This is a genomic window from Wolbachia endosymbiont of Menacanthus eurysternus (assembly GCA_029715105.1).
GTDB lineage: Bacteria > Pseudomonadota > Alphaproteobacteria > Rickettsiales > Anaplasmataceae > Wolbachia.
This window is the reverse complement of record CP085695.1, coordinates 1-115,343: the sequence shown is the minus strand read 5'-3', so window position 1 is coordinate 115,343 and position 115,343 is coordinate 1. Positions and strand designations below refer to the sequence as shown.

General features: G+C 27.6%; 91 protein-coding genes and 2 tRNA genes (1 of these 93 running past the window's edge). 42 read left to right on the top strand and 51 right to left on the bottom strand.

Annotation, left to right across the window (positions count from 1 at the left end):
• A protein-coding gene (tkt, locus tag LJI21_00465; GenBank protein ID WFW29994.1) for a transketolase crosses the window boundary here: on the top strand, positions 1-1,446 show its 3' portion. The gene continues 504 nt to the left of window position 1, outside the view; the window shows 1,446 of its 1,950 coding nt (coding positions 505-1,950); the start codon falls outside the window, past its left edge; it ends in the stop codon at positions 1,444-1,446.
• Positions 1,447-1,645: 199 nt separating this feature from the next.
• Here tkt and LJI21_00460 read toward each other — a convergent pair whose 3' ends face one another.
• Positions 1,646-2,821 carry a multidrug effflux MFS transporter gene (locus LJI21_00460; protein ID WFW29993.1) on the bottom strand — a complete coding sequence of 392 codons (1,176 nt, stop codon included), beginning with the start codon at positions 2,819-2,821 and terminating at the stop codon, positions 1,646-1,648.
• Positions 2,822-2,986: 165 nt separating this feature from the next.
• Here LJI21_00460 and ubiE point away from each other — a divergent pair, with 165 nt between their 5' ends.
• Positions 2,987-3,691, top strand: a complete 705-nt coding sequence (gene ubiE / locus LJI21_00455) for a bifunctional demethylmenaquinone methyltransferase/2-methoxy-6-polyprenyl-1,4-benzoquinol methylase UbiE (GenBank protein WFW29784.1) — start codon at positions 2,987-2,989, stop codon at positions 3,689-3,691.
• A gap of 1,306 nt (positions 3,692-4,997) precedes the next feature.
• Here the strand turns inward: ubiE and LJI21_00450 are convergent.
• The 4 genes from LJI21_00450 to ribF all read right to left on the bottom strand — a co-directional run bounded on the left by LJI21_00450 (position 4,998) and on the right by ribF (position 9,332).
• A complete protein-coding gene (locus LJI21_00450) occupies positions 4,998-5,834 on the bottom strand; it encodes a hypothetical protein (GenBank protein WFW29992.1) in 837 nt (278 codons plus the stop codon).
• Between the two features lie 659 nt (positions 5,835-6,493).
• Positions 6,494-7,837 carry an insulinase family protein gene (locus LJI21_00445; GenBank protein ID WFW29783.1) on the bottom strand — a complete coding sequence of 448 codons (1,344 nt, stop codon included), beginning with the start codon at positions 7,835-7,837 and terminating at the stop codon, positions 6,494-6,496.
• A gap of 50 nt (positions 7,838-7,887) precedes the next feature.
• The gene (lspA, locus tag LJI21_00440) at positions 7,888-8,358 is read right to left on the bottom strand and encodes a signal peptidase II (GenBank protein ID WFW29782.1); all 471 of its coding nucleotides are present in this window, start codon (positions 8,356-8,358) and stop codon (positions 7,888-7,890) included.
• Positions 8,355-9,332, bottom strand: coding sequence for a riboflavin biosynthesis protein RibF (ribF, locus tag LJI21_00435; GenBank protein ID WFW29781.1), 978 nt, complete (start codon positions 9,330-9,332; stop codon positions 8,355-8,357). Before ribF ends, lspA begins: the two co-directional genes overlap by 4 nt.
• A gap of 21 nt (positions 9,333-9,353) precedes the next feature.
• Between ribF and LJI21_00430 the strand changes: the two genes are divergently transcribed.
• The 4 genes from LJI21_00430 to LJI21_00415 all read left to right on the top strand — a co-directional run bounded on the left by LJI21_00430 (position 9,354) and on the right by LJI21_00415 (position 14,666).
• Positions 9,354-9,740: a glutaredoxin family protein gene (locus LJI21_00430; GenBank protein ID WFW29991.1), complete on the top strand. Its 387-nt coding sequence runs from the start codon at positions 9,354-9,356 to the stop codon at positions 9,738-9,740.
• Between the two features lie 645 nt (positions 9,741-10,385).
• Positions 10,386-11,171, top strand: coding sequence for a TerC family protein (locus LJI21_00425; GenBank protein ID WFW29780.1), 786 nt, complete (start codon positions 10,386-10,388; stop codon positions 11,169-11,171).
• A 58-nt stretch (positions 11,172-11,229) separates the two neighbouring features.
• Positions 11,230-12,612 (top strand): amidophosphoribosyltransferase, encoded by a 1,383-nt coding sequence (purF, locus tag LJI21_00420; protein ID WFW29990.1) that lies wholly within the window; start codon positions 11,230-11,232, stop codon positions 12,610-12,612.
• 776 nt (positions 12,613-13,388) lie between these two features.
• Complete coding sequence (locus LJI21_00415) at positions 13,389-14,666, top strand: cbb3-type cytochrome c oxidase subunit I (protein WFW29779.1); 1,278 nt, start codon at positions 13,389-13,391, stop codon at positions 14,664-14,666.
• Between the two features lie 871 nt (positions 14,667-15,537).
• Here LJI21_00415 and apaG read toward each other — a convergent pair.
• Entirely contained in the window at positions 15,538-15,942 is a 405-nt protein-coding gene (gene apaG, locus LJI21_00410; protein WFW29778.1) for a Co2+/Mg2+ efflux protein ApaG, read from the bottom strand.
• 90 nt (positions 15,943-16,032) lie between these two features.
• Between apaG and LJI21_00405 the strand changes: the two genes are divergently transcribed.
• Positions 16,033-17,103 carry a 5-(carboxyamino)imidazole ribonucleotide synthase gene (locus tag LJI21_00405; GenBank protein ID WFW29777.1) on the top strand — a complete coding sequence of 357 codons (1,071 nt, stop codon included), beginning with the start codon at positions 16,033-16,035 and terminating at the stop codon, positions 17,101-17,103.
• A 504-nt stretch (positions 17,104-17,607) separates the two neighbouring features.
• Here the strand turns inward: LJI21_00405 and LJI21_00400 are convergent.
• Entirely contained in the window at positions 17,608-18,885 is a 1,278-nt protein-coding gene (locus LJI21_00400) for an insulinase family protein (protein ID WFW29776.1), read from the bottom strand.
• Position 18,886: 1 nt separating this feature from the next.
• Positions 18,887-19,498, bottom strand: a complete 612-nt coding sequence (locus tag LJI21_00395) for a superoxide dismutase (protein ID WFW29775.1) — start codon at positions 19,496-19,498, stop codon at positions 18,887-18,889.
• Positions 19,499-19,902: 404 nt separating this feature from the next.
• On the opposite strand from LJI21_00395, the gene LJI21_00390 reads away from it, so the two are divergent.
• Both LJI21_00390 and purN read left to right on the top strand, forming a co-directional pair.
• Positions 19,903-20,430, top strand: a complete 528-nt coding sequence (locus LJI21_00390) for a Na+/H+ antiporter subunit E (GenBank protein ID WFW29774.1) — start codon at positions 19,903-19,905, stop codon at positions 20,428-20,430.
• A 179-nt stretch (positions 20,431-20,609) separates the two neighbouring features.
• Positions 20,610-21,176 carry a phosphoribosylglycinamide formyltransferase gene (gene purN / locus LJI21_00385; protein WFW29773.1) on the top strand — a complete coding sequence of 189 codons (567 nt, stop codon included), beginning with the start codon at positions 20,610-20,612 and terminating at the stop codon, positions 21,174-21,176.
• 890 nt (positions 21,177-22,066) lie between these two features.
• Here the strand turns inward: purN and LJI21_00380 are convergent.
• From LJI21_00380 to LJI21_00350, 7 genes are all read right to left on the bottom strand, one after another.
• Positions 22,067-24,604, bottom strand: coding sequence for an AsmA-like C-terminal region-containing protein (locus LJI21_00380; GenBank protein ID WFW29772.1), 2,538 nt, complete (start codon positions 24,602-24,604; stop codon positions 22,067-22,069).
• Entirely contained in the window at positions 24,601-26,094 is a 1,494-nt protein-coding gene (gene murJ / locus LJI21_00375) for a murein biosynthesis integral membrane protein MurJ (GenBank protein WFW29771.1), read from the bottom strand. Before murJ ends, LJI21_00380 begins: the two co-directional genes overlap by 4 nt.
• A gap of 452 nt (positions 26,095-26,546) precedes the next feature.
• Entirely contained in the window at positions 26,547-28,490 is a 1,944-nt protein-coding gene (uvrB, locus tag LJI21_00370) for an excinuclease ABC subunit UvrB (GenBank protein ID WFW29770.1), read from the bottom strand.
• 88 nt (positions 28,491-28,578) lie between these two features.
• Positions 28,579-29,346, bottom strand: coding sequence for a cytochrome c1 (locus LJI21_00365; GenBank protein WFW29769.1), 768 nt, complete (start codon positions 29,344-29,346; stop codon positions 28,579-28,581).
• The gene (locus LJI21_00360; GenBank protein ID WFW29768.1) at positions 29,346-30,578 is read right to left on the bottom strand and encodes a cytochrome b/b6; all 1,233 of its coding nucleotides are present in this window, start codon (positions 30,576-30,578) and stop codon (positions 29,346-29,348) included. Before LJI21_00360 ends, LJI21_00365 begins: the two co-directional genes overlap by 1 nt.
• A gap of 277 nt (positions 30,579-30,855) precedes the next feature.
• Complete coding sequence (ubiB, locus tag LJI21_00355) at positions 30,856-32,310, bottom strand: 2-polyprenylphenol 6-hydroxylase (protein ID WFW29767.1); 1,455 nt, start codon at positions 32,308-32,310, stop codon at positions 30,856-30,858.
• On the bottom strand, positions 32,307-33,041 hold the full coding sequence (locus LJI21_00350; protein WFW29766.1) for a metal ABC transporter ATP-binding protein: 735 nt from the start codon (positions 33,039-33,041) through the stop codon (positions 32,307-32,309). The genes ubiB and LJI21_00350 overlap by 4 nt, the downstream gene beginning before the upstream one ends.
• On the opposite strand from LJI21_00350, the gene LJI21_00345 reads away from it, so the two are divergent.
• Positions 33,040-33,930, top strand: a complete 891-nt coding sequence (locus tag LJI21_00345) for a zinc ABC transporter substrate-binding protein (protein WFW29765.1) — start codon at positions 33,040-33,042, stop codon at positions 33,928-33,930. The genes LJI21_00350 and LJI21_00345 overlap by 2 nt on opposite strands.
• A gap of 15 nt (positions 33,931-33,945) precedes the next feature.
• Here the strand turns inward: LJI21_00345 and ndk are convergent, their stop codons facing one another.
• Entirely contained in the window at positions 33,946-34,371 is a 426-nt protein-coding gene (gene ndk / locus LJI21_00340; protein WFW29764.1) for a nucleoside-diphosphate kinase, read from the bottom strand.
• Between the two features lie 495 nt (positions 34,372-34,866).
• On the opposite strand from ndk, the gene LJI21_00335 reads away from it, so the two are divergent.
• From LJI21_00335 to hslU, 3 genes are all read left to right on the top strand, one after another.
• Positions 34,867-35,709: a hypothetical protein gene (locus LJI21_00335; protein ID WFW29763.1), complete on the top strand. Its 843-nt coding sequence runs from the start codon at positions 34,867-34,869 to the stop codon at positions 35,707-35,709.
• A 777-nt stretch (positions 35,710-36,486) separates the two neighbouring features.
• The gene (hslV, locus tag LJI21_00330) at positions 36,487-37,044 is read left to right on the top strand and encodes an ATP-dependent protease subunit HslV (GenBank protein WFW29762.1); all 558 of its coding nucleotides are present in this window, start codon (positions 36,487-36,489) and stop codon (positions 37,042-37,044) included.
• 1 nt (position 37,045) lies between these two features.
• Entirely contained in the window at positions 37,046-38,536 is a 1,491-nt protein-coding gene (hslU, locus tag LJI21_00325; GenBank protein ID WFW29761.1) for an ATP-dependent protease ATPase subunit HslU, read from the top strand.
• A gap of 359 nt (positions 38,537-38,895) precedes the next feature.
• Here the strand turns inward: hslU and LJI21_00320 are convergent, their stop codons facing one another.
• From LJI21_00320 to hflK, 3 genes are read right to left on the bottom strand one after another with little or no spacing between them, the layout of a single operon-like run.
• Positions 38,896-40,401: a DegQ family serine endoprotease gene (locus tag LJI21_00320; GenBank protein ID WFW29760.1), complete on the bottom strand. Its 1,506-nt coding sequence runs from the start codon at positions 40,399-40,401 to the stop codon at positions 38,896-38,898.
• 3 nt (positions 40,402-40,404) lie between these two features.
• Positions 40,405-41,277: a protease modulator HflC gene (locus LJI21_00315; GenBank protein WFW29759.1), complete on the bottom strand. Its 873-nt coding sequence runs from the start codon at positions 41,275-41,277 to the stop codon at positions 40,405-40,407.
• Between the two features lie 5 nt (positions 41,278-41,282).
• Positions 41,283-42,317, bottom strand: coding sequence for an FtsH protease activity modulator HflK (hflK, locus tag LJI21_00310; GenBank protein ID WFW29989.1), 1,035 nt, complete (start codon positions 42,315-42,317; stop codon positions 41,283-41,285).
• Between the two features lie 557 nt (positions 42,318-42,874).
• Here hflK and LJI21_00305 point away from each other — a divergent pair.
• The 4 genes from LJI21_00305 (at position 42,875) to pyrE (ending at position 46,720) form a co-directional block, all read left to right on the top strand.
• Positions 42,875-43,222: a divalent-cation tolerance protein CutA gene (locus tag LJI21_00305; protein WFW29758.1), complete on the top strand. Its 348-nt coding sequence runs from the start codon at positions 42,875-42,877 to the stop codon at positions 43,220-43,222.
• A tRNA-Gln gene (locus LJI21_00300) sits at positions 43,213-43,285 on the top strand. Before LJI21_00305 ends, LJI21_00300 begins: the two co-directional genes overlap by 10 nt.
• Positions 43,286-43,623: 338 nt before the next feature.
• A complete protein-coding gene (secD, locus tag LJI21_00295; protein ID WFW29757.1) occupies positions 43,624-45,168 on the top strand; it encodes a protein translocase subunit SecD in 1,545 nt (514 codons plus the stop codon).
• A gap of 952 nt (positions 45,169-46,120) precedes the next feature.
• Entirely contained in the window at positions 46,121-46,720 is a 600-nt protein-coding gene (gene pyrE, locus LJI21_00290; GenBank protein WFW29756.1) for an orotate phosphoribosyltransferase, read from the top strand.
• Positions 46,721-47,012: 292 nt separating this feature from the next.
• On the opposite strand, the gene rpsI is transcribed toward pyrE, so the two are convergent.
• A complete protein-coding gene (gene rpsI, locus LJI21_00285) occupies positions 47,013-47,462 on the bottom strand; it encodes a 30S ribosomal protein S9 (protein ID WFW29755.1) in 450 nt (149 codons plus the stop codon).
• A complete protein-coding gene (gene rplM / locus LJI21_00280) occupies positions 47,450-47,932 on the bottom strand; it encodes a 50S ribosomal protein L13 (GenBank protein WFW29754.1) in 483 nt (160 codons plus the stop codon). Before rplM ends, rpsI begins: the two co-directional genes overlap by 13 nt.
• A 131-nt stretch (positions 47,933-48,063) precedes the next feature.
• On the opposite strand from rplM, the gene LJI21_00275 reads away from it, so the two are divergent.
• Complete coding sequence (locus LJI21_00275; protein WFW29753.1) at positions 48,064-49,311, top strand: TolC family protein; 1,248 nt, start codon at positions 48,064-48,066, stop codon at positions 49,309-49,311.
• A gap of 470 nt (positions 49,312-49,781) precedes the next feature.
• A complete protein-coding gene (locus LJI21_00270; GenBank protein ID WFW29988.1) occupies positions 49,782-50,345 on the top strand; it encodes an RlmE family RNA methyltransferase in 564 nt (187 codons plus the stop codon).
• 61 nt (positions 50,346-50,406) lie between these two features.
• On the opposite strand, the gene LJI21_00265 is transcribed toward LJI21_00270, so the two are convergent.
• Positions 50,407-51,057 (bottom strand): heme exporter protein CcmB, encoded by a 651-nt coding sequence (locus LJI21_00265; protein WFW29752.1) that lies wholly within the window; start codon positions 51,055-51,057, stop codon positions 50,407-50,409.
• A 227-nt stretch (positions 51,058-51,284) separates the two neighbouring features.
• On the bottom strand, positions 51,285-52,103 hold the full coding sequence (locus LJI21_00260) for a TrbG/VirB9 family P-type conjugative transfer protein (GenBank protein ID WFW29751.1): 819 nt from the start codon (positions 52,101-52,103) through the stop codon (positions 51,285-51,287).
• 955 nt (positions 52,104-53,058) lie between these two features.
• Between LJI21_00260 and sdhA the strand changes: the two genes are divergently transcribed.
• On the top strand, positions 53,059-54,861 hold the full coding sequence (sdhA, locus tag LJI21_00255; protein ID WFW29750.1) for a succinate dehydrogenase flavoprotein subunit: 1,803 nt from the start codon (positions 53,059-53,061) through the stop codon (positions 54,859-54,861).
• Here sdhA and LJI21_00250 read toward each other — a convergent pair.
• From LJI21_00250 to LJI21_00225, 6 genes are all read right to left on the bottom strand, one after another.
• Positions 54,858-56,735, bottom strand: coding sequence for a hypothetical protein (locus LJI21_00250; protein WFW29749.1), 1,878 nt, complete (start codon positions 56,733-56,735; stop codon positions 54,858-54,860). The two genes, sdhA and LJI21_00250, sit on opposite strands and share 4 nt — an antisense overlap.
• Positions 56,736-57,010: 275 nt before the next feature.
• Positions 57,011-60,148 (bottom strand): bifunctional proline dehydrogenase/L-glutamate gamma-semialdehyde dehydrogenase PutA, encoded by a 3,138-nt coding sequence (putA, locus tag LJI21_00245; protein ID WFW29748.1) that lies wholly within the window; start codon positions 60,146-60,148, stop codon positions 57,011-57,013.
• A 1,172-nt stretch (positions 60,149-61,320) separates the two neighbouring features.
• Positions 61,321-62,043, bottom strand: a complete 723-nt coding sequence (locus LJI21_00240; GenBank protein WFW29747.1) for an inositol monophosphatase family protein — start codon at positions 62,041-62,043, stop codon at positions 61,321-61,323.
• Positions 62,044-62,045: 2 nt separating this feature from the next.
• Positions 62,046-62,618 carry an elongation factor P gene (efp, locus tag LJI21_00235; protein WFW29746.1) on the bottom strand — a complete coding sequence of 191 codons (573 nt, stop codon included), beginning with the start codon at positions 62,616-62,618 and terminating at the stop codon, positions 62,046-62,048.
• A 90-nt stretch (positions 62,619-62,708) separates the two neighbouring features.
• Positions 62,709-63,257, bottom strand: coding sequence for a ribosome maturation factor RimM (gene rimM, locus LJI21_00230; GenBank protein WFW29745.1), 549 nt, complete (start codon positions 63,255-63,257; stop codon positions 62,709-62,711).
• Between the two features lie 241 nt (positions 63,258-63,498).
• Positions 63,499-63,957 (bottom strand): hypothetical protein, encoded by a 459-nt coding sequence (locus LJI21_00225; GenBank protein ID WFW29744.1) that lies wholly within the window; start codon positions 63,955-63,957, stop codon positions 63,499-63,501.
• 91 nt (positions 63,958-64,048) lie between these two features.
• On the opposite strand from LJI21_00225, the gene miaA reads away from it, so the two are divergent.
• The 3 genes from miaA (at position 64,049) to pnp (ending at position 68,036) form a co-directional block, all read left to right on the top strand.
• Complete coding sequence (gene miaA, locus LJI21_00220) at positions 64,049-64,936, top strand: tRNA (adenosine(37)-N6)-dimethylallyltransferase MiaA (GenBank protein WFW29743.1); 888 nt, start codon at positions 64,049-64,051, stop codon at positions 64,934-64,936.
• A 531-nt stretch (positions 64,937-65,467) separates the two neighbouring features.
• Positions 65,468-65,740 carry a 30S ribosomal protein S15 gene (rpsO, locus tag LJI21_00215; GenBank protein ID WFW29742.1) on the top strand — a complete coding sequence of 91 codons (273 nt, stop codon included), beginning with the start codon at positions 65,468-65,470 and terminating at the stop codon, positions 65,738-65,740.
• Positions 65,741-65,765: 25 nt separating this feature from the next.
• A complete protein-coding gene (gene pnp, locus LJI21_00210; GenBank protein WFW29741.1) occupies positions 65,766-68,036 on the top strand; it encodes a polyribonucleotide nucleotidyltransferase in 2,271 nt (756 codons plus the stop codon).
• Between the two features lie 188 nt (positions 68,037-68,224).
• Here the strand turns inward: pnp and rpe are convergent, their stop codons facing one another.
• Positions 68,225-68,923: a ribulose-phosphate 3-epimerase gene (rpe, locus tag LJI21_00205; protein WFW29740.1), complete on the bottom strand. Its 699-nt coding sequence runs from the start codon at positions 68,921-68,923 to the stop codon at positions 68,225-68,227.
• A 156-nt stretch (positions 68,924-69,079) separates the two neighbouring features.
• Between rpe and LJI21_00200 the strand changes: the two genes are divergently transcribed.
• Both LJI21_00200 and LJI21_00195 read left to right on the top strand, forming a co-directional pair.
• Positions 69,080-69,153: transfer RNA gene (locus LJI21_00200), tRNA-Arg, on the top strand.
• 528 nt (positions 69,154-69,681) lie between these two features.
• A complete protein-coding gene (locus LJI21_00195; GenBank protein WFW29739.1) occupies positions 69,682-71,328 on the top strand; it encodes a 30S ribosomal protein S1 in 1,647 nt (548 codons plus the stop codon).
• A 516-nt stretch (positions 71,329-71,844) separates the two neighbouring features.
• Here LJI21_00195 and LJI21_00190 read toward each other — a convergent pair.
• Positions 71,845-72,111, bottom strand: a complete 267-nt coding sequence (locus LJI21_00190) for a succinate dehydrogenase assembly factor 2 (protein WFW29738.1) — start codon at positions 72,109-72,111, stop codon at positions 71,845-71,847.
• Positions 72,112-72,164: 53 nt separating this feature from the next.
• Between LJI21_00190 and rseP the strand changes: the two genes are divergently transcribed.
• The 7 genes from rseP to nuoI all read left to right on the top strand — a co-directional run bounded on the left by rseP (position 72,165) and on the right by nuoI (position 81,193).
• Positions 72,165-73,358 carry an RIP metalloprotease RseP gene (gene rseP, locus LJI21_00185; GenBank protein WFW29737.1) on the top strand — a complete coding sequence of 398 codons (1,194 nt, stop codon included), beginning with the start codon at positions 72,165-72,167 and terminating at the stop codon, positions 73,356-73,358.
• A 5-nt stretch (positions 73,359-73,363) separates the two neighbouring features.
• Positions 73,364-75,715, top strand: a complete 2,352-nt coding sequence (bamA, locus tag LJI21_00180; protein WFW29736.1) for an outer membrane protein assembly factor BamA — start codon at positions 73,364-73,366, stop codon at positions 75,713-75,715.
• On the top strand, positions 75,716-76,291 hold the full coding sequence (locus LJI21_00175) for an OmpH family outer membrane protein (protein ID WFW29735.1): 576 nt from the start codon (positions 75,716-75,718) through the stop codon (positions 76,289-76,291). It abuts the gene before it with no gap.
• Positions 76,292-76,316: 25 nt separating this feature from the next.
• A complete protein-coding gene (gene fabZ, locus LJI21_00170; GenBank protein ID WFW29734.1) occupies positions 76,317-76,772 on the top strand; it encodes a 3-hydroxyacyl-ACP dehydratase FabZ in 456 nt (151 codons plus the stop codon).
• 56 nt (positions 76,773-76,828) lie between these two features.
• A complete protein-coding gene (locus LJI21_00165) occupies positions 76,829-79,720 on the top strand; it encodes an FAD-dependent oxidoreductase (GenBank protein WFW29733.1) in 2,892 nt (963 codons plus the stop codon).
• Between the two features lie 130 nt (positions 79,721-79,850).
• Positions 79,851-80,639 (top strand): SDR family oxidoreductase, encoded by a 789-nt coding sequence (locus LJI21_00160; protein ID WFW29732.1) that lies wholly within the window; start codon positions 79,851-79,853, stop codon positions 80,637-80,639.
• A gap of 80 nt (positions 80,640-80,719) precedes the next feature.
• Positions 80,720-81,193: an NADH-quinone oxidoreductase subunit NuoI gene (gene nuoI, locus LJI21_00155; GenBank protein ID WFW29731.1), complete on the top strand. Its 474-nt coding sequence runs from the start codon at positions 80,720-80,722 to the stop codon at positions 81,191-81,193.
• A gap of 225 nt (positions 81,194-81,418) precedes the next feature.
• On the opposite strand, the gene LJI21_00150 is transcribed toward nuoI, so the two are convergent.
• Together LJI21_00150 and LJI21_00145 are read right to left on the bottom strand one after the other, a co-directional pair.
• The gene (locus LJI21_00150; protein ID WFW29730.1) at positions 81,419-82,696 is read right to left on the bottom strand and encodes a serine hydroxymethyltransferase; all 1,278 of its coding nucleotides are present in this window, start codon (positions 82,694-82,696) and stop codon (positions 81,419-81,421) included.
• Positions 82,697-82,770: 74 nt separating this feature from the next.
• Positions 82,771-83,976: an MFS transporter gene (locus LJI21_00145; GenBank protein WFW29729.1), complete on the bottom strand. Its 1,206-nt coding sequence runs from the start codon at positions 83,974-83,976 to the stop codon at positions 82,771-82,773.
• Between the two features lie 856 nt (positions 83,977-84,832).
• Here LJI21_00145 and LJI21_00140 point away from each other — a divergent pair.
• Positions 84,833-85,729 (top strand): aspartate carbamoyltransferase catalytic subunit, encoded by an 897-nt coding sequence (locus LJI21_00140; GenBank protein ID WFW29728.1) that lies wholly within the window; start codon positions 84,833-84,835, stop codon positions 85,727-85,729.
• A gap of 828 nt (positions 85,730-86,557) precedes the next feature.
• Here LJI21_00140 and rpoD read toward each other — a convergent pair.
• The 8 genes from rpoD to LJI21_00100 form a co-directional block, all read right to left on the bottom strand.
• Positions 86,558-88,504 (bottom strand): RNA polymerase sigma factor RpoD, encoded by a 1,947-nt coding sequence (rpoD, locus tag LJI21_00135; GenBank protein WFW29727.1) that lies wholly within the window; start codon positions 88,502-88,504, stop codon positions 86,558-86,560.
• A gap of 130 nt (positions 88,505-88,634) precedes the next feature.
• Positions 88,635-88,976: a cation:proton antiporter subunit C gene (locus tag LJI21_00130; GenBank protein ID WFW29987.1), complete on the bottom strand. Its 342-nt coding sequence runs from the start codon at positions 88,974-88,976 to the stop codon at positions 88,635-88,637.
• A complete protein-coding gene (locus LJI21_00125; GenBank protein ID WFW29726.1) occupies positions 88,972-89,394 on the bottom strand; it encodes a Na(+)/H(+) antiporter subunit B in 423 nt (140 codons plus the stop codon). Before LJI21_00125 ends, LJI21_00130 begins: the two co-directional genes overlap by 5 nt.
• The gene (locus LJI21_00120) at positions 89,387-89,923 is read right to left on the bottom strand and encodes a DUF4040 domain-containing protein (protein WFW29725.1); all 537 of its coding nucleotides are present in this window, start codon (positions 89,921-89,923) and stop codon (positions 89,387-89,389) included. Before LJI21_00120 ends, LJI21_00125 begins: the two co-directional genes overlap by 8 nt.
• Position 89,924: 1 nt before the next feature.
• Positions 89,925-90,209, bottom strand: coding sequence for a monovalent cation/H(+) antiporter subunit G (locus LJI21_00115; protein ID WFW29986.1), 285 nt, complete (start codon positions 90,207-90,209; stop codon positions 89,925-89,927).
• An 8-nt stretch (positions 90,210-90,217) separates the two neighbouring features.
• On the bottom strand, positions 90,218-90,478 hold the full coding sequence (locus tag LJI21_00110; protein ID WFW29724.1) for a multiple resistance and pH regulation protein F (MrpF / PhaF) superfamily: 261 nt from the start codon (positions 90,476-90,478) through the stop codon (positions 90,218-90,220).
• A gap of 44 nt (positions 90,479-90,522) precedes the next feature.
• Positions 90,523-90,954, bottom strand: coding sequence for a DNA-directed RNA polymerase subunit omega (gene rpoZ / locus LJI21_00105; GenBank protein WFW29723.1), 432 nt, complete (start codon positions 90,952-90,954; stop codon positions 90,523-90,525).
• A gap of 113 nt (positions 90,955-91,067) precedes the next feature.
• Entirely contained in the window at positions 91,068-91,340 is a 273-nt protein-coding gene (locus LJI21_00100; GenBank protein WFW29722.1) for a helix-turn-helix domain-containing protein, read from the bottom strand.
• Between the two features lie 428 nt (positions 91,341-91,768).
• Here LJI21_00100 and purE point away from each other — a divergent pair, with 428 nt between their 5' ends.
• The 4 genes from purE to lpdA all read left to right on the top strand — a co-directional run bounded on the left by purE (position 91,769) and on the right by lpdA (position 97,505).
• Positions 91,769-92,287, top strand: coding sequence for a 5-(carboxyamino)imidazole ribonucleotide mutase (gene purE, locus LJI21_00095; GenBank protein WFW29721.1), 519 nt, complete (start codon positions 91,769-91,771; stop codon positions 92,285-92,287).
• 195 nt (positions 92,288-92,482) lie between these two features.
• Positions 92,483-94,867, top strand: a complete 2,385-nt coding sequence (gyrB, locus tag LJI21_00090; GenBank protein WFW29720.1) for a DNA topoisomerase (ATP-hydrolyzing) subunit B — start codon at positions 92,483-92,485, stop codon at positions 94,865-94,867.
• A gap of 123 nt (positions 94,868-94,990) precedes the next feature.
• Positions 94,991-96,112, top strand: coding sequence for a PQQ-binding-like beta-propeller repeat protein (locus LJI21_00085; GenBank protein WFW29719.1), 1,122 nt, complete (start codon positions 94,991-94,993; stop codon positions 96,110-96,112).
• Positions 96,105-97,505, top strand: coding sequence for a dihydrolipoyl dehydrogenase (gene lpdA / locus LJI21_00080; GenBank protein ID WFW29718.1), 1,401 nt, complete (start codon positions 96,105-96,107; stop codon positions 97,503-97,505). The genes LJI21_00085 and lpdA overlap by 8 nt, the downstream gene beginning before the upstream one ends.
• 1,095 nt (positions 97,506-98,600) lie before the next feature.
• Here the strand turns inward: lpdA and trxB are convergent.
• The 5 genes from trxB to LJI21_00055 form a co-directional block, all read right to left on the bottom strand.
• A complete protein-coding gene (gene trxB, locus LJI21_00075; protein ID WFW29717.1) occupies positions 98,601-99,554 on the bottom strand; it encodes a thioredoxin-disulfide reductase in 954 nt (317 codons plus the stop codon).
• Positions 99,554-100,153 (bottom strand): peroxiredoxin, encoded by a 600-nt coding sequence (locus tag LJI21_00070; GenBank protein WFW29716.1) that lies wholly within the window; start codon positions 100,151-100,153, stop codon positions 99,554-99,556. The genes trxB and LJI21_00070 overlap by 1 nt, the downstream gene beginning before the upstream one ends.
• A gap of 363 nt (positions 100,154-100,516) precedes the next feature.
• Positions 100,517-101,311, bottom strand: coding sequence for a polysaccharide deacetylase family protein (locus LJI21_00065; GenBank protein ID WFW29715.1), 795 nt, complete (start codon positions 101,309-101,311; stop codon positions 100,517-100,519).
• Positions 101,312-101,372: 61 nt separating this feature from the next.
• Positions 101,373-102,248: a bifunctional methylenetetrahydrofolate dehydrogenase/methenyltetrahydrofolate cyclohydrolase FolD gene (folD, locus tag LJI21_00060; GenBank protein ID WFW29714.1), complete on the bottom strand. Its 876-nt coding sequence runs from the start codon at positions 102,246-102,248 to the stop codon at positions 101,373-101,375.
• Positions 102,249-102,251: 3 nt separating this feature from the next.
• On the bottom strand, positions 102,252-102,815 hold the full coding sequence (locus LJI21_00055) for a UbiX family flavin prenyltransferase (GenBank protein ID WFW29713.1): 564 nt from the start codon (positions 102,813-102,815) through the stop codon (positions 102,252-102,254).
• Positions 102,816-104,967: 2,152 nt separating this feature from the next.
• On the opposite strand from LJI21_00055, the gene rpsP reads away from it, so the two are divergent.
• The 4 genes from rpsP to trpS all read left to right on the top strand — a co-directional run bounded on the left by rpsP (position 104,968) and on the right by trpS (position 107,940).
• Entirely contained in the window at positions 104,968-105,255 is a 288-nt protein-coding gene (gene rpsP / locus LJI21_00050; protein WFW29712.1) for a 30S ribosomal protein S16, read from the top strand.
• A 41-nt stretch (positions 105,256-105,296) separates the two neighbouring features.
• Positions 105,297-106,286, top strand: a complete 990-nt coding sequence (locus tag LJI21_00045; GenBank protein ID WFW29711.1) for a polyprenyl synthetase family protein — start codon at positions 105,297-105,299, stop codon at positions 106,284-106,286.
• 64 nt (positions 106,287-106,350) lie between these two features.
• On the top strand, positions 106,351-106,917 hold the full coding sequence (locus LJI21_00040) for a nucleotide exchange factor GrpE (protein WFW29710.1): 567 nt from the start codon (positions 106,351-106,353) through the stop codon (positions 106,915-106,917).
• A gap of 27 nt (positions 106,918-106,944) precedes the next feature.
• Positions 106,945-107,940, top strand: a complete 996-nt coding sequence (gene trpS / locus LJI21_00035) for a tryptophan--tRNA ligase (GenBank protein ID WFW29709.1) — start codon at positions 106,945-106,947, stop codon at positions 107,938-107,940.
• Between the two features lie 755 nt (positions 107,941-108,695).
• On the opposite strand, the gene LJI21_00030 is transcribed toward trpS, so the two are convergent.
• From LJI21_00030 to trmD, 4 genes are all read right to left on the bottom strand, one after another.
• Positions 108,696-109,493 (bottom strand): phosphoribosylformylglycinamidine synthase subunit PurQ, encoded by a 798-nt coding sequence (locus tag LJI21_00030; GenBank protein WFW29708.1) that lies wholly within the window; start codon positions 109,491-109,493, stop codon positions 108,696-108,698.
• 3 nt (positions 109,494-109,496) lie between these two features.
• On the bottom strand, positions 109,497-110,687 hold the full coding sequence (gene pstA, locus LJI21_00025; protein ID WFW29707.1) for a phosphate ABC transporter permease PstA: 1,191 nt from the start codon (positions 110,685-110,687) through the stop codon (positions 109,497-109,499).
• Positions 110,688-110,824: 137 nt separating this feature from the next.
• Positions 110,825-111,202 (bottom strand): 50S ribosomal protein L19, encoded by a 378-nt coding sequence (gene rplS, locus LJI21_00020; protein WFW29706.1) that lies wholly within the window; start codon positions 111,200-111,202, stop codon positions 110,825-110,827.
• Positions 111,203-111,204: 2 nt separating this feature from the next.
• Complete coding sequence (gene trmD, locus LJI21_00015) at positions 111,205-111,900, bottom strand: tRNA (guanosine(37)-N1)-methyltransferase TrmD (GenBank protein ID WFW29705.1); 696 nt, start codon at positions 111,898-111,900, stop codon at positions 111,205-111,207.
• Between the two features lie 115 nt (positions 111,901-112,015).
• On the opposite strand from trmD, the gene LJI21_00010 reads away from it, so the two are divergent.
• Positions 112,016-112,744 (top strand): phosphoribosylaminoimidazolesuccinocarboxamide synthase, encoded by a 729-nt coding sequence (locus LJI21_00010; GenBank protein WFW29704.1) that lies wholly within the window; start codon positions 112,016-112,018, stop codon positions 112,742-112,744.
• Positions 112,745-112,768: 24 nt separating this feature from the next.
• On the opposite strand, the gene purM is transcribed toward LJI21_00010, so the two are convergent.
• Positions 112,769-113,794, bottom strand: a complete 1,026-nt coding sequence (purM, locus tag LJI21_00005) for a phosphoribosylformylglycinamidine cyclo-ligase (protein WFW29703.1) — start codon at positions 113,792-113,794, stop codon at positions 112,769-112,771.
• Between the last annotated feature and the right edge of the window lie 1,549 nt (positions 113,795-115,343).

Genomic DNA, 115,343 nt, shown 5'->3' with positions numbered 1-115,343 from the left:
AAACTAAATAAATTAATAGCCCTTTTTGATGATAATAACATTTCTATAGACGGCACTATCAACTTATCTTGTTCTGATGATATAGAAAAACGTTTTTCAGCTTATGGGTGGAATGTTAATAAAATTGACGGCCATAATTTCAATTCCATATCTCTCGCAATAAAACAAGCTCAAAAATCTGACAAGCCATCACTCATCTGTTGTAAGACAATCATAGGAAAATTTTCAAATTATGCTAATACATCTTCTGCTCATAGTACTATTCCTACTGAACAGGATATAAAAGAAATGAAAAAAAAATTAAACTGGAATTATGAATCATTTCATATACCAGAAAATGTAAAAAACGCATGGATAAAAACAATTAAAAGAGCAAAACAATACTATACACCATTAATAAATAAAGAGCTACAGAGAAGGCTTAACAAGCATTTACCAAATAACATCGAAAATAATTTAACTAATTTTAAAAAACAAATACATGAAACAATGCTTAACGAAGCTACTCGATCTTCTTTTGGTAAGATAATGGAACTTATAACTAAGTCTATGCCTGAACTAATTGGTGGATCTGCCGATCTTACTCAGTCAAATTGTACTAGATATAAGCACATGAAAATAATAAACAGTAATAATTATAGCGGTTCTTATATACACTATGGAGTGAGAGAACATGCTATGGCTGCTTGTATGAACGGTATGGCTCTTCATGGTGGAATATTTCCTTATTGTGGCACATTTTTAACATTTTCCGATTATTGTCGTCCTGCTATACGTCTCTCAGCATTAATGAAACAACAAATTATGTATATAATGACTCATGATTCAATTGGGGTAGGAGAAGATGGTCCTACTCACCAACCAATAGAACATCTAGCCTCTCTTCGAGCCATACCGAATTTATATGTTTTTAGACCTGCAGATGCAATCGAAACATTAGAATGTATTAATATCGCGTTAAAGAAAAAAAAATCACCTGTGTTATTTGCACTCTCAAAACAAAATGTAAATTATATGCGCAAATTTCATTCTAACACTTATCAATTTGATAATTTATCAAAATTTGGTGCATACATTCTATGTGAATATTTAAAAAATCTGGAAGTGACAATATTTGCAACCGGATCTGAAGTTCAAATTGCAATTGAAGCAAGAAAAAAATTACATAAAAAAGGCATAGGAACAAGAGTCATTTCCATGCCGTGCTGGGAACTTTTTGATGAACAAAATGATAAATATAAAAAAACAATATTAAATAACAATAGCATCAAAGTTGCGATTGAAGCTGGGAGCGAAATAGGCTGGCATAAATATATAGGCTTAAATGGTATATTTATTGGTATGAAAAGCTTTGGAAAATCCGCTCCTTGTAAAGAGCTCTACAGACATTTTAATATTAGTGCAAACTACGTAGTAAAACTTATATGCAAAAAATTGATCCCCTGACTAGATCTCTTATAATACATGTAAAATCTCTTATAAACTACACTTTCACATTATACGAGACTCTTTTCATTAATTGAAATAAATTTCACAAAAATAACCAACCCTTAATTACTATTCTAACTAAATAAATACTCCCTCCTTTGAGGGGGTAGGATAAAGAAGATTAAATTACGACCACCATACATACTAAACAACTCTTCTATATCTTTTTTCTTAAATCTCCTCCTCTCTCATTAATCTTGCAATATATAAAAACTGCAAATATAGAACATACTATTGTTAGTAATAAATTTGGTAAAATACCATAAGAAAAAAATTTTCCTATTATATATACTCCAATGGCTCCAAATATCATATTGAAAAATGAAAGAATTGCACTACCAAGTCCTATGCCCTCAATTGTTTCTAACGCAGAAGTTACATTATTACTTATCACAAGTGCAAGACCTATATTACTTGGAATCCAAACAGCTTGAAGAACAAGAATATTTAATTTGTCGATAAAGTAAAAATATACTAATAAACTCTCAGGTACTATTGGTAATAACAAGCCTATCATCAACATTCTATTAACACCTAGTTTTAGCACATACCTCCTATTAATAATAGTTCCTATGATATAAAATATAACTATAACTGATATTAGATAACCAAAATACTGTACTTCAACACCCATAGACTCAAATATAAAAGGATAATTAGCAATATATGCCCAAAGCCACATAAAAGTTAATCCATGAATAATTGCAAATCCAAGAAAACGATAATTCCTTAAAATTAAAATATATTGTTTTGGAATGTTAAATATTACGTCAATTATATCTATTTCACTCTTATTATTTAAGGTAAGTGTTTCTTGTAATTTAAAATAAATAAAAATAAGAATAATAATTGCTACAACTGACATAATAAAAAACAAAAATTTCCAACTATATCCATTGGAAATTACATAACTGCCTATCACTGGAGCTACTCCAGGTGAAAGCGCTACTACCATATTTAACCTTGAAATCACCCTTGAATATTCACTACCTGAATACATATCTCTTATTGCTGCATATCCAATTACACTTGCTACACCGGCTCCTATTCCTTGTATAAAACGAACAATTACTAGAATAACAATATCATCAGCTATATAACAAGCAATACTAGCTAAAGTAAAAATTATCATACCAATTAGCATAATTGGACGCCTACCGTAATAATCAGATAATGGACCATAGATCAACCCAGATACCGCAAGTCCAATTAGATTCAAACTAATCGTAAGCTGCACTATATAACCCTCTACTTCAAAATAATGAGCAATATTTGGTAATGCAACTGAATATAAATCAGTTGCCATATCAGCGGTCGCTACAGATAATATCATAATAAAAGAAATAATATTTTGTATTGCCACTTAACAGACTTACTGAGCTTAAAACTTTATTATAATATAATTTTCTTTATTAGTTATATATTAATATATATAAAAATATAAAATGCAACTATAGAAGCAATCCATTAAAATAAATAGTGTAGTACACGCATAAATATGATAAATAATAAATTACAACTAGTTATGAATATATTCAACGCTGTAGTAAATCAATATGATATCATGAATGATATAATAAGCTTAGGAATGCATAGATTATGGAAAAATGATATGGTAAACAGTCTTCATCTTATAGAAAATTCTAAAATCTTAGATATCGCAGGAGGAACAGGAGATATAGCAATAAGAATAGCTAAAAGAGAACCGAGCGCTCAAATCACAATATGTGATATAAATCAAAATATGCTAAATAAGGGTCGTGACAAATCTATAAATGCAAATCAACTTAATTTTAATTTTATATGTGCAAACGCAGAAAACTTACCACTTGAAGATTGTAAATTTAATTTTTGTACAATAGCTTTTGGTATTCGAAATATTTTAAACCGTAAAAAGGCTCTAAGTGAAGCTTACAGAGTATTAAAACCAAACGGACAATTCGTTTGTTTAGAATTTGCACCTATGCACTATCAAAACAAAATTTTTACCAAATTTTACGATATATATTCATTTAAAATAATCCCTAAAATTGGAAGTATAATTACTAAAGACAAAAATCCCTACGAATACTTGGTAAAAAGTATAAGAGAATTTCCAACTCAATCTGAATTTAAAATTGAAATCGAAGAAGTAGGATTTAAAAATGTTAAATTTCGTAATATGAGTTATGGAATAGTAGCAATACACACTGGAATAAAATAAAAAAACTAACTACCAAAACTAATAAAATCACTAACTACCTAAATTCACTCCCCATTTATTATTATGAATAAATGGGGAGTGAATATATCTTATAAAACTTTATTTCTTTCTACTCTTTTATTATTTTATTTTAACTTTTATCTAAAATAAATAAAAATTCTCCTGTTCTCAATTTAATTTAGTACAAAACCCACGATTCTACCAAAATTTCACAAATTTCTTTACTATTCTCTAATAACACCATAAAATAAATAAAAATATGAAAATCCCCTCAAACTTATTATATCTCTTGCAATATTAAACCTCTAGTACTTAAAGGTATTTAATAGAGGAAAAGCAAATCAACATTAAATGATTAGTTCATATTACATCAATTCACAACACAATTTTAACAAAATATTTAATAAATTTTAAACATTAAAATAAATATAAAATAATCTATATAAACTAAAATCTAATAACATTTCTTATCTATCTAAAAATTTAGAATACACTTTTTCTTTTCAAATTTATTCTTCTAATTAAAATTAGCTTTTTTTAGAAAAAATCCATTTAATCACTAATTAGATAACTTTTAAAGTAAAACTATTAACATTTATTTTTAATAAAAATCATTTTTAATTCTTTATAATATAAAACTTTTAAAAATTCTTATAAAGAGTTAACCTCTCTTTTCTAATTAATTTAAATTAATAACCTCCTAAACTTAAAATCTCGAAAAATAAAGAAACTTTGATCTAACATAAATTTGATTTCAATTCATCTAATCTATAGGAAGATATAACTCTAAAACACTACATCTCAATATAAATATCAAAGTTAATTTTTATTAAAATCAAAAATAATTGTTCTATAAAATATGAGCTAAACACACTTAAAATAATTAATAAAGTATAAAACAAATAATTATTTAATTATTACTCCCGTAATATTTTTATTCTTTTAAAAGAAAACTTATATAAAGTCCTATAAAGTAGGAAAAATTTTTTTATTTCAAAAATTATAAATAATCTAATTGTTAATACATATCTTTAATACTAAAATAAAATCACTATCTACTTTTTAGTAACAAGAAATCTAAATTTTACAAAATAAAAGAAACTAATAGATAAATTCTATAGCAAAATAACAAGAAAGCCCAATTTCTTTTTAAGACTTAGTATAAAATTAAAACTACTAAAATCTCATCAAAATGAAATTTCTACTGATTAAAATTCAAACCCACATTAACTTCTCAAACTAAAATATAATCAAGTCAAAATCGACTTTAATCACATAATTATAATAAAATATATCAAATTATATCTCAACTCGCTAACATGTTAACCCTACAAGATGAACAAACTACCTTACCACGTGAAACTGATTTCAACTCATCAATTTTTAAAATTTGACTTGAACAAAATATACATTTTATCCTCCTGCTAGGAACAAGAAAATTATCAACAGCAATTCTATTATCAAAAACAAAACATTCACCCTCCCAATTGTTATTTTTGTTACAAGTCTTCTCAAAATAAGAAAGTATACCACCTCTGAGTTGATATACATTATTAAATCCTAAACTCCTCATATATGCTGTAGATTTTTCACATCTTATCCCACCAGTACAATACATAGCCAACTTCATATCCTTATTCTTAGTAAAAAATTCTACCCATCTAGGAAACTCACGAAAATATTGAATATGCGGATTAATCGCATTTTTAAACTTACCTAGTTTTACTTCATATTCATTTCTAACATCTATAACTAAAACGTTAGGTTGAAGAATAAAATCATCCCAATGCTCTGGATCAATATACTCACCCCTAAGAGAGATATTTAAATTACCTATGCCAAAATTTACAATTTCTCTTTTTAACTTAACTTTCATTTTATTAAATGGTTGATGCTCCGCTATACTTTCTTTCCATATAGGTAACTCTAATCCACATTCAAAACGCAAAAAATCGAATACTTCATTAATTATATCTCTTTTACCTGATATAGTTGCATTAATACCCTCTTTTGCAAGGAGAATAGTACCTCTTAATCCAAAATTATCAGACATAACTTTCATCTTATCTCTTATTTTCACAAAAACATCATAAAACTTTAAAAGTTCTACAAAATGATAAAAAGTTGCAACAACAAAATTCATACCACTGAAATCATAAACCATTTATATAAAAGTATATCACTTTAACTCCCAACATATCTTCAACTTTTATAATAGGAGACATATACTTATAAATAAACCTTTAACAAAGGCTGTTCCTCACTAATAGTAATCCCTTATTTAAGGGATAAATCATAAATTAATTAACTACATTTTATATAGTGTAAAATCCTCCTTAATATCTCAAACTAATATTTTAGAATACATTTCTCCAAACAATGAAACTTTACTAAGTAATTTTACTTTTTCAAAACGTCCCATTCATTTACACTGAAAATATTTAAGATAATAATGAAGCCTTCATCTAGACTCTATAAATGAAAAATATCTAGAAAACTTATAGACATCCTCTCATCAACGATAAAATCTAAACTAATCCTCTCTTTAACTACTACAGTGAAAACACACCTTCGTACCTATTCATTCTTCTAAAAAAAACTTCATAAATGAACAACTAAGCCGGTTACTCTTCGCCCTCTATATACAATAATAACCAATATCTTTAAATGATGACTAAAAAACCTTTAATGAATACAACTTTTTAATAACAAAACCTTAACATTTTCTATAAAACCTTCTTTTTCTACATACCCTAATACCTGTTCATAATTAAATTAACAAAAACTACAATACAAATTTACCTATTCTCCATACTCTCTTTTAGAGAGTAATCGACCAACTAATTTAGTAGTAGAAAAAACAACACGAATTTTATTATTTACTTCTTTTAAATCAATAAAATCAATTTTGCTACATAAAATATCTATTTCATCAAGCTGCATACCAAGTGCCAAACGTGGTATATAAAACATTGCTATACTTGTTAAATCAGACAACTTACCAAGTTGTACTTCTTTATATCTAGATTTTGCATTTTGTAGCTCATTATCTGTCACTCCTCTTAAAAGAAAATTACTAATAACACCATCTAACTCTCTTTCAATAACACTTAATTCTACCCCAATTTTTGGAATTACCTCAATATCAACGTAACCATCACTAAAAGTTAAATTATTATAATAAGCAAATACTGATGCTGCAATATTTTTATCTAAAATCAAACTCTTATATAATCTACTAAATTTACCAACTCCCAATACCTCAACTGCTAAATTAACAGCATAAATTTCATCTATATTCTTAAATAAAGGAACACGATAACGAAAATATAAAACTGGTTCCTTCACTTTAGAACTCTCTAAAGTTAATAATAAACTCGCATTATATGCTAAATCATGATTTGGATAATACCTAATTTTAGGTGGTGTAAATTTAATTTTCCCATATTTTTCTGATGCTAACTTTGCTATCTCGTTAAAATCAACATCACCAATAACTAGCAATATTGAATTTCCTGGATTATAATAATCATTATAAAACTTTATTATATCATCAATATTATAAGTTTTAATGTCATCCTCCCAACCAATAATAGGTCTACCATAACCAGCACGATAAAATACACTATTCATTTCTTCTAACAATAAATTATTGGGATTATTATCAATCATCATCCTTCTCTCTTCTAATATTATACTTTTCTCTTTATCTATTTTGCCTTGATAAACATTCAAACTTTTCATTCTATCCGCTTCAATTTCCATTACTAATGGTAAATCCTCTTTTGATACTAACTCGTAATAACAAGTATATTCTCTAGTAGTAAATGCATTAAATCTTGCTCCAATATTATTCATAATGGATTCTATATTTTTAAATTTCTCTGAAATTTCAAATACTAAGCGCTCAAGATAATGAGCTAATCCTGTTTTACCTATCGGGTCATCCATTCCACCAACTCTATATATCATAGCATGAAAAACAGCTGATACTTGATTACTGTAAGGTACAACATAAACATCCAACCCATTGCCAAGTTTAGTATACTTAACACCGTACCTTACATTATGTGCAATTCCTAAAAAATTAGGGTGAAAAAATAGTAAAAACAACACAAAAAATCTGAAAAATTTACAAAGTGCCATTTCTTCTGCTAATCAACTCATAAGTTCAAAAAAATTTTTTACTCATTATTTTATCTAGAATTAAGAATAAATCTATCATAGATATACCATCTACATAATAACACAAACATCCCACAAACTATATACACATCCGCTAAATTAAAAGTTGGCCAATACCAGCTACCAATATAAAAACATATAAAATCATATACAGCACCCCAATAAATTCTATCAATTATATTACCGATTGCCCCACCAAGCATTAAGGAAAAACCAAAACAAGTCAATTTGTCACTTGATTTATATATCAAATATATAAGTATACTAATTACTAACATTGAAAGTGTTGAAAACAAAATATCACCGTGTGGTAAGGTACTAAACATTCCAAAACTAACCCCAGTATTCCATACTCCAATTAACTTTATAAACCTAACAACTTCAATTGACTCTCTTCCGTTAATCAATGAACCTATGTACAATTTACTCATCTGATCAGTCAATACTATAATTAGTATAATAATTAAACATAATTTTTTCATAAATTTGTCCTTAACTGATAAGCTTTAATTACATCACAGTTAATTTGCTTCGTTAATTCATCAATACTATGAAATCTTTTTTCCGATCTAATAAACTTTAAAAGTTGTACATCAGCTTTATAGCCGTATACGTCTTCACTAAAATCAAATATATGCATTTCTACTATAGGTTTTTTCAAATCTTTAAGTGTAGGTCTAATGCCAATGTTAGCTACTCCATCATACAAGCAATTTAAATTAATATCAAAAAATGCTGCTTTAGCATAATAAGTACCAAACTTAGGTTTTATCATATAATCTTCTATCGGAATATTTATAGTCGGAAATCCTATCTCTCTACCCCTACATGCACCCTTTGTCACAATACCAGAAACCTGATAAGGCTTACCAAGTAATTTATTAGCAATCTCCGTTTTACCTTCTTGTAAATATTTTCTAATTAAAGAAGAAGAACAAATTTTTCCTTCAATTATTAACGGTTCCAACTCAGTTAAAGAATATCCAGTTTTACAATATTCCCTTAGAGTCAAAACATTACCAAAACGGTTATAACCAAAAGTACAACTTTTCCCAACAACTATATGTTTAGTATTACATCTATCTATTAAAATCTTAGTAATAAAATCACTACAGTTAATCTTAGAAAAACTCTCATTAAAATCAATAATATATAAATAATCTACTCCACAACTACTAATCAACTCTCTTTTTTGTTTTTGATTTATCAATTTAAAATTATTTTTACCGAATAAAACTAATGGATGAGGTTCAAAAGTTAAAATTACAGAAGGTAACTTCCTTTTTACAGCTATACTCTTAACAGTAGAAATTATAAGTTCATGTCCTAAGTGTAAACCGTCAAAATTTCCAAAAGTTAATACTACACCACTATTTATTTTATATTTGTGATCAAAATGATCATAAATAATTTTCATACAATTGATATCTTTATATGTTTTATATATAATAGCCATATTTTAAAGTTACAGAGGTAAATTGTGAAAAGTACTAAAGAAAAAATTGTAATATATGTAAAGCAACACTGTCCGTTTTGCAAAAAGGCAAAAGAATTACTAGATAAAAGAGATACAAAATACGAAGAAATCGATATACTCGAAAAACCAGATTTATTTGATGAAATCAAATTAAAATACAATGTTAAAACAGTCCCGCAAATTTTTATTGTCGATGATAATGGTGATTATATATATCATATTGGAGGATGTGATAAACTAATAGATCTTGAAAGGGAAGGAAAGTTGGATATTATATTAGACGCTATGCTAGACAGTAATTATGACAAAACTGATGTAACAACAACTTATCAAAACGATAGTAATGAATACGAAGAACATATGATGTCACATGATGACTTTATGTAGCTCTCCCATTTTCTTCTTTTAAATATATCTTCTTGTTTTATGTATTATGAATTTCGAATCCTCACAATTCGAAATTTGTAATGATTAAATCAGATGCTCGATAATGAATTTTTAAAAACTTATCAGATCAAAACATGTTGTACTTTTCATTTATAATTTTGTAATAGTTTTTATAACTATAAAAACTTTTTACAAAGAGAAAGCATTTACATTATCAAAATTCCGTGTTGAATTATACAAATAGTCTCGTGATTCACATCTAAACAGAGTGATAAGTAATCTTCTCTAAGGGAGAATAAGGTTTAAAATTACTTTAAATTAAATCTAATACAGCTGAGTATTTTATATCACATAGAAAAAATAAAACCTTTAAAGTTGTTTTAATAGCTAATCTTTTAAAAAACAAAACTTTGAGTATATAAGGGGTGCTACTTTCATTATTAAAATAATATAAAAGCTCTGCTAAAATTAAAACTAACACCATTTAAAATGGTAAATAGAAAAACTATACCCTTATTAATTGAAATGTTTACTTAATGATATATATATAAAACCCTTTACCTGATTCAAAATTATTACTAAAATCCCACTTGTTTTCGTATATATAATTAAAAACCAAAACAAAAAAACTAAAATACATAAAATATGTTAACTGAAATTTGGACTTTACTAACACTCATATTATTTGAAATTATATTTAATATAGACAATCTAATCTTTATCTCTTTATTAATAAATAATGCACCAATCACAATTAAAAAAAAATTGTACTTTATAAGTATAGGACTAATGTTGTTAACACGCTTCATAGTGATATTGATGATATCATATATATTAACATCAATACAAAAACCTATACTCCATATCACACTACTTGATATCTCAACAAAAGACTTATTTATGATAGTAGGAGGATTATTTCTCATTATCAAAAGTTCTATAGAATTACAAAACAACATTATTTTATATAGACAAATAGAAAAAAAAATAGATATCAAACTACAATTATTCTCAATTATATCGCAAATATTATTAATAGACTCAATTTTTTCTATTGATTCTTTATTAACAGCTATAATACTAACTCATAATATTATAATAATCACCATAGCATACACATTTTCTATATTAATAATGATATTTCTATTAAACTATATTACTAAATTAATTGAATCTAACTCCGAATTAAAAATGATTATAATCATATTTATTTTATTTATTGGTGTATATTCAACTCTTGAAGGATTTCATATAGAAATACAAAAGAAATATTTACTATTAATATTTTTAATATTTTTTACAAGAAATATTAAAATAAAAAACTTAAACTTGCATAATAAGATAATTTATTTTGTTAAGACTATAGCTTTAAAGTTAAAAATTAATAAAAACATAAAACTTCTAGACATAATCTCTTTCTTATTAAATTAAAATACTTGTACTTTGTTCATATGCTAAAGTAAAATTAGAACTTTGCTGAATGATTTTTATGCTTGATGAAGTGCGCGAAGAATGCGGGATATTTGGTATAAGCTACAATAAAAACGCTGTTTTCGATTCAATATTAGGCCTCCATGCTTTACAGCATAGAGGTCAAGAATCTTTTGGTATTGTAACAAGCCACAACAATAAATTATATTCTTATTACTTTAAGGGTCAGGTGAATGATACATTTGACAATATAGATTCAATAAAAAAATCTTTGCCAGGAAATCATGCAATAGGTCATGTCCGATACTCAACAAGCGGTAATAAAGTCGGAACGCAGCCTATGCTTGGTAAGGGTAAAAAGTTTTGGGACTTTGCTATAGCCCATAATGGCAATTTAATCAATATTCCTCAAATACGTGAACAACTAATCAAACAAGGATGTATTTTTCAATCAGATATTGATACAGAAGTAGTAGTGCGCTTAATGGAAACTACTATAAAAGATCATTTTATAGAAAGTTTTATATATTCACTAAAGCAAATACAAGGCGCTTACTCTTTTGTTGCAATTAATCAAGAAATGGTTATCGGAGTCCGAGACCCCGCTGGAATCAGACCACTTGTTTTAGGACAATTAAATAATTCTTATGTACTTGCATCTGAAACTTGCGCTTTTGATATTCTTAATACCAAATTTATTAGAGAAATAAAACCAGGTGAGCTAATCATTATTGATCGTAGTGGTCATTTAACTTCTGCATTTCCATTTACGCAACAAAAATCTAGCTTTTGTATTTTTGAATATATCTATTTTTCAAGACCAGATAGTATAATGGAAGGTAAATCTATATATAACATGAGAAAAGAAATAGGAAAAATTCTCGCAGAAGAAAGTCCGCCAAAAAATAATATAGATATGATTGTACCAATACCAGATTCCGGAATACCTACAGCTATTGGATATGCAAAACATTCAGGATTGCCAATGGAACTAGGAATAATTCGTAATCATTACATAGGAAGAACTTTTATACAACCAATTAATGAAATACGTAAAATAAAAATAAGATTAAAATTTAACGCTAATAAACATATTTTAAATAAAAAAAACATTATTTTAATAGATGACAGTATAGTACGCGGTAACACACTCAGAAGTATAATAACTATGTTAAAAGATGCAGAAGTAAAAGAAATCCACTTAAAAATTTCAAGTCCACCAATTAAATATTCTTGTTTTTATGGAATCGATACACCAGAATGCAAAGATTTAATTTCTGCAAATCAATCAATAAGAGAGATAGAAATAAATATGGGAATAAACAGTTTATCCTTTCTAAGTATTAACGGATTATATCAAGCTATTAAAAAAGAAAAACGAAACAATATAACACCACAATATTGTGATGCTTGCTTTACTGGTGACTATCCAATCAGTTAACAAAACTATATTGCTTTATATAAAGCCGCCCCCTCACATTTTAATAATTTTACAACTGCGAGCATTAAATTTTCTGTAATTAATTTACAATTAATAAAAAGTCCTATTTATGAAGTAAAATGCTTTCCTAAAAAAAAAGAAAATCAATTTACAACTTTAATATTCATTAACTGATAAAATCACAGTCTAACATTCTAAAGATTTTATTATTTTAATAAAAAAAATTTATAATTATTTATATCTCTGTATCCTAATAATATTATTTATCAAATTTTTACTAAAATATATTTTCATAATATGAAATGTAAGTTTTTCTATCAAATTTTTACTTTTATTAATTTTCTTAAATTAAATTTCCTAATCTTTACTTCTTATAGAATAACAGACAACCATTTAATTATACCTAATATTTTCTCGAAATACCGCAACAAAATTATGAATCTAATTCACCGCTAATATATTATTATTATTATAAAGATTACTCATACTAAATTAATAAACATTCATAATTCATAAATCGACTGTAATTTACACAATACCTGTTGACAACAAAATAAATATTTAATTTAGCAATATCCAGCTAAATACTAAATCAATTTTAGTGAAATCAGATGTTAATTATTCACAACAACCCATATAAATGAGCTCTTTTCTTATAACAATAAACAAATCTTGTTGCTATATTGTTGCCACTATTCACATATAAATGTACAATTCTACATGAAAATTAACTAAAGTAAATTATTTATAATTTTTATAAAAAGTAGGGGTAACTTTTGTTAAAAACAAATAATGTTGTAATCTGCAGACAATGGATATATTTGGCAACATGCGCTATTGCTTGTTCTGGGTTGCTATCAATAATCGTTATTTTTCTGCGACTACCATTTATATCATCTCTTATTCTTTCTTCTCAGAATATTTTTGATAATGCACTAGTAATACATGTAAATTTATCAATTTTAGTATGGATGTGCTCCGTAATATCTTTACTTTTTATCATAAATCTACAAAACACCAATAACTGGTTTAATTTTTTATTAATTCTCTCAATTTTTTCTGCATTTCTAATATTTGTATCTGCATTTTTCTCAGATACCGAAATAATAAAGAGCAACTATATACCTATATCACAAAACAAATTATTTTTATTTGGACTAGGCTTATTTATTATTAGTACATTCATAAATATAATTCTCAGCTATATTTCAAATAAACATGTTTCTTATTTCTCTATTGGACAAACTGGACTTATCATTACATTTATATCATCATTGCTTTGTTTTATTCTAGCCTATAGAAATATGCCTCCTGATTTATATTATTCAAATAAAAATTCATTTTATGAATACCTTTTTTGGGGGGGAGGGCATTTACTGCAATTCGTTTTTGTTCAAGGGATGTTTCTAGTCTATCTAATAATATTAGATTCAAATATCAATTTGGTTTTAAATAAAAAAACTGTTATTTTACTACTGTTTACTAATGTAATCTTATCTATAACCGGACCACTCATATACCTTATCTATCCAATAGATAGCATTAAACTGATGGAATTTTTTGTTTGGCATATGAAAATTGCTGGAGCAATTTTCATATGCATACTAATAATATTAGTATGCTTTAACATAAAAACCATTCTTAGTAAAGAAAACTATTTATTACATTCATTTATACTATTTACTTACGGTTGTATACTAGGAACACTAACTATTGAGGGAAATATTATTATTCCTGCGCATTACCACGGTTGTATAGTTGGTATTACTATAGCCTTCATGAATTTTATTTACTGGCTTCTACCAAAATTAGGCTGTAAAACAATACAAAATTCTGTAATAAAATTACAGATATATTTGTATAGCCTAGGACATTTTCTTCATATTACTAGTCTTGCCTGGTTAGGTGGATACGGAACTTTAAGGAAAGTTGCGGCTTTACCAAACATTTCGTCAATATTGTCACGTATTTGCTTTATCATTGGTGGAACCACATCGCTCATTGGTGGAATGCTTTTTGTAATAATTGTACTTTCATCACTGCTTAGAAGATAAATACATATTTATATAATACACAAAATAAAATTTTTAATAAATTTGATCTTTAAATTAAAAAATTAGAACCCCTAATTTAAACTTCAATGATAAATATTACAAGGGCACAAATATTTAATACTTTTATTAATAATAAATTTCTACACTTGGGGTGTAATACATAACACAACATATACAACCTAAAATAAATAATAAAACTTAAAAATAGAAAAATTATCCAAAAATTAAAAAAAGACTTAAAAATATATAATAAAATAATAAATTTAAAAGAAATCTAATCAAAAACTTATTTCAATATTAATTTTCTTAAAGCTACAAATAATAAAATAAAATGAAAGCTCAAATAAAAACTAAACAAATAACACTTTATCTTATTCTATTATTATTATAATTAAGGAATTTCCCAATTAATCACAAGGAAGAAGAGATATAAAATAAGATTAAATTAAATAAAATTAAAAATTAAAATTTTCAAAACCGGTTTATATGTCTCCATATAATAAATAATAACCAATAACTAAATTAATCTATAAAAATTAAAATCCAAAAAGTCTTAATTTTACTACAATCAACAAAACCTAATACGTAAACCGTAAAATATAAATAATTTTCACTATAAAATTTTCAACGACTTTAAAGTTATATATATAATTACCATATGAAGATCATGAAATTTAAATGATATAACACACAAATTCCTATGTAAAACCCCACCACTCCACAAAATACAATATCACACAACAACCTTTCTAACTAATTTATCAAAATCATATCACTTTATCGTATCAAAAACCCCTTAACCTTTTTACTTTTTATTTACTTTTGTTGCCTAAGCCTCTATATACCTAATATGCAACAAAACTAAATAAATTTAGTGTGGTCTAGAATTTATATACGGACTATCCAGAGAAAAAGGCGGTATCATAACCTCAAAAACTTTTGCACTCTTTTCATTTAAAAACTCATATCTACCCTGCATTATTCCAGAAGGTGCGTTTAGATATGTCCCACTTGTATATCTAAACACCTCTCCTGGTTTTATCACGGGCTGTTCTCCAATAACGCCAGCACCTGCAATTTCATTTACTTTTCCTTTATAATCTATTATTTGCCAGTAACGACTTAATAATTGAATAGTTGATGAGCTTTTATTTCTTATTTTAATATTATACATCCACACATAGCATTCTTCATAAGGAATAGATTGCTCTTCGATATAAACCGGCAAAACTGTAACCTCAACAGAATTAGTAGTAAGCGTATATTCCAAAGCCATATTTATTGTCCAGTAAATAAATTTCCACAGATTGTATAGTATTTTTATACTCTTTTCAAGTATGTTGTTATACTCTAGTCAGAATGATAAATGAAATACAATATGCTAAATAAAAAAACAATAGGAATAATAGGTGCTGGACAATTAGGTAAAATGATTGCTGTTGCCGCAACGAAACTTGGACAAAAAGTACATATTCTTGCCCATAATAAAAATGATCCAGCTTGTTTTGTTACAAATAACATATCTATAGCGGATTATTCTAATAATAGAATGCTTATATCTTTTATAAAAAGTATAGATCTAGTTACCATTGAATCTGAAAATATACCTAGCAATGTAGTTAATACTATATCACAATATATAGACTTTTATCCAAGCAAAAAAGCATTATATATTTCCCAAAACAGATTAAGAGAAAAAAAATTTATTAAAAATTTAGGTATAAAAACCGCTTTCTATAAACATATACGTAATTATAATGAACTGTTAGAGAACAGTAGTAATTTTAATTATCCAGCAAGATTAAAAACAATAGAAATGGGTTACGATGGAAAAGGACAATATATTATTGAAAATGCTTCTAAAATAAAACAATTTGCTTCTTTAGATTGGAACATCCAATATATTCTAGAAGAATGCATCGATTTATCAAAAGAGATCTCAATAGTTATTGCAAGAGATAGAAATAGTAATATAAACTTTTTTCCCATAGCAGAAAATCACCATATTAACGGGATACTAGATACTTCAATAGTACCCGCTAAAATAGATAAAAGACTAACTCAAGAAATAAAACAAATAGCACATAAAATAGCTAATGTTCTTGATATAATAGGAATTCTTGCTATTGAATTTTTTATTACCAAAAATAATAATTTATTAGTTAATGAACTAGCTCCAAGACCCCATAACTCTTGCCACTGGAGCTTAGATGCATGTAACATCAGTCAATTTGAACAACTAATTAGAATAATATGCGGATTGCCTATGCAAAAAGTAAAACTACGTTTTCCTTGCATGACAAAAAATATAATAGGCAATGATATATATAATTTTTATAATTATTTAATTAACACAAAAGCTAGTATAACTATATACGGAAAAGAAGAAGTTAAAAATAAACGTAAAATGGGACATGTTAACATAGATTTAAGCTAAAATATATATAAAATAAATACAAAATAAAATAACTTTTTAATAACTTTGTAAAGACTGTTAAATAAAACACATTTAACTTATTTAAACTCTAATCTAATTTGCTACTAATAGTTTCATACAAATCCTTCTTAAGAAAATGTATTCCTAATTTTATAATATTCTCTCTTTGTCTTATACATACTTTATTCTAATAATAAATTAGAACTCATTCATTACAACTCCGATTAATGATGCGACCCCAACCTTTTATTTTATATTTATTTTACATATTATACGTCCTTTTTGAAAGTTATTTTAATACCTAATAATAAACAGTACTTTAATAAAAGTAAAAACATTTAAAATTAGTTTATACTACTAAATAATCTCAATATAAAAAAAACATATTAAATACTATTGTAATGTTTCTGGTTTTTATAGTAATAAAACTCTACTACACTTATAAACTTATGAATCGAAATAAGCTCCAAAATATTAAAAATACAAACAAAATTTTATTAATCTTTAAATTTTAAGCATAGAAATCACTATATCACGACTTGGTAAAGACCTTATTTCCCCAATTGCAGCTAAAGTAGTCTTTTCACATTGAGATAACAGTTTCTCTGCTGCTTCTTTCACATTAATAGAAGTAACCACATCGATCCCTTCTATCAACTCATCTTTACTAAGGTACCTATTATAACTACCATAATAATACCCCAACGCTTCAGCACGAGAATCTACACTCTCACGCGACATTAAAATTTGAGATTTTATTCGCTCTTTTACCCTATCTACTTCATTTCTTTTCAAATCATCTATAGATAACTTTTTCAACTCTGTTATTATAACCTTTAAAAGATCAACTAAATTCTTGCTATCCGTACTAGCAAAAATAGAGAATATCCCTGTATCAGCGTAACTAGAATTAAACGAATAGATAGAATAAGCTAACCCTTTATTTTCTCTTACCTCCTGAAACAAACGTGACGACACCCCACATCCTAATATAGAATTAAGTACTTGAAACACGTAATATTTATTACTATAACGAGAAATACCTGGTAAACCAATTAACAAATTAACCTGATCCAACTTACGATACTCTAAATACTCACCACCAATAAAACTCACATTTTGCTTTTTACCTAACTTTTTTGTACGAATTCCTGAAAGAACACTTTTAATTAATTGAACTATTGTCTCATGTTCAACATCTCCAGCAACAGCAAATATCATATTCTCACCAAAATAATGTTCATTTACGTAGTTATTTAAATCCTCTCTAGTAAACGACCTTACAATATCTTGTGTTCCCAAAATAGATCTACCAAACGACTGATCCCCATAAGCTGCTTCAAAATATTTATAAAATATAATATCTCCAGGAGAATCATTAGTTTGAAAAATTTCTTGTATTACAACGTTTTTCTCACGTTCTAATTCATTTTCTGGGAATGTAGAATTCATCAATATATCTACTAAAATATCAATACCAACTTTTAAATCTCTTTTAAGAACTTTAATATAATAATTTGTACTCTCTCTACAAGTAATAGCATTAAACATTCCACCTATATCATCAAAAGTCTTTGCAATTTCAAATGCAGTTCTTGTCTTTGTCCCCTTAAAAGCCATATGCTCCAAAAAATGAGATATTCCGCTTTGATTAGCCATCTCATCCCTACTACCAAGACCAATCCATATCCTTAAAGCTACAGAATTAACACCACATACCCGCTCCGTTACTATACGTAACCCATTAGGCAACTTTGTTGTTGCTATTTTTGACACGTACATCTTAAATATTTTTCTTCAAATTCTCTTCTACAAAATCCCAATTTATCAAAAAATCAAGGAAAATCTTTATATAATTAGCTCTGTTGTTTTGACAATCCAGATAATACGCATGTTCCCATACATCCATAGTAAGCAATGGCACTTGATTATAAATCAGTGGTGAATCTGCATTTGCAGTTTTAGTAATTTTTAACTTCTCATCTTCAAGAACTAACCATACCCATCCACTACCAAACTGACTTATTCCACAATTTGTAAAATCTTCATAAAATTTATCAAAACCCCCAATATCATTTTGGATTTTTTTTGCAATAAAACTATTATTTTTAGGATTACCACCACCGTTTCTCCTCATTGAGCTCCAATAAAAAGTATGGTTCCACACCTGCGCTGCATTATTGAATATAAGAATCTCATCATTATTCCCATGAATTCTCATTATCAATTCTTCAATTTTTATTTGTTGGTAATCAGTGTTATCTCTAATTAATTCATTAAGCTTATTTAAATATCCTCTATGGTGTTTTTCGTAATGAAAATCTAACGTTCTCGTAGATACATAAGGCTCCAAAGCCGCCTTATCATACGGTAATTCGCATAAAGTGAAACTCATAAACTCCCCTTATATTTTAGTTTGTGCTGCTATATTAAAATAATACATATATTTATGCAATAAAAATTTAGATTAATTACAATAAATATAATTTTTCTTAATTCTAAAATTTTCCATACATTCTCCTTATTTAAAATATTAAACAAAAACATTCTTAATTTTTTAATTCTTAATAATAAGAAAAACAAACACTAATATCGCGCACCCTTCTCTTTTAATAAAAGTTATCTCACAGCGTAGTATACAAATCATATATAACACATACTCATAATAGTGCTTTACTTAACTTATTTGACAAATTGACATAATTAATACTTCATATTAGAATACACAAATGAATAAGTATAAAACTTAATCAGTATTTTATTTCTGTTTCTTAAAAATTTTTAAGAAGGGATACTTACATGGTACAGAACAAACAGAAAAACTATTTTTTTTTCATTACCTTTGTAACATTATTTTTTTTGTGGATCACGTTATCTGGTTATTTCAAATTATTTTTTATCTTCTGTGGAATATTTTCATCTATATTTGTACTATTTATCTTTAAACGATTAATAAATAATGAAAATACCCTTAACCAAATTTTAAATACTACAACAAATAAATTATTACTTTACAAGTTGTTAATAAACTACACACCATGGTTAATATACCAAATTATTTTTTCAAACATCTATATAGCAAAAAAAATTTTGCAAATTAAACTTAAACTTGAACCAATAATTATTGTAAAAAAATGTAAAAAACATAATGATAAAAGTATCACACTATTTGCAAATTCAATTACAATTACCCCTGGTACTTTAACTATTGACATTATAAAAAAACGAAAAACTTATTTATCTACTATTTATTTAATAGATAAAAGTCTTAAAAAAAGCATCTTTATAACAGAAAAAAAAGTTTTAGAATTAGGTCAATTTAAATAATTATTTCTCTTCTTTAATTATTAAAATAACTTCCTAATACTTAAAAAATCCAACATTAACTTTGTTTAATCATTAACAATGACTAAAAACTTATTTATAAAACAAAAATTTACATATAACTATATATTTTCCTTTTAAATATTTTTGTTAAAATTAATTTGACTAAGTCAAAATTTATAATGAAAAAAATAAAACTTGGAATCCTTATCTCAGGAAGAGGATCAAATATGCAATCATTAATAAAATTAAGTCACAACTATAACTTCCCCGCGGAAGTTGCATGTGTTATTACAAACAAAAATGAAGCTGCTGGATTAAAAATAGCAAAACTAGCAAAAATCTCAACATATATTATTAGAAATAATCCACTTGATACTAATCAAATTCACGAAATACTTGTTCAACATAATGTTGATTTAGTTTGTCTCGCAGGATTCATGAGAATTCTAAAAGCTGATTTTTTAAATAAATGGCACAATAAAGTTATAAATATTCACCCATCTTTATTACCCTCTTTCAAAGGCCTTAATCCTCAAGAGCAAGCTCTAAAAGCAGGTGTAAAAATTACAGGTTGTACTGTACACTATGTTATTCCTGAAGTTGATGCAGGTACTATAATCACTCAAATCGCTGTACCAGTTTTACCAAATGACAATGTTCAAAGTCTTTCAAAACGAATTCTAACTAAAGAACATAAATGTTACGCAAAAGCAATAAAATTGCTAGCAAATAAAATATTACAGTAACACCTATAAAATTGTATTTTCCTTTTTAATCATAACACCCATTTTCTCAAAACTAATCCTTCATCAGTTTTTTCTCTCCTATATTTTCTACACAAAAACCATTCTCCTAACTCTTATGTACTTTTATTTTATCAATTATGAATACACTAATAACATTATAATAAATATATTAACAATTCGTTGACTCCTTTATTTATTAATTAAATTAACCCCCTTTCATCTTCTCTAACTTCCTAACAAAGACCTTTTTAAAATACTTTTTCCATAACTATTGCAAAATAAAGTTGTCAATAAAAAAGCTCTATAACAATTACAATTTTTGTATCAAACCTCACTATTTTAATAGTACTTTTATCAATTATTGCTTTTATCAAACTAATAATATTCACTTATCTTTAAACAAAACCCCTACAAATTAAAATTATAAAATCAAAATGCTATCAAATTTCCCTATAATAATAATTTATAGTCACAAATTAAACCTAAAAATTAAACATAAAGAAATATAAAAGTAACAATAGTATAAAACATCGCTTAACATTATTTCCTATACAAAATGAATGAAAGTTTTATTACTTCTTAGTAAACCATCCATCACTAAACCAATAAAATAACACAAAACAAATTATTTACTTCTTAATTTAATAGAGAGTAATACAAAATTATTATCTCTATTACATACTATATATATTCACAAGCTTATTTTGTAATTTTATAAACTTAAAACCCCTAAAATACCAAAATAAAATATATAATTAAAATATATTAGCAAAATAAAAGCTAAACTTTACATTATGAAAACTTCTTCCTTAATAAAGAAATTGAAATACAAAATTACTTTGTAGAGCAATCTTAAGAACTAAAACTCTATAACATAGCTCCCAATATCTCTAATTTTTTATAAAAGCAAATATTTGATCTTCATCAAAATTCATCTTTAAACGCCAAATGGGGCCGTCTAAGTGCATATCAATATAAATTGGATTATTATAACCTTGTGGAATAAAAAAAAACCTTGATAATGAAACCAAAGTAAAATTAAACAAAGCTAAATTAGAAGAAACAACTCCTGACGCCTTATCAATTTTAAATTGTAAACTAGTAGAACATATACCATTTTTAATACTTGCTTTTCCATTAATATCTCCAAAGAAAGTACTACCATTGTACATATCAAAATTAGCAAAAACTGAAATTTCAGACTTATTCTTACTATTCAATAAATTAACAATAAATGAATTAAAATCTACATTAGTAAATTCTATTCCTTTTGTTCGAAAACTAATCTCCCCAGTTAAATTATTAACCCAATCACTAAAACTCTTTCCATTAGCTTTTATTACACCATCTAGATTTATCTGACCATCTATATTATTAACCCCTACAGCCCTTGCAACTCTCTTAACGTCTAAATTTTCTATAAAAAATCTTACATATATTGAATCTGATCTTAAATAACCTTGAAAAGATAGTTTCCCGCAGCCGAATGTATAGTTCACCCTTTTAAAGGTAACGATATTATTTATCATTACTGCATTTAAGCTAAAATCTTTATAAATAGAAGGATCATTTCTAAATTCTAGAACACTAATTTTTATAGTTGCATCAAAATCTTTTTTATTATTTAAAATAATAGTCTGATCTTTTGACCACTGAATCTGATTTATTTCATTTTTAAAATCTCTTTTTATTTCTAATAAATTTGGTAGTTTTAAAAAACTACCATTAAATTTATTACCAGCAAGATCAATATCTAGTAAAGGCCTAACATATTCTTTATCTACCAACATCTTTATATTACCAACTACATCAAAATCCTTTCCTAATAACTTTATATTGTCTAAAATTAATTTACCTTTCTCTACCCTCAATAAAAAATTTACATATTCAATTTTTATATTATTCACCACAGTATTACTAATACTAAACTCTATATTTACATCATATCTAGAACTTTTTAACCATTTCACTTCAAATAAATCATTAAACAATGAACAATCATATTTATCTGCATCAAAATTATGCATACTAATCGTACCATTAACAGTATTGCGCTTTCCCATATAACCTATTCTAATTGATCCATATAAAAACTCTTTATCACCTAATAATAATCTAATATCTGAAATATATAATATTCTAGGTGCTAGGTGTAATTTGGAAGTTATTCTAAATTGATTTTCTTTATTCTCTTTCATATTTTTAAAAGGTAAAAAATATGAAATAAAAGACTCCAAATTAGTCCCCTTTATAAGAAAACCGCCATTAAATTCAGATAAAATTTCATTACTTGATATTTTTCCCGATAAATGAAATTTATTGTTAATTCCAGAAAAACAAATTAACATACTAATTTCTGCTTCAGCATCAGCAAACTTTAACGCAGTATGAAACTTACCTAATTCCCTGTTTTGATATTTGATATTTAAATCATTCACATAAAAATCTAAACTTAAATTTTTTGGTATAACTTTTCTAAAACATTCCAAAAAATCCCTTACCTCTATTGTTTTTCGTAAATCATTTTGTATATGATCTAAATCAACTTTACCAGAACTAATATTAATATCAATATGATTGTCCCTACTATTGTTGCTCATAGTGCCATTAATTTTGATACTTTTTGAATTAATTTTTAAATCAGTTACCATAAATCTATCATTATCAAAATTAACTTTAGAAAACACCTCAATACTTTCACTAGGAATAATGTCAGAAATGAAGCTAGGATTAACAATCCTTATAAGATCATTTATAAAATTAGAACTATTATTAACTATTAACATTAACTTACCTTGCAATTCTTTTTGATTTTTGCTACCAGTAAATAAAAATTTTATAACATTCGATTCAAAACTAACACTTACATTTTTTTTTAAAATATTAACATTTCCCAAAAAATTATAATTTTTACTGTTTACATTTATTTCACCAACAAAATGTCCATTTCTCTTAATAGCAATTTCCTTTATATCAACAACATTGTTATAACCAATAAAACTGTTACCCAAATTCACTTTACTATCTTTAATTATTAAATCAATTTTATTACCGATCTTACTTGTAAGATCAATAATACCTTCCTTACTACTTTCAGCACCAAATAATGTAACCGACTTTAACTGTAATGAAAGTAGAAACAATGATAAAAAAGACGGCTTTACTTCAATTTTATTTATACTAATAAAATCTAATAATCTTTGTTCGCTAACATTATTATGTTGAACGTTCACGTTATAAATAATAAGCTTCGGGGCAACTAATAAAACCTTAATCTTTCCACCAATATGTACTTTAATATCATATGTGTCTTCTAATTTCTGTATGATATATTCCTTATAATTATTCCAATCTTTAAAAAAAAGGAAAACATATAAAGAAATCGACACTAAAGAAATTAGTGACACTACATATGCAAAAAACCTCATAGTTTTATATACTTGAGATTACAGCTAAACATTAAATAAAGAGCACCAAAATAAACAATAACACTTAAAAATATCAATATTATCAAATAAATAACGCGAACAAATATTTTATCAAAAAATAACCACTCTAACGATGAACTAAAAATATAAAGAACTATTGACATTATTAATGTAGCAATAATAATTTTTATTATATTCAATAATAATACTCGGCTAATCTTATACATCCTATTTACCGTTAAATAGTTAATTAATAATATAGAATTTATCCAAGTAGAAATAGAAGTGGCAATAGCAATCCCTATATGCTGATACTTATGTGTTAATAAAAGATTCAATACTATATTAACTACCAAACATGTCAACGAGAATATAGTTGGTATTTTAAAACTACCATTAGCAAAAAATGTAGGTAACAATACTTTATTTATAATAAACGCAGGTAAAGAAGTAGAAAGTGCTATCAATATAGGAGTAATTTGTTCCACCGCATGATGATCAAATTTACCATAGGAAAAAAGCGTAAGTAAAATTTTATCGGGAATAATAATAAAAGCAGCAGTTATTGGCATAACCAAAGTCAACCCCACATTAAGAGCCTTACTCTGTATTTTAACTATATTTTCAGTGTTATTTATCTGCTTTGAAATTAAAGGAAGGAGCACTGTACCAATTGCAGTACCAATCATCCCCTGCGGCAATTGATTTAACCTATCTGCATAATATATATAAGATACTGCATTTGGTATAAAACTAGCCATAATTACATCAATCCATAGACTTATCTGAGTAACACAATTATTAGTAATTGCTGATATTACACGCTTAAAAAATAATTTAACCTGATTACTTAACTTTATACTAAAAAAAAATGCAGCTTTAAACTTATATGCACTAAACAACATTAACAATAACTGAAAAATACCTCCAATCAACACAGCTATAGAAAGATTATGTGCTGGAGTTTCTATATAAGGAATAAATAAACTAACAATTAAACAAAGATTCAAAACAATCGGCGCAATAGCTGTTGAAACAAAATGTTCCCTTACCTGCAACATTCCACCAATCAACGATGCGATTGATACAAAAATTATATATGGCATCATTATCCTTGATAAAGTTACAGCTAACACAAGCTTATTCTGATCAAATCCAGGAATGAACACTTGAATCATATATGGGAAAAAAAATTGCATAATGATACAAAAAACCAATAAAATAATGAACACAAAAGATATTACGTTACTTGCAAAACTAAATGCTCTTTTGCTATCACATGATTCTGCTGAATATAACGGTATAAAAGAAGTAGCAAACGCTCCTTCTGCGAAAAATGATCGAAGTAAATTAGCAAAACGAAATGAAGAAAAAAATACATCCGCAAGAGGGGTTGTGCCAAAAACCATAGCAATTAATACATCTCTCATCAATCCCAAGACTCTTGAAATAGCCGTGAAAAAACTAAACGTAAAAATACTTTTAAACACTGTATTTTACCACTGCTTCATATTATATCTAGTATAAATAAGCTTTTCAAATAATTAAATCAATTCAAAATTGAAACTAACATCTAAAATATTTCTATTATTCTTTCCAACATAAAACAAACCTATCCCCTTATTCTTATACTGACAAAACATCTATACAAATTCATACAAATTAAAATAACAATCCATAATAAATATCTTTTCACTTCATGATACATAATTTATACGATCTTCAAAACTTCTTTTAAGTATTTTATTTTATTAAACTTTATACTGTGTAAAACTAAAATAATTAGCTATAAAATTAAAACATAAAACATTATTTATACTAAATTAAATATAAAATCTATTACTTTATTATATAAGAAATTTTCTGCATGTTGAAATCAACTCCCCCCAATAATCAAATTAAAAAATTTTAATTATAAATTCATTCTACTCAATTATTTATCTTAATTATAATAAATCTGCCATTTTTCAATAATACGTTTTATTTTTGCAGCTTTTTCAAATTCTAAATTTTCTGCATGCTTTAACATCTGCTTTTCTAGTATAACTAAATCTTCCCTACTGATATTAATTTTTCTCTCAACTATCAATCCATTATCCTGCAAAGTATTCGATATAGCTTTTACTATAGTCTTTGGTTTAACACCATGCAACATATTATACTCCTCCTGTTTTTTCCTCCTTCTCTTCGTTTCTTTCATTGCACGGTTTAAGGAACCTGTCATTTTATCTGCATATAAAATTGCCCTACCTTCAACATTACGCGCAGCACGCCCTATCATTTGAATAAGTGAACTCTCTGATCGCAAAAATCCTTCCTTATCAGCATCTAAAATTGCAACTAATCCGCATTCTGGAATGTCAAGACCTTCCCGTAGTAAATTAACGCCAATAAGAACATTAATTTTTTTCGATCTCAACTTATATATAATATCAACCCTTTCCAATGCGCCAATATCTGAATGCAAATAACTAGCTTTCATATTTAATTCACTCATATACTCAGCTAATTTTTCAGCCGTTTTCTTTGTTAACGTTGTAATAAGAACACAAAACCCCCTTTTTATCGTTACTTGCGCTTCATACACTACATCATCAACTTGAACCTCTGTCGGTTTTATAATACATATTGGATCTACAAGTCCTGTTGGGCGAATAACCTGTTCTATGAATACATTATTAGTTTTTGCTAACTCATATTTCCCCGGAGTAGCAGAAATAAAAATAGTTTGCGGTCGTATAGTTTCCCACTCTTCAAATTTTAATGGACGATTATCAAAAGCAGAAGGAAGTCTAAATCCATGATCAACTAACTTTTTTTTACGAGCCTCGTTACCACTATACATCGCACTAATCTGAGGAACAGTAACATGGCTCTCATCTACAAATAAAATTGTATCTTTAGGTAAATATTCAAATAAAGTAGGAGGCGCATCTCCAGCTTCCATACCATAAAGATAACGCGAATAATTTTCAATACCCTTGCATACTCCTGTTGCCAACATCATTTCAATGTCAAAATTGGTACGCTGTTCAAGACGTCTTGCTTCGATAATCTTATTGTACGAATAATAATAATTTAAACGTTCATGCAATTCTTTTTTAATTAAATGAATTGCTTGCAATAAAGTTTCGCGTGTAGTAATATAATGATTATTGGGAAAGATAGTGATTTTATCTAAATATTTAATAAAGCTACCGGTTACAGCATTGATCTCCGAAATTCTTTCTATTTCATCATCTATTAATGATAAACGCCAAACCTTATTTTCGTAACAAATAGGGAATATATCGATAATATCACCACGCACCTTAAAATATCCTCTCCCAAACCTAATATCAGAACGTTTATACTGAAGATTAACCAAACTATTTAAGAAATCATTAACACAAATTTTATCCCCTGTAATTAAAGTTAAACTCATATTAAGATAACTCTCTGGTGAACCAAGACCATATATGCAAGAAATACTAGCCACTATAATTGTATCTCTACGTTCTAAAAGAGCACAAATTGCAGAATAACGCAACATATCAATCTTTTCATTAATCACGGAATCCTTCTCAATATAAGTATCGGTCTGTGGTAAATAAGCCTCAGGCTGATAATAATCATAATAAGAAATAAAATACCCAACAAAATTATATGGAAAAAAACCCCTCATTTCCTCATAAAGTTGAGCTGCTAAAGTTTTATTATGCGCCATAATAAGTGCAGGTCTATTTGTTTTTGCAATAATATTTGCCATAGTAAATGTTTTTCCCGAACCAGTAACTCCAAGCAAAACCTGATCTCTCTTATTACTATTTAATCCTGCAACTAAACTATCAATTGCTTGAGGCTGATCTCCCGCGGGCTTAAAATGTGTAACAATTTGAAACTTCATAGTTTTTTTGCTACAAAAAAAATACTGTTAATTATCAGTCATCACTGATGCAAGTAATAACAAAAATAAATAGACTACAAAATAACTCCTATATTTTCTTTTTATAAAATTTGCTCCAAATTTTATTATTAGTTAATACAAAAAATATCATTAAAATTACAAAATACGCTATTATTTTAAATCCAAGTTTATGCCGTTGTTCTAATTCAGGTTCTGCGGCCCATTGCAAAAAATTTACCACATCGTACGCCATGTCCTCAACCGTAACCCGCTTTACATCACTATACTCTACCATTCCTTCAATAAGAGGTGGGGCCATAGCTAATCTTCCAGTTGAAAAATATGGATTAAAATATAAACCACTTTCATCTTGTTTAACGCTTTGATAGCCAGTCAATAAAGAATAAACATAATTCGCACCATCATATCTCGCTTTAATAATTAATGATAAATCTGGAGGAACTGACCCATTATTACTTGCTGCAGCCGCCTCCTTAGAACTAAAAGGAGCAATAAAATAATCCGAAACTACTCCAGGTCTATAAAACATTTCTCCTAAATCATTTGGGCCATCTCTAACTTGATAGGAAGCTGCAATTCGCTTCACATCCTCTTCAGAAAAACCAATATTTTGCAAATTACGAAATGCTATTCTATTCATCGAATGACAAGAAGCACAAACTTCCTTATATATCTTATAACCACGCTGTATTGACTCTCTATTAAAAGATCCAGTAATACCATTAAAACTCCAACGTATTTTTTTATTCGGTAATGACTTAAACTCTTCAGCACAAGAAAAATGTGTCAAAAATAACATAAAAAATATAACTACTATATTATACTTAATCTGCATTATTGCATAATCTCCGACACAGATTCACTTATGCTTTTTGGTAACTTTTTCGGTTTTTCATACTTACTAAGTAATGGTAAAATTATCATAAAGTACGCAAAATAATAAAAGGTAGAAAATCTACTTAGTAGTATATAAGGTTCCCTAACCTCTTGACCTCCAAGCCAAATAAGAAACACAAAATTTATTAAAAATAATAAGAAAAATTTTTTAAAAAGAGGACGGTAAGCACCACTCTTAACTTCTGATCTATCAAGCCAAGGCAATAAAAACCACATTAAAATAGATCCAAACATAGTAAGTATACCGATAAGCTTATTTGGAATCGAGCGCAACATAGCATAAAAAGGCAAAAAATACCATTCTGGTACAATATGAATTGGAGTTGACATAGAATCAGCTTCTATGTAATTATCAGGATGTCCAAGATAATTAGGAGCATAAAAAACAAATGCGAACAAAACTATAAAAAATAAACTAAAAGTTATGCAGTCCTTTACTATATAATAAGGGTAAAATGAAATAGTGTCGTTATTTAATTTTACCTCTATTCCACTAGGATTGCCAGAACCGAATCTATGTAAGGCAATAATATGCAATACAACTAAAACAATAATAATAAAAGGCAAAAGATAATGTAAAGAAAAGAAGCGACTAAGTGTTGGATTATCAACAGAAAAACCTCCACATAACCATATAACTATTTCATTACCAACTAAGGGCAAAGCTGAAAATAAATTAGTTATAACAGTTGCACCCCAAAAACTCATTTGTCCCCAAGGTAAAACATACCCCATAAAGGCCGTTGCCATCATTACAAAAAATATAAATATACCAATAAACCATACCATCTCCCGCGGCTTTTTATAAGACCCATAATATAACCCACGCATTATATGAACATAAACTACTACAAAAAAAAGAGAAGCTCCAACAGAATGTGTGTAACGTATCAACCATCCATAATTAACATCACGCATTATGCGTTCTACACTAACAAACGCATGTTCAACATGGGGAATATAATGCATAGAAAGAAATATACCAGTTATTATCTGCAAAATAAGTGCTAAACCAGCTAAAGAACCAAAATTCCAAGCATAATTTAAGTTTTTTGGTACTTGATAAGAAGCAATATTTTTTAAAAAAGAAAATATAGGTAATCTGTACTCTATCCAACCTAATATACCCTTTTCCATAGCCCTTTCTTTAATATTATCATTATTTCGCATAACCCAAATTTTTACTAATTTTACTTTTATTATAATAATATCTGTTCTTTATAGGACAAGACAATAAAAACTTTAATCAAACAAAACCCTTCCCATATAATAAACACAGTTACATAACACACCCATTCTAAATATTTAAATATTAACTTCTTATTTCTCTTATAAATATACATTACATTCCTTTAAAACCAAAATAACAACGCTATATATTCCATATGGGGATAACGAGCTTAATTTATATAAAAATGAAAAGTACAACATCCATCTATATAAAAATTCAGATACAACACCTATTAAAAACCAATAATTTAATAATTAAAATTATAATCATAAACCACAACAAAAAATAAGTACCTCTATTTGATCTAACCTTGACCTGAACACTATCCAGTTTTTGATCAGCTATCAAATTTAATTTCTCTACAAGACTAAACACTTCATAAAGTGTCTTTACTGGATAAGAGTTTTTTACTTTCTCTCTATAACCTATCTTATTTTTGTTTTTAATGAGCCGATTTTCATTCCACCCTTCAACTATTTTCCACATATTAATTTCTGGATAAATTTTTCTACATGTTCCTTCTAATAAAATTAGAGTCTTTTGCAACAACAGTAACTGCGTTTGAATCTTCATATCAAAATCACTAGTTATTTTAAATAACTGAGCAAGTAAACTAGCAAAAGAAATATTCTGTATAGGTTGACCTATAATAGGTTCACCTATTGCCCTACATGCTGTAACAAAATTTTTGTGATGCTGTGAAACATAACCAGCTCTGAAATGCACCTTTGCAACATAATCATAATCACGATTTAAAAAACCCTTCAATATCTCTACTACATAATAACATGTTTCATATTCTACTCTACCCATAATTCCGCAATCAAGAGCAATAATATTATTATTACTATCAACCATAAGATTTCCAGGATGTATATCTGCATGAAAAAAACAATCTCTGTACACTTGATTACAAAATGATTCTATAAGATTAACAGCTATTTGTTTATGATTATTCAATTTTTCTACTTCATATATCGGTGTTGCTTCTATCCATTCTAACGTCAAAACTTTTTTTGAAGTTCTACTCCAATCAACTACAGGTACATAAAAACCTTTATCATTTTTTGTATTCTCCTTTAATTCAGAAGAATGAGCAGCCTCAAAACGTAAATCTAACTCTAACTGACAAATTTTAGTAAAAGTTTTGACCAATTCAATAGGTCTTAATCTTTTTGATTGATCACTGAATTTCTCTACAACTTTTGCAAGCCAAAAAAGTGTTTTTATATCTCTTGAAAACGCCTTTTCAATATTTGGTCTTAAAACTTTTACTGCAACTTCTTTCCCTTCTGTTGTAATTGCTTTATGTACCTGAGAAATTGATGCTGCTGCAACAGGTTCTTTAGAAAAACTTGAAAAAATATCTTTTAATTTACAACTAAATTCATTTTCTATAGCTTTAACTACTATATTATATGAAAATGATGGAAGTTTATCACATATTAATAACAAATTACTTGTTATATCTTCATTTAAAATATCAGTACGTAATGAAATAGATTGTCCAAATTTAATAAAAACTGGACCCAATTTTTCAAGAGCGCACCTTAATTTATAGCCCCGTATTTTATTTATAGACTTTCTTGAAGGAAATAACAAACAAGGTAGTATATTATAGCGTATCAATATTATAATTATATATAAAAGACGCAGAATATTTTGAATCATCTCGACATATAGCTACTGAATGTTTCACTTAGAGTCTTATTCCTCATAATTTCATCAGGTCTACCTTGACAATAAATAGTGTTATTTATACAGATTATATAATCTGAACACGGTGCTACAGAATTTAAATCATGAGACGTCATAAAAATTGAAATAAGCCGTTTCTTTGCTATTTCGCTTATTATATTATAAAACTTAGTACGTGCACTGATATCCATTGCACTGACTGGTTCATCAAGAATAATTAAATCTGGTTCTGCAATCAAGCAACGCGCAAATAACAATAACTGAGTCTGTCCAGCAGAAATCTCTAGCACTTGATTTTTTAAAATGCTACTTATACCAACTAACTCTACCACTTCTGCAATAACTGACTGATTTTTCTTCAATTTTGTCGAAAAACTATTTAAAAGAAAATATTCAACTGTTATTGGTATCAAATTATTAATGCTGAAATTTTGTGGCATATAACTGATTTTTATACCATCAGCAAATACAATGCTACCAGCACAACTCTTATTTATGCCAGCAATTACTTTTACCAAAGAAGTTTTACCTCCACCATTTGGGCCAAGTATGGTAACTATATCTCCTCTATTTACTGATATACTAATATCATCTAGAACTTTTTTATTATCATACGCAAGAACAAGATTTTTTATATTTAGAATACTATCATTGACATTGTTTAACTTTTTGACAAAATTCAATTTTTTCTCAATGTTTTTCATGAGATATTTATTAACTTCTTTTTTATTACTTTTATTTATTACACTATATCACAGCACTGCCTTTTCATCCAACTTAAAAATTATAGCTACAATAAAACCTATACATTCCCTAGTAGCATCCGTTACAGATGGAGTTTTAAAACCACTCTTAATAGCACATACAACAACATCTATACATGATCATATATTAAAACCATCTGACGTTAGCAATTTAGAATCTAGTGATATCATATTTTATATTGATGATAACCTAGAAACATTTGTAAAAACCTTCGCTAAAAACAATAAAAAACTTGTACAACTATCAAAAGCAGTTAACCTACTTTCTGTTCGGCCACATTTATTCTCTAAACATATTATTCATATTCAAGATGAAAAAGACATGTATATTTGGCTCAGTCCTGAAAATGCAAAACATATGATACTTTTTATAAGTACTACTCTATCTGATATAGATAAAGAAAATTCCTATAAATATAAACAAAATGCAATAAAAACCATAAAAAGAATAGAACAAGAAACAGAAAAAATTCTGAAAGAATTAAACAACTTTAAAAATAAAAAATATATTGTTATACATGACACATATCAATATTATGAAAAATACTTCCACCTAAATCACCCTAGCGCCCTTCTTTCTATAGAAGAAGACGCTTACATAGGCATGAAAAGTCTAATGAAATTAAGAAAAATAATAAAAGAAGAAGACATTAAATGCATATTTACTTCATTACAAGAAGATAAAATAAAATCAAAATCTCTTCCCAACAATGCAAAAGTAATAATCCTTGATCCCATCGGATTAAATATAAATCCAGGAAAAGACGCATATCTCAATATAATCAACGAAATTACACAAAATTTTAAATCTTGCTTTATAGAACCTTAATAAAAATTCAACTACCTAAAGATGAACTAATTCATATTCAGCAAAAAAAAAAGATATCTCTCTACGAGCATTTTCTAAACTGTCTGAACCATGAACAACATTTTTATTAATGTTATCAGCAAAATCACCCCTAATCGTACCTTTATCTGCATATTTCGGATCTGTCACTCCCATAATTTTTCTATATTTACTTACTGCATTCTCCCCTACTAAAACTTGAACTATCACAGAACCAGAAGTTATAAAATTTATTAAATCTACAAAAAAAGGCTTATCATCATGAACTTTATAAAATAACTCTGCTTGCTTTCTTGTAAGTAAAACCATTTTTTGCGCTATAATTTTTAATCCTGATTTTTCAATATAAGAATTTATACTGCCTGTAATACTTCTACTTACTGCATCAGGTTTTAATATTGAAAGAGTTTTTTCAATTGCCATACTTTTAATCTTAATCTAGATATTTATCTATATATCTATGTATAGATATAATTACAAATTTTTATTTTATAAAATAAATATTTTAAGTTAAAGTAACCTCCAAGGGAGGAGACCACTTTAATAAATAAAATTCCATAACTTTAAAATATCTCTTACTCATCTAAGTATAGATCTTAATTCATAAAATACAAAATTTTAACAAATATTATTCACTCCCTGACATCAAATGATTAAGTTTTAATTAATAAAAATTAAATCAACAATTTAGAAAATTATATTATAAAATTCTCCACTCAACTTCTTGATACCTCACTTTTAAGGTTTTCTAATTTTTTAATTTTCCTAATTTCAATAGAAAGCATTTAACAATCAATCTCAAACTGATAAATGGTTTATTATACCAAACTTTATAAAGTTTTAATTTATAACCCCTAGTACTTTTCCTTTAGAACTTAGTATGATAAAATATCGAAACTATTATTTCGTAAAATACTTATGTCAATAAAAGAAAAATCAGATACATTTACACAAAAATTATATGATACCTACAACCACGATATCAGGAAAATAGTTTGTGTCATAACGGGATTAACAAGTTTACTATGTAAAATTTCGCTACAATTTTGCTGTGAATTTATCAATAAAAATAGATCTAATATCTTTTTTATACAAAACATTGCTAAATGGATAAAATTTCCAATATCTACTTTTTATATCATCTACTCTACATTTATTTTATGTAACCCAATTAAACATTATGAAAATAATAATAAAAAGAAAGAAGAATTAATAAAAATTATCGGTAAATCAGCTAGTTTAGCTAGCGGAGCTATAGAAATATTAGCAATGTTAAAGGTTTTTCACTTTATAAGTGGGAATAATAATGATATAAGTATAATGAACCATATTCATTTAATATCAACAATCTTATTTATATTCATCGCAGAACCTATAAATTATTATTATACATATAAAAAATATCAAAAAGCACATGCAAAATATCAAAATAAAGAAGATAATGAATTTATAAAATTCGAATCTGAATTTATCAGACGCAGAAAAAGTTTCTTTATCAATACACTAACTCTATCGTTAGGTTTACTAAATTTTATATTAAAAAAAATAGAAATCGCAACTACACCGATAAATTTAGGTAGCTGTATATATAATTTCAACTTAAGTGTAACGGTCAGTATAATATATAGTGCAGTATTTCTAGCAATTCATCTCGATAAACTATTCTTCAACCAACCTATTAATAATAATCCCTCTACTGATCTTGACATCAACCATATTCAAAGCATCAATAATAAAAATTTTTTATATAATCCAAGTTAATCAAAAATAAAAGCAAAATACTAAAATTCTATAATCTACTACAAAAGTAGGTAGAATTTTCAAACAAATTAAAATAAAACAAACAAAAATAAAGCTTAATCTAAATCTAATAACATCGGAACCACCCTAACCCTTTCCATTTTTTCAATTCACTAATTTATATAATTTTCCCCAATGAAACCAAAACTACAACACATCTTCTCTAAGATTAACAAAAACTATTAATAAATACCTTTCAGCATTTCAAATAAAAACAAAACCAAAAATATATAAGTTTTTAAAACATAAAACAATTACCTCATCTATCTTAATTTAAAGATTTTCAAATTTCCTAGTTTAGGCTCTATGACTAATAAAATCTGTCTCTATACTCATTTCTTAATCCATCAATTAGACTAAACTATTAGAACACCTAAACTTTAATCTTTAATAAATATTTGTAAAATATATATTTTATTATAAATAATACTCTTCTTTATCCTTTTATACACATACCAATTAATTAAATACTTTATCCTTAGCATATCTCATTATTTTAAACTTATAAAGTCTTCTACATTTTAAATCTTAAATAAATAATATAGAGAATCCCGCAAAAATTATAAAACAAAAAAAAATACCAAGTTTTTCCTTAAATCTATGTTTTCAACTTTTTTCTATTTCAAATAAATTAAATTTTATCTACACTTTTAACATAAAAGGAAAATATTATATTAAATAATTTTATTAAAAATAAAATAATGGTATCATATATTTTCATTTTAAAGTGACAAAGAAATGATTAAACATAATAATAGCAAAATATATGGAACCACGATACTTTCAATTAGAAGGGATAAAAGTGTGATAGTAATAGGTGATGGCCAAGTTTCACTAGGTCATACTATCATAAAATCTGAAGCAAAAAAAGTTAGGCGCCTTTCTGGTGATTCTGTAATTGCGGGTTTCGCAGGTGCAACAGCTGATGCATTTACTCTCTTTGAGAGATTGGAATCTAAACTTGATAGACATCCTGGACAATTAATGAGAGCATGTGTTGAACTTGCAAAAGATTGGAGGATGGATAAATACTTAAGAAAATTAGAAGCTATGATGATAGTTGCAGACAAATCTATTTCGTTAGTAGTCACGGGAACAGGCGATGTTCTTGAACCGGAAGATGGGATCATAGCTATTGGTTCCGGAGGAAATTTTGCTCTATCTGCTGCAAGAGCTTTAATTGATATAAAAAATGGAATATCAATAGAAGAAATTGCAAAAAAAGCTATGAAAATAGCATCTGATATATGTGTTTACACAAACCATAATGTAATTATTGAAAAAATAGAGGGGTAACATGTCTTCTAAACAAAAAAAAATATACACAACTAATTTCTTTAAACAAATTAAAATATCTTTGGAAAAACAGTTTTATAGTGATAGTAACGATCCCAACAAAAAAAGTGATCTACATCAAAATCCTAAAAGTAACTGCAATCCAAATAATAACTTCCAAATTAATGATAAAATATTATTGGATGATCTACCTCCGCAAAAAATAGTTAAAGAATTAGATAGATTTATAATTGGACAAAACGACGCAAAACGTGCTGTCGCTATTGCGCTCAGGAATCGTTGGCGTCGTAATAGAGTTCCCCCTCCTTTACGTGATGAAATTATACCTAAAAACATACTAATGATTGGTCACACAGGTGTTGGAAAAACAGAAATAGCCCGTCGCTTAGCAAAACTTGCTGGAGCGCCGTTCATAAAAGTAGAAGCAACAAAATTCACCGAAATAGGATATGTTGGGCGCGATGTTGATTCAATAATACGTGATCTAGTCGATGCAGCAATAGTTTTAGTTAAGGAAAAAGCTCGCAAGGCTCTTGCTAAAAAAGCCCTTAGTCTAGCTGAAGGAATAATAGTAAATTCCATGGTTGGCGAAAATGCAACAGAAGAAAGTAAAAGAGTTTTTAGAGAAAAATTAAAAAATAAAGAATTTGAAGATGGAGAAGTCTCTATTAACATTAGAGAAAGCAAAAATATGTTACCAACTTTTGATATACCAGGTATACCTGGAGGAGGACAAGTTGGAGTAGTAAATGTTACAGAGCTAGTTGGTAAAATGTTCAATGGTGGAAAAAAAACAAAAACTATTACAGTTAAAGTGAAAGAAGCAAGAGAAATATTAATTAATGAAGAAAGTGAAAAATTAATAGATGAAGATAAAATAATTAAAGAAGCAATTGATCTTGTCAGTAATGAAGGTATAGTGTTTTTAGATGAAATAGACAAAATTGCCGCACGTACAGAAGTAAAAGGTGAAGTAAATAGAGAGGGAGTACAACGTGACTTATTACCACTTCTTGAAGGAACAACTGTTTCAACTAAATATGGTCATATAAAAACAGATCATATATTGTTCATTGCATCTGGTGCTTTTCACTTATCTAAACCATCTGATCTTTTACCAGAGCTACAAGGTAGACTACCTATTAGAGTAGAACTTAAAGCCCTTACTCAAGAAGACTTAATAAGAATATTAAAAGAACCTGAATCTAGTTTATTAAAGCAATACATAGCCTTAATGAAAACAGAAAGTGTAATAATCGAATTCACTGATGATGGCATCGAAACTATAGCTGATATAGCATTTACAGTTAATACGCAAGTAGAAAACATAGGTGCAAGAAGACTTCATACAATTATGGAAAAACTCTTAGATGAAATAAGTTTTATTGCTTCTGAAAAAAGAGGCGAAAAATTTATTATAGATGGCAACTACGTAAAGAATAAACTTGAATCAGTTTCGAAGCAACTGGATTTGTCTAAGTTTATACTTTAATTAAATTTTCCCCCCTTTTAATTTATGGGGAACTTATAAAAAGCAAGAAGTGAAAGTATAAATCAAACAGCCAAAGAATTCGTTGGGGGAAGAGAAATAAAAAAATACATAACCCCCCACCCTCTCCGGGTTCGCACCCTCTCTTTTCTTCTTTTTGTTCTTTGCTTTTAAAATTTAATCTTCAAATATAGGATCTACTTTATCAAAAATTCCACATTATCTCTAATAAAATAAACCCCTTCTCCTTCTAATGATCAATTAAAAAACACTTCACCAAAACTATTCTAGAATGTAAAACAACAGAAAATTAACTTAATATAAAAATATTATAAAACAACTTTATATCTCGAGAGATAAATTCAAGAAATTACCTTTTTCAATTTTATTGAAGTAAAAAACTGATTCCCATTACGATAAACAAGCATCATTATTGCTCTTTCCTTGTCTTTTTCTTTTACCAGATTTATTTGATTTTGAAAACTCTCAACATTCTCTATATATGTTCCATTTATTTGCATAATAATATCCCCCTTTTTAATGCCGCGCAATGTTACATTTCTATTAATGTCTACATTAATAACTATCACACCTTTTATGGGTATATCATTTTTGCTTTCTTTTAACTCTTGCGGTAAATCTGAAACAGTTAAACCAGTTATATAGTCAGATGTTGATTCACTACCTCCTCGAGTATCACCCTTATTATCACTTATAGACTCTTGAATAATAACTTTGACATTAACCTCTTTGCTATTTCTTAATAGTTTAATTTGTACTTTTTTTCCAGGCTCAGACCTTGAAACCATTTGAGGCAATTGCGTCATTCTTTCAATTTTTTTACCATCAAATTCTATCAATATATCACCTACTTTAATACCACCCCTCTCTGCTGGACTTTTCTTCACTACATCTGCAACTAATGCGCCCTTTGTATCCCTTAAACCCAAAGATTCAGCAAATTCTCTTGTTATAGGTTGAACCTGTACACCAAGCCAACCATGCTTTATTCTTTTGCCACTTTTCAGAACATCAATGATTGATATGGCTAAATTAGATGGTATAGCAAAACCTATACCAACATTACCACCGGATTCAGACGGAGAATAAATAGCAGTATTAATACCTATAACTCTTCCATTTAAATTAAATAAAGGTCCTCCAGAATTACCTCTATTAATTGCAGCATCAGTCTGAATAAATTCATTCATAGTACCAATGCTAATATCTCTAGATCTTGCAGATATAATTCCTGTACTGACAGAACCGCCTAATCCGAACGGATTACCTATTGCCATAACTGTATCACCGACCCTTGCTTTATCAGAATCACCAAATGCTACAAAAGAAAGCTCTCTATCAGCTTTAATCTGAAGTACAGCCAGATCAGTTTTTGTATCAAAACCTAAAACTTCTGCTTTAAAATAAGTATTATCATTCATAGTAACAGTAATATCTTGAGCATTTTTAATAACATGATAATTAGTCACAATAATTCCATTTTTATCTATAATAAACCCAGATCCAAGTAGCACTATTTCTTTATTGTAGCTTGGACCTCTGTTCATAAAAAACTGATCAAAATTTTCAAAAAATTCTCTAAAATCATCAAAAAAATTATTTCTTGGAGCAAAAGGAATCCTAGCTCTACCATTACTTTCTTGCTTAAGAATTTGTTCACTAGAAATATTTACAACTGCAGGAATAAGTTTTTCTACCAAATCAGCAAGTTCTTGATTGCAACAAGTACATGATGCAAAACTCTCACCATCTGATGCCATCTTCATGCTATTATAATTAAATAAACTAGCGCACATCGAAGATGAAATTAAAAAACAAACAAATATATACAAAATCCTACTTTTCATAAACTATTTCCATCCCTTATTCAAAATATCTAAAAAATTACTATTTGATGAAAGTACAAACCTAGTATTTTTTTCAGTAAATGATTTACAGTAAGCTCTCATAGAACGATAAAAATTAAAAAATTCTTCATCAATTTTAAACGCTTCATTGTAAATTTTTGTTGCTTTAGCATAGCCACGTCCTCTTATTTCATATGCCTCTCTTATAGCGTTAGCAATAATTTGCCTTTTTTGTTTATCAGCTTTTGATTTAATTTCTTGAGCAGATTGTTCGCCTTCTGCTCTTATTTCCTTTGCTTCTTTTGCTCTTTCAGTTTGCATACGAAGAAATATCGCAGAGCTATTTTCTTCTGGTAAGTCTGCTCTTTTAATTCTTACATCTATTATTTCTATACCAAATTTTTTAGCTTCATAATAAACTCCACGCTGAATTAATTGCATAACCTCTGACCTTTTTTCATTCAACAAATTAATTAACGAAAATTTAACTATATTCTCTCTTATATGAGCTTCTATAATTGGATGTAACCTCCTTATTAATCCTGATTCGCTTCTCACAGATTGGTAAAAAATAATAGGTTCTACTATTTTATATTTTGCATACGCATCAACTATAATGCGTTTTTGATCCGCAGTTATCACTTCTCTCGGAGCTTTATCAAGACTTAAATCCAAAACTCTCTTATCAAAAAACTCTATATTACTTATAAAAGGAAATTTTAAATATAAACCACTCTCCCTAACATCTCTTACCACTCTGCCTAATTGTATAACAATCGCTTGCTTAGCCTCTTGCACCACAAACATTGAATTAAATAAAACAATTAACACAATAATACATATAAAAACAAAAATTATCCTGATATCAATTCGCATAAAACTTATTTCTCAAAACTTTTAATAGGTAAATAAGAAAACACACCCTTTAAATCATCAGTTACAACAAACTTATCTACTTTACTAAAAATATCTTCCATAGTTTCAAGATAAATACGGTTCTTAACCAAAGAAGGACTCTGCTTGTACTCTTCATAAAGTGACAGAAAACGATTCGCGTCACCTTTTGCCTCATTTATTACTTCATTCTCATACGCCTCTGCATCTAACTTTATCTTAATAGCTTCACCTTTCGCTTTAGGTATAATATCATTACTATAAGCATACGCTTCATTTATGATACGCTCCTTATCAGCACGAGCGCTCTGCACATCTCTAAATGAACTAATTACCTTTTCGGGTGGATCAATCTTTTTCATTTGAATAGACAAAATTTCTATGCCCATCTGATATCCATCAAGAATCTGCTGCAATAAAACTCTAGTATCCATAGGAATTTCTTGTCTTCCCTGACCAAGTGCAAAAGAAATCGTATTTTTACCTATTATTTCCCTCATAGCACTTTCTGCAGCATTTCTAACACTAGAGCCAGATGCGTAATCCCTAACTTTAAATAAATAATCTTTAGCATCTCTAACACGCCATTGAACCTCAAAATTTACATTAACTATATTTTCATCTCCAGTAAGCATAACACCTTCACCTCGATCTGTATCTCTTCCGGAAGATCCACTTATTCCAATTTCTTCACGATTTATCTCTTTCACATTCACTTTAAAAACTTTACCTATAGGATAGGGAAAATGGTACCGTAAACCAGGTACTTCAGTACTAAAATACTTACCAAAAACAAGTTCTATACCTTCCTCACTGGGATAAATAATATAAAAACCAGTGCAAGCATAAAAAAACAAAACAACAAAAACAACCAAGTAAAACTTTTTACCGCTATTTTTTTTTAAAACGCTAAAAATATTTCTTATTTCAGACATAACTTTATTGAGGATATCTTCATTACTAGAATTCTTATTCCTTACTGGTTTTTTTTCAAAATTCCAAGGGTCATTCTCATCGAACATAAAGCAAATATGATTACAGCACAACGTTATTATTACTTCTTTAACAGGAGAATGCAAGGTCATTTTATCATTGATAATCAAGAAATAAACTCTCATAGATATGTATTATAAAATTAACATAATGTCACTTCTAAACTTAAAAAGTCTTCGTATGCATCATCGTTTCTCTTATTGTTTAATTATTTAAGATAAAAATAGACAACTCGAAAACCAAACTAAAACCTGATAAAATCTAAAAATGACCCTACAATAATAATAAATAAAAATTTTTATATAAACCATCATCTGTAAATCTTCCATATTCCATATGTAGATCCACAAAACTAAATAAAACCCCTCTACACTCCCGTATATATTATATTCCTCTCTTACAAAAATTTAACTGGATTTATTTCTAAGAAAAACTTTTCTCACTAAATAGTGAAACTATTATCAGTTTTTTTCAAAAGACCAAATTATATAATAAATCCCCCCCAAATAATGTCCTTTTATTTTCTCTTGATGAATAAATCTATTTAATATAAAATCTATATGATATATACAAACTCTAGCATTCGATGAATCGTCTAGTTATAATTTATACGGTTTTTGCAAATTTAAAAGAAGCCAAAACTATTTCTGAAGAATTATTAAAAGAAAAATTAGTTGCTTGTGTGAACATATTTCCGGAGGTAAATTCCCTTTATTTATGGATGGATAGAGTCAATAATAGTCGTGAAACAGTAGCAATTATGAAAAGCAGAAATGACCATATTGATAAAACTTTAAAAAAAATAGAAGCAATGCATTCTTACAATCAACCTTCCATTATGGTAATACCTATAAAAAAAGCAAATAAGTCTTTTATTGATTGGGTTAATAATGTGCTATCAGAGTGTATAAAAGCAAAATATGATGGGGTATAGCCAAGCGGTAAGGCAGCGGTTTTTGATACCGCCATCACGGAGGTTCGAATCCTTCTACCCCAGCCTTATGTTAAAAAACAATAAAATTACTCTTTGCTATATTATTTTTGCTTTTATTTATAAAAATTTATCTTTATAAGATATAAGCTTTATTATAAAATAAATTTTAAATAATAAAGCTATAAAACTATATAAAATGATCTCATCACACAATATAAATACAATAAGACATGTAATTAAATAATAGATATTTTTAAATGTTTTAAGTATTAAAATACTATTACAAAAGTAGAACTATGAAACAGTAAAACAAAAGATTGTTACCTTTCTTTTTAGCTTTTAAAGTTTTTACATAGTTTATTCACAATTTACATGTAATTTCAATCTATAAAAAGGACTCCATGTACAACAGATTTACCATAATAAAGTTTATTACATTACTATGCACATTTCTCTTTGCTTTATATCTAATATTGCCAAACTTCTTTGAAAATAAATTCCTTATTTCAAAAAAAAGGATAAACTTAGGACTCGACTTAAAAGGTGGATCCTCTCTTCTGTTAGAAGTAGATCTAGACTCTTACTTCAAGGGAAAATTGACCATGCTAATCGACGAAATAAAAGAAATCTTATATATGAAACATATCAAATTTAATATACAAGAAAACAATAAACAAATAATTGTTATATTAGATAATACCGATAACCATGAGAATGTTTCAACTTTAATACATAAGATTAATCCAAATTTAGAAGTAAATAAAAAAAATTCTTCAATTTATATTTCATATAAACCTCATTACAGGAACTTTTTAATTAACGAAGTAGTTTTAGAATCAATAAATAACGTTCAAAGACGCTTAGATAAGCTAGGTACAAAAGAAATAAGTATACAAAAACAAGGACAAAATAAAATCTTAATTCAAGTACCCGGAATAGAAAATACAGAACAAATAAAATCTCTTCTCGGTAAAACAGCTAAACTAGCTTTTCACCTAGTGAATACTAATATAGTTAAAATACAGGATATAGACCATAAAACTACTATTATAGTCAAAGACTCTATAGGCAACTCTTATCCAATTTTCCGCAAATCTGAAATAGGCGGTGATTCTTTAATTAATGCATCAGTTAGATTTAGTTCTCTTGGCAAGCCAACAGTACATTTTAAACTTAATAACATAGCAAGTAAAAAATTTGCAAAAATAACCGAAGAAAATATTGGAAAACCTCTCGCGATTATTCTCGATAATATAGTTCTGACTATACCAATAATACGTGAAATAATTACAAATGGAGAGGGAGAAATTAGTGGTAATTTTAATGAAAAACAAGCTAGCGAACTTGTAATACTTTTAAGGTCAGGTGCACTACTAACACCTCTGAAAATAATAGAAGAAAAAAATATAGGTCCAAGCTTAGGAGAAGAATCAATAAAAACAGGAAAAATAGCAGCTATAATTTCTATTATAATAGTCTCATCATTTATAATCATAATTTATGGTAAATTAGGATTACTAACTTCTTTTGCATTGCTTTTTAATATAGTTTTTATACTATTAATTCTCACCTTGCTTGAAGCAACCCTAACTCTACCTGGAATTGCGGGCATCACACTGACCGTTGGTATGTCGGTTGATGCAAATATTCTAATATTTGAACGAATTCGTGAGGAAATGAAATCTGGAAAAAGAACAATTCGTTCTATTGAAGATGGCTTTAAAAATGCGATAAAAACGATCCTAGATTCGAATCTCACCACATTAATTTCTGCTGGAATAATGTTTACTATTGGCAGAGGAGCAATGAGAGGATTCTCTATCACTTTATCAATAGGAATTTTATGTTCAATGTTTTCTGCAATTATAGTCACAAAACTTCTAATAGAATTATGTATAAATCCAAAGAAGTTTAATATTTTAGAGAAAAGGTTTATAAAATTCTAATCTAAACTTTATTTTAAACACTAAAACCCTTTTAAGACAACTATAAAGAAAAAATATAAAAAATATATCTCACAAAGAAAATTTTTTTCTAAAAATTAAAACTAATCAAATAAATTAAGTACTAGAAATATATCGCCTATAACAATTTTAAATTGTAACTAAAACTTAAACTTAATAAATTATTTTATACCTTCAAATTTTATTCTAAAATATTAATATACTTTATTTAAATTTCTAATTTAATATATTATATTTGAAATAATAAAAATACTTTATTTATTTTAATTTATTTGAAAATTTAATTAATTTTTCATGATTCTCTCTCAACAAACCTTGATGCCAAAACATACACAACAATTCCATAAACCCTATTATATTACACAAAAGATAATAATATGAGGAAATTTATTGCCGTATTATTTTCTCTTTATAGCTCTACTGCCTCTTCTTAAAAAGAAGAGAAGAATTAACTATTTATTTTAAAATAAAGTTATATTAAATTGTTTTATAAAAGTTATCTCTTATATCTAGTCACAGTACAAGCAAAATAACAGAAGTGCATTTAATAATAAAATAATTTAATCATAATAAAATTTATATTTTATTCTTATTTTCAATTAATTCTTTCCATAACACACTTTTACAAGTATAAGTTTATGTATCTAAAATGCTTTAATTAAAAAAATTAAACTATAAGACAAATTAAAAATAATTAAACTACATCTTTTAATTTGATTAATAAACAATTAGTAAGTTGTATTCTGACAAACAGTCGCATATGTATTATAATCTCTCTTTTATAAAAATTTTGTACAAACTTTATCTATATCACAACATATAATTTATATATTTACAAAATCTCAGATATGTGTAAAAATTTGCGGTTTGGTATTTTAATAAAATTAAATAAAACAAATCTTATAAAGATATAAAATAAACTTTAAAGTTAACAATGTTCTACAAAAACAATTCAATTATTGAGGAATTTAAAAAAGCTGGAGCAATTTTAAATGGACATTTCGTTCTTTCATCAGGTCTTCATAGTAATACATACATACAATGCGCTAAAATTTTTGAAAATCCGAGCAGAGCTGTAAAAATCTGTCAATTGTTAGCAAACAAAATAAAAAAAGAGCTAAGTAGTTCTGTGGATTTAATATTATCCCCTGCAATCGGTGGAATAATTGTAGGTTATGAAATTGGTAAACAACTTGGAATTAGAGCAATATTTTGCGAACGAGTCAATGGAAAATTTGAATTACGTCGAGAATTTAAAATTAAAAAAGACGAAAAAATATTATTGATTGAAGACGTAATAACTACCGGTAAATCTTCACTAGAAGCAGCGGAATGTGCAGAAAAAAAAATGGGTAAAATTCTCGCAGAAGCTACATTAATTAATAGAAACATCAAAATGAAATTACCCTTCCCTGTTATATCTTTACTTGAACTTAACATTGAAAACTACAACGAAAAAGAACTCCCTAAAGAATTAAAAAGGCTTCCCATAACCAAACCAGGAAGTAGAGAATATCTAACTAAAATTAATTAGTTTCTATATTTTCAAATTATATTATTGTAGTACATATCCCCAAGGGGAAGCTCTAGTAATTATTCCTGTGATAACCCCAATGATGATTGACTTTAAAGTCAAAAACCTACTCCCCCTATAAAGACAAAAAGAGAAAATTATATAGAACAGTGTGTTAAATACCGGTAGTTTTAATATATCAACTAAACAAAGTAAATCTATTTGAAATACAACAGAAGAACACCACCATCGTTGTTTCTTTCTACTCACTCTCAAGATAACTTAATCCTTTCTTTGACTAAAAAATCTTAATCTATCTTTTAGAAAATTGACACTTTTTACGAGCTTTATGTTGACCATATTTTTTACGTTCAACAACACGTGGATCTCGTGTCAAAAAACCCTTCTTACGTAATATAAAATGGAAACCCTGACCTATTTTGCTTAAAGCTCTACTTATTCCATGAGCTAAAGCACCAGCTTGACCAGACAATCCTCCACCTTTTATTGTAGCAAATACATCATACTTATTAAGTACAGACGTCACAATAAACGGCATTTTTACTGTTTGACATACTGACTCCCTTTTAAAATAATCTAGTAATTTATCTTTTTGATTAATACTAAATCTCCCGCTCCCTTGCTTTATCCATACCCTTGCCGTAGATTCCTTTCTTCTACCTGTAGCATATAAACGACCAATAGAATCAAACACAGGCTGCCTATTCATTCTCTCTGACTGATCTTCTACTACACTTCCCATTCTTTACTCATCAATTTCTTATTTTTACGGTTTAAAGAAGCAAAATCTATCTTTTTAGGTTGCTGTCCTTGATGCTTATGCTCTAAACCAGTATAAACATATAAATTCTTAAGGCACTTACGCGCCATAGGACCGTCATCAAGCATTCTCTTTACAGCCATTTTTATTACGCGTTCAGGAAATTTACCATTTAGAATAGCATCAGGAGTAATCCTCTTTAGGCCACCAGGGTAGCCTGTATGCTTATAATAAAACTTCTCCTTAAATTTCTTTCCAGAAAAACACACTTTTTCTGCATTAATAATAACTATATTATCACCACAATCCATATGGGGCGTATACTCAGGCTTATGTTTTCCACGCAATAGCACCGCAACAAAAGCTGCAAGTCTTCCAACTATCAACCCATCCGCATCTATGACAAACCAATTCTTACTAATTTGTTTTTCTTTTAAAAAGAAAGTCTTCATCTCGCGGTAACGCTAAATAGCACATGACAACGATATAAACCTCCATAATACTTAATTTTTAAATAGTGTCAATTACTAATAATGTTTATATTATAAAATATTTCTAGCGAGTGCTATTTCAACATCAAAACATGTTTCAATTAATTGTTATACTCGTAATCACCTTTCTTAGTGTTAGTTGTTGTTGTGCAGTCAATCTGGAAGAAATAATTAACAAAGCCATTAAAAATAGTTTAAAATTGAAATATCAATTTCATCAATATAAAAATACCAAAACACAGCTTAAACTTACAAATTTAACTAATTTTTTACCTGAAATTAATTTAAAATTAAATCTTGATGAGAATTTTAATTCTAACAAAATTATAACTCTTAACCAAAAAATAATAGACTGGGGCAATACTCTCGCTACATTCAATAAATCAAATCATTTATTAAATATAGAAAAAATACGATTCCAACAACTAAAACAAGAAGTTGCGCTCAACGCAGTAAAAACATATGTTGATGTTCTATATAAAATAGAAATTTTAAAATTAAAAAAACATAAAGAATATGTCTCTTTAGAGAACTTGTTAGCAATAAAAAAACGTTCCTCGCTTGGAGAAATTACTAGTACTGAAGTTTCATTAGCAAAAGCAAGATTTTTATCTGCAATATCAGAAAGAATTGATGCCGAAGGCAAATTAAAATTAGCAAATATTTCTTACTTTCACTTAATTGGTGAAATTCCAAATAAACTTCCAAAAATTAATAATAAATTACCTTCTATTCCAAATTTAAATGAGTGTATAAAATTAGCAAAAACTAACAATTTATCTTTAAAGGCATTAATTTATCAAAAAAAAGCAGCTAAAATGGAAATGGTTACTAAGTTATCCAAATTATTACCCTCTTTAAACCTTAACATTAGTACAAACCTTAAAAGTGGAAATACCCAGTCAGGAAATCAACTATTACCAAAAAAATTATTAGGAAATTTTAATATCATTTTCACTTTTAATATCCCAATTCTTAAAATTGGAATAAATACCATTGATATAAATCAAGCTAAAATTAATATAAAAAAATCCACTTATGATTATTATCAAATAACAAAAAACATAGAAAAAGAAATTATAAACTCTTGGAATAACATTCTAACAGCAAAAGCTGTTATTAAAGCAAACTATGAAACTGAAAAGGCGATAATTTCGTCATTAAAAAGAATTAAACAAGAAATCAATTTAGGCTTAAAAAACACAATCGAGCTTTTAAATATTAAGGAAAAATTATTCAAAACACGTTTAAATCTAATCGAAGCAAAAGGTAATTATATAATTAATGTTTATAATCTACTTTTTACAATAAATAGTAATAGTACTACTAGCAATAAATAAAATTATTTTTATAAAATCCCTAAAATATAAATATCCAATCATCATCTTTATACGTCTTTTTATTATAAAATATAAAATTTAAAAAATACTTGAGAAATCTATAGAAAATGATAATATGAAGCACTGCGAGCAATAGATTTTACACAAATATATCTACTTCATGGAGAACTTTTTTATCGTGTATTTTAGTAAAAGCGATTAAACGCTAGTTTTAATATAAAAATATTCAATAAAATATTTTTCTAATATTGTAATATAATGAAGAATATAGATATGCACTACAATTTGTAAATATTGAAAATATGGATTATAGAGAAAAGAATTATACATATTAAAACTCCATTAAGTATAATATAAGACATAAAAAACAATAAAAAACAGATTTTAAATCAAGGTATTTCAATATAAAGATTAAAATAAAATCATCTAAAAATAGAAAGCTATCTTCAACAAGATGGCTATCCCGTCATATAAATGATGAATATGTAAAAAAAACTAATAGAAATGGTTATAAATCCCGATCTGCTTACAAATTAATAGAAATAAATAATAAATTTAAATTATTTCAAAAGGGACAAAAAGTTATTGATCTAGGAGCTTCCCCAGGTGGATGGTCCCAAGTTACATCTCAAAAGGGAGCAAATGTGATAGCTATCGATATAAAACCAATAAATACAACAATCACTGGAGTCGAATATATACAATGTAATATAAATGAATTTGAAATTTTAAAAAATAAATTTAAAGACCAAAAATTTGATGTGATTCTATCTGATATGTCCCCAAAATCTTGCGGATTAAAGTCGTTAGATCATATTAGAATCATGCTTTTATGCGAAACAGCATTAAATATTGTAAAGAATTTACTAAAACATAAAGGTAAATTTGTAGTAAAAATCTTTCAAGGAAAATTTGATAAAAATTTTTACTACAAATTAAAAAATTTGTTCAAAACAGTAAAATACTTCAAACCTAAATCAAGTAGATCTTCATCTAAGGAAATATACTTGATATGCCTGAACTTTATCGGATAAATAAATTACAAATAAAATAAAAAATTTACAGATATAACAAGGCAACAGAAATTAGTTCGATTTAATCGAACTCTATAGCAAATTTTAGTGCGACATAAGTAGCTATAATACTATTAACTAGTAAAATAGCAAAAATTAATACAACAATAAACAATGTATAAATATCTAAAAATAAACTTTCAAAATAAACTAATAATTTGAAGGAAATAAAAACTGGCACTGTAATCGGCAAAATAAGAATTTGTGATACCCCTGGTACTAAATTATTTTTACCAACTGTCAATGCATTTCCAACAGCTGAGATATTAATTATCACAAACGTACTAAATAATAAAAATAATCCTATTGCTATCGAATTCTCAATACTGTTACCAAAAATCTCAAAATTAAATATTGAGGAAATCACTGAAATTGGAAATCCAAACAATAACCAATGAACAAAAATTTTACAAATAATTATAAATTTAGAAGAAAGTGGCTGTATAAAAATTTGTTCCAATATTCCATCACAATAATCAGAAGTAAACAAACCATTAGTAGAAATTTGCAAAACAGACGTAGTACATATCCATATTAATGTTAATATAACTTCTTGCTCGCTATTGTCTCCAAGTGTAAACGAAAATAAACTTAACATTATCACAAAAACAGATAATATATATATTACAAAATTTTTATCATGTATTACTAATTTTTTTAATAAATTAATCATAGCAAAACTTTTTGTATAGGGGACTTATATATTCTAAGCAATAAATAAATATTATCGTTTTATTTTATAAATTAAAAATTAATATCCAATTGCAAAAGTATAAATTATACAATTTCACTAATTTACTTAGTTATAATTTATTATAGAATAAGAAAACTTTATAAAAAAAAATCACTCTATATTGATTACAACAACTCCCTATAGGAATCGTATTGGAGAAATAATTTCTAACCTTTTTTCTTTTTACTTTTCTTAGAGAGACTCTTTTTATTATTAAAAGGCATGTTTTCATTGAATAAATAAACAATACTTGATCCCTTTCTCAGAATAAATGCCGAACTTACTTTTTCAATTATAAAATAATCATCAGCCGTACGAAAATTTACTAAAGATTCATATCCAGTAGAATCAACCATGAAAACTGCTGGAAAATCGGAGTTAATCTTATTAAATTGTAAATAAGTAAACACCCCATCATCAAATACCTTAATTGGTATTATTAATTCACTATTTTTTGCATGTGAAATAGAATAATTAAAATTTAAACCCTTCTTTACAAATTCAATATCACTTATATTAGGAACAACGTTAGAATTAACCTGTTCAAAAATATCACCATTACTAGTTGTATAAATTTCATCGCTGTTAAATAGTGGATAAAGGAACCTCACTTCATACGCTAATCTCGGATCATCTAATCCAGTTGCTTCTTCAGCATGAAATTCAAAATAATAAACTCTTTTATTAGTTATTATAGTTGCATTAGTATCAGCAATATCATCTATAGGCTTAATAAATAATCTATTATTTTGAGGAATAATTTGCCAACCAGTTGGATCTCCCATTGAAAGATTCTGTATTACTTCACCAGACTCAAATAATATACTTGACTGATATCCATAAAAACCAGTATACTTGTGTATAGCATTTGAATTATAATTAATAACTTTTATGTGACTGCCCGCGGCTATTGAACGCGGTTCTTGCTTTGCAAATCCCTCAATACCATAAAAAAATGACAGCGCTACGAATATCAAACTAATCACAATGCCCGGGTTTCTATATTATAGATCGTTATTCTAAGCATCTAGAAATATAAATGCAACAACTATGCTAAATTATAATTGATATCTAATAAAACAAAGATTACTAATGACATTAACAAATTTAAAACTTATTTTCTAGAAAATCTAGTCTAAAACTAGACTATACTTCTAACATATATTAATAACACAAATTTATTAATTTTATTAAAATTTTCCGTATCTTAACATCTTAAGACTGAAACATTAATAATTACATTACTATCAATTCACAAATTATAAGAAATTTTCCTTTCTTCTTTTTAGAAACTTTTTTAACGTTCTAAACAAAACAATGTGATATCATTAAAATATATAATAAAAGCACTGTTATAAATAATTTACAAAAATAAAAGTAAGATTTAAAAGAATACCAAGTTAATAAAATCTCAAAAAATTAACATGTAAATAAAATTTTTTACAATTATTTTGATAAAATTCATTTTCTTTACTTCCTATTAAGGAATAAATAAAACATTTTACATATAAACTGCATCCAATATTTACTAAAATATACAAAATAATACATCATGCATAATACAAAATTTTAAAATTCAATCTCTTAACAAGAAAATAAACCGCGAAATCAAACGATTAAACTACTTTTTATAATCTAACTATATTGCTATGTTATTATATTCATATTATAATAGAATTTAATAAATAAAAATAGGTTTCTCATAAACATTTTTTTGAACTTGAATTCTTATTGATAAATAAGATATCCCATAAATTACAATAATTCTCTTAATTGGAGATAAAGATTCCTTATTTTACAATAAATATAAAATAGTTGTAAAATTACAAACAACTTTAGTTATTGTTAACTAAATAACACTATAAAATTATATAAAAATCCATTGTTTCTAGAAAACATAATAAATTCTGATATTATTAAATCTATTATTAAAATAATAATATGGATAAACCAGCATATGAAATTATAGAACATGAATATGATATAGTGGTAGTAGGCGCAGGTGGAGCGGGACTTAGAGCAACACTTGAAGTAGCTACTAATTTTTCAGTTGCTTGTATTTCTAAAATTTTCCCTACTCGAAGTCATACCGTTGCAGCACAAGGTGGAATTAGTGCAGCCTTAGGAAATATTACTCAAGATGATTGGCGTTGGCATGCATATGATACAATAAAAGGTTCAGATTGGCTTGGGGATCAAGATGCAATAGAATATATGTGTAAAAACGCAGCTAAGGCTATCATTGAGCTTGAAAATTTTGGTGTACCATTTTCGCGTACAAAAAATGGTAAAATATACCAACGCGCTTTCGGTGGAATGACTACTCACTTTGGTGAAGGAGAATCAGCACGACGAACTTGTGCGGCAGCAGACAAAACTGGACATGCGATTCTTCACACTTTATATCAACAATGCCTTAAATTTAATGCAAAATTTTTCATCGAATATTTTGTAATTGATTTAATTATGGATAATAAAACAGATGCATGTTACGGAGTTCTTGCTTGGTCACTATGTCATGGTACCTTACATATATTTCGTGCACACTCTGTAATACTAGCAACAGGGGGGTATGGACGCATTTATCTCTCTGCAACAAGTGCTCATACATGCACTGGTGATGGTAACGGAATGATAATAAGAGCTGGATTGCCACTTGAAGATATGGAATTTGTACAATTTCATCCAACAGGAATATATGGTTCAGGATGTTTGATAACTGAAGGATGTCGCGGAGAAGGTGGATACTTGATCAATTCATATGGTGAAAAATTCATGCAATATTATGCACCAAAAGCAAAAGATTTAGCTTCTCGTGATGTAGTAAGCCGTGCAATAACAATTGAAATTAAAGAAGGTAGAGGTGTTGGGCCAAAAAAAGATCATATACACTTAAATATATCACACCTTGATCCAAAAATAATAAAATTAAGACTTCCAGGAATTATAGAAACCGCGAAAACTTTTGCTGGCGTTGATGTTACTAAAGATCCAATACCAGTTATTCCAACTGTTCATTACAATATGGGCGGAATTCCAACCAACTATCACGGAGAAGTAATTACCATTAAAGATGGTAATGAAAAAATAATAGAAGGATTGTATGCAATTGGAGAAACAGCGTGCATTTCTGTACATGGTGCAAATCGACTTGGTTCTAATTCACTTCTTGATTTAATCGTTTTTGGTAAAGCTGCAGCAATTAAAATAAAAGAAAAAATAAAATCTAACGCACCACATAAAAGATTACATCCAAACTGTACAGATTGGATAATTAATAGGTTTAACAAAACACGGTTCTCTTCTGGAGAACTAAAAGTATCAAAAATACGCAACAAAATGCAAAATACTATGCAAAAATATGCATCTGTATTCCGCATTGCTGAAACTTTAGAAAAGGGTAGAAAAACTATAAAAGAGGTAGCTAAAATGATACACAATGTTACGATCAAAGATCGCAGTATGATATGGAATAGTGATTTAGTCGAAGCACTGGAACTTACCAATATGCTTCCACAAGCAGTTATTACCTTAGAATGCGCAGCAAACCGCAAAGAAAGTAGAGGCGCACATACGCGTGAAGATTTTCCTGAACGCGATGATAAAAATTGGATGAAACACACAATAGCATGGTTTGAAGAAAGAGATGGTGAAATTAATATAAAAATTGATTACAAAAAAGTTGCTGAAAAAACTTTAAGCAATGATATTGATTTCATTGCTCCCAAAAAAAGAAATTATTAATTTACTTCTAGTTTTTCACAATCTTTTAATGATTGCACCAATATACTATCTACTCTATTTTTAGAAAAATTTTCGATACATTTCAAATGAAATGACTTTTCTCCTAAATCTACATTCCTAAAAAACTTTTCTAATTTTATATAAATAGGATAACATACTGCACAAATCGCTATAACGATAGATAAAGTTGACGCAATAGACATATTGCCAGCAAAAGCACTAAATACTGCAGCAAAAACCAACCCCCCAAATACCCATCTTACCACAGGAAAATCTATACTATTACTGCGTTTTTTATTTTTAGAGAACTTCTTATTTAAAGTTTCATTTACTTTCCAAGTAGGACATATACCCGTTAAATCATGAATTCTTTCTTTAGTATGATAATATTTCTTATTATCATATCTTTCTATTGTAATATGATCACTCTTATTTTCAGAACCATTTTGTAATAACATTGCACAAAATTCAGCAGTATAATAACGTTTCATAGGTCTTGGTCTAATCCATTTAGAAAAATCTTTTAATTTACTAGGTATTTTTTCTACTTGTCTAATTAGCGCTACCTGTGCAGGATACCTATTATCGTTATTCTTAGTATTTATAGCTCTACGCAATGCTTTTAATGATATCATGCCTTCTTCTTTTAAATCTAAAATTAATTTTAAATATATAATTTTATGCTCCCTCTTAAGGAGAGCAATGCGGTGCAATGCATTATCACCATTTACACCCTTAAAATTAATATCAGCCCCCATTTGCAACAATTTTAAAAAAAATCTTTTATCATAATTATTGATCGCTGAATGTAACAAATAATTACCGTTAACATCCGGAGTGTTAATAGTATATGATAAAATTTTTTTAATTTGTGTTTTTATCTCTTGTTTTAATTCAGGTTCCTTTATTGACTTTGATAACCTTTCTAAAAACTTAAGATAACATCTCTCATATTCCCTATCTAAATTTCGCAGCTCCTCTCTTGGTAGAAAAAAATCACTAATACTAATAAACCTTAGCTTAAATAAAGCTATAGCAAATTTTATTGTACTATCACTCCACTTTACAAATGGAATTTTAAAAATTTTTCTAATCTTTAAAGAAAATTCTTCGAAAGAAGAACCTTTATTAATTATTTTATCAACTAATAACTTTCGCATTGATAATTGCCATTTCTTGGAATTCAAAATAACCTCACTAAGTTCAGTTTTACATATTTTTTCTTTTCCTACTGATAAATTTAAATATTCTATCATTCTTTGCCACTCTTGTAATAGTAAAACATCGTAATGCAAAATATTGTTGCTATTCTTCTCTATACCTTTTTTTATACTGACATATAATACATTCTTTCTTTCTTTAGTACATCCTCTTCTCTCAATTTTTATATTATCACTTTGTTTTACCGTTTCCAATAAATAACTACTAATATTACTATTCCAATTAGTAATTTGAATTTTGTCGTCGCTACTATTTCCAATTCCGTTATAATGATAGCTATCTCTGTAATTATTACAGAAGTTTCGATTTATAACTTCTCCAAGAATATTAAAAATTACTCCTTCTACTTCTTTTCTTTTAATAAAAGAGTCTAACTCTCTCAATACTTCCTTTATTAATACCGGAAGAAAACACTGTATATAGTAACTATGATATTCCTCTCGTTCCCTAAATAACTCCTCTAACTTAATTAAAACTATAAAATCAGCACCTTCATTCAACAAACTCTTACATTTCTTAATAGTTCTATCTTGAGAAGTCGGTTCCTTTCGTTTATGTTTTTCTTTTGTTATTTTTCTCTCTATAATACTATACAACTGCTTGTCTTTTTCTTTTACTAAATTCTTACTTTGCGTTTTCATCCATACATTCATACAATTTACTAACTTATAACGCAGCTATATCTCACACTCATATTACAAAAACTCCCTCAACTCTTTAAACTCTAATACAATTAGACGTTTTATCAAAATAAAAAGAAAATCAAAAGCTTAATGTCATGAGACATACCTACTTTTATCATTTTATTTAACATAACCTTAACCTCAAATTTAATAAAAGTCTTACTAAAAGAATTTTAAATAACTTACAAACACAATCAACATAACTTGACCAAAAATTCTAATTAAAAAAAATAAACCTCATGTAATCAATCTAAATGTATTAATCCAGTATTACCACCAAACGCTGTAGTATTTATACTTACAACTTTTTCTGTAGAAAAACGATGTAAATAATAAGGCCCTCCTGCTTTTGGCCCAGTACCAGATAATCCTCTACCACCAAACGGCTGCACACCAACTATTGCACCTATTTGATTACGATTAATATATACATTCCCAACTGATATCTTCTTACTTATCAAATCAATCTGATTTCTTATACGACTTTGCAAAGAAAATGTAAGACCATATCCCGTGTTATTTATATCACTTATAACCTTATCCAATTGTGACTTACTAAATCGTATAATATGCAAAACAGGACCAAATATCTCTTGTCTTAATTGCGAAATCCTTTTTATTTCATAAATGCATGGAGAAAAGAAATAACCATTACAAAAATTTATATTTATAAATTTTTTAAATAAAAGATTTGAATCTTTATCTCTAGACATTTTCTCTGTATACTTACTTAAAGTATCAATAGACGCCCTATCAATTATTGGTCCAATATCGGTGCTAAACTGTATCGGGTCCCCAACTCTCAACTCCTGAGCTGCATTACATATCATCTTTATCTGTTTTTCAGCTATATCTTCTTGAATAAACAATACTCTAAGTGCAGAACAACGCTGACCAGCACTACGAAACGCAGAAATTAAAACATCTATTGTTACCTGCTCCAGAAGAGCAGAACTATCTACAACCATAGCATTTAACCCACCAGTTTCAGCAATAAAGGGTATAATAGGACCATTTCTATCAGCAAGTATTCTATTAATTAGAATAGCAGTTTGTATTGAACCAGTAAAAACTATACCAGAAACCCTATCATCTGATATTAATATTTTACCTAAACGACAACCATCTCCTGGAATAAAATGTAGCACATCTTTTGGTATTCCTGCTTCGTGCAATATCTCAATAACCTTATAAGCAACAATTGGTGTTTGTTCTGCTGGTTTTGCCAATACCGAATTACCAGCTACAAGCGCAGCTGCAATCTGTCCAACAAAAATAGCAAGTGGAAAATTCCACGGTGATATACATAAAAAAACCCCCCTACCTTCAAAAAAAATAAAATTATCTTCGCCAGTTGGGCCTGGTAATTTTCTCCATCTATTCAACTCACTTTTTGCTATCATTGCATAATAACGTAAAAAATCTACCGCCTCTCTTACTTCTGCTATTGCATCAGGTAAAATCTTCCCTGCCTCTACAATCAAAATATAAATTAACTTCTTCATCCTCTCTTCAAGCAAATCTGCAGCTCTTTCAAGACATTCAGCGCGCTTTCCCGCTGAAACATTTTGCCATTTTATAAAGGCACTATGTGCTATTTTAAGAGCATTTAAGGCCTGATCATCTGTTGTACTAGATACCTCTCCGATTACGTTTTCTAAACATGCTGGGTTAGTTACTTCAGTAAACTCAGTGTTACTAAATAGTGACTCCCCATCAATTATTGGTCCAATTTGCCATTTCTTTTTGCTAAATTCTTTTATATCGTTCATAAACTGTGAAATTACAACTGAATCACTGATATCCATTCCTAAAGAATTTTTCCTATCTTTTCCAAAGATATCTCGTGGTAACGGAATGCTGGGATGAGATTCATATTTTAAACTTTTAGCTTTTTCTAACGGATCAAAAACTAATTCTTCAATCTTAACATTAAAATCATTCATTTTATGAATGAACGAACTATTAGCTCCATTTTCAAGAAGGCGTCTAATAAGGTAGGGCAACAAATTACTATGCTTACCAACAGGTGCATATGTGCGACAATCTACACCTGTTGCCAATTCCGACATTACATAATCATATAAACCCTTACCCATTCCATACAAACGTTGAAACTCAAATCCAGGATGATTTTTGTCAGCAAGTTCTATTATAGTAGCAAAAGTATAAGCGTTATGAGTCCCAAAACACGGATAAAAATGACTTGCCTTGCTTAAAAGCTTCTGAGCACAAGCAAGATAACATACATCTGTGTAGCTCTTTCTAGTAAACACAGGATATCCATCTAATCCTAATTCCTGCGCATGTTTAATTTCTGAATCCCAATACGCTCCCTTAACAAGTCTTACCATAATTTTATGATTTGAACGAATAGCAATATCTTCAATAAAATCGAGAACAAGTAAAGCACGTTTCTGATAAGCCTGAACAGCTAAACCAAGTCCCTCCCAATCAGAAAGCGATTTATCAAAGCGTAATTGTTCAAACAAAATCAATGACATCTCAAGTCTCTCTGATTCCTCTGCGTCTATGCACAATGAAATATTATATTTTTTTGCCTCATGACAAAGCTCTAAAACCTTATTTTTTAATTCTTCAATTATGTTACTAAACTGACAGAATTCATAACGTGGATGTAATGCAGATAACTTTATTGAAATTCCATTTGATTTAAAACAATCACCCGTACCTATAAACTTACTACCTATAATTTTTATCGAATGCATATAAGAATTAAAATATTCCTCTGCATCTTCAGATGTACAAGCAGCCTCACCAAGCATATCGAAAGAATATAAAAATCCATCATCCGATTTTACGTTTTCTAATGCTTCCTCTATATTTTCTCCAACAATAAAATGCTTACCAAGCATTAACATTGCCTGTTTTACAGCTCTACGAATTACTTGCTCTCCTAAATTCTTGATCAACTTAGAAATAACATAATAAAATTTTGAATCTTCTTCGCTAGTCCTCAGTATACTACTACCTATCATTAAACTCCACGTAGAAGCATTAACAAACAATGAAGAGGAGCATCCTAAGTGTTTACTCCATTCTTGATTTACAATCTTATCCTTAATCAACTCATCTATTGTATAATCATCCGGTATCCTGAGTAATGATTCAGCAAGACACATTAGCGCCACTCCCTCATCATTAGAAAGCGAATATTGTTGCATAAATGAATCTATAATGTCTAACTTATTACCTTTAATCTTTTCAATAATTTGTTTCGCAATATTATAAATTCTATTTTTTGAATCAATTGAAAGTTCTGTTTTTTCTACAAGATAACGCACATAACTCTTTTCATCTGCACGATAAATCCCCTGTAAACGCTTTCTTAATTCATTAGGTTCCTGTATAGAGATGGTCATTAGCTATCTATTTCCTATATAACTAACCTGTATATAATATAAATAAAGATCTTTACAAAATATATGTAACAGATTATAACATAACTTTATCAAAGAATAAATCATTATTCGGTGACAAAAGAAGTCAACAAAATTATGGATTTTGCCAATTTTTGGTCTACCATAGATTTGCATATCCGCGTCAAATTTTTGTTAACACACCCCGTTTTACCACACACCTATCTCACTAAACAAAGTTTTTGTTTCCAACTTTTGGAGTATAACAAAAATATTATTTAATATAATATGATGACACAATATGACATTCAAATCTTCTCTTAATATTCTTATTATATTAAAGAGCAACACATTTTACAAATGTCTTCATTATCCACTATTTCATTTTATGATATAAATTACTTTATTTTATTCATCAATTATCAAAAGTTTTAATAGAAATTCTATAGACTCCTCCTCGTTTACACAATACTTGATTACATATTACAATGCTGATTACATAGATTATATATTATAATAATTAACATGTAAAATTTTATAAATCTATTTCGCAAAATCTACTAGTATACAAATACTAATAAAATAATAGCTATTTCAAATATACATTTCCTGAGAAAACAACAGGTTATTGAATAACTTTAAAAGTAAAAATTTTATACTCATCCCTTCAAATGGTAAAATAATTTACCACCATACATAATTTTTAAATAGAGCAAATCTTACACAGCAAATTACTAATAAAATAAAAAATTTTATACCAGATAAACATTTTATACATTTATAATATACTAACATATTTCTATTTCTTTTATTGAAATCAATTTCGTTACTTTAACATTTTATCAAAACAAACATTTTACTCACATATAAAAACTTACTGCACTCTATCAATTTAATGAATAAATTTTCTCCAAATTGCAATTTTACTAAACCGCAGTGACAATCAAATTTTACTTTTAGTTGAAATAGGCAAACTTATTTCTAGTTTATAGCACTATCATTATCCACTCAATCAAAATTAAAATTCAAAACATCTTATCTAAATAAATTATTTCTACAAACTAAATTCTCTAGTATCACGCTTATAGCTTAAATAATCCAAAAAACTCTAAAATATTTCAAAATTCAATTCCTATAATAAGAAACAACTTAAAAAAACTCTATTTTTAAAAAACTTAATTTATAACTTCTTTATTTATATTAATTTTAATATCTCCAGAAATAATCAACCCGTTATCCTCTATCAATCTTCCGCTACTTTCTTGCAAAAAAAGTCTACCAAGCAAAGTTTTATACCTACTAACCCCGGAATAAACTATTCCACTATATCTTCCTGCAGCAAAATATGCAAAACCCAAAATTATTGAACCTATAGAACGTACATTTTTATTATTAGATAGTAATTTATTCAATAAATTATTACTTGCATCTATTAAACATCCTTTATGATTTTTCACTCTCATTTTTATATAACGAGATCTAAAATCCTCAAGAAAAGCTCCCCTTTTTTCTTCTGCCCAAAAAGTCTCTCTCAAAGCAGGAGCATCAATTACAGCAGCTACAACCTTATTTTTATAGATTAAACAAACTGATACCGCAAAATAAACCATACAACTGGAAAAATTCTCTCTACCCTCTATAGGTATAACAAACCAAGTGTAAACATCATCTCTTATTTCCTGATCATTAATATTATCTTCAAAAACAAAACTATAATCCTGTTTATAATTATATAAACAATTATATATAGTTTGTTTGCATCTTAAATAAGTTTTATTAATAAAATCTGATGATCTAATACTAGAAATTTGCAGTTCATTGAAATCACGCATAAGCTGCTTTGAAGCACTACGTACAGAATAAAGCATTACATCGATCCGTGGCGATAAAATAGACAACCCTACCCCCTATTTTTTACCCTTCCATAGTAACTATCATCCACAGTATATACTATAATTTCATTCTCTTCTTCTATAAATTGAGGCACATTAATACGCATTCCATTTTCTAAAATAGCTGGCTTATAAGAAGAAATAACAGTTTGCCCTTTAATAACAGAGTCTGTTCCTTTTACAGTTAATGTAACATAATCAGGAACACGTGCAGAAATTATTTTACCCTGATAAATTATTACTCTAATCCTCATATTATTTTTTAAATAAATTCTTTTCTCTCCTAATAAATCTAAACCTATAATAATATGCTCATAATTATTTGGATGCATAAGATTTGCAATATCTCCTTCAGAAAAAAGATAAATATACTCCTGTTCATCTAAGATTGCTCTTTTAACTGTCACATCAGAACGAAATCTCTCATAATACTTTACTCCAGTTTTAATATTCTTCATTTCTACCTGTATATATGCACCACCCTTACCAGGCTTAGTGTGCATAACGCTTATTATCAAAAACAAACCTCCATTATATTCTAATATTTGACCAGATCTAATGTCGTTAGCTTTTTCTAGCACAATAACCCCTTCCTTCTGTTTTTTTTACTTACTTATCGAGTATATAATACTTCTTTACAAGAAATATCAAAACCTTTATTTAACTTAAAATTAACCAATAAACTCTGGAATATTAAGCGTTATATACTTCCTCTTCATGTTTATACGCGGAAATATCTCCTTAGTGAAAGAAAACATAACATTTTTTTTTTCACCGTTAACAAAAATCTCCAATACATCTCCTGATCCAAAATTGTATACAGATTTTACATAACCATATAGCTTGTCATTCCCTAATCTTACTTCCATATTAACAAGATCTCTCTCATAAAATTCATTTTTATTTAGTTTTGGTAACTTACTTCTTTCTACATATAATTTCTTATTTCTTAAATGCTCTGCCCCATTACGAGAATTTACTCCTCCTATCGTAGCTATCACTAAACTATCACTTAAAACAAATACTGAATCTATTTTATAATTCCTATTATCATCACTAATCAGCTCACCGTATAAAGAAATATTCTTCGGCTTTTCAGTAAAAGTTTTTATCTTAACAGCCCCATTAATCCCATGTGGAGAAGCAATAACTCCAAGACATACCAAATTAGTATTAACGTATTGATACTCGTTATTTTGATTAACAAAACTATCTTTCATCTCTTAAAATCTCTGATCTTTAAATAGAAAAGCAAAGCTCTCTAGCAAAATTACATAAACAACTAAACTTTACTCTCTGGTAAAAGAATAACACCCACATAACACTTAAATAATTCCATTTCTCATGCAAAATCAAAACTCTCAATCAAAATGAGACCCAAATAAAACAAAAGCTTTTATACAAAAACTAAAGTTTTAATTTCAATGCAAATAAAACAGATTTTGAGTCTCTTTAATATTATTACAATCCAAACTCTTCATTGATTTTATCAATTACTTCTTGTGGTGGATCTTTTCCCCATCCTGAACATATAACTTCTCCATAATCTGTAACGTCCATAGAACCTGTCCTACTTTTTGCAAGAAACATCTCTTTCTTATTTTTATCAATTAACACATAATGCCATGCATCCTTCCCGCAGTCTTTACCGCGAACTAAATATACGAGGTCTGATCTACTTCTTTTTGTTGAATTAACAAAAGACTTCTTGTTAACAACCTTGCTACTGCTTTTTACATTATCTCTAAATTCAGTTTTTCTTTTTCTTCTTACTACTTTCTCCAGTTTTTCTAATATACATCCCCTATTTTTAGTATTTTTAAATGAATATCTACTTGAAAAATTTCCTACACCAGCAACAACCTTACTCGTGTTTGCAAAACGCCTAACAAATGAATCACCACCATTACTGTTTTTCATAAAACTTGTCCTTTTCAAGAATATATATTATAATAAATTATCATGCAATAACTACAGTTTATATACAAGCTTACAAATCGATACAACAAAAGTGATTATCATTACAGGAATTACAGCTTCGGGTAAATCGAAATTATGCGATAACTTAATAAAAAAATATGAGAATATAGATATAATAAACTGTGATTCAAAGCAAATATATAAAGAAATCCCAATAATCACTTCGCAACCATCAAAACAAAAAAAAATTCATAAACTATATGGTTATGTTTCAGTAGTAAAAAATTACTCCGTAGGTTTATGGCTAAAAGATTTAAAAGGAGAAATAAATAATACACTAAAAAATTCACGAATACCCATTATAACTGGAGGAAGTGGACTTTATATAAGCAGCTTAATTAACGGTTTATCGGAAATTCCACAAATAAGTCAAGAAATAAAAAAAAATGTAAACGAACTTAAAAAAAAACTAAATAAAGAGGAACTATATAAGCTAGTACTGAACAAAGACCCAAAAATTCGAGGTAAAATATTTATGAACGACTCATATCGATTATCAAGAGCACTTGAAGTTATTCTTGAAACAGGTAAATCTATTTATACATGGCAAAAATATAAACAACCCCCTTTACTCAAAAATTTTAAAATATATATAATTCTACCTGAACGTGAAAACGTATATCAAAAAATAAATTCCCGTTTTATCAAAATGATTAAAAATGGAGTAATTGATGAGGTGAAAAAACTGTTCAGTATGGATATAGATCAACATTTACCAGCTATGAAGGCACACGGAATACCAGAAATTATAAAATATTTTAACGGTAAATTAAGTTTAAATGAAGCAATAGAAATTGCTCAAGCGAATACAAGGCATTACGCAAAACGCCAATACTCTTGGTTTAAAAAACACTTTCCAAGTGCTGAAATGATTGACTGCAAAAATGGACTAACAAAAATTAAAATCCCTAAATTATAAACATAACACCAGATTTTTAAAATCTAAATTTTCATTTTAATATCAACATTGAGAATCAATATATTACAATATACACAAGGGATACAGTGCCATGCTAAACTAAAATAGTTTTAGTTTTAACTAAAAATTTATAGCAATACATTTTATAGCAATAAAATAAAAGCAATAAATGAAATTTAAATTAAATTTTTAATATTTAAATAAATTTAAAAAATAAATAAAAATAACTTTCCAGCTCTGTTATCTCCTTAAATAACTAACAACTTAAACTAAATTCTACATAAATTCACTTATTATTGTCACTAGGCAACACACCATAACAACCTACCAAAATTAGAAAGGATTAGAAATTATATAAATATAGCTTGTACAGTTCAAAGAATTATGATATTGATTGGTTTCTATATTTATATTTTTATAGTTTAATTTAGCGGATTTTGCTTGCAATTACATAATTACAATAGTTTATACACAACATTAAATAAAACACTTGTTCTTTAATGTCTTTATCAATTGTTGATTGAGGTTTAAATGTCAATAACTTTAGAAAAAAAAAGAAATTTAATAAACATGTATAGAATTAAAGAAAATGATACAGGTTCATCCTTTGTACAGTGTGCTATTTTAACTTGGAGAATTATTAACTTAACAGAACATTTCAAAATACATAAAAATGATCATAATTCTAAGCGAGGTTTACTTATATTGATAGGTAGAAGACGCAAGCATTTAAATTATATAAAACATAAGTTTGGTAACGAGGTTTATCAAAAATTAATAGAAAAATTAGGCATTAGGAAATAAAAATAAATAAATCGGAGAATTTTGTATGTTTAAAATTATAAGAAAATCTATAGATTGGAGTGGTCGTACCTTATCTTTAGAAACTGGGAAAATAGCGCGTCAAGCTAACAGTTCAGTAGTTGTAAACTACGGAGATACTTCTATTTTAGTAACTGTTACACATAGAAAAAAAGAAGAAAATTCTGACTTCCTTCCATTAAATGTGCAATTTATTGCAAAAAGTTATGCAATGGGTAAGATCCCTGGTGGCTTTTTTAAAAGAGAAGGTAAACCATCTGATAGAGAAACTTTAATTTCTAGAATAATAGATAGAAGCATAAGACCTCTTTTTCCAGAGGATTTTTATAATGAAATTAGTATAGTATGTAACTTATTAACTTATGATGCCATCAATCCTCCTGAAGTACCGGCATTAGCTGGTGCTGTTGCGGCGCTTGCAATCTCTAGTATCCCCCTTTGCCATACTATAGCTGGAGCTTACGTCTGTTACGATAAGAACGGTAAGTATATACTCAATCCTTCAGTTCAAGAAATAAAAACAAGTAGCTTAGACTTATTTTTATCTGGTAGCGAGCATTCAATTTTAATGATTGAATCAGAAGCAAAAGAACTCTCTGAAGAGGATATTCTAAATGCAATAAAATTTGGACATGAACACCTCCAGCCAGTTATTAAACTTATAAAAGAATTTGCAGATACAGTAGGTAAAAAATCTGAAGAATTTATTCGTGTTAATGAGTCAGATACGATTCGAAGTCTTACTAAATATAGTAAAGAATTTGAAAACGCATACCTACAAACAATAAAACAACAAAGAGTTCAAACCTTAGAAAAGATTAGATGTAATATATTACATTCCTTCAAAGAATCCGGAAAAGATGAAAAGCTCATTGCTTATGCGATAAAAAGTTTTGAAAGATCTCTGCTACGCAAAATAATAAAAAAGAAAGGCATAAGGATAGATGGTCGTAAATATGATGAGATACGTCAAATAGAAATCGAAATAGATATTTTATCCAGAACTCACGGTTCTGCCCTATTTACGAGAGGCGATACCCAGGCACTGGTTGTTACCGCTCTCGGTGCTACACAAGACGAACAAATTGTAGATGATATCGAAGGTGACAGACGTGAACATTTTATGTTGCATTATAATTTCCCATCATTTGCTATTGGAGAAACTTCTGCTATACGCGCACCAGGAAGAAGAGAAATAGGTCATGGCAGACTTGCTTGGAAAGCAATTCATCCTGTATTACCTAATAAATCAGAATTCCCTTATACAATAAGAGTAGTATCTGAAATTATGGAGTCAGACGGATCTTCTTCTATGGCCACTGTTTGCGGTACTTCACTCGCCTTGATGGATACGGGTGTACCAATAAAAGCTCCTGTTGCTGGAATTGCTATGGGACTAATTAGAGAAGATAAAAACGAATACGCAATACTTTCTGATATTATAGGAGATGAAGATTATCTTGGAGATATGGATTTTAAAGTAGCTGGAACTAGTAAGGGAATTACAGCATTACAAATGGATGTAAAAATTTCCGATATAAACCTTGAAATTATTGAAAAATCTTTAAAACAAGCAAAAGTAGGAAGATTGCATATTTTAGAAAAGATGAACGCGGTAATCTCAGAACATAGCAATGATATAAAAAGTCATGCACCAAGAATAATATCGTTTTATATAGATAAGGATAAGATTCCCGCAGCTATTGGTGCTAAAGGAAAAAATATACGTGGTATATGTGAAAAAAGCAATGCTAAAATTGAAATAGAGGATAATGGTAAAGTTTCTATATTTGCTATAAATAGCTCTGAAGCCGAAAACGCAAAAAGTTTATTAATTGACTCAATAACAGAATTAGAACAAGGTACAATAGTTGATGCTAAAGTTATTAAAATAGATAAATCTATCGTAGAACTTCAACTTCTTAATGGTAGAAAAGGAAAAATGCATATAAGTGAAGTGGCCAATGAACATATAGAATCTATTGAAGATGTACTTAAACAAGGCGATATATTCAAAGCGTTAATAATTGATTTTGAAAAAGGCGGATGTTTAAAACTATCAAGACGTAGGATTGATCAAAAGACAGGAGAATTTTTTGAGGGCGAGCTCTATAATGAGAAAAAAAAAGATGGTCTAAACGATAAAAATCATCATAATTCATACAATAGAAAACTTAATAGAAATCGTAAAAGACCACGTTCCACTCGTTCTAATTTCAATAATAGAAATAATAAATCACAGTTCAGTGGTAATGATTCATCTTCCAGGTTTTATTGAAAGCCTTTATTTAAAGCTTACATTTAGAGTTTATTATAATCTTAAAGCTGAATCTCAACATGAAGTTATGAAGGAATTCTAACAAGACATAGTTAGTCATACACGCGCACACAAGGTGTCTCTATAATTAGGGCATAGTAAGACATGTTGTAACACCTTTGTTAGAAGTTTTTTCTCAATTAAAATGACTACCCTCCATTCATGGCTGCTAACTTTAAATCGCTTATAGCTTTACTTATATTTCCAGTTCTAAATATTGCTGATCCAGCAACCAAAATATTTGCACCAGCTTTTACTATATCAGCTGCATTTAGAATATTTATTCCCCCATCTACTGAAATTTGCGTCTTAAGATTGCGATCTTCTATCATCTTTCTTATAAAAGATATCTTATGTAATTGCGAATGAATAAATTTCTGTCCACTAAATCCAGGATTAACCGTCATAATTAATACGATATCTAATTCGTGTATTATATACTCAAGAACACTTGGAGGAGTTGAAGGGACAATTGAAATTCCAACCTGAATAGTTTTTTTTACATCATTCACATTTCTACATGACTTTATTTTTTTAACTAATCTATCAATATGTACTTCTGCTTCCGCATGTACTGTAATGATGTCAGCACCAGAATTTATAATATTTTCTATATAACTACTAGGTGACCTAGTCATTAAATGTACATCAAAAGGAAGACTACTATACCTGCGTATTGCAGAAATAACATCAGGACCAATTGTAATATTTGGTACAAAGTTCCCATCCATAACATCTATATGTATATAATCTATATCTAAATTACTAATCTTACTTATCTCCTCTCCTAGTTTTGAAAAATCTGCAGAAATTATAGAAGATGCAATTTTAACACACTCATTTGCCATTTTATTTTAAAATAAAACTTTCTTATTTTAGAGACCCATATTATATTTATCAATTATTACAACAATACAATATAAATTGTACTTAAATTTCATAAAAACGAAATTTAATCTTGACTTCAAATTAATTAAAAAGCATTTTATGTTATATATAAAATAGTGCCCGTAGCTCAGCTGGATAGAGCAATAGCCTTCTAAGCTGTGAGTCGTAGGTTCGAATCCTACCGGGCACATTCATAACTTCTGTATAGTTTCCTGAAAGTTTTTAAAAATTGGACTTCATTATTTAACAATTAAAAGTTAGAATTTTAGAAAACTCCCTCTCATTTAAATTTTGATATTAAAGTAAGTTTACTCAAAAACACATTATTTTTAATTTCTACATGACTTATATCATCATCTTTAACCAAAATACAAAAACTAAAAATTAAATTGTCAATTACTTAATAACATAAAATAAAATGTTTATGTTTTTCCTATTTTCAATAATTTCTATTATATTTACCTTTTGTATATCCTACACACTAAACGCTCTAAATTCACAATAATAACTCTTACTTTAAAACTTCTCTAAAACTTATAAAACTTTAAATAAATTAAATCGCAAATAAACTACTTTACATAAAAACATAAATATAATCGCTTATATAGTATAATACTAAATCCCATAATATAAGTTAATAAAATTACTTGTTGTATTGGCATTTAATATATATTATTTTCAGACAACGGGTCCAATAAAATTAAAAAGAGCTTGTTATATGAACAATAGCAAATTGATTAGCATAAAAAAATTATCATCAAATAGATTCGTAGAAAATATACATCAAGACAAGTTTGAAAAACAAAATAACGATCTCATACTTGAAAATTCCTTTATTAGTAATATTAATGAAGGAGATATAGTAGAAGGTGTGGTCATACGAATAAATCCCAATGATATTGTAATTGATGTTGGCTTGAAATCTGACGGAAAAATTCCAATTAAAGAACTTAATCATAATGATAAAATTTTTATCGGTTCTAGAATTAGAGTTTATGTGGAAAAAATTGAAGATTATCATGGTAATGTGATTCTTAGCCGTGAAAAAGCAATTAGAGATGAAAAATGGCATGAACTAGAAAAAAATGCAGTCACAAAAACTGAGATCAGTGGAATTATTAAACGCTCAATCAAATGTGGCTTTATTGTTGATCTAGGAGACGGAATAAATGCTTTTCTACCACTTAGTCACATTGATATAAAGCAGTTAAAAGATGTCAGACATCTTATTGAGACTAAGCAAAACTTTATCATACTTAAAATGGATAAAAAACAAGGCAATATTGTAGTATCAAGAAAACTCGTATTAGAAAAATTGCACGCTAATGAGAAAAATAAATTTCTAGAATCTTTAAACGAGGGCGATGTCATAGAGGGGAAAATAAAAAGTATTACTCATTATGGTGTATTTGTTGGTATTCATGAATCTAATGAAGTAGGAATTATAGATGGATTACTACATATTACAGATATCTCTTGGAGTAGAGTAAGTCACCCATCTGCAGTCTTCGTTTGTGGTCAAATTATTAAAGTCAAAATCATAAAAATAGACAAGGAAAATGCGAAAGTTTCTTTAGGTATAAAACAATTAGAAGATAATCCTTGGCAAAACATAGAATTAAAATATCCAATTGATAGTCTCCACAAAGGACATATAACAAGTATAGAAGATTATGGACTATTTGTTGAACTTCAACCAGGAGTCGAGGGTTTAGTTCACTCATCAGAAATAACATGGATTAGGAATAGCCTACCTGTTAATAACTTTGTAGTTAGAGGGCAAGAAGTACTTGTAAAAATCCTTAGCATTGATTCTTCTAAAAATAGAATGAGTTTGAGTATAAAAAGATGCACAGATAATCCTTGGCAAATATTTGTTAATAAATATCCTCCTGGTTCTATTATTTCTTGCATAATTAAAAATAACACTGGTTCATATATTTCTGTTACTTTTAATGATGACGAAATAGACAAAAACATTGAAGGAACAATCAATATACAAGACTTAAGTTGGTCCAAAACCGTTTCAGATGATGAGGTACTAAAGAAATATAATATAGGTAATATAATAAAAGCAAAAGTAATAAAAGTTAACGTAAACCGAGCAAGAATTTACCTTGGTATAAAGCAAATAGAATACGATCCTCTTATAGAGTTAATAAAAAAACTTAAAATAGGAGATAAAAGATATGTTACCGTAAGTAAAAAAGAAGATAATGGACTGATTGTCGAAGTAGAAAATAACGTAACTCTCTTAATAACCCAAGAACATCTACCAGAAAATAAAAAGTTTTCTATATCAGAAAAAATAGAAGCTGAAGTATTAAAAATTGAAAAGTACAATATAATATTATCCGCTAAATAAAACAACTAGATGTTTTATCTAATAAAATAAAATGCAATAAATTTCTTATTATAATATCTATTCATTACAATATATATTATAGAATATACAAAAAACCTTCACAAAAAAGATACTGATTATAATCAAAATTTTTAAACATTTTTGAGCATTATCATATTACCTATAAATAAAAAGTTAAAATTAAAAATTTTAGTTCTTTCCAATTAAGATTGATAACAAAAAATTTCCTACACCGCAGAAATTTTTCATAAAAATATTTTAAATACATTTTAAAATTATTATGCTTAAAAAGTCCATTTTTAAATGGATAAAATAAAAATTTAAACTTTTAAGGCGATAATATCGTTATTCTATATTTATCTACATAATTTGGTAACAAAAATCTAAATTAAAAGAGAAGAACATTATCATAATAATATTTTTCTCAATAAAACAAAACTTAAAAAGAAAACCTTCAAAAATGAAAAGAAAATCAATATAGAATTTACGAATTCTATATCAATAAAGTAATAAGCGTTAAATATGCAAATTTTTAATAAAATTAATAATCAAACCCATCATTTTAATATCTAAATTGAAAGGAAGATCCACTCTGAAAAATATATAACAATATAATTCATAATCATCAAGATTAATTATTTTTTCATATTCAATTAACTCATCTAAAGAAAACCTATCAAGATATTTTACAGCAAAGTGCCCTAAAAACAAATCCATTTCTCTACAACCTCTATGCCAACTCCTATACACTAATTTCCTTCTTAATGAGGAAATGTCTTTCATATTCTCATATAATTTTGTTAAACCTTTCTAAATTTAGAGGTTAAATTAAACACTTGTCAAGTGAAGCATATTTTAATACACTTGTACTTATAATTTGTAGTATCTCTAAAATAGAGGTGGAATTAATTTCTAATCTTATTCATCAACTTAGTGATGGAATATATAGTCTTTTTTCATTTGCTTTAATCATCTCAATTGTAGTGTTCGTTCATGAATACGGACATTATATTAGCGCCAAAGCATGCAAAGTTAAAATTGAGTCTTTTTCTATAGGATTTGGCCCCGAAATTTTTGTTTTTTATGATAAATCTGGAACTAAATGGAAACTAAGTACTATCCCGCTCGGTGGTTATGTTAAAATGTTTGGAGATAGTAACATAACTAGTATGACAGCAAGTCAACAAAAATTAACCGAGCAAGAAAAATTATATTCACTTCACACAAAACCACGATATAAAAAGGCAGCAATAGTTTTTGCTGGACCATTTGCAAATATTGCTCTCTCTATTGTAGCTTTTACAATATTTTTTAGTAAAGCAGGTTACTATTATAATACTCCACCAATAATTGAAAATATAATTAATGGTAGCGCTGCGGAAGAAGCTGGTTTAATGCCAGGAGATATTATCACTCAAATCAATGAGTACAAAATTAAATATTTTGAAGATATTTCACGCGTAATAAGATCAAACCCCGAAAAAAAAGTAGAAATTAAATATAATCGAAACAACAAAGAGTATAGAGTTGTACTAACTCCATCAATAATTAAAGACACTTCTAATTCTAATATTACAATGGGAAGAGTTTTAGGAATCACCTCAATTAATATGTCAGGATTAGACCAGTCATCTTTCCTAGGAGCTGTAAATTTATCATTAAATGAAACTTACCACACCATGTATTTAACAATAAAAGCTCTCTTTCAAATTCTTATTGGTAAAAGAAGTATAAATGAAATAGGTGGACCAGTAAAAATTGCAAAATACTCAGGACAATCATTTAAAAAGGGATTTAATATGGTCCTATACTTTGTGGCTATCCTTTCATCTACTCTAGCCGCGGTTAACTTACTACCAATCCCATTACTTGATGGTGGACACTTATTTAATTATATTATAGAATCAATTATACGTAGAGATCTAAGTCCAAAATATTATAAATACTCAGCTACTCTTGGAGCTGCGATATTACTTTTATTAATGGTAATTGCAATTTTGAATGATATCAAACATCTCTTTTCAAAATAAAAATTATGAAAAAACGTGTTTTAAAAAAATATGTATTAACAGCAATTTTTATCTTAGTTCCCACTATACTACTTGGTGCCTTAGAAGAAGACAAAAAAAAAACACAAATACAGATAAAAGATATCAAGTGTCTTGGCAATGAACGAATCAGTACTCAAACAATAAAATTTTATACAAAATTAAAATCTAACAGTTATATAAATAATGATGACATTAATTTAATTATAAAAAAACTATATAGAACTAAATTATTTGCTAATATTAATGCTTATATTGACGACAAAAAAAACTTAGTAATAAAAATTAAAGAAAATCCATTAATTAATAAAATATCACTAAAAGGTAATAAATTATTCAAAAGCAAAGAAATAATAAACAATATAATTCAATCAAAACCATCAACTATTTTCACTAAAACAAAACTACAAAACGATTTACTTAATTTAATTACAGCATATAGAAATAATGATAGGATTAACACTAAAATTAAATATGAATTAGATAAACTTGATAACAATCAAATCAACTTAATCTTTAAAGTACAAGAAGGCAAAATATCTAGAATTAAAAGCATAAAATTTATAGGAAACAAAAATTTTCCAGAAAGCAATTTAAAACAAGTTATCAACATACAAAGTAACAATAATATATTTAGCAAGTTATTTAAAAATAAAAATCATCATTTATCTCAATATTTATTAATTAGCGAAGAACTGCTTAATCACTTCTATTCTTCTAAGGGATATATTAATAATAATATTCAACCAATTGCTGAAATCGATAATGACTATCAAATCATATTAACTTTTTTAATTGATGAAGGAAAACAATATCTATTTGGAAGTAGTCAAATTAATTTTGAAGAATCCGAAATCCAAGATCAAAACCTAAAAGCAGAAATATTAAAAATAATAAACATAAATAAAAAAAATAATAAAGTATTCAACAAAATTGTTGTTCTAAATACAATAGAAAAAATAAGCAAATATTTAAGTGAAAAGGGATATATTTCTGCAAGAGTTGATCCGGAATATATAGAATTTGACAATGTAATAAATGTTACTTATAAAGTACTACCTGGCAAAAAAAAATATATAAACCAAATTACAATAAATGGTAATAATCGTACTTTAGACAAGGTGATTAGAAATAAACTAGATATAGTAGAAGGTGATACGTATAATATATCTGAAATTCAGAAATCATATAAAAAATTAATTAATACAGGTTTTTTTGAATCAGTAAAAATGGATAACTATGCAATTGATGATAACACAATAAATCTTAACTTAGATGTTAAAGAAAAAAACACTACCTCATTATATTTAGGAGGTGGTATATATTTTCCTGGTGAAACATTCTTTAAAACCGATTTTAAAGATCCAAATTTATTTGGTAGAGGAAAAGAAATATCCTTTACTATCGAAAAAAGCCGACACATGTTTTCATCTAATTTAGAAATCATTGAAAATAATTTCAACGATTCTGATACATCACTAAGTATAGGAACATTCTACGAAAAACAAAATAAACCAAATGTTACTTTTAATAGCTATAATATTGGATTTTCCACAAAATTATCATATAAAATTACAGAAAATTTAACTAATTTACTTCGATATTTTTACAAACATAGTAATCTATACTTAGACAATAACAATGAAGAAGAAAATATCAGTAACCTCTATAAGATATTAGAGAGAAGAGATAAATATAACATTTCATCAATAGGATATACACTAGCGTATAATAAATTAGATAACTTATATCTTCCAAAAAAAGGTTATTTACTACGTTTAAATCAAGACCTTTCCGGACTTGGAGGAAATGTAAATTTCCTTAAATCTGAGTTTTTACTTTTTTACACTCATCCTATAATTGATATTGAAACAATAATACGCCTTAAAGTGGCAGGAGGTTACATTTTTTCTTATACTGAAAAACCACTAAATGTTGATCAACATTTTTTTAAAGGTGGTAATGAAATTAGAGGATTTGATCTTTCCGGTATTGGACCAAGGACAAAAAATAAAAACTCATTAGGAGGTAAAACTTATTTTAACTTAACACAGCAAATAGACTTTCCACTGTCGAAATTATATAATTATATTGGTATTAAAGGTTCGTTCTTTATTGATTATGCAACACTTTTCGGTTTTGATAATAAAAACAAATACAAAAAGAAAGAATCATATAATGATAGTAAACTCGTAAGAGTTTCACCAGGTTTTGGTTTTTCAATACCTTCTCCTTTTGGAGGTAGATTTAGATTAGATTTTGGCTTCCCTTTAGTTAAAGAATCTTATGATATACCATCGTCAAATAATATTCAATTCTCTATTGAGGCAGGAATTTAAATGAAATACATAAAATTATTTATATCGATTATCATTTTAATAATTTTTCTATCTATTGGTTTTTATATTATAAAACGCAAGCCAGAGAAAAATGTACTAGTAAATGTTGCATTTATTGACACTGATGAAATAACTAATAAATCTCTTGTTTTACAAGATATACAACATCAGGTAAAAGAACAGAGTTCTAAACTACAACAAGAATTTGAAGATGAACTAGAGAAATTTAAGCTCTCAAAAGAAGAATTTGAGCTTTTATCAGAAGAAGCAAAAAAAGAAAAAATGGAGCAACTTGATGAACACACTTTAAATTCCAGAAATAACTATACTAAAAAGATGTTATACCTAGAAAAAAACTATAAAGATGCGATGGGTAACATTTTCAATAAAATAAAAAAAATCTCTAAAGAGATCGCTAAAAAAAATGATATAGATTTAATACTACTTATTTCAAAAAAAAATCAGGTTTTATACTTTATAAATGATTCTGATTTGGATAAAATTGATTTATCAGGTATAGTATTAGAAAATATAAATAAAGAAATACAAAAATATACTTTGGAAGATATCAACTAGCTTTAATCCAGATTTTACTGTTAATATGCAATTTAATATCAATAATATTATAGAAATAATACCACATTCTTATCCGTTTCTCTTAGTAGATAAAGTAATAGAGTGTAATCCAGGTAAGAATATAAAAGCAATCAAAAACGTGACTTTTAATGAACCGTTTTTTATTGGACACTTTCCAAAAAATCCAATAATGCCAGGTGTTTTAATGATCGAATCTATGGCACAGGCTTCTGCAATATGCATCCTCTGTAAAGAAACTAAAAGTACAATAGAAAATAAAGTTGTTTATTTCGCATCGATCAAAAATGCAAGTTTTAGAAAACCAGTTATTCCAGGAGACACTCTAATTCTTCAATCTAATGTTAGACATACACGTCTACGCGTATGTAAGTTTGAATGTGTTGCACATGTGAACGAGGAAAAAGTTGCAGAAACAACAATATTGGCAAAATTACAAGACAAAAATAAATTAACACTATGAGATATTATTATATATAAAAATAAAGAACAAATTTCATTAATCACAATATAAAAATAATGCAACTAAATTTTGATATTTCGTTTTTAGATTTATATACTTTTAATGGATTAAAAAAACTGGATAAAGCATTTTTAGAATATATAAAACTATATAATGAAGATTTATTCTATTCTTTAATTAAAGTAAGAAAAAAAACACCCCCTTTATTAGAAAATGAAAAATCACCCAAATGTAAACTTACAACACTTCAATTATCTAAAATACAACTAATGCTAACTTATCAAAGCCAATTAATTATAAATCTTTCATATTTACTTGATAAATTTATTGTTAAACTTTTTAATATAGAAAAAGAAATCCTAAGATTAAAAAAAAAACATAATGATTTTGTTTTTATATATAAATGCAAAAAATTTTTTATTCGACGCTATGTTTTAAAAAAATACACTGATACAACACCTATAAATATTGATTTAGTCATAAACAAACTAAATAATTTTTTTACTTTACCAATAACAGAAAAGAAATTTGCTAAGCAGGTAATAGATTGGTTTAAAGATAAAGAACTCTATAAAAAAGAAATAGAACTTGCAGCACAATATGCTGCATGGAGATTAAAAAATAAACAAAGCATACTTTTTAGTACTCATAAAAAAATTGATTATGAAAATCTGGTATCGTTCTCTAAAAAAGAAATAGATGGAATTGAAGTTCTATATTCAGACAAAATAAAAAGAAGATATGGTTTTGACTTAACAAGTAAAAATGTTAGCTTAAATAAAGCATTAGATAATGCTCATTACTGCGTATTCTGTCATAAACAAAATAAAGATAGTTGCTCAAAAGGGCTGTTTTTTATAAAAAAATCAAATAATACTGAAATTCAAAAAGAACATATAAATTCCAATACCACATTTTCCGAACTGAACAAAGTTTTCAAAGAATCTCCACTTAAAATTAAACAGCATGGTTGTCCACTAGAACAAAAAATATCAGAAATGAATCTTGTAAAAAGCGAAGGATATAGTATAGCTAGTCTTGCAATTGTAATGATAGATAATCCATTATGTGCAGCTACTGGATATAAAATATGCAATGATTGCATGAATTCATGCATATATCAAAAACAAGAACCTGTAAATATACCAATGATTGAAACAAGAATTTTAAACGATGTACTCAATTTACCATACGGATTTGAAATATATTCTTTACTTAGTCGCTGGAATCCTTTAAATTTTCAGCGACCATTACCTAAAAAAAATACCGGAAAAAATATTCTAGTTGTTGGTCTTGGTCCCGCTGGCTTTAACTTAGCCCATCATTTACTAAATGATGGGCACAACGTTATTGCAATTGATGGATTAAAAATAGAACCTCTAATTGATAATTTTCAACCGATCAAAACTTTTAAACACGAAAAATTGAGTAATCGTATACCAAGTGGATTTGGTGGGGTAACAGAATATGGCATTACTTCTCGATGGAACAAAAATTACTTAAAAATTATCAGATTAATATTAGAAAGACGTAAAAATTTTGCATTTTACGGAGGAATCCGTTTCGGTAGTACATTAACTGTTAATGATGCATTTAATTTAGGCTTTAATCATATAGCACTAGCTCTCGGAGCGGGTAAACCAAAAATAATTAAAATAAAAAATATATTAGCTCGTGGAGTACGTATGGCGTCCGATTTTCTAATGTCGTTACAACTTAACGGAGCTCTTAGAGCTAGTTCAATAACAAATCTACAAATTCGTATGCCCATAGTCGTTATAGGCGCAGGACTTACCGCAATTGATACTGCTACTGAAGCCCTAGCATATTATCCTATCCAAGTAGAAAAATTTTTTCTTCGTTATAAAATATTAGTTGATAAACACGGCAAAGACTACGTTGAAAAAAATTGGACAGAAGAAGAACATGAAATCATGAATGAATTCATATCCCATGCACAGCTAATTGAAAAAGAGAAAGAACTAGCAAAACAAGAAAAAAGAGAAATAAAAATATTAGAATTAATGCAAAATTTAGGTGGAGTAAAAATTATATACAGAAAAGAACTAAAAAACTCACCAAGTTACCGATTAAATAGTAAAGAAGTACAAAACGCCCTATCAGAGGGAATTTATTTCATTGAAAATTTAGAACCAATTGAAATTTTAACAGATAAATATAATCATGCTGAATCAATAAAACTAATAAATACAAAATCAGGCAAAACTAAACTCATAAAAGCACGTTCTATTATTATAGCAACTGGCACCGAACCAAACACAACTATCGCAACAGAAGATAAAAAACATTTTAAATTAAAAAATGGATATTTTGTCCAATTAAATACATCAGGTGAAGAAATAGATCCGATATTTTCTCCTAAAATGCAAAACAAAGATAGAATATTAGTATATAAACAAGGCAACAAAACAATTAGTTTCTTTGGTGATCTTCATCCTTCGTACAGTGGCAACGTTGTAAAAGCAATAACAAGCGCTAAAATCGGCTACCCTATTATTTCTAAACTCTTAAATGAAATTGTCCAAATAAACAATAAACCAAAATCATATATCAAAATAACACCAAAATACCTAATGAACAAAAAATTCTTCAATAAAGTTAAAGAACAACTCACAGCAAGGGTTTTAAAAACTCAGTATTTAACTGATAAAATAATAGAAATAATAATAAAAGCACCACTTGCTGCAAAAAATTTTAAACCAGGTCAATTCTTTAGATTACAAAGCTTTGAAGTTAATAGTAGTAAAAAAATTAACCTTGCCATGGAGGGCATAGCTGTAACAGGTACTGAAGTAGATAAAAAAAGTGGAATTATTTCTACTATTGTACTTGAAACAGGCGGCTCAACTAATCTATGTAAGTTTTTCAAAAAAAATGAACAAATAATTCTTATGGGTCCAACTGGATGTTCAACCAAAATTTATTAAATTAATAAAATTAAATACTTATAAAAGTATATCTATAATACATAATAAATCTTAAAATTATTATCTTATTACCTCTAATATCTTGACTTTTTTTTAAAAATACTCAAAATTGCAAAATAAAAAGTTCTCTATGAAAACAGATTTGCTAAAGGGCAAAAGAGGGTTAATAACTGGAATAACAAATAGAAGATCAATAGCATATGGAATAGCAAAAATTCTCTCAAAACATAAAGCAGAACTTGCAATTACTTATCAAAACGAAGTAATAAAAAGTAAGTTGCAACCAATAACGGATGAATTAAATATAGAACTTGTACTAAACTGCGATGTTGTAAATGAAAAAACAATAGATAAGGTTTTTAAAAAAATAGAAAGAAAATGGGGTACTCTTGATTTTTTAATACATGCAATCGCATTTTCCGATAAAACTGAGCTTAGTGGCAAATATATTAATACATCGCTAAACAATTTCCTCAATGCTATGCATATATCATGCTATTCTTTTACCGCTCTAGCACAAAGAGCTGAAAAGATAATACAAAATAACGGTAGTCTAATAACATTATCCTACTATGGTGCCGAAAAAGTTATACCAAATTATAATGTAATGGGCTTATGTAAAGCAGCACTTGAAGCAAGTGTAAAATATATAGCGTGCGACCTTGGACCACAAAATATTAGAGTAAATGCCATCTCCGCTGGTCCAATTAGAACACTAGCATCTTCTGGAATAAGCGATTTTCACTTTATATCAAAATGGAATAGAAGCAATTCTCCATTAAGACGTAATACTACAATAGAAGATATTGGGAAAGCTGCACTATATTTAGTGAGCGACTTAAGCAGCGGTACTACGGGAGAAATTTTACATGTTGATTCAGGATATAATATAATAGGAATGAAAATAATTAATATTTGAAATTTTTATAAAAATAAAAATTCACTTTATAAAAAAAAAATATGTTATTATATAACGTACAAAATAAAAAATTCACATTTATGCTTAAAAAATTAGCTTGGTACTGCCTCTTCATAGAATTAATCAAAGGTTTTTTTATTACACTTAAATATATATTAAAACCAAAAGTAACACTTAAATACCCCAAAGAAAAAGGACCACTAAGTCCAAGATTTCGTGGCGAACATGTACTACGTAGATATTTAAACGGTGAAGAACGATGCATAGCTTGCAAATTATGTGAAATTATCTGTCCTGCTCAAGCAATAATTATTGAAGCAGAAAAAAAAGAAGACGGAAGTCGTCGTACTACACGTTACGATATTGATATGACAAAATGCATATATTGTGGATTCTGTCAAGAAGCATGTCCAGTTGACGCAATTGTCGAAGGCCCAAATTTTGAATTTGCGACAGAAACTAAAGAGGAACTTATATATAACAAAGAAAAATTATTACATAATGGTGATCTTTGGGAAGAAGCAATTGCTATAAGATTAAAAAAAGATAAATAGGTCCCCACTCCCTATTACTATAATTCTCTACTAAAAAATACCGGATTCCGAAAATCATGAAATATTATTTTTCTTGATTTTAATTTTAATAACTAAAATAACCCTATTAAAATTATAAAAATATCCAGTAATTATAAAATATTATTAAATATTATTTTCACTCCACTTATAGAAAACATCCCGTATCATAAATTAAATTATTCCCTAACAACATACAACCTTAATTTAATAAATAGAAAAATCATTACAAATCCTTTTAACTTTAACTTTTATTTCTTTCTCTACACTTAAATTAGTTTTGTTAATTAATCCCTGAACTATTTCATTTATTAAAATCGCTATTTCCTTAAAATTTTCTACTTTAAGTCCACGCGTTGTTTCAGCAGCACTACCAAAACGCACTCCTGAGGTAATAGTTGGCCCTTCTGTATCAAACGGTACAGAGTTTTTATTACAAATAATACCAGCTCTTTTAAGACTATCTACAACATCCTTTCCAGTTAATTTTTGTGGTCTCAAATCTACTAATACCATATGAGAATCAGTACCACCAGTTATGATACTTAATCCACTTTCTTGCAAAGTTCTAGCTAATATTTTCGCGTTTTCTATAACATTTTTACTATAAATCTTAAATTCTGGCATCAGTGCTTCTTTAAAAGCAACAGCTTTTGCTGCTACCACATGCATAAAAGGTCCACCTTGTAATCCTGGAAAAACTGCTGACTGAATTTTTTTATATAAAATTTCATCATTTGTCATTATTATACCTCCCCTAGGACCACGCAAAGTTTTATGAGTCGTAGAAGTTACAACATTCGCATATTCAACCGGCGATGGATATTCACCGGCAGCAATGAGCCCTGCGTAATGAGCAATATCAGCAAGCAAATATGCATCAACTTTATCCGCAATTTCTCGAAAACGCCAAAAATTTATTTTTCTTGGATAAGAAGAAGCACCAGCTATAATCAATTTTGGCTTATATTTGCATGCTAATTTCTCTACTTCATCCATATCAAGTAAATGAGTATTCCTATCGACAGTATATTGAACTGATTTAAACCACTTACCAGAAAAATTCGGCATTGCACCATGAGTTAAATGCCCACCACAACTTAAAGATAATCCAAGTATTGTATCACCTGGAGTAAGCAAAGAAGCAAACACCGCCTGGTTTGCTTGAGAACCAGAGTGAGGCTGAACATTTACAAACTTGACATTAAACAATTTACGTAACCTTTCTATAGCAAGATTTTCTATTTCATCAACATACTCACAACCACAATAATATCTCTTCCCAGGATAACCCTCAGCATATTTATTAGTCAAAAAAGATCCTTGAGCCTCCATCACTGCATCACTGACAAAATTTTCTGATGCAATCAGCTGAAGTTGCGATTTTTGTCTGTGCAACTCCTTTTTCATAAATTGATAAATTTCATTATCAAAAAATTCTAAAGTATTTCTATAGCTAGAAGATTTTTTCGAAACACTTATCATAAATTAAATTTCATTTAAATTAATCCACACACAGAAAAAACCTTACACCATAATTTTATACTTTTTAAATAAATTTAAGACCGTTTCTTTAACCAGAAAAACCCAAAAGCAGCAAAAAGTAAACATATAGGAATAATTGATATAGCCTTTATCATCAATTTAATACTATATATAGAATTTTCTTGTACTATCTCATTCCAGGACAAATCTATTATTTTTGCAATTCCAATATGAAAAAAATAACCAAAAATCATAACTATCATATTCGAAACAGCTGTGGCTAAACCCACCAAATTATCATTTACATAACTTATTGCTTTATAAATAGTAATCACTTGATATCCAGATGCAAATCCAATAATAAAAAGAGAAGGTAATGCAATATACAAACTAACTCGCGCAAAAAGTAGAAGAAAACCAATAATCATTGTAAAAGAACATGCAATAATTACTTCGTAATATCTATTTGGGTATTTGTCTAATAAATAAGCCAAAAAAAATACCCCAAACCCCATACCTACAAATATAAAAGAAGAAAAAAAAGATGCTAGATTCCCAGTCATTTGATACATCTCACATAAAAACACCTTTGACCAGCCATCAGCAAAACCTTCTAATGGACCAACCATTAAACCGCTAAAAAAACTTATCAAAATAATATATCTATTAAAAAATACAGATCTCAGATCCTGAAATATATTACTACTCATAGTCTCTTGTATATTATTACTTGGTGTTACTAAAAATAACATTAAAGCAAGAAAACAACCAAACGCTGAAAAGGTACGAATAACATTGTACCAACTAAACTTAGATAATAAAAAATTTAAAGGTAATCCACCATAAACAGCCCCCAATAGTCCTATTATTATAGATAAACTAGCTATCCTTGTGGATTTTTCTTGAGAAAAGTATATATTTGCAATCTTAAAAATTCCAATCGCTGAGGCAGATGATCCAATTCCAACAATTATTCTACCAAGCACTGAATAATACCATTCATTTAAATATACAAGTGGTAACATTCCAATAAATGTTAAAACAATACATATAGGTAGAACAAATTTCGGACCGAATCTATCAAGAAAAAGACCGATAGGTATATGAGCAATAGTATAACCCACATAATATAAGCCGCAAAATTGACCAACATCTGTAATATTTATTTTAAATTTCGCTATCAGCTCAGGTGCGATTATATTTGGAATTACACGTAATATATACTGATATGTATAAAACAAAGACGCTAATAACCATGTCAAACAACCTCTTTGTAACATAAATCTAACTACTTACTTTTATAAAAGTTGAAAACAAACTCTTTATAAACTAATTTCCAAAATTTAACACGGTTAATTAAATTCATAACAAATAAACAACTATACATCAACTAAATTTTTGGTTCTAAAATACAAAGCAATGCTCTAAATAAGAACACATCTAAAGCTAAATAAATATAATAAATAAAACAAAACATATTTTAACAAAATACTTTATTTCGAACAAATAAAACTATATTACATATTATATACTTAAATTTTAAAATCACTAAATTAAAAATAACTAAGTCTTGATAAAGATTCTTAAATCTAAATAGCGAAGTTCTAAACTTGTCGCATTATTCTTATCTTTTAAGATATGTTTTTAATAAGTATTAAGATTTTTAAAATAGCTAACCTTATTAAAATTAGATTTTCACGTCTTAGATTAATATATACTACTACTACTTAACACATTAAATCAAATCTAATTTTGAGGCAATATCAATAAAAATTGAACATCTGTACTCAGTAAAATTTGTATAAATATATTATATAATAAATTTATAAATAGATTATTTAATAAAATTAAACAAAGTTACATAAAACAAATAAAGAAAAATGAATTAAAATTAATTATAATTAAGTATTACAAATAAGTAACATTTTAATATTTTAAGAGAATAAAATTCTGCAACAAATCCTACAATAAAATTGTAAACATAAAAATATTTTTATACCAAAATAAAAATTTTTAGTTTAAACTACTAAAACTTTTCTTTCATAGAAAATTTTCTCTAAATTAGGAAACTAACATATGCAAAATTTGCTAAAAATGATAACTAGATAAAATAATTAACTACAATTACACAAACTAATGAATCTAAAAAAAAATCTACTGAGTGTACAGGATCTTACGATCAGTGATATTGAAAACATAACTAAAATAGCTATTCAGTATCTAAAAAACAAAATAGAAGATAAACATATTTTAAAAAATAAAACCGTAATAAACTTATTTTTTGAATACTCAACACGTACTCTTGCGTCCTTTGAAATAGCGGCAAGAAGTCTTGGTGCAAATGTTATAACCTTACCTATAAAATCTTCTTCTATTGAAAAAGGAGAAAGTTTAAAAGATACAATAAAAACATTAAATGCAATGAATCCAGATTACATAATAATTAGACAAAAAAACAGTGGTATTTTAAACATATTAACAAAATATATTAATTGTTCACTAATTAATGCAGGTGATGGAAGTAACGAACATCCAACTCAAGCCCTTACAGACTATCTTATAATTAGTAATTATAAAAAACAAATGAAAAATATTAAAGTTGTAATATGCGGAGATATTTTGCATAGTAGAGTTGCAAGATCAAATATAAAATTATTAAAAATGTTTAAAGCAAAAATATGCTTAGTTGCACCACCAACTTTAATCTGTAAATATTTTTCTGAAGCAGACTCAACTCATAATTCCTTAGCAGAGGGTATAAAGGATGCAGATGTGATCATGCTTTTGAGACTACAAAAAGAACGCATGAATAACAACTATTTTATCCCTTCAGAAAAAGAATACTTTTATTTATATGGACTTGACTCACAAAAACTATCATATGCAAAACCAAATGCAATAGTCATGCATCCAGGTCCAATAAATAGAGGAATTGAAATAAGCGACGATATAACAGATGTTGTTATTTTACAACAAGTGAAATTCGGACTAGCAATACGCAAAGCAATATTACACTATTATAATTCTTATTAGAAATATTCCATATTTATAACACTTTAAGGAGAGACTTATGCAGCTTCTGAATAAATATATTAAAATAATCCATTCTTTATTTTTTAAAAAGAAAAGACTACTACTAAATAAAATAGAATGAAAAAAGCTTTTTAAACTTATTTTTACTACATAGTAATAAATATAATTATACAGTATTACAATTTAATCTCATTTATCACAACAACTAATACTTAACAAAGTTTTTAATCACGCTACATTGGCTTTCTTTTAATTTTCTATTCTTATTTTAAGAACAACTAAAATTATTCTTACTTACTTTTAAACATGTAAAACTCACCCCTTTCTTTAAAAACTTATTCTATCTCCCCAAGGGGAGAAAAGAAGAGTAAAACACCTCTATACAATTCATCACAATATCCTAAATATAAAAACTAAAATTACACTTCAAATGTACAAATACTCTCACCACAAATTTTATTAAAAATTCTACATTAAATTTTTCCATATCATCTCTCTTGCTTTACTCAATTTTTATATTATCAAATATGGAAAATAATTTAAATTTTAAATTAATTTAAAACTAAAAACATCCATAAAATTATAACAATCTAAAACTGCAATAATCTCTAAAGAAAATTACTTAATTAATCAAAATAAAATAAACATAACCCTTTCTTTTGTAGAGTGTACATTACACACATATATAAAAAAACTTTATAAAAGTTTCTTAATAAATTAAAAACTAAAATTTCAAGCAATAAAACACGCTTATCTTACATTACTTATAATTAATATCTTTCCCTTATCTTCTAAATTAACATATAAATAACTTTCACCTTTTTTTTCTTAAAAAAATCCCCTAAGTTTTCTAGCGCGACTTGGATGCTTTAATTTACGCAACGCTTTTGCTTCTATCTGTCTGATTCTTTCTCGTGTTACATTAAAAATTTTTCCTACTTCTTCTAAAGTATGTTCTTTCCCATCCTTACCAAGACCAAAACGCATTCTAAGAATTCTTTCTTCTTTCGGTGTTAGGGTTGCAAGAACATTAGTTGTAATACCACGTAAATCAGCAAGTATTGCAGCATCTTCTGGTTTTGAAACTCGCTTATCTTCTATGCAGTCTCCAAAAGTACTACTATCATCTTTTCCAGTTGGAGCTTCAAGACTTACAGGATCCCTCGCTATTTTCATAACTTTTTGTATTCTTTCTAATGGCATTCCTAACTCAATACTAAGTTCCTCTAACGTAGGTTCTCTTTCCATCTCATGAGTTAATTTCCTCAATGTCCTATTGATTTTACTAATAATTTCTACCATATGAACTGGTATCCTAACCACTTTAGACTGTTCAGGTATGGCTCTAGTAATCGATTGCCTTACCCACCAAGTTCCATAAGTTGAAAACTTATATCCCCTTTTATAATCAAATTTATCTACAGCCTTCATGAGACCGATGTTACCTTCTTGTATTAAATCAAGTAAAGCAAGACCCCTATTTGAATATTTTTTAGCAATAGAAACAACTAATCTTAAATTAGCTTTAATCATTTCTTGTTTTGCCTCAGAAACCTCTCGTTCATGCTTTTGTATCTTTTTAATCAACTCTTTAAACCAATAAATATCATCTTCACGTATATATTGCTTAATACTATCCACAGAATGGGCTATATAGTTAAAACTACCTTTTATAAACCTTATATAATTGGTTTTTAATTCATTTGTAAAAAAAGATCTATTTTTACTTGCCTCTAAAAAATTCATCTCTTTCAATTCATATCTTAAAAAAATATCGTTGTATATCTTATAAAAATTTTCCCTATCGATTCCATACTTTTTAGCTTCAGAAATCAAACTAGCTTCTTCGAGAACTATAAATTTATTTATATCATAAAGTTTTTGTATAATTTTAGTAACAGCGATATCACTTAATTTAATTTGTAAAGCTATTAACCATATCTGGTTATATAAATCCTCACATCTTGACTTATAAGAAATTTTTTTCCTTAAAATCGACGCTTCGTTTGCTAAAGCAATCATTTCATCTAATGCAACTAAAACTTTTGGCAACAAGTCACTCTCCATCTCGAGAATAGAAACATTTAAACTAACTGAATTTATATCTTCTTCATCACTACTTTCTTGCTCATTACTATTCTTTTTAGCTACTTCATCATTTTCTTTGCGTTCACTATTTTCTCTACCCCCAGAAGAATCCTCAAAATCCTCGATATTTTCCCCACTGTCTTCTTTGTGAATTAAATTAAAATCAGAATTATAAATTGCATCTAAATCTATAATTTCCCTCAACAAAATACTTCCATTACTTAAATCATCACGCCATATTTTTAATACTCTCAATGCTAATGATGTTTCGATTACTGCACGCAACATGCTCTGTTTTTCAGATTCAATTTTTTTTGCTATCTCTATTTCGTCAGTCCTTGATAAAAGTTTTACAGAACTCATATCTTGTAAATAAACTCTTACTGGATCATCATTTTGTAATAAAGAAGTTGTAGTAGTAGCATTTGTTAATGTATCATCCTCATCAAATTTACTATTATCACTATTAGAAGAGGAATCCTCTTCATCTTCGCTGCTTTCTAGAACATTAATACCAGAATCTTGTAATATAGATATAGTATCATCTATAAAATCAGATGAAAAATTTTCATCTGAAAGTTTATCACTTATATCATCAATAGTAACAAAACCACCTTTTCTTATACTTTTAGTCACCAAATCTCTCAAAATTTTCTTTTTACCTTCTATACTGTCAACAATTGACATTCATCACCCCCTCTTAATCTTAACTATAAACCTTAATTTATAAACGAATTTACTTACAATAAACCCCCCGATAAATTCTTAATTATACCTATAAAATGTACTAATTAATTTTATTAAAATAACAATATTATTAATGTTTAATATCTCCTATTATATAATCTTGATTAATTGTTCCATATTTTTCCTCTATTTTTACTGTTAAAGACAATCCAACCGAAAACGTTGCAATTCCAACTACTATTGCAGTAAGTACTAAAACATGCGGCACAGGATTACTGTATAAACAAAAATTTGAAACTAGTATAGGAGGAGAAGAACTTTTTATATACCCCAAAGATATATAAAACAATAAAACAGATGTTTGTAAAACATTTACTCCTATCATTTTCTTGATCAGATTTTTATCACTTATACTAATGTATAAACCTAATACCATTAATACAATGATAACTACATAATTATTATAATTAATCATCATTTCTACTACAAGTAAAGCTTATATATATTATTAACATAGAAGAAAATACAGTTAACATCGTCCCTAATTCCACTAAAAAAATACCAAACTTTTGACTAAGAATACCGTTACTTAATAATACATCATAAGACAAAAAATTTTTGCCGAATAAAACTGTTATAATACCAACTCCCCCATAAATTAAGATACCCAACATATTAACAAACTTAATCATAAAATATGGTATCACTTTTAAAGTTGAAAATATACCAAACAACATTGAATATAACACTATTCCTGTGGTAATAATTATTCCAGCCTGAAATCCCCCACCTGGGATATAGTCCCCGTGAAACTGTATATATAAGGCAAATATGATGATAAAAGGTATCATTAAAAATGATAACACATTCAATACAGGATCTTTAATCATCCTCTTTTTTTTCCTTTTCTTTTTTTAATATTAATGTCACACAAAGTGCCGCAGTAAAAATTACTATAGTTTCTCCAAACGTATCATAACCACGAAAACTTGCTAAAATAGCAGTAACAACATTAGATATACCAACAGCTCTTTTAGTATTTTCTATATAAAAAGGAGCAACGTGCCAATGAATTGGAGCACTATAACTACCAAAATTCGGTAACTCAATGATAAAATACGATAAAAATACAATCAAAAGCAAAACAAAACATAATATTACAGGATTACAAGATAAATTCACTTTATGTTCCCTTATCAAGGAAAGCGCAGCAAACATAAAAACTGTACTTAATCCGGCACCTACTGAAGCTTCAGTAAGCGCAACATCAGGTGCATTCATAATCAAATACAAAAGTGTAACAAGCGAACTAAATACACACATCAAAATCCCACTTGCAATTAAGTGTTTTGAAAAAATTATGGAAACAGTGACTACAAGCAATAAAAAAAGCAATGCCGCATTTAATATCTCTAACATGCTAACTTTTGCTCTTTTTCATATTCACTCTATAATAAGTATGCGCTAGAATATAGCTATTGGTCGAGTTAATCATCCATATTATAAAAATCAGTAAAATCATTTTAATAGTACTAATTGAAAATTTATTTTGTAAAATAAAACCAATCAATAATAATAACGCACCCGCAGAATCTGTCATACTTACTGCCTGCAATCTAGTATAAAAATCCTGAAATCTAATCATACCCATAGTTGAAATAACTATAAAACAAATGCCCAAAAATATGAAAATAAATCCAATCATAAAAATTCTCAAAACAATACTAATCTCATTAATGCAATAACTGATACAAAGCTAATACTAGCATATAAGAGTGCTATATCAAGCAAAAAAAAACTATTTGTAATAATCGATACTGCTACTATGAGTAAAACTACCTGCGTCGAAAAATTATTAAACGCTAACATCTTGTCATAAACACCCCTTAATCCATACACTATACTAAATATCATCACAACAATACAAAGTAACAACACACAAATAGCAACTTGAACTATCATTCCTACTCTCACAAACAAAATCTCACCTACACACCAGTTTCTAATTATTGTTAAGCTTATTTTCTCTCCTCTATATTCTTACTATTTTTATTTTGATCATTAATCTCAGTCTCTATATCATGTTTCCGAATATCAATAAATCCATGACTAAAACTAGAATCTGAATCAAACTTATTATCAGAACCAGAAAAATCTAGAAGCCTTTCTAACTTTTTGCTACTACCACTATATACACCACTACCAATATTTCCTCTCATATATTCTCTACATCTATTTACTAAAAAACTAAATAATTCATAAATATCTACTTGTCCCTCTGCTATTTCGCACAAAGAAATAACAGTATTTTTATGATACTTAAACCTAATCGCCTCAACAGGATTACCCACCCCTGTATTTAAATCACGTGTCCTCTGACTCGCTAACAAAACCAATTTGAAACGATTATTTATATACTCAGTACATTTCTCTATAATAGACTCAGCCACAAATTTCACCTCAATAAATGTGTAATATAAGAATAAAATATCATATCCCTATCAAAGGTCAACTTTTCGTATTCGTTTCTCTTTTTAAAATTCTACTATTTTAGTATTTTATCCTATCCACTTATCTTTATTCCATTCTCCGTAATTATAATTGTTATTTTAAAACCTAATTTTTTGAGAAATCCTAATAATCTCTCCAAAGAAAACCCATCCACCTTACTATTTTTAATTTGCGATATCTTTGGCTGATCAACTCCTAATTCTTCTGCCGCACGAGCCTGAGTCCAACATTTTGCTATTATAAACTCACTAATTACACTAAGTAATCTCTTTTTTATCTCCACAAAACACAAAGTACCATCTAATGATATCGTTACTACTTTCATAAAACCTTTCTATGTATAATCTTTATAATCATTAAAATTCTCAAGTTACAATATAAATTTACTTTCTTAAGAATTAAAGAATAGCACAAAATAATATTAACATTTTAACACTCAAAACTTAAGCCAATATATCAATTACTCCCAAATTTTTATTATTTAAATAAATCTACTTAATATTATAAAACAACATAACCATTAATTACTTAAATATTTATAATAAAAAAATTTAATATTTTATTTACACTGCAAATATTTTTATTTTGCTATAAACTTAATATAAACACTAGTAGGAACAATAAAAACAAAACAGATAGGGGCCAATAAAAATATTCTTATTGCTTTTATATTTCTAAATATCACTTATTTGAGTAACTTTTACAAAACTATTTTATACTATTATTATTATCAATACTACTTTATATTTTAAAATGAAAAAAAATGTTGCTGTAATCATGGGAAGTGAATCAGACTATAGTACTATGTCTTGTTCTATTGATATATTAAAAAACCTAATGATTTCGCATGATGTATTTATAATATCTGCACATAGAACTCCAGAAAGGCTATTCAATTTTGCTAAATCTGCACAAAGCAAAAAATTCAAAGTTATTATAGCCGGTGCAGGGGGGGCAGCCCATTTACCTGGCATGGTAGCGTCTCTCACTCATCTGCCTGTTATTGGTGTTCCTATATATAGAAAACAATTAAATGGATTAGATAGCTTACTATCTATAGTACAAATGCCAAAAGGTGTACCAGTTGCAACAATGTCCATAGGGAAAAATGGAGCATATAATGCCGCTATAACCGCTGCATCTATATTATCAATTTCGGACAACAAAATCGCAAATAGATTAAAAAAATGGAGAGAAAAACAAACAAAAAAAATAAAAGAAAAACCTAATCTTACAAAATTAAATTTAAATAATCAAACCTCCCCCTACTAAATAAAATCTATAAACTCTACTTCCATAAAATGGATGCACAAATTAAAATCTCAAAATCAAAATAAAATATGTAATTACACTATAAAATAAAACAACAAAAATTATTAATGCTACTAAATAACTTTCATAATTTATTTAAAATATTGCTAATCGGGATATACAAATGTAGTATTAAACTATTTAATATATAACTGCATGGAAAATAACTATTATAATGCTGACGCAATAAAAATCTTAAAAGGACTCGAGGCAGTAAAAAAACGCCCAGATATGTATATTGGTAATACTGATGATGGATCAGGCCTACACCATATGATATATGAGGTTATAGATAACGCAATAGATGAATCTTTAGCTGGGTATTGTAATAAAATTGAGATTAATTTAAATAGAGACGGCTCTGTGTCTGTAATCGATAATGGCCGTGGTATTCCAACTGATATTCACGAAGAAGTAGGAATATCAGCAGCAGAAGTAATAATGACCCAATTACATTCAGGCGGAAAATTTGATAATAATACCTACAAAATTTCCGGCGGATTACATGGTGTTGGAGTTTCTGTTGTAAATGCATTATCCAAATGGCTAGAATTAACTATTTGGCGCAATAAAAAAGAATATTTTATTCGTTTTGAAAATGGTAAATCTATTGAACCCCTAAAGATAGTAAACAAAAACTTACATAATAATAAAAGAGGAACCATGGTAACGTTTATGCCATCAATAGAAATTTTCAGTAGAACAAATTTTAATTATTCCATTCTTGAAAACCGTATTAGAGAATTAGCATTTTTAAACTCAAATATTGAAATAACTTTACGTGATCTCCGCAATAAACCACACATAGAATCTAATTTTGATTATAACAAACGATCTCTAAACAATTATGGCACTGCAGACTTTGTACAATTTTTAGATAAGAATAAAACACATGTTACAAATATTGCCACCATTAAAGGTAATGATACAGAAAATCGTAATATTAGCATAGAAGTATCAATGGAATGGAACGATTCGTGTTATGAAAATATGTTATGTTTTACAAATAATGTAAAACAACAAGATGGTGGTACTCATTTAGCAGGATTTAGATCTGCTTTAACTAGATGTATTAATAATTATGCAACTAATGAAGGTTTTTTAAAAAAAGCAAAAGTCAACTTAATTGGAGAAGATATCAGAGAAGGATTAACATGCGTTTTATCTCTTAAAATGCCTAATCCCAAGTTTTCCTCACAAACAAAAGATAAATTAGTAAGCTCTGAAGCACGAACAATTGTAGAAAACATAGTCTCTAGTAAACTAAACACATTACTTGAAACCAATCCAAGATTAGCAACTAGTATAGTAGAAAGAGTCATCAAGTCAGCAAAAGGGAGAGAAGCCGCAAAAAAGGCACGAGAGCTAGTTAAAAACAGAAATACTATTGACGCTCTTGTACTACCTGGAAAACTTGCTGATTGTCAAGAAAAAATTCCTGAATTATCAGAATTATTTATAGTAGAAGGTAACTCTGCAGGTGGCACAGCTAAACAAGGACGTAATCGTAAAACACAAGCAGTACTTGCTTTAATGGGAAAAATTCTAAATGTAGAACGTGTAAGTTTAAATCGAATTTTCTCATCTTCAGAAATTTGCTCTTTAATTACAGCAATTGGTGCTGGAATAGGAAGAGAAAACTTTGATATTAAGAAAATTAAGTATCATAAAATTATTATTATGACAGATGCAGATGTTGACGGTTCACACATAAGAACTTTAATTCTAACTTTCTTTTTCCGTCACATGCGTGAAATAATCGAAAAGGGCTATCTGTATATAGCACAGCCACCTCTTTATAAAATTACAAAGAATTCTAAGGATACTTATATTAAAGATAATGAAACATTTGAAAAGTACATAATAAATTCCGCAATAAAAAAAATAGTACTAAGTGATACGAACAAAGATCTACGCTCCGTTTTAAACAAATGTCTTAATATTTCAAATATTAGTAAAAACTATAACAGAGAAATACCGCAAAACCTATTAGAATCACTACTAATTTTAGGTAAAAAAAATTTCTTATCATCCTCAGATAAAATATTAAAATATTTAAAATTAGTGTACAGTGAATACACTTGGAAAGTGAAAATAGAAGATAAAAAATTATATATTTCTAAATCATTCCAGGGATTAACAGATAAATATATATTCCCACTTAACATGCTTGAAAATAAAGAAATACAAAATATACTAAGTTCTTTTGATGATATAATTAGCTTATTTAACGGTGATTCATTTTTACAAGTGCAAAAAACTAAAATAAAAATTAAATCTCCAAATACACTTGTAAAAACAATAATAGATTATGGTAAGAGAGGTTTAACTCTTCAGAGATTTAAGGGTCTTGGCGAAATGAATGCTGACCAACTTTGGGAAACTACACTTAATCCAGAAACTAGAACTTTACTTAAAGTAGAAATTAATGATTGCAAAGAAGCTGATTCCATATTCTCAATATTAATGGGCAACATAGTCGAACCACGCCGTAATTTTATAAATACTAATGCACTAAACGTATATGAAGTCGATGTTTAGCGCGCTTTTATTCACATATTATTATATTAAATAATATAAACAAAACACATTTTAATTGTAATTATAATACTCCAACCTTATATATTTCATAGATCTTGTTTTATAATATTTCATCATAATATAATGAAGACAATTATTATAATGATAATATCATTGTTATATAACAACTACATAACAGCAAATGAACAAATACCACTAATCGATAAAAAACTATCACAAGGTGATATCGCCCCTATTCTTGTAGAAAATAATATAATTTTAGTAGACAAATATGGCACCTTATACTCTTTTAAAAGAGAGAACCCGAAAATTTTAAATTGGAAATTAAACTTTCCGTATAAAAAAATCTACAATATGAGTCTATCTCATTATAAAAAAACAGTTTTTTTTATAATAAATAACATTTTATTCTCAGTGGATGAAAAAACTGGTAAAATTCAATGGGAAAAAGAACTAAAAGCTCCAGTAAGAGGAAAAGCAATAGCAATAAACAATAAACTATTGCTATTAACCATTGATAACTGCCTATATGCATTCAATATAAAAAATGGAAATTACACCTGGAATTATCAAAATAATGTCAATCCTATTCGAGGTTTATACTCGATATCACCAGTAATTTCTAATAATAAAATTATTGCACCATTCTCAAATGGAGAATTAATAGCTTTTAATGAAAATGGTAAAAAACTATGGAGCCAAAAATTGACTACAAACATTCTAGATACACAATTTACAGATATAACAACTACACCGAAAACATTTGATGATATCTTAATAGTTACAAACAATTCTCATATTTACGGTATAAACGTAAACTTAGGAAAAATTCTATGGTCAAAACAATTGAAAATAAGAAACATGTCAGATATTGTATCATATTACAACCCTTCTGTTTATATAGAAAAACAAGAATCTAAAAAAGTAAAAAAAATAATCTTTACAACTACTAAAGATAATAAAATAATCGGCATTGAAATAGAAAACGGAGAAATAATTTGGAGTTCAGATTTAATAAAAAAAAATATACAATTGCTCGATCCAATCGTACATGCCAACACATTATGGATAACAAGTAATAAAGGATTGATATTTGCCTTTCCTAGATTTGGAAATTTAAAAAAAACAATTGAAATACCAAATGTATTTCGTTATGCTCTAATGTTCACTAAAAATAAAATTTATGTCACAACTAAAAAAAATGGCATTTTTTCTTTAAAAAATATATTTACTTCTTATGACTGATTACTATGACCTAATTGTTATAGGTGGGGGTCCGGGGGGATATAAATGCGCTATTTCTGCCGCGAGATCCGGGCTGAAAGTTGCCTGTATAGATAAAAATAATGTTTTCGGTGGTACATGCTTACGGGTTGGATGTATACCATCCAAAATTTTGCTTCATTCCTCTTACCAATATGTTTATACAAAAAATGATCTATCAAAATTTGGCATAAAAATTAAGGAAATAAATTTTGATCTAGAAAAAATGTTAAAATACAAAGATACCAAAGTTCAAGAACTTGGAAAGGGAATAGAGTATCTGTTTAGTCTTCATAAAATCACTAAAATTAATGGACTTGGAAAAATTATTGCTTTCGATCAAAACGATCTTAAAGTTTTAGTTAAGAACAAAATCTTAAAAACAAAAAATATAGTAATTGCAACAGGTTCTGATGTTAATTCTCTATCATCGATTAATTTTGATGAAAAAAATATAATTTCGTCTACTAGTGCATTATCTCTAAATGAAATACCAAAAAAACTTGTTGTAATTGGAGCTGGTCCAATAGGGCTTGAAATGTCCTCTATATGGAAAAGACTAGGATCCGAAGTAATTGTAATAGAACCTCTTAATAGAATTGCCACAACATTAGATATAGAATTAAGTAAATCCCTTCTTTCTAGCTTACAAAAACAAGGAATAAAATTTTTACTTAATACTAAAATTAAAGAAATAAATCAAAAAGATAGTAGCTCTCTCGTAATAAAAGTTTGTTCTACTCAAGATAGTAACCAAGAAAATATCATAGAAGCAAATAAAGTACTTGTTGCAATAGGTCGAAAACCATATACCGATAATCTTGGTATAGATAATAAAATAAAAAAAGATAATTTTGGTTTTATTAAAGTCAATAATAAATATGAAACCAATATAAAAGGGATATTTGCTATAGGTGATGTAATCGGTGGAATAATGCTTGCTCACAAAGCAGAAGAAGAGGGAATAGCAGTTGCAGAAATAATAACAGGTCATTCATTCCATGTTGACTATAAAACTATACCATCTGTTATCTATACCCATCCAATAGTTTCTTCGATCGGTAAAACCGAAAATGAATTAAAAAATTCAGGCTATGCTTATAAGGTTGGTAAGTGTCAATTTTCCGCAAACGGAAGAGCAAGAATTATTGATGATAACCCCATAGGATATGTAAAAGTGCTAACTTGTAGCATCACTGATACAATACTTGGTGTACATATTATAGGAACATATGCAGACATGTTAATTAATGAAGCAGCAGTTGCAATGGCATACGGTGCTGCAGCAGAAGATATATACAGAATCTGCCACTCTCATCCTGATATAAATGAAGCTTTCCGTGATGCATGCACTGACGCTTTTTTTAAAAAATAAAATATCGATTAATAATAAAACATAAAATACTATAAAATGAACCTCACTTAATTAGTGATTTTACCATTCTTCAAAAAATCTATTTCTAATCCTATTTCTATGTACACACAATCAAATAAAACACTGACTAGATACTATTTATATAACAAAACAACCACACCAATCAAAAAACATAACTAACTCTTTTTTATTATCCCTACAACTAAAATCTTTACAGAGATAAAACAAAATCGAAGACTATCTTTTCTCTTATATTTTTTTAATATTAAATATTATTATTATCTCCCTGCTTAACCCACTCCTATTCTTTGCTATTATAATTTCTAATTTTTTTAGAGAATAAAATCTTCTATATTTTATCATCTTTCCTGAATAAAAAGCCTTATCTTATAATTTTCCATCATAAATAATTCCCTTATAAGCTTAATTTTATAAATTAAATCATCTTCTCTACACAAAAAAATACATAAATTCTCTATATCTCACTTTCCCCATATCTCATATTCCTAAATACATGATGAAAAATTTTATTTTAAAAACTTTTTCTCTCACCTCTTCTTTCTTCTGCAATGAAATTCCCATTTTAAATTACTAAGCTCTGTTCTTCCTAATAAAGGAGATAACAACACATATTTCTCATAACTTCTAATAATCTCCGTATTAATTATTTTAGATAAATTAACTTTTTTAATTACATCTCATAAATACTTTCTACTTCTTAAACAATATTCTCACAATAAAACTCTCACTTCAAAAGTGTAATATAAAACTAATACCTACGACAACCTTACAAATTTATCTTCTTCTAAATAAAACAGCTCATAACCTATTTAAATATCTAAATATAAACCAAAATTTAAAATCTAAACAAATAAAAATTATTATAACAGAGAGCGCATCGAATAAATATCAGGCTGGTGACTTCATAAAAAAACCCTATATAAAATTTTTATTTTACCATACAATTTTCATACACTCTCTTTTACAAAAAACAATACACTACACCTGTAAAAGACATTTTCAAATAAAAATTCCAACTATCCCTTCACACTTTACACAATGAATAAAGTTAGATTTTTATCTACTTTTACTAACTTAAATTCTAATACACTCTAAAAATTTTTCAGCATCAAGAGCAGCCATGCATCCAGTCCCTGCAGCAACTACGGCCTGACGATATACTCTATCCTGAACATCACCTGCAGCAAACACTCCCGCCCTACTGGTTAAAGTTGTTCCGGGTTTTGTTATTATAAAACCATGCCTATCTATTTGAACAAAAGTATTAAAAATTTTTGTATTTGGTACATGCCCAATTGCCATAAATACTCCATCTACCTCTAATTTTTGAACTTCCTCAGTTTTTATTGACTTAATTACAATTCCAGTAACCCTTTTTGGATTTTCTTCTCCAAGAATCTGTTCTACAACATGATCCCAAATTATTTTTACTTTCTTATTGCTAAAAAGTCTATCTTGTATTATTTTTTCCGCTCTTAATTTACTACGTCTATGTATCAATATAACTTCACTAGCAAACCTAGTTAAAAACATCGCCTCTTCAACTGCAGAATTTCCGCCACCAACAACAGTTACAACTTTATTCATAAAAAATGCACCGTCACAAGTCGCGCATGCTGAAACTCCATAACCAATAAATCTCTCTTCGCTTTCCAAGCCAAGCCATTTTGCTTGCGCTCCAGATGCAATAATTATTGCATCTGAATAATAATCATTATTCATACCAAAAGATACAAACCTATACTCATCATAGCTCTTAAGCTGTTTGACGCTCTTTATCTCATCATAAATAATTCTCGTTCCATATTTCTCCGCATGTATTTTTTTTTGCTTCATCAATTCCGGACCACTTACCGAAAAAAAACCAGGATAATTTTCAACATCCGTAGCAATCATGAGCTGACCACCAGGCTGAACTCCGGTAACCATAACTGGCTCTAAGTTTGCTCGTGCTGCATATATAGCAGCAGAGCAACCCGCTACTCCAGATCCAATAATAAGAACTTTTGTATTAATAACTTGTCCCATTATAACTGTTCATTATACGAATTTAGGTAATCTATTACTCCTTCATCGCTTGCTTGCATTGCCGGTTTACCTTTCCTCCATCCAGCAGGACATACTTCGCCACACTCTTTATTATGTTTAATTGCATCGATTATTCTAATAAACTCATCAATATTACGCCCTAAAGGTAAATCATTCACCGATTGATGACGTATAATAAACTGATCATCAATAATAAAAGTTGCTCTTAAGGATACTGAATCATCATATAATACTCCATAATCCTTCGATATAGACTTTTTAATATCAGATACTAAAGTATAACTAATCTCTCCGATTCCACCATCACTAACCTTAGTTTCCCTCCATTTATGATGCGAAAACTTAGAATCTACACTTACCCCTATAACTTCAACATTGCGCCTTGAAAAATCCTCTATTTTGTTACTAAATGATATCAATTCAGTTGGACATACAAAAGTAAAATCAAGTGGATAGAAAAAAAGTACTGCATACTTTCTTTTTATACACTCACTTAAACAAAAACAATCAACCATCTTCCCATCAGAAAGAACAGCAGGAGCTGTAAAATCAACAGCGGATTTTGTAACAAGATTCATAACTTTTACCCATTAAAACAGACATAATTATATACTTTAACAAAAGTTAAATGCAAGTTTTCTTTAATTCTACTCCTAATAATTAATTAATCTAAAAACTTTTACGCATAATCTTTTTTTACACACTTAAGATTCCTTCTCAAGCATCCACAAAATAACAATCAAACTCCTATCCATAAATTCTAAAAAAAAATAAATTTAAAAATTTATTGATAAATTCCATCTCATTACACATTAAATCAAAAAATAAAATATTATTAGGTATTATAAAATAATAAGCCAATTCCAAACAAAAAACATACAAATTTTTTCAAAGAATAAATTATAAAATTAACGTAATAAAATTATTAAACTATAAACAAACTAAGATTGTGTATTTTTATTTAAAATATTCTTAGTTCTCATTACATCACAAACTTTATCTTCCCACTCACTTAAAGTGACAAACTTATAGCCCAATTTCTTTAAAATCTTAATAATTTGAGGTAAGGCCTTAATAGTATTTGATTTATTATTATGATCATGAAATAATACGATCGCCCCATTATGCATATTATTCACAACTCTTTCAATTAAAACTTCCGGTTCATCACCTCTCCAATCCAAAGAATCAACCGTCCATAATATGGAGTGCATGTCCAACAAATTAATATTTTCAATTAAACTATCATTATAGCATCCATACGGTGGACGAAACCATTTTACATTCTGTTTTGTTATATTCTTAATTTTCATGCTTGTTTTCTCTAATTCCTGTAATTGCTCTTTTCTCGAAAGAAATATTAATTTCCTATGCGACCAAGAATGATTACCTAACTCATGGCCTGCACCATGAATTATTCTCAATATCTTAGATGTATTCTCATTTATATATTTGCCAAGAAGAAAAAATGTTACTTTTATTTTATATTTTTCTAAAATAGAAAAAATATCACTTATCTTATTGTTAGACGGTCCATCATCAAATGTAAGCGCAACAAATTTATCATTTTTATTCAATAACTTCTTTATATCATTCAGATTCTTATACGATAAATCTAAATCGCAACTAAGTCCACGATACGATAAATTAAAATTACAACTACTAAAAACAATCGTAGTCGGATATAAAAAAATAAAAATCATTACTACCCATTTCTTTAAACCTGTATTTTTCACGCCTTTTATATTGTCTTAATTAATACTACTTTATTTTATCTCAATAACACCTCCTAATCCCCTACCACCTAAAATTAAAAACACTAATTTTATTTTGTATACAAGTAGCAATAAAAGTATTTTTCATTAAAAATACAACCGTCATTGGGCCAACACCTCCTGGTACAGGAGTAATAGCTTTAACTTTCTCTCTTACTGCGTTAAAATCAACATCACCTGTAAATCCACGATCATTTATATTAATACCAACATCAATCACTATTGCACCATCCTTTACCCAGTCTTTTTTAATAAAATTTGATTTTCCAACCGCTACAACCAATATATCTGCTTTAGAAGAATGTTCTACTAAATCTTTGCTTTTTGAATGTAAAACAGTAACAGTGCAATTTTCTTGCAACAATAAATGGAACATTGGTTTACCTACAATATTTGATCTTCCAATAACAACTGCATTTTTACCTGAAAGATTACTTTCAACTAATTTAATTAAATGCAAAGAACCACTAGGGGTACATGGTATAAAGCAATTTTTTTCACCCTTAATTAACCTACCAACATTCTCATCATGAAAACCATCTACATCTTTTTCAACTTTTATTGAATTTAATACTCTACTTACTTCAATATGTCTAGGCAAAGGTAATTGTACCAAAATTCCATGCACAAACAAATCTTCATTCAACTCACTAATTTTCGTGATTAACTCATCTTCTGAAGTATTAGAAGGTAAAATAATAGTCTCGGAACTTATACCTACTGATTCTGCTCTTTTTTGTTTATTATAAACATAAACCTTACTTACTGGATTATCGCCAACAAGAATTACTTTTAAACAAGGAAAAATATTATATTTATCCTTCAAATTATCTACTTTCTGTGATAACTTCTTACATAAATCATTTGCTATTTTCCTACCATCAATGATAATTGACATTTACTATACCCCTTGCCACTCCCTAAAGGGAGAAAATTCTATTTTAAACAAACCCAACACTTTTCCAATAGAATGATTTATAATATCTTCTATAGATTTCGGTTTAATATAAAAAGCTGGCACTGGGGGGGCAATTATTGCTCCCATTTTTGTTAATTTTAACATATTCTTTAAATGACCAAGGTGAAATTGTGATTCGCGTACCATCAAAACCAATTTTCTTCTTTCTTTTAAAGTAACATCTGCGGCCCTTGTTAATAAATTAGATGTTACACCAGACGCAATTTCAGACATTGTTTTCATGGAACATGGAGCAACAATCATTCCCGAAGTTTCAAATGAACCACTTGCTATTTTTTCTCCTACTTCTTCCTCGGAGTAATAAAAACTCGCAAGTGATATAACATCTTCAAACTTTTCTATAACTTCATGAGTTAAAGTAATTCTTCCAGCTCGACTTATCACCAGATGAGTTTCGTATCCTGCATCTCTTAATGCCTCTAAAACACGTACACCATAAATAGAACCAGATGCTCCACTTATTCCAATTACAATTCTCTTATTCACCTTGACCTATTTTATAATATATTCTCTATCTTTAATATCAAATTAGAGCACACTTTTGTACAAAATAAACATTAAAATACATCAGGCAAAATATTCACTCCATACCAAAACACTTATTTCCACCAAGTATTTCTTCGCTTCTTTTGTTTTTAAACAATAATACATAAACAAGAACTTACATATATCTCTTACACCACGATCTTGCTGTTACTTTCTTTTAATTTCCAAAATTTTTCCAATATATAAAACATCTTATTAGGGATAAAACATTTACTCTGATTCATTCTTTATAACATAAAACAATTAATATTGTATAGAATGTAACCAATTTTTACATGCATTCTTCAGTAAGAAGAATAAATTACTTTTCAATCTTAAAACTTAAAACTATGTAAACTCCTCACCTCTACCCGGAAATTATTAGAATAGTCCTAAACTTTTATCTAAAATTATTATCTTTTCAACAAAAATAATTATAACTTTAAAATTAAAACTTATTGAAAGATTCCACATCATTAAACGAACACAAAATATTTCTTTATTTTAATAGAAAGTTTTATCTAAACGCATATCACATCACTTCTAATAAAATTTTTAACATAACTCCTATTTTTATCTTTTTCGAAAACACTTATTACTTTTTAAATGAATTTATCAATATATTCAAATATTACAAATTCTTTTCACTATAAAGTATTCCTCTAATCAATTAAAATTTCTTATTCATTTTATTTAAAATCTATATTAGTATATTTCCTGCAATTATAACCTCTAGTCTCATAAATCCAAGCTCTACCTTCTATCTAAATAAATCAATAATAAAATTGAACCCAATACCGATAAAATAAATATTTTGTCAAAAGAACATAAAACAATAAACTTAGTACAATCTTTTAAGATACATAATTACATTAATTTTTAATAATGTCTCATACATGCAAAATATTTATTATATCCACTATATAGAGTTAGTAAAATATAACTTCTTTACTTTAACTATTGCTATAACAATAAATTAAAATAAACACTACAGACACATCCGAATTCTTTATCTTAATTATCTCATCTATTTAACAAATGCACATCCTTCGTCTTCCACACACAACTCTTACACTATTCAAATTTTAATCTACAACACCAAAACACACACTGCTATCCTATAAAAATTCCAACATATCCTAGCAATACTAAAAACAATACTGAAACTAACAATTAATTTATTTAATGACGAAATACAATTTTTAAACGTACAACAAAACAAAATCAATTCATATAAACATATCATCAATAAAATAAATACATTAAACTTATACTATTACTTTTATATTAATTACTAAATAACAAACATACCCCCATATATACTTATACACATAACTAAAATAGTGCTCTTAATATTCCAATCTTTTAGAAAAATAACTCACGCTAACTTTATATAAATAAACCAAACTAGTTTACCAATAAATCAAAACTAAACATTATAAACCCTTCTCACGTAATACTTTAAAGTATTTCTTCAATTTAATAATTATTTTGTCCTATGTGTAATAATCAATACATAATTAAACCGACTATATTATCAACATAAAACCTATAACTACTATAAATTTTCTGTAATTTTAACGAATTAATACAAATCAATATAAAAAGGGAAATAAACTTTTAATTTAATTTAAAATAACAACCATTAATATATACTCATCCATTTAAAACAATAAAACTATAAAATAAACAGAACACAAATTCTTAAATTATTCATGTTCACTAAACAAAAATTGAATGCAAATCGCTAAATCTTAAATTGTACTTTAGTACAAAAATTTTAACTTAAAAAAATCAAAAATTAACCTAATTCTGTTATAGGATTAGAAAATCTACTTACCTTATAGATTTATTAGAGTTTGATATTATTATCAAAATTTTCAAATTCATATAATCCTGAACAATCTAAATAATAGAAAATACTTTGTTTCATAACACTAATGCAAAACCTTAATTTATTTTAGTAACTAAACAATTTATAATTACTACTAAATTACAACTTTTAAAAAGTTACCTTATTCTAAACTCAAATTAAATAAATAATCTCAAAATCTATTTGACTTCACACTACTTTAGTTTATATGCTAAGTCAACACAGAATATATATAAAAGTATGACGGTTAAAGTAAGATTAGCAAGATTTGGTAAAAAAAAACATCCTTTTTATAGGATAGTCATAGCTAATTCTCTTGCACCAAGAAATGGACGTTTTATTGAAAGAATAGGACAATACAATCCAATGTTACCAAAACATGACAAAAATTATGTTGTAATAAAAATTGATAGATTAAAACACTGGTTGGATTTAGGTGCACAACCAACCAAAAGAGTGCTATGGTTTATCAAAAATGATATAATTTCTCTTGAAACGAAAAAATACGAAAAAACAAAAAAACAATAAAATAATTTAAAACTAAATATAGAGGCCTTAGTCTCTCTAGAATGTTGCACATCAGTTTAATAAACAGTAGTAACAAACTGGATGATATTATATCTTCTGACTTATCAATCATGAAAGATTTTATCTTTAAAAGTATTAATAATGAAGGTATCGAACTTATTACTGACGTTGTATCCCATCTCATAGGATCAGGCGGAAAAAAAATAAGACCTAAATTTGTTTTTATATTATGTAAAATGCTAAATTATTTTGGAGAAGATAGAATTAAAGTTGCTGCATCGGTAGAGTTCATACATAATGCTACCTTACTTCATGATGACGTATTAGATGAAGGCGAAGCACGACATGGAATTAAAACTGCAAATAAAATTTGGGGAAATAAGTCCAGTATTCTAGTTGGCGATCTATTACTAACTTTAGCATTTAAATGGCTTATAGAATGTAAAAATTTAAACGTCCTTTCTGTTCTATCTAAAGCATCACACCTACTCGTAACAGGTGAAATAAAACAAATGAAAACACACTTTAATCCTAATACTATTAGAAAAAATTATTTCAATATTATCAAAAAAAAAACAGCATCTTTATTTTCTGCATGCTGCGAAGCAGCCTCTATAATATCCGGTGCTACAAACTATAAAACAAAAAAATTAAAAAATTTTGGCTTTAACTTTGGCATGGCATTTCAAATAATTGATGACATACTTGACTATATTTCTAACCAAAACACCTATGGAAAACAAATTGGAAAAGACTTTTCTGAGGGCAAAATAACTCTACCTGCTATCATAGCATATGAAAAAGGAAACCTAACAGAACAAAAATTTTGGGAAAAATGCTTCTCTTCTACTGAACGTAATTTTGATCGGGCACTACACTACATTATCCATCATAATGCCATCGAACTCTCCATAGAAAATGCAAAACATTACATTAATATAGCATTAGATAATATTAATATTTTTTCTGATTCTCCCTATAAAACTGCTTTAACTGATTTCTTAAAAAAAAGCATAAAAAGACAAGCTTAGCTAATTCTTGATATTTAAGATTAATTACTATATTATTTTATAAAAATTCTTAAGGTATATAAATATGTCAGATAATAATAAAGATAAAGAAAAAAACGAAGAGTTCACTGATGCATCAAACAAACAAAAAAATGAAAACCAACAAAATGATAATGCCAAAATAAACAATGATCTTAACGAGAGTCTTAACTCCTTAAAAGAACGCGCAACCCAACTCGAGGATCATTTACGTCGCGCTGTTGCAGACAATGAAAATGTTAAACGTATAATGCAAAAACAAATCAATGATGCGAGTAACTATGCAATTACAAAATTTGCACGTGATATGATTGACTCATGTGACAACTTAAAAAGAGTAATGGAAAATTTAAAAGACAATGATCCTGTTCATGAGGGAATCAAAGTAGCTTATCAAAAAATTATAAATGATCTAAAAAAACACGGAATAGAAGAAATAAACCCAATAGGAGAATTCTTTGATAGTAATTTACATCAAGCAGTTATAGAAAAAGAAAATAATGAAAAAGAAACCGGTACTATTATAGAAGTTTTACAAACAGGTTTTACCATAAAAAATAGACTACTTCGCCCTGCTATGGTTGTTCTTTCAAAAAAATCTACTAATTCATAAATACAAAAGTGATTGAAATAATAAAATATGCATAACATTATTTTCTCAGGCGCCCAACCAACTGCGACATTACACTTAGGTAACTATCTTGGTGCAATCAAACAATGGATAAACCTACAAAATAAATACAGATCCCTTTTTTGCATTGTTGACTTACATGCAATTACATATAACAAACTTCCAGCTAACGAATTAAAAAACAACATTCTTAAAACAGCAGCTGCTTATATTGCATGCGGAATAGATCCAGAAAAATCTATTATTTTTAATCAATCTGCAGTCAGTAATCATACAGAGCTATGCTGGATACTTGGATGTTACACTCCAGTTAATTGGTTGAATCGTATGATCCAATTTAAAAATAAAACTGATAATAATAACCGAAAAGCTTTTCTAGGATTATATAGCTACCCAATCCTCATGGCTGCAGATATATTACTATATCAAGCTAAATATGTTCCTGTTGGAGGTGATCAAAAACAACATTTAGAGCTCACACGTGATATTGCTTTCACATTCAATAATCATTATAAATTAAATCATTTTGTAATACCTGAAATAATGATCTTAAATCATGCATCAAAAATAATGAGTTTAAAAGATGGTACAAGTAAAATGAGTAAATCTGATCCTTCAGAATATTCACGTATTAATCTTGACGATGCTGATGATTTAATTATTAAAAAAATAAAAAAAGCAAAAACAGACTCAATGTTAGGATTTGATTTTACTACTTTAAAACTTCGTCCAGAAATAAATAATTTAATAAATATCTATTCATTACTAAGTAATTTTGATAAAAAAAAAGTATGCGAAGAAATCGATAAATATAATATGAAACTCTTCAAAAAAGAATTAGCCGACTTAATTATTAGCATAATATCACCAATACGCGAAAAAATGAATAATCTTTTAAAAAACCAACTCTATTTACATGAAATATTAAAAAGGGGCGCAGAAAAAGCATCAGAAATCGCAAACCACAATATAAAAAAAATAAAAAACACCATAGGATTTATGTAGATAAAACAACAGAATTATCTCAGTAAATGTTATATTTACGCGGTACTCTCCATTAAAATATTAAACTAGCCCCCCTATGATATTGCCATTTTACCCTCTTTTTTTATTAAAACTCCAATAAATATAATTCTCCTCTACAAAAACCCCTAAAATTAATCACTTACTATACCTCATTTATATACATTATTATACAATTTTCTCATTTCTCAATTTTATCTAAAAATATTTAGCTCTATTAATTTCCCCACTACATTAGATTTAACTTTATACACTAATTGTTATTATGTTACTTACTAAAAACAAATTTTGCTTATCTAATAACCCCCTCCTAAAAAATTTAAATGAAAACACTTACTTAACAATATCCCCTGATCTTTTATTGTTGAGAACAAAAATCCCCACATATAACACACATAAACTCAAAACAATTTTTATCATAAATATACTCTAACCATAATTCTCTTTATACATTATAAAGCTTGTTAAGAATCAACATAAACGTATATACACCATCAATTTTTTAACGAAAGTAAATATACTCTAATTTTAAAACTAAATTCCCCACTTATTATTATTTTACAAAAACCTAAACTTTCTATAAAAAACTCTCACAAAACAAAAAAACTCTCCTACATTATAATATAAAACACCTTAAATAATTAATCATTTATATCATAAAAACAAGATTCCCCACACAAAAGAAAACTTAAATTATATTTTTGCAAAAACAAATTATCATTAACAAAAAATACCACTTACATAAAATATCTCAATGCATTTTCAAATATAAATATTCCATCTCCATATTTCGGTATAGCAATACCTAAACGCTTACATTTTTCTTTTTCAAAAGTCCAATTATACTGTTGAGTGAAAAATATTCCTCTCTCTGGATGAGGCATCAAAACTAATACTCTACCACTTTTACTAGACAAAGCTGCTATATCATATATAGATCCACTTGGATTATAAGGAAACTCCAAATTAGCATAATTACCCTCTTCGTTAAGATAACGAAGCACAACAGAATTATTCTCAATTAATTGATCTAAAACACCCTGATCCATAAAAAACTTACCTTCCCCGTGAGCAACTGGAAGATACAACTCATTTAAATTCTGTAACCAAACAGAATTACTTTTTTGATTAACCCTTACTCTGATCCAACGACATTGATAGCTACCTACATCATTACATATTAAAGCTAAACTAGAAAACTCTGGAATCAATCTCACCAAAATCTGACAACCATTACATATTCCTATAACAAGCTTATCTCGTAATAAAAAATCTTGAAACTGATCTAACAAGTTATTTTTAATACGTAAAGCAAATGCATTACCTGCACCAGTATCATCCCCATAAGAAAAACCTCCTGGAATTGCCAATATATTGCTCGATTTTAATTCACACGGATTATCTATAACATCATTAATATGAATAATCTTTACCTCTATATTAGTAATACCAATCTTTCTAGCGCATTCTTCAAACGCAAATGCAGTTTCTTTCTCGCAATTTAAACCATAACCAAATAAAACAATAATTTTCACAAACTAAAAATTAAAAAATTCAAATTTTCTTTTTACGAAATTTGCTACTATATTTAAAATAAATAACATTATTAATAAAACTATAATTGCAACTGCAGCGAGTTCAATAAATGCAATATCAGGACTACTTGACCATATATATATCTGTACCGGTAAGGCTGTTGCTGGATCAAAAAATGATATCGGTGTATCAGCTATAAATGCAACCATACCTATCATAAGTAAAGGAGATGATTCACCCAAAATTCTCGCAACTACAATAACAGTTCCATGTATTATTCTAGGTAATGCAATCGGCAACGAATGATCCAGTACTACTTTAATATGAGTAGCCCCAAGTGCAAAAGCTGCATCTTTTATTGCAATAGGAACATTTGCAAGAGCACTCTTTGTTATAATTATAATATTAGGCAACATCATAAACGAAAGAGTCATTCCACCAACAAGAGACGAAGAACGAGGCAAACCGAACATACCGAGATAAAGAGTTAAACCCACTACACCAAATATTATCGAAGGTACAGCAATAAGATTATTTATACTAGCCTCTACAAAACTAGTTATGCCATTCCTCGGCATAAACTCATAAAGATAAATACCCGATATAATTCCCACTGGTAATGCAAAAACTAAACATATGATAATCATCATTAATGATCCAACAAACGCTCCCAAAATTCCTGCATTTTCAGGTTCATGAGAATCAGACTTAAAAAATAAAGACTTATTGAAAAACTTTTTTACTCTTCCTTTTTCTTTTAACCAATTAAGCAATTCATTGTAATGATAATTAAAACATCTACCCTTATTTATTGAATTAACTATACTTGAAGCAGTAAACCAAATCTCATATTTACCACCATACTTCATTTTCTCGAAAAAAAAAATTTCTAACTCCTTATAAGAATTACGACTTAAAATCTCATCTTCTCTCCTAAAAGAAGAACCTTCAAAAACCCTAAGTAAAGAATTATTAAGCAAATCAATAAACTTATGTCGTAGTTCGCTAGAACTATTTACCAAAGCGAAATTATCTGTTACTTCAATTGGTAACAAAATTTTCGTTACTGTTAATGCACTATATGAATTAACTAATATACTTAACAATATACATATAGGACAACCTAACGAAACAACTAACGCTATAAAAGAACAGAAATGTAACATTCTATTTCTTCTATTCTTCCTTTTCATATAAACATGTACACGTTTTAAATAAAAAAAACCTGAAAAACTTTATCTTCATATTAATTTACATATAACCTCTTCAGTCTCCATAATATTCAACATCAAATATATATTGAATATAATAAACTTTAATTCAAATTAAACTATTCAACTTTATTTCTTTTATAAGAAATAAACTCTCTTATTCTTGCAGATTTCCCAAATAGTTTACACAAATAATACAACTTAGCTCTACGAGCTTTTCCTCTTCTCACAACTTGTACAGAAACTAACACAGGAGAATAAATAAAAAACTGTGACACAATACTCTCCCCATAGCTTACTTTTCTAACCATAAAAGAAGAATGTAACCCACGGTTTCTCCTCGATATGCATACACCCTCAAATACCTGAATACGTTCACTATCACCTTCGATGATTTTAAAAATCACTCTAAGATCATCACCGGAAAAAAACTCCGGCAATTCTTTTACTAATAATTCCATTTGTTTCTTATTAAACTTTTCAAGCAGATTCACCATATTTACATCTCAAATTTTAACAAATCAGGTCTGCGTTTTTTCGTTACAGTTCTAGAACTCCACATTCTCCAATCACATATTTTTTTATGATCACCGGATAATAAAACTTCAGGCACCCTACGCCCCCTCCACTGCTGAGGCCTAGTATATTGAGGATATTCGAGTATACCACCACAATAACTAAAACTCTCCTCAATAACGTTATTAAAATCACCTACTACCCCAGGAAGAAGCCTAATACATGCATCAAGAACTACCATCGCAGCTGGTTCACCACCAGAAAGCACATAATCTCCAATACTCAACTCATAAGGATTATACTCATCAACTATCCTTTGGTCAACACCTTCAAACCTTCCACATAATATTGTTATATGAGTAAATTTTATTAACTCTTTCGCAATACTCTGATTAAAAACTACTCCAGATGGAGTCATATAAATAAATATAGTATCCTTATTTGCAAATAACGTACTATCTATTGCATCACCAACAATATCAGGACGCATAACCATTCCAACCATTCCACCTCCATACGATACATCATCCACTGTTAAATGCTTATCCTTAGCAAAAGAACGAATATCTATAATTTCAAGACCCCATATTCTTTTTTTTAACGCTTTTCCAGCAAGTGAACAACCCAAAAAACCAGGAAACATCTCTGGAAATATAGTCAATATCGCAACACTAAACATTCTTATAAAATAACCTATAAATAAAATTTATAAGCTTTCCCAAAAATACTAACAAATGGTAAACATTAAATAATAAATTGATATATCATCAAGTAATACTAATATTAATTAAATTATGATTTCAAACAGAATAATACACGAAGGCAAAACTAAATCTATCATTAAAACTAAAGACCAACTTATTGCTATACAATATTTTAAAGATAATATCACAGCATTTAATAAAAAAAAATATGGAATTATTAAAAATAAAGGAATAATTAACAATTACATCAGTGCTTTTATAATGAAAAAGCTTAAGGAAACTGGAATAAATACACATTTTATAAAAATCATGGATAAAAGAAAACAATTAATCAAAAAATTAATAATTATACCTCTCGAAATAGTAATAAGAAACACTGCAGCTGGTAGTTTCTGTAAACGTTTTAATATAAAAGAAGGTGAAAAACTCACATCTCCTATAATCGAAATCTTCTATAAAAATGATAATTTAAATGATCCAATGATAAACGAAAACCATATATTATACTTTGGTTGGTTATCTAATGAAGAAATTAAAAAAATTAAAACTTTAACCTTAAAAATCAATAAAATTCTAGTTAACTTATTCTTAAATGCAAAAATAAATCTAATCGATTTAAAATTAGAATTTGGTAGGTTAATAAATAATAAAACAGAAATTATCTTAGCTGACGAAATTAGTCCGGACAACTGCAGATTATGGGACAGTAATACTAATAAAAAACTCGATAAAGATATTTTTCGTTTAAATTTAGGAGATATAAAAAAAACATACTTAGAAGTTGCAAAAAGACTATCAATTAAGTTAAATTTAACTTAATTTAACAAAATCCATTAAATTTACTTACTTCTTATTATCCTTACTATTAAGATTTCCTATAAACCTGACTTTTTCCCCATTTTTCTCAAAATAATTCCCTACACGCTGTAAATTTTCAGGATCTACAATTAAAACCATGCCAATGCCACAATTAAAAGTCTTTAACATTTCATTTCTATTTACTTTACCATTTTTTAATAGCCATAAAAATATATCTGACCACTCCCAAGAACTAATGTTTATATCAACAAATAAATTCTCTGGAATAATTCTTGAAATATTATTTATTAAGCCACCACCTGTAATATGCGCAATACCTTTCACTTGTGAAATAATATTAGATAGCAAAGAACTAGAATATATTTTTGTTGGCTCAAGTAATATTTCACCCCAAGTTTTATTGTTCCAAGGAGATAAATCGTTATAACTTATACCCAAACTTTTAAAAATATACCTTACTAACGAAAACCCATTCGAATGAATCCCATTTGATTCTAGACCAACTATATAATCACCTTTTTTCATAATATTTTTTCTCGGAAGAATTTTATTCTTATCAACAACTCCAACTACAAATCCTGCAAGATCATAACGATTATTGCTATACATTCCAGGCATTTCTGCAGTCTCTCCACCAACTAATACTATATTAGCTTGTTTACACCCTTCCACAATACCTTGGATTACAGATAATAAAACATTTTTATTCAAAATACCTGTTGCAAAATAATCAAGAAAAAATAAAGGTACTGCTCCTTGTGCAAGTAAATCATTTACACACATTGCAACTAAATCTATACCTATAGTATCATGTTTATTTATTTCCTGAGCTATCAATAATTTTGTACCTACTCCATCAGTTGATGAAACTAGTATCGGATAATCATATTTTTTACTAATTTCAGAAAAATCAAACAAAGCTGAAAACAAATTCTCCTCACTAAGAACCTCTTCCTTTTTTTTGGCTTTTTTAATTATAACATTAATATTTCTTATTAATTTTTGATATAAACTAAGATTTACTCCTGATTTAATATAAGTATTATTCATAGTATTTCTTTTATAAATTTAAAATACAAACCACATTACCAATAAACAAAATTATATAGAAAATTTTTTAATTTAAGAATTAATAGATATCACCTATCTAAAAATTTAAAATTAATATTAACTAACAGTTAAACTAATGAGTTTTAAAAACTTCAAAAAGATAAACACCTTTCTTTTAAAAAACTTTAAATTTTAATTCCAAAAAAACTTAAGAGTTGTAATAGAACCACATTGATTACAAAATACACATACCTTTTACTTCTGAGAGAATTTTTTATCAAACTAAATTTTGATATCAATTAAATAACATTATCCTATGCCATATATAAACAAATATCTCTCCCCATATATAAAAACAAACTTATTAAAATAAAAATATAATTTTAAATCCTAATGGAAAAACTTTTAAACAAATTCAGAATTTATTTATTAAAAACACTCTTCCTCATATAAGAAACTTATAACATTAATGTACAATAAAATTGTCCTATTAAAAGTCTATTGAAACCAAATCTTAAAAGTAAAAATCATGTTAAAAACTAATTCTAAATTAGCAACTTTATTATAAAAAATTCAATACTAATATTTGTTGATTAATAAATATAAAATTATTATGTCTTCTTTCATTCATACACATTTATAAACCTATAATAACAATTAGTGATATTCAACTTATATAAAGTTAAACCCTTCCTTACTTCAATAAATCTTACAACTCTTTTAAATTCAAAAATTACTTTTTATATCACGGTATCTATTATTATAATATTTATAATATTAACTTTCTATAGACCAATCAATTAATAAAAACTCTATTTTTACCCAATGCAAAATACATCTATATAAAATCTCAAAATTTTATTTTGAGATAAAACTTATAATTTTCCATACAAATAAAATTTCCTATTTACTTTATATTGATATAATCTAGTTCATTCAACTCTAGTTGTATTTATAAATTAATTTCCCCAAACTAAAAATCATACCAGTTAAATATTTTAATTTAATTTATAAAATTGTTATTAAATACTTAATAAGTATGTTAATAACTTGTTAATTAATTGTTAATATTTTTTTTGTTAACAATTAATTAACAAGTTATTAACACTCATTTTCACATATAATTCATATAATTCACAGCAATGTATGCACAACACAAACCACTCCCAATTAAAAATTAATAGCAATTTATCATTACAAAACTTTATTATATAACCTAAAATTATATAAATTCACGAACAAAATTAACAAAACTGTTAATAACAACTTTTATGAAAATTAAAAATCAAAGAAGTAAAATAATAAGATATTAACAATATTACCAAGTACTATTATAACAATAATATATTTATAATTATTATTATTGTCACCAAACCATTATCTACTTACAAACAATCTCTCTCAGAACTCCTTAATAAGACATCTGCAAAATTATATAAATTAAATGCAATCAGATCTGTATTTTCCTGTTATTATTTATTTTTCAATTTATAAATTGAAATAACAACATAATTATTATATAATAAAATTATATAAAGCAACTCACATT

Coding starts and splice junctions, on each gene's coding strand:
- LJI21_00460 (WFW29993.1), bottom strand. CDS start 2,821: ATGATATTATCTGTAGCGACCGCTGATATGGCAACTGATTTATATTCA.
- ubiE (WFW29784.1), top strand. CDS start 2,987: ATGATAAATAATAAATTACAACTAGTTATGAATATATTCAACGCTGTA.
- LJI21_00450 (WFW29992.1), bottom strand. CDS start 5,834: ATGAATTTTGTTGTTGCAACTTTTTATCATTTTGTAGAACTTTTAAAG.
- LJI21_00445 (WFW29783.1), bottom strand. CDS start 7,837: ATGGCACTTTGTAAATTTTTCAGATTTTTTGTGTTGTTTTTACTATTT.
- lspA (WFW29782.1), bottom strand. CDS start 8,358: ATGAAAAAATTATGTTTAATTATTATACTAATTATAGTATTGACTGAT.
- ribF (WFW29781.1), bottom strand. CDS start 9,332: ATGGCTATTATATATAAAACATATAAAGATATCAATTGTATGAAAATT.
- LJI21_00425 (WFW29780.1), top strand. CDS start 10,386: ATGTTAACTGAAATTTGGACTTTACTAACACTCATATTATTTGAAATT.
- purF (WFW29990.1), top strand. CDS start 11,230: ATGCTTGATGAAGTGCGCGAAGAATGCGGGATATTTGGTATAAGCTAC.
- apaG (WFW29778.1), bottom strand. CDS start 15,942: ATGGCTTTGGAATATACGCTTACTACTAATTCTGTTGAGGTTACAGTT.
- LJI21_00405 (WFW29777.1), top strand. CDS start 16,033: ATGAAATACAATATGCTAAATAAAAAAACAATAGGAATAATAGGTGCT.
- LJI21_00400 (WFW29776.1), bottom strand. CDS start 18,885: ATGTACGTGTCAAAAATAGCAACAACAAAGTTGCCTAATGGGTTACGT.
- LJI21_00395 (WFW29775.1), bottom strand. CDS start 19,498: ATGAGTTTCACTTTATGCGAATTACCGTATGATAAGGCGGCTTTGGAG.
- LJI21_00390 (WFW29774.1), top strand. CDS start 19,903: ATGGTACAGAACAAACAGAAAAACTATTTTTTTTTCATTACCTTTGTA.
- purN (WFW29773.1), top strand. CDS start 20,610: ATGAAAAAAATAAAACTTGGAATCCTTATCTCAGGAAGAGGATCAAAT.
- LJI21_00380 (WFW29772.1), bottom strand. CDS start 24,604: ATGAGGTTTTTTGCATATGTAGTGTCACTAATTTCTTTAGTGTCGATT.
- uvrB (WFW29770.1), bottom strand. CDS start 28,490: ATGAAGTTTCAAATTGTTACACATTTTAAGCCCGCGGGAGATCAGCCT.
- LJI21_00365 (WFW29769.1), bottom strand. CDS start 29,346: ATGCAGATTAAGTATAATATAGTAGTTATATTTTTTATGTTATTTTTG.
- LJI21_00360 (WFW29768.1), bottom strand. CDS start 30,578: ATGCGAAATAATGATAATATTAAAGAAAGGGCTATGGAAAAGGGTATA.
- ubiB (WFW29767.1), bottom strand. CDS start 32,310: ATGATTCAAAATATTCTGCGTCTTTTATATATAATTATAATATTGATA.
- LJI21_00345 (WFW29765.1), top strand. CDS start 33,040: ATGAGATATTTATTAACTTCTTTTTTATTACTTTTATTTATTACACTA.
- LJI21_00350 (WFW29766.1), bottom strand. CDS start 33,041: ATGAAAAACATTGAGAAAAAATTGAATTTTGTCAAAAAGTTAAACAAT.
- ndk (WFW29764.1), bottom strand. CDS start 34,371: ATGGCAATTGAAAAAACTCTTTCAATATTAAAACCTGATGCAGTAAGT.
- LJI21_00335 (WFW29763.1), top strand. CDS start 34,867: ATGTCAATAAAAGAAAAATCAGATACATTTACACAAAAATTATATGAT.
- hslV (WFW29762.1), top strand. CDS start 36,487: ATGATTAAACATAATAATAGCAAAATATATGGAACCACGATACTTTCA.
- hslU (WFW29761.1), top strand. CDS start 37,046: ATGTCTTCTAAACAAAAAAAAATATACACAACTAATTTCTTTAAACAA.
- LJI21_00320 (WFW29760.1), bottom strand. CDS start 40,401: ATGAAAAGTAGGATTTTGTATATATTTGTTTGTTTTTTAATTTCATCT.
- LJI21_00315 (WFW29759.1), bottom strand. CDS start 41,277: ATGCGAATTGATATCAGGATAATTTTTGTTTTTATATGTATTATTGTG.
- hflK (WFW29989.1), bottom strand. CDS start 42,317: ATGTTCGATGAGAATGACCCTTGGAATTTTGAAAAAAAACCAGTAAGG.
- LJI21_00305 (WFW29758.1), top strand. CDS start 42,875: ATGAATCGTCTAGTTATAATTTATACGGTTTTTGCAAATTTAAAAGAA.
- secD (WFW29757.1), top strand. CDS start 43,624: ATGTACAACAGATTTACCATAATAAAGTTTATTACATTACTATGCACA.
- pyrE (WFW29756.1), top strand. CDS start 46,121: ATGTTCTACAAAAACAATTCAATTATTGAGGAATTTAAAAAAGCTGGA.
- rpsI (WFW29755.1), bottom strand. CDS start 47,462: ATGGGAAGTGTAGTAGAAGATCAGTCAGAGAGAATGAATAGGCAGCCT.
- rplM (WFW29754.1), bottom strand. CDS start 47,932: ATGAAGACTTTCTTTTTAAAAGAAAAACAAATTAGTAAGAATTGGTTT.
- LJI21_00275 (WFW29753.1), top strand. CDS start 48,064: ATGTTTCAATTAATTGTTATACTCGTAATCACCTTTCTTAGTGTTAGT.
- LJI21_00265 (WFW29752.1), bottom strand. CDS start 51,057: ATGATTAATTTATTAAAAAAATTAGTAATACATGATAAAAATTTTGTA.
- sdhA (WFW29750.1), top strand. CDS start 53,059: ATGGATAAACCAGCATATGAAATTATAGAACATGAATATGATATAGTG.
- LJI21_00250 (WFW29749.1), bottom strand. CDS start 56,735: ATGAATGTATGGATGAAAACGCAAAGTAAGAATTTAGTAAAAGAAAAA.
- putA (WFW29748.1), bottom strand. CDS start 60,148: ATGACCATCTCTATACAGGAACCTAATGAATTAAGAAAGCGTTTACAG.
- rimM (WFW29745.1), bottom strand. CDS start 63,257: ATGAAAGATAGTTTTGTTAATCAAAATAACGAGTATCAATACGTTAAT.
- LJI21_00225 (WFW29744.1), bottom strand. CDS start 63,957: ATGAAAAACAGTAATGGTGGTGATTCATTTGTTAGGCGTTTTGCAAAC.
- rpsO (WFW29742.1), top strand. CDS start 65,468: ATGTCAATAACTTTAGAAAAAAAAAGAAATTTAATAAACATGTATAGA.
- pnp (WFW29741.1), top strand. CDS start 65,766: ATGTTTAAAATTATAAGAAAATCTATAGATTGGAGTGGTCGTACCTTA.
- rpe (WFW29740.1), bottom strand. CDS start 68,923: ATGGCAAATGAGTGTGTTAAAATTGCATCTTCTATAATTTCTGCAGAT.
- LJI21_00195 (WFW29739.1), top strand. CDS start 69,682: ATGAACAATAGCAAATTGATTAGCATAAAAAAATTATCATCAAATAGA.
- LJI21_00190 (WFW29738.1), bottom strand. CDS start 72,111: ATGAAAGACATTTCCTCATTAAGAAGGAAATTAGTGTATAGGAGTTGG.
- bamA (WFW29736.1), top strand. CDS start 73,364: ATGAAAAAACGTGTTTTAAAAAAATATGTATTAACAGCAATTTTTATC.
- LJI21_00175 (WFW29735.1), top strand. CDS start 75,716: ATGAAATACATAAAATTATTTATATCGATTATCATTTTAATAATTTTT.
- fabZ (WFW29734.1), top strand. CDS start 76,317: ATGCAATTTAATATCAATAATATTATAGAAATAATACCACATTCTTAT.
- LJI21_00165 (WFW29733.1), top strand. CDS start 76,829: ATGCAACTAAATTTTGATATTTCGTTTTTAGATTTATATACTTTTAAT.
- LJI21_00160 (WFW29732.1), top strand. CDS start 79,851: ATGAAAACAGATTTGCTAAAGGGCAAAAGAGGGTTAATAACTGGAATA.
- nuoI (WFW29731.1), top strand. CDS start 80,720: ATGCTTAAAAAATTAGCTTGGTACTGCCTCTTCATAGAATTAATCAAA.
- LJI21_00150 (WFW29730.1), bottom strand. CDS start 82,696: ATGATAAGTGTTTCGAAAAAATCTTCTAGCTATAGAAATACTTTAGAA.
- LJI21_00145 (WFW29729.1), bottom strand. CDS start 83,976: ATGTTACAAAGAGGTTGTTTGACATGGTTATTAGCGTCTTTGTTTTAT.
- LJI21_00140 (WFW29728.1), top strand. CDS start 84,833: ATGAATCTAAAAAAAAATCTACTGAGTGTACAGGATCTTACGATCAGT.
- rpoD (WFW29727.1), bottom strand. CDS start 88,504: ATGTCAATTGTTGACAGTATAGAAGGTAAAAAGAAAATTTTGAGAGAT.
- LJI21_00125 (WFW29726.1), bottom strand. CDS start 89,394: ATGATTAAAGATCCTGTATTGAATGTGTTATCATTTTTAATGATACCT.
- LJI21_00120 (WFW29725.1), bottom strand. CDS start 89,923: ATGTTAGAGATATTAAATGCGGCATTGCTTTTTTTATTGCTTGTAGTC.
- LJI21_00115 (WFW29986.1), bottom strand. CDS start 90,209: ATGATTGGATTTATTTTCATATTTTTGGGCATTTGTTTTATAGTTATT.
- LJI21_00100 (WFW29722.1), bottom strand. CDS start 91,340: ATGAAAGTAGTAACGATATCATTAGATGGTACTTTGTGTTTTGTGGAG.
- purE (WFW29721.1), top strand. CDS start 91,769: ATGAAAAAAAATGTTGCTGTAATCATGGGAAGTGAATCAGACTATAGT.
- gyrB (WFW29720.1), top strand. CDS start 92,483: ATGGAAAATAACTATTATAATGCTGACGCAATAAAAATCTTAAAAGGA.
- LJI21_00085 (WFW29719.1), top strand. CDS start 94,991: ATGAAGACAATTATTATAATGATAATATCATTGTTATATAACAACTAC.
- lpdA (WFW29718.1), top strand. CDS start 96,105: ATGACTGATTACTATGACCTAATTGTTATAGGTGGGGGTCCGGGGGGA.
- trxB (WFW29717.1), bottom strand. CDS start 99,554: ATGGGACAAGTTATTAATACAAAAGTTCTTATTATTGGATCTGGAGTA.
- LJI21_00070 (WFW29716.1), bottom strand. CDS start 100,153: ATGAATCTTGTTACAAAATCCGCTGTTGATTTTACAGCTCCTGCTGTT.
- folD (WFW29714.1), bottom strand. CDS start 102,248: ATGTCAATTATCATTGATGGTAGGAAAATAGCAAATGATTTATGTAAG.
- rpsP (WFW29712.1), top strand. CDS start 104,968: ATGACGGTTAAAGTAAGATTAGCAAGATTTGGTAAAAAAAAACATCCT.
- LJI21_00045 (WFW29711.1), top strand. CDS start 105,297: ATGTTGCACATCAGTTTAATAAACAGTAGTAACAAACTGGATGATATT.
- LJI21_00040 (WFW29710.1), top strand. CDS start 106,351: ATGTCAGATAATAATAAAGATAAAGAAAAAAACGAAGAGTTCACTGAT.
- trpS (WFW29709.1), top strand. CDS start 106,945: ATGCATAACATTATTTTCTCAGGCGCCCAACCAACTGCGACATTACAC.
- pstA (WFW29707.1), bottom strand. CDS start 110,687: ATGAAAAGGAAGAATAGAAGAAATAGAATGTTACATTTCTGTTCTTTT.
- rplS (WFW29706.1), bottom strand. CDS start 111,202: ATGGTGAATCTGCTTGAAAAGTTTAATAAGAAACAAATGGAATTATTA.
- trmD (WFW29705.1), bottom strand. CDS start 111,900: ATGTTTAGTGTTGCGATATTGACTATATTTCCAGAGATGTTTCCTGGT.
- LJI21_00010 (WFW29704.1), top strand. CDS start 112,016: ATGATTTCAAACAGAATAATACACGAAGGCAAAACTAAATCTATCATT.
- purM (WFW29703.1), bottom strand. CDS start 113,794: ATGAATAATACTTATATTAAATCAGGAGTAAATCTTAGTTTATATCAA.